At 45.5% G+C, this 115,343-nt stretch carries 108 protein-coding genes and 7 tRNA genes; 20 read left to right on the top strand and 95 right to left on the bottom strand.

Features of this window, described 5'->3' with window-relative positions:
• Window positions 1–142: 142 nt before the first annotated feature.
• The 13 genes from ACWQAU_RS11375 to ACWQAU_RS11315 all read right to left on the bottom strand — a co-directional run bounded on the left by ACWQAU_RS11375 (window position 143) and on the right by ACWQAU_RS11315 (window position 16,325).
• A complete protein-coding gene (locus tag ACWQAU_RS11375; protein ID WP_003641346.1) occupies window positions 143–721 on the bottom strand; it encodes a TetR/AcrR family transcriptional regulator in 579 nt (192 codons plus the stop codon).
• 453 nt (window positions 722–1,174) lie between these two features.
• Window positions 1,175–2,548, bottom strand: coding sequence for a 23S rRNA (uracil(1939)-C(5))-methyltransferase RlmD (rlmD, locus tag ACWQAU_RS11370; RefSeq protein ID WP_003644130.1), 1,374 nt, complete (start codon window positions 2,546–2,548; stop codon window positions 1,175–1,177).
• 333 nt (window positions 2,549–2,881) lie between these two features.
• Window positions 2,882–3,904: a diacylglycerol kinase gene (locus ACWQAU_RS11365; RefSeq protein ID WP_003641344.1), complete on the bottom strand. Its 1,023-nt coding sequence runs from the start codon at window positions 3,902–3,904 to the stop codon at window positions 2,882–2,884.
• Window positions 3,905–4,008: 104 nt separating this feature from the next.
• Window positions 4,009–5,433: an Asp-tRNA(Asn)/Glu-tRNA(Gln) amidotransferase subunit GatB gene (gene gatB, locus ACWQAU_RS11360; RefSeq protein WP_003641343.1), complete on the bottom strand. Its 1,425-nt coding sequence runs from the start codon at window positions 5,431–5,433 to the stop codon at window positions 4,009–4,011.
• Window positions 5,433–6,896: an Asp-tRNA(Asn)/Glu-tRNA(Gln) amidotransferase subunit GatA gene (gene gatA, locus ACWQAU_RS11355; protein ID WP_003644129.1), complete on the bottom strand. Its 1,464-nt coding sequence runs from the start codon at window positions 6,894–6,896 to the stop codon at window positions 5,433–5,435. Before gatA ends, gatB begins: the two co-directional genes overlap by 1 nt.
• On the bottom strand, window positions 6,896–7,216 hold the full coding sequence (gatC, locus tag ACWQAU_RS11350) for an Asp-tRNA(Asn)/Glu-tRNA(Gln) amidotransferase subunit GatC (protein ID WP_003641341.1): 321 nt from the start codon (window positions 7,214–7,216) through the stop codon (window positions 6,896–6,898). The genes gatA and gatC overlap by 1 nt, the downstream gene beginning before the upstream one ends.
• Before the next feature lie 40 nt (window positions 7,217–7,256).
• The gene (locus tag ACWQAU_RS11345) at window positions 7,257–8,432 is read right to left on the bottom strand and encodes a CamS family sex pheromone protein (RefSeq protein WP_079111776.1); all 1,176 of its coding nucleotides are present in this window, start codon (window positions 8,430–8,432) and stop codon (window positions 7,257–7,259) included.
• Entirely contained in the window at window positions 8,429–10,468 is a 2,040-nt protein-coding gene (gene ligA / locus ACWQAU_RS11340; protein WP_003641339.1) for an NAD-dependent DNA ligase LigA, read from the bottom strand. The genes ACWQAU_RS11345 and ligA overlap by 4 nt, the downstream gene beginning before the upstream one ends.
• A gap of 16 nt (window positions 10,469–10,484) precedes the next feature.
• Complete coding sequence (gene pcrA, locus ACWQAU_RS11335; protein WP_003644128.1) at window positions 10,485–12,752, bottom strand: DNA helicase PcrA; 2,268 nt, start codon at window positions 12,750–12,752, stop codon at window positions 10,485–10,487.
• Window positions 12,753–13,192: 440 nt separating this feature from the next.
• Entirely contained in the window at window positions 13,193–14,362 is a 1,170-nt protein-coding gene (locus ACWQAU_RS11330; RefSeq protein WP_003641337.1) for a 5-(carboxyamino)imidazole ribonucleotide synthase, read from the bottom strand.
• 112 nt (window positions 14,363–14,474) lie between these two features.
• Window positions 14,475–15,023, bottom strand: coding sequence for a DUF2179 domain-containing protein (locus ACWQAU_RS11325; RefSeq protein WP_003644127.1), 549 nt, complete (start codon window positions 15,021–15,023; stop codon window positions 14,475–14,477).
• A 22-nt stretch (window positions 15,024–15,045) separates the two neighbouring features.
• Entirely contained in the window at window positions 15,046–15,633 is a 588-nt protein-coding gene (locus tag ACWQAU_RS11320) for a xanthine phosphoribosyltransferase (RefSeq protein ID WP_003641335.1), read from the bottom strand.
• Between the two features lie 50 nt (window positions 15,634–15,683).
• Window positions 15,684–16,325, bottom strand: a complete 642-nt coding sequence (locus ACWQAU_RS11315) for a glycoside hydrolase family 73 protein (RefSeq protein WP_003641334.1) — start codon at window positions 16,323–16,325, stop codon at window positions 15,684–15,686.
• A gap of 447 nt (window positions 16,326–16,772) precedes the next feature.
• Here ACWQAU_RS11315 and ACWQAU_RS11310 point away from each other — a divergent pair, with 447 nt between their 5' ends.
• Window positions 16,773–17,747: a Gfo/Idh/MocA family protein gene (locus ACWQAU_RS11310; RefSeq protein WP_003641333.1), complete on the top strand. Its 975-nt coding sequence runs from the start codon at window positions 16,773–16,775 to the stop codon at window positions 17,745–17,747.
• A 212-nt stretch (window positions 17,748–17,959) separates the two neighbouring features.
• Here the strand turns inward: ACWQAU_RS11310 and ACWQAU_RS11305 are convergent, their stop codons facing one another.
• A complete protein-coding gene (locus ACWQAU_RS11305) occupies window positions 17,960–18,874 on the bottom strand; it encodes a 1,4-dihydroxy-2-naphthoate polyprenyltransferase (RefSeq protein ID WP_003641332.1) in 915 nt (304 codons plus the stop codon).
• A gap of 144 nt (window positions 18,875–19,018) precedes the next feature.
• Here ACWQAU_RS11305 and ACWQAU_RS11300 point away from each other — a divergent pair, with 144 nt between their 5' ends.
• Window positions 19,019–19,996: a polyprenyl synthetase family protein gene (locus ACWQAU_RS11300; protein WP_003644123.1), complete on the top strand. Its 978-nt coding sequence runs from the start codon at window positions 19,019–19,021 to the stop codon at window positions 19,994–19,996.
• A gap of 189 nt (window positions 19,997–20,185) precedes the next feature.
• Window positions 20,186–21,163: a L,D-transpeptidase family protein gene (locus tag ACWQAU_RS11295; RefSeq protein ID WP_027821305.1), complete on the top strand. Its 978-nt coding sequence runs from the start codon at window positions 20,186–20,188 to the stop codon at window positions 21,161–21,163.
• Between the two features lie 205 nt (window positions 21,164–21,368).
• On the opposite strand, the gene cydC is transcribed toward ACWQAU_RS11295, so the two are convergent.
• The 4 genes from cydC to ACWQAU_RS11275 form a co-directional block, all read right to left on the bottom strand.
• Window positions 21,369–23,129, bottom strand: a complete 1,761-nt coding sequence (gene cydC, locus ACWQAU_RS11290) for a thiol reductant ABC exporter subunit CydC (protein WP_003641327.1) — start codon at window positions 23,127–23,129, stop codon at window positions 21,369–21,371.
• A complete protein-coding gene (gene cydD / locus ACWQAU_RS11285) occupies window positions 23,129–24,862 on the bottom strand; it encodes a thiol reductant ABC exporter subunit CydD (RefSeq protein ID WP_079111775.1) in 1,734 nt (577 codons plus the stop codon). The genes cydC and cydD overlap by 1 nt, the downstream gene beginning before the upstream one ends.
• A 128-nt stretch (window positions 24,863–24,990) precedes the next feature.
• Entirely contained in the window at window positions 24,991–25,986 is a 996-nt protein-coding gene (gene cydB / locus ACWQAU_RS11280) for a cytochrome d ubiquinol oxidase subunit II (RefSeq protein ID WP_003641325.1), read from the bottom strand.
• Entirely contained in the window at window positions 25,979–27,418 is a 1,440-nt protein-coding gene (locus ACWQAU_RS11275; RefSeq protein WP_003641324.1) for a cytochrome ubiquinol oxidase subunit I, read from the bottom strand. Before ACWQAU_RS11275 ends, cydB begins: the two co-directional genes overlap by 8 nt.
• Before the next feature lie 424 nt (window positions 27,419–27,842).
• Between ACWQAU_RS11275 and ACWQAU_RS11270 the strand changes: the two genes are divergently transcribed.
• Together ACWQAU_RS11270 and ACWQAU_RS11265 are read left to right on the top strand one after the other, a co-directional pair.
• Entirely contained in the window at window positions 27,843–30,548 is a 2,706-nt protein-coding gene (locus ACWQAU_RS11270) for a serine aminopeptidase domain-containing protein (RefSeq protein WP_011101263.1), read from the top strand.
• 71 nt (window positions 30,549–30,619) lie between these two features.
• A complete protein-coding gene (locus ACWQAU_RS11265) occupies window positions 30,620–30,796 on the top strand; it encodes a hypothetical protein (protein WP_003644118.1) in 177 nt (58 codons plus the stop codon).
• 92 nt (window positions 30,797–30,888) lie between these two features.
• Here the strand turns inward: ACWQAU_RS11265 and ACWQAU_RS11260 are convergent, their stop codons facing one another.
• The 4 genes from ACWQAU_RS11260 to ACWQAU_RS11245 all read right to left on the bottom strand — a co-directional run bounded on the left by ACWQAU_RS11260 (window position 30,889) and on the right by ACWQAU_RS11245 (window position 36,176).
• Window positions 30,889–31,470 (bottom strand): ECF transporter S component, encoded by a 582-nt coding sequence (locus ACWQAU_RS11260; RefSeq protein WP_003644117.1) that lies wholly within the window; start codon window positions 31,468–31,470, stop codon window positions 30,889–30,891.
• Between the two features lie 120 nt (window positions 31,471–31,590).
• A complete protein-coding gene (locus ACWQAU_RS11255; protein ID WP_003641320.1) occupies window positions 31,591–33,018 on the bottom strand; it encodes an amino acid permease in 1,428 nt (475 codons plus the stop codon).
• Window positions 33,019–33,519: 501 nt separating this feature from the next.
• On the bottom strand, window positions 33,520–34,491 hold the full coding sequence (locus ACWQAU_RS11250; protein WP_003644116.1) for an AEC family transporter: 972 nt from the start codon (window positions 34,489–34,491) through the stop codon (window positions 33,520–33,522).
• A gap of 41 nt (window positions 34,492–34,532) precedes the next feature.
• Complete coding sequence (locus tag ACWQAU_RS11245; protein ID WP_003644115.1) at window positions 34,533–36,176, bottom strand: malolactic enzyme; 1,644 nt, start codon at window positions 36,174–36,176, stop codon at window positions 34,533–34,535.
• A 174-nt stretch (window positions 36,177–36,350) separates the two neighbouring features.
• Between ACWQAU_RS11245 and ACWQAU_RS11240 the strand changes: the two genes are divergently transcribed.
• Window positions 36,351–37,253, top strand: coding sequence for a LysR family transcriptional regulator (locus tag ACWQAU_RS11240; protein ID WP_003641317.1), 903 nt, complete (start codon window positions 36,351–36,353; stop codon window positions 37,251–37,253).
• A gap of 176 nt (window positions 37,254–37,429) precedes the next feature.
• Here ACWQAU_RS11240 and ACWQAU_RS11235 read toward each other — a convergent pair whose 3' ends face one another.
• The 10 genes from ACWQAU_RS11235 to ACWQAU_RS11190 all read right to left on the bottom strand — a co-directional run bounded on the left by ACWQAU_RS11235 (window position 37,430) and on the right by ACWQAU_RS11190 (window position 47,972).
• Window positions 37,430–38,311 (bottom strand): LysR family transcriptional regulator, encoded by an 882-nt coding sequence (locus ACWQAU_RS11235; RefSeq protein ID WP_013355358.1) that lies wholly within the window; start codon window positions 38,309–38,311, stop codon window positions 37,430–37,432.
• Entirely contained in the window at window positions 38,308–38,844 is a 537-nt protein-coding gene (gene citX, locus ACWQAU_RS11230; protein WP_003644113.1) for a citrate lyase holo-[acyl-carrier protein] synthase, read from the bottom strand. The genes ACWQAU_RS11235 and citX overlap by 4 nt, the downstream gene beginning before the upstream one ends.
• A gap of 164 nt (window positions 38,845–39,008) precedes the next feature.
• Window positions 39,009–40,397 (bottom strand): flavocytochrome c, encoded by a 1,389-nt coding sequence (locus ACWQAU_RS11225; protein ID WP_013355356.1) that lies wholly within the window; start codon window positions 40,395–40,397, stop codon window positions 39,009–39,011.
• A gap of 172 nt (window positions 40,398–40,569) precedes the next feature.
• The gene (locus ACWQAU_RS11220; RefSeq protein WP_003641313.1) at window positions 40,570–41,952 is read right to left on the bottom strand and encodes a class II fumarate hydratase; all 1,383 of its coding nucleotides are present in this window, start codon (window positions 41,950–41,952) and stop codon (window positions 40,570–40,572) included.
• Between the two features lie 492 nt (window positions 41,953–42,444).
• Complete coding sequence (locus tag ACWQAU_RS11215; RefSeq protein WP_013355355.1) at window positions 42,445–42,681, bottom strand: flagellar biosynthetic protein FlhB; 237 nt, start codon at window positions 42,679–42,681, stop codon at window positions 42,445–42,447.
• A 335-nt stretch (window positions 42,682–43,016) separates the two neighbouring features.
• Complete coding sequence (gene citF / locus ACWQAU_RS11210) at window positions 43,017–44,555, bottom strand: citrate lyase subunit alpha (RefSeq protein WP_003641305.1); 1,539 nt, start codon at window positions 44,553–44,555, stop codon at window positions 43,017–43,019.
• Complete coding sequence (gene citE, locus ACWQAU_RS11205) at window positions 44,545–45,459, bottom strand: citrate (pro-3S)-lyase subunit beta (RefSeq protein ID WP_003644111.1); 915 nt, start codon at window positions 45,457–45,459, stop codon at window positions 44,545–44,547. The genes citF and citE overlap by 11 nt, the downstream gene beginning before the upstream one ends.
• Window positions 45,459–45,749 (bottom strand): citrate lyase acyl carrier protein, encoded by a 291-nt coding sequence (gene citD / locus ACWQAU_RS11200; RefSeq protein WP_003641303.1) that lies wholly within the window; start codon window positions 45,747–45,749, stop codon window positions 45,459–45,461. The genes citE and citD overlap by 1 nt, the downstream gene beginning before the upstream one ends.
• Window positions 45,739–46,794, bottom strand: a complete 1,056-nt coding sequence (citC, locus tag ACWQAU_RS11195) for a [citrate (pro-3S)-lyase] ligase (RefSeq protein ID WP_013355354.1) — start codon at window positions 46,792–46,794, stop codon at window positions 45,739–45,741. Before citC ends, citD begins: the two co-directional genes overlap by 11 nt.
• Window positions 46,795–46,811: 17 nt before the next feature.
• On the bottom strand, window positions 46,812–47,972 hold the full coding sequence (locus tag ACWQAU_RS11190) for an NAD(P)-dependent malic enzyme (protein WP_022638286.1): 1,161 nt from the start codon (window positions 47,970–47,972) through the stop codon (window positions 46,812–46,814).
• A gap of 195 nt (window positions 47,973–48,167) precedes the next feature.
• On the opposite strand from ACWQAU_RS11190, the gene ACWQAU_RS11185 reads away from it, so the two are divergent.
• Complete coding sequence (locus ACWQAU_RS11185; protein ID WP_003641300.1) at window positions 48,168–49,130, top strand: sugar-binding transcriptional regulator; 963 nt, start codon at window positions 48,168–48,170, stop codon at window positions 49,128–49,130.
• A gap of 76 nt (window positions 49,131–49,206) precedes the next feature.
• On the opposite strand, the gene ACWQAU_RS11180 is transcribed toward ACWQAU_RS11185, so the two are convergent.
• Complete coding sequence (locus ACWQAU_RS11180; protein ID WP_013355352.1) at window positions 49,207–50,625, bottom strand: anion permease; 1,419 nt, start codon at window positions 50,623–50,625, stop codon at window positions 49,207–49,209.
• Between the two features lie 31 nt (window positions 50,626–50,656).
• Window positions 50,657–51,586: an L-lactate dehydrogenase gene (locus ACWQAU_RS11175; protein ID WP_003644108.1), complete on the bottom strand. Its 930-nt coding sequence runs from the start codon at window positions 51,584–51,586 to the stop codon at window positions 50,657–50,659.
• Window positions 51,587–51,982: 396 nt separating this feature from the next.
• Between ACWQAU_RS11175 and ACWQAU_RS11170 the strand changes: the two genes are divergently transcribed.
• Entirely contained in the window at window positions 51,983–52,294 is a 312-nt protein-coding gene (locus ACWQAU_RS11170) for a hypothetical protein (protein WP_003641297.1), read from the top strand.
• 111 nt (window positions 52,295–52,405) lie between these two features.
• On the opposite strand, the gene ACWQAU_RS11165 is transcribed toward ACWQAU_RS11170, so the two are convergent.
• The 4 genes from ACWQAU_RS11165 to ACWQAU_RS11150 all read right to left on the bottom strand — a co-directional run bounded on the left by ACWQAU_RS11165 (window position 52,406) and on the right by ACWQAU_RS11150 (window position 56,126).
• On the bottom strand, window positions 52,406–53,347 hold the full coding sequence (locus ACWQAU_RS11165; protein WP_022638287.1) for a metal ABC transporter solute-binding protein, Zn/Mn family: 942 nt from the start codon (window positions 53,345–53,347) through the stop codon (window positions 52,406–52,408).
• A complete protein-coding gene (locus tag ACWQAU_RS11160) occupies window positions 53,344–54,216 on the bottom strand; it encodes a metal ABC transporter permease (protein ID WP_016511596.1) in 873 nt (290 codons plus the stop codon). Before ACWQAU_RS11160 ends, ACWQAU_RS11165 begins: the two co-directional genes overlap by 4 nt.
• The gene (locus ACWQAU_RS11155) at window positions 54,216–54,953 is read right to left on the bottom strand and encodes a metal ABC transporter ATP-binding protein (protein WP_003645514.1); all 738 of its coding nucleotides are present in this window, start codon (window positions 54,951–54,953) and stop codon (window positions 54,216–54,218) included. Before ACWQAU_RS11155 ends, ACWQAU_RS11160 begins: the two co-directional genes overlap by 1 nt.
• A 330-nt stretch (window positions 54,954–55,283) precedes the next feature.
• On the bottom strand, window positions 55,284–56,126 hold the full coding sequence (locus ACWQAU_RS11150; protein ID WP_013355349.1) for a triphosphoribosyl-dephospho-CoA synthase: 843 nt from the start codon (window positions 56,124–56,126) through the stop codon (window positions 55,284–55,286).
• 236 nt (window positions 56,127–56,362) lie between these two features.
• Between ACWQAU_RS11150 and ACWQAU_RS11145 the strand changes: the two genes are divergently transcribed.
• The 5 genes from ACWQAU_RS11145 (at window position 56,363) to ACWQAU_RS11125 (ending at window position 61,100) form a co-directional block, all read left to right on the top strand.
• The gene (locus tag ACWQAU_RS11145; protein WP_013355348.1) at window positions 56,363–57,388 is read left to right on the top strand and encodes a helix-turn-helix transcriptional regulator; all 1,026 of its coding nucleotides are present in this window, start codon (window positions 56,363–56,365) and stop codon (window positions 57,386–57,388) included.
• Between the two features lie 256 nt (window positions 57,389–57,644).
• Window positions 57,645–58,577 (top strand): L(+)-tartrate dehydratase subunit alpha, encoded by a 933-nt coding sequence (ttdA, locus tag ACWQAU_RS11140; protein ID WP_022638288.1) that lies wholly within the window; start codon window positions 57,645–57,647, stop codon window positions 58,575–58,577.
• The gene (ttdB, locus tag ACWQAU_RS11135; protein WP_003641290.1) at window positions 58,574–59,185 is read left to right on the top strand and encodes a L(+)-tartrate dehydratase subunit beta; all 612 of its coding nucleotides are present in this window, start codon (window positions 58,574–58,576) and stop codon (window positions 59,183–59,185) included. Before ttdA ends, ttdB begins: the two co-directional genes overlap by 4 nt.
• Window positions 59,186–59,248: 63 nt before the next feature.
• Window positions 59,249–59,575, top strand: coding sequence for a metal-sulfur cluster assembly factor (locus ACWQAU_RS11130; RefSeq protein ID WP_003596658.1), 327 nt, complete (start codon window positions 59,249–59,251; stop codon window positions 59,573–59,575).
• Window positions 59,576–59,678: 103 nt separating this feature from the next.
• Window positions 59,679–61,100 (top strand): DASS family sodium-coupled anion symporter, encoded by a 1,422-nt coding sequence (locus ACWQAU_RS11125; protein WP_013355346.1) that lies wholly within the window; start codon window positions 59,679–59,681, stop codon window positions 61,098–61,100.
• A gap of 431 nt (window positions 61,101–61,531) precedes the next feature.
• Here the strand turns inward: ACWQAU_RS11125 and aroB are convergent, their stop codons facing one another.
• The 5 genes from aroB to ACWQAU_RS11100 all read right to left on the bottom strand — a co-directional run bounded on the left by aroB (window position 61,532) and on the right by ACWQAU_RS11100 (window position 68,548).
• Entirely contained in the window at window positions 61,532–62,611 is a 1,080-nt protein-coding gene (gene aroB / locus ACWQAU_RS11120) for a 3-dehydroquinate synthase (protein ID WP_015380007.1), read from the bottom strand.
• 9 nt (window positions 62,612–62,620) lie between these two features.
• Complete coding sequence (aroF, locus tag ACWQAU_RS11115) at window positions 62,621–63,616, bottom strand: 3-deoxy-7-phosphoheptulonate synthase (protein ID WP_003644102.1); 996 nt, start codon at window positions 63,614–63,616, stop codon at window positions 62,621–62,623.
• Window positions 63,617–63,656: 40 nt separating this feature from the next.
• Window positions 63,657–64,550 carry a shikimate dehydrogenase gene (gene aroE / locus ACWQAU_RS11110; protein WP_013355343.1) on the bottom strand — a complete coding sequence of 298 codons (894 nt, stop codon included), beginning with the start codon at window positions 64,548–64,550 and terminating at the stop codon, window positions 63,657–63,659.
• A gap of 19 nt (window positions 64,551–64,569) precedes the next feature.
• Window positions 64,570–66,582 (bottom strand): transketolase, encoded by a 2,013-nt coding sequence (gene tkt, locus ACWQAU_RS11105; RefSeq protein WP_013355342.1) that lies wholly within the window; start codon window positions 66,580–66,582, stop codon window positions 64,570–64,572.
• Between the two features lie 877 nt (window positions 66,583–67,459).
• Window positions 67,460–68,548, bottom strand: a complete 1,089-nt coding sequence (locus ACWQAU_RS11100; RefSeq protein ID WP_013355341.1) for an Ldh family oxidoreductase — start codon at window positions 68,546–68,548, stop codon at window positions 67,460–67,462.
• Window positions 68,549–68,836: 288 nt separating this feature from the next.
• Here ACWQAU_RS11100 and ACWQAU_RS11095 point away from each other — a divergent pair, with 288 nt between their 5' ends.
• Both ACWQAU_RS11095 and ACWQAU_RS11090 read left to right on the top strand, forming a co-directional pair.
• A complete protein-coding gene (locus tag ACWQAU_RS11095; RefSeq protein ID WP_013355340.1) occupies window positions 68,837–69,925 on the top strand; it encodes a hypothetical protein in 1,089 nt (362 codons plus the stop codon).
• A 297-nt stretch (window positions 69,926–70,222) separates the two neighbouring features.
• Window positions 70,223–71,092 carry a DegV family protein gene (locus ACWQAU_RS11090; RefSeq protein ID WP_013355339.1) on the top strand — a complete coding sequence of 290 codons (870 nt, stop codon included), beginning with the start codon at window positions 70,223–70,225 and terminating at the stop codon, window positions 71,090–71,092.
• 297 nt (window positions 71,093–71,389) lie between these two features.
• On the opposite strand, the gene rpsI is transcribed toward ACWQAU_RS11090, so the two are convergent.
• The 8 genes from rpsI to pplA all read right to left on the bottom strand — a co-directional run bounded on the left by rpsI (window position 71,390) and on the right by pplA (window position 78,160).
• Window positions 71,390–71,782 carry a 30S ribosomal protein S9 gene (gene rpsI, locus ACWQAU_RS11085; protein WP_003638099.1) on the bottom strand — a complete coding sequence of 131 codons (393 nt, stop codon included), beginning with the start codon at window positions 71,780–71,782 and terminating at the stop codon, window positions 71,390–71,392.
• Between the two features lie 13 nt (window positions 71,783–71,795).
• Window positions 71,796–72,239, bottom strand: coding sequence for a 50S ribosomal protein L13 (gene rplM / locus ACWQAU_RS11080; RefSeq protein WP_003638098.1), 444 nt, complete (start codon window positions 72,237–72,239; stop codon window positions 71,796–71,798).
• A 108-nt stretch (window positions 72,240–72,347) separates the two neighbouring features.
• Window positions 72,348–73,136 carry a tRNA pseudouridine(38-40) synthase TruA gene (gene truA, locus ACWQAU_RS11075; RefSeq protein WP_003644097.1) on the bottom strand — a complete coding sequence of 263 codons (789 nt, stop codon included), beginning with the start codon at window positions 73,134–73,136 and terminating at the stop codon, window positions 72,348–72,350.
• Between the two features lie 64 nt (window positions 73,137–73,200).
• Complete coding sequence (locus ACWQAU_RS11070) at window positions 73,201–74,001, bottom strand: energy-coupling factor transporter transmembrane component T family protein (RefSeq protein WP_013355338.1); 801 nt, start codon at window positions 73,999–74,001, stop codon at window positions 73,201–73,203.
• Window positions 73,991–74,878, bottom strand: a complete 888-nt coding sequence (locus ACWQAU_RS11065) for an energy-coupling factor ABC transporter ATP-binding protein (RefSeq protein WP_013355337.1) — start codon at window positions 74,876–74,878, stop codon at window positions 73,991–73,993. The genes ACWQAU_RS11070 and ACWQAU_RS11065 overlap by 11 nt, the downstream gene beginning before the upstream one ends.
• The gene (locus ACWQAU_RS11060; protein ID WP_027821308.1) at window positions 74,854–75,696 is read right to left on the bottom strand and encodes an energy-coupling factor ABC transporter ATP-binding protein; all 843 of its coding nucleotides are present in this window, start codon (window positions 75,694–75,696) and stop codon (window positions 74,854–74,856) included. The genes ACWQAU_RS11065 and ACWQAU_RS11060 overlap by 25 nt, the downstream gene beginning before the upstream one ends.
• A gap of 85 nt (window positions 75,697–75,781) precedes the next feature.
• Window positions 75,782–76,894 (bottom strand): FAD:protein FMN transferase, encoded by a 1,113-nt coding sequence (locus tag ACWQAU_RS11055; RefSeq protein ID WP_003644095.1) that lies wholly within the window; start codon window positions 76,892–76,894, stop codon window positions 75,782–75,784.
• 339 nt (window positions 76,895–77,233) lie between these two features.
• The gene (gene pplA, locus ACWQAU_RS11050) at window positions 77,234–78,160 is read right to left on the bottom strand and encodes an extracellular electron transfer flavoprotein PplA (protein ID WP_003641273.1); all 927 of its coding nucleotides are present in this window, start codon (window positions 78,158–78,160) and stop codon (window positions 77,234–77,236) included.
• Window positions 78,161–78,442: 282 nt separating this feature from the next.
• On the opposite strand from pplA, the gene ACWQAU_RS11045 reads away from it, so the two are divergent.
• From ACWQAU_RS11045 to ACWQAU_RS11030, 4 genes are all read left to right on the top strand, one after another.
• A complete protein-coding gene (locus tag ACWQAU_RS11045) occupies window positions 78,443–80,353 on the top strand; it encodes an NAD(P)/FAD-dependent oxidoreductase (RefSeq protein ID WP_003644094.1) in 1,911 nt (636 codons plus the stop codon).
• Window positions 80,354–80,447: 94 nt separating this feature from the next.
• Window positions 80,448–80,939: a NusG domain II-containing protein gene (locus ACWQAU_RS11040; RefSeq protein ID WP_003641271.1), complete on the top strand. Its 492-nt coding sequence runs from the start codon at window positions 80,448–80,450 to the stop codon at window positions 80,937–80,939.
• Window positions 80,940–80,942: 3 nt separating this feature from the next.
• Window positions 80,943–81,512 carry a Gx transporter family protein gene (locus tag ACWQAU_RS11035; RefSeq protein WP_003641270.1) on the top strand — a complete coding sequence of 190 codons (570 nt, stop codon included), beginning with the start codon at window positions 80,943–80,945 and terminating at the stop codon, window positions 81,510–81,512.
• A gap of 5 nt (window positions 81,513–81,517) precedes the next feature.
• Complete coding sequence (locus tag ACWQAU_RS11030) at window positions 81,518–82,510, top strand: polyprenyl synthetase family protein (protein WP_003641269.1); 993 nt, start codon at window positions 81,518–81,520, stop codon at window positions 82,508–82,510.
• A 403-nt stretch (window positions 82,511–82,913) separates the two neighbouring features.
• On the opposite strand, the gene rplQ is transcribed toward ACWQAU_RS11030, so the two are convergent.
• The 32 genes from rplQ to rpsL form a co-directional block, all read right to left on the bottom strand.
• The gene (gene rplQ, locus ACWQAU_RS11025) at window positions 82,914–83,297 is read right to left on the bottom strand and encodes a 50S ribosomal protein L17 (RefSeq protein WP_003641268.1); all 384 of its coding nucleotides are present in this window, start codon (window positions 83,295–83,297) and stop codon (window positions 82,914–82,916) included.
• A 21-nt stretch (window positions 83,298–83,318) separates the two neighbouring features.
• Window positions 83,319–84,263: a DNA-directed RNA polymerase subunit alpha gene (locus ACWQAU_RS11020; RefSeq protein ID WP_003641267.1), complete on the bottom strand. Its 945-nt coding sequence runs from the start codon at window positions 84,261–84,263 to the stop codon at window positions 83,319–83,321.
• A gap of 86 nt (window positions 84,264–84,349) precedes the next feature.
• A complete protein-coding gene (gene rpsK, locus ACWQAU_RS11015; protein WP_003641266.1) occupies window positions 84,350–84,739 on the bottom strand; it encodes a 30S ribosomal protein S11 in 390 nt (129 codons plus the stop codon).
• A gap of 24 nt (window positions 84,740–84,763) precedes the next feature.
• A complete protein-coding gene (gene rpsM / locus ACWQAU_RS11010) occupies window positions 84,764–85,129 on the bottom strand; it encodes a 30S ribosomal protein S13 (protein WP_003641265.1) in 366 nt (121 codons plus the stop codon).
• Between the two features lie 27 nt (window positions 85,130–85,156).
• Window positions 85,157–85,276: a 50S ribosomal protein L36 gene (gene rpmJ / locus ACWQAU_RS11005; protein ID WP_003638083.1), complete on the bottom strand. Its 120-nt coding sequence runs from the start codon at window positions 85,274–85,276 to the stop codon at window positions 85,157–85,159.
• A gap of 36 nt (window positions 85,277–85,312) precedes the next feature.
• Entirely contained in the window at window positions 85,313–85,531 is a 219-nt protein-coding gene (gene infA / locus ACWQAU_RS11000; protein ID WP_003638082.1) for a translation initiation factor IF-1, read from the bottom strand.
• A 174-nt stretch (window positions 85,532–85,705) separates the two neighbouring features.
• Entirely contained in the window at window positions 85,706–86,356 is a 651-nt protein-coding gene (locus tag ACWQAU_RS10995; RefSeq protein ID WP_003644093.1) for an adenylate kinase, read from the bottom strand.
• A 63-nt stretch (window positions 86,357–86,419) separates the two neighbouring features.
• Entirely contained in the window at window positions 86,420–87,715 is a 1,296-nt protein-coding gene (secY, locus tag ACWQAU_RS10990) for a preprotein translocase subunit SecY (RefSeq protein ID WP_003644092.1), read from the bottom strand.
• Window position 87,716: 1 nt separating this feature from the next.
• Window positions 87,717–88,148, bottom strand: coding sequence for a 50S ribosomal protein L15 (gene rplO, locus ACWQAU_RS10985; protein WP_003638079.1), 432 nt, complete (start codon window positions 88,146–88,148; stop codon window positions 87,717–87,719).
• 31 nt (window positions 88,149–88,179) lie between these two features.
• Complete coding sequence (rpmD, locus tag ACWQAU_RS10980; protein WP_003641261.1) at window positions 88,180–88,362, bottom strand: 50S ribosomal protein L30; 183 nt, start codon at window positions 88,360–88,362, stop codon at window positions 88,180–88,182.
• A 14-nt stretch (window positions 88,363–88,376) separates the two neighbouring features.
• Complete coding sequence (gene rpsE, locus ACWQAU_RS10975) at window positions 88,377–88,877, bottom strand: 30S ribosomal protein S5 (RefSeq protein WP_003638077.1); 501 nt, start codon at window positions 88,875–88,877, stop codon at window positions 88,377–88,379.
• Window positions 88,878–88,897: 20 nt separating this feature from the next.
• Complete coding sequence (gene rplR, locus ACWQAU_RS10970) at window positions 88,898–89,263, bottom strand: 50S ribosomal protein L18 (protein WP_033607797.1); 366 nt, start codon at window positions 89,261–89,263, stop codon at window positions 88,898–88,900.
• A 34-nt stretch (window positions 89,264–89,297) separates the two neighbouring features.
• Complete coding sequence (rplF, locus tag ACWQAU_RS10965; protein ID WP_003641259.1) at window positions 89,298–89,834, bottom strand: 50S ribosomal protein L6; 537 nt, start codon at window positions 89,832–89,834, stop codon at window positions 89,298–89,300.
• A gap of 29 nt (window positions 89,835–89,863) precedes the next feature.
• Window positions 89,864–90,259 (bottom strand): 30S ribosomal protein S8, encoded by a 396-nt coding sequence (gene rpsH, locus ACWQAU_RS10960; protein ID WP_003638074.1) that lies wholly within the window; start codon window positions 90,257–90,259, stop codon window positions 89,864–89,866.
• A 33-nt stretch (window positions 90,260–90,292) separates the two neighbouring features.
• Entirely contained in the window at window positions 90,293–90,478 is a 186-nt protein-coding gene (locus ACWQAU_RS10955; protein WP_003638073.1) for a type Z 30S ribosomal protein S14, read from the bottom strand.
• 20 nt (window positions 90,479–90,498) lie between these two features.
• Window positions 90,499–91,041, bottom strand: a complete 543-nt coding sequence (rplE, locus tag ACWQAU_RS10950; protein ID WP_003638072.1) for a 50S ribosomal protein L5 — start codon at window positions 91,039–91,041, stop codon at window positions 90,499–90,501.
• Between the two features lie 28 nt (window positions 91,042–91,069).
• Window positions 91,070–91,381: a 50S ribosomal protein L24 gene (gene rplX / locus ACWQAU_RS10945; RefSeq protein ID WP_003641258.1), complete on the bottom strand. Its 312-nt coding sequence runs from the start codon at window positions 91,379–91,381 to the stop codon at window positions 91,070–91,072.
• A 33-nt stretch (window positions 91,382–91,414) separates the two neighbouring features.
• Window positions 91,415–91,783, bottom strand: coding sequence for a 50S ribosomal protein L14 (gene rplN, locus ACWQAU_RS10940; RefSeq protein ID WP_003641257.1), 369 nt, complete (start codon window positions 91,781–91,783; stop codon window positions 91,415–91,417).
• Between the two features lie 42 nt (window positions 91,784–91,825).
• On the bottom strand, window positions 91,826–92,095 hold the full coding sequence (gene rpsQ, locus ACWQAU_RS10935) for a 30S ribosomal protein S17 (RefSeq protein WP_003638069.1): 270 nt from the start codon (window positions 92,093–92,095) through the stop codon (window positions 91,826–91,828).
• A gap of 22 nt (window positions 92,096–92,117) precedes the next feature.
• Entirely contained in the window at window positions 92,118–92,312 is a 195-nt protein-coding gene (gene rpmC, locus ACWQAU_RS10930; RefSeq protein WP_003638068.1) for a 50S ribosomal protein L29, read from the bottom strand.
• Complete coding sequence (gene rplP / locus ACWQAU_RS10925) at window positions 92,302–92,736, bottom strand: 50S ribosomal protein L16 (RefSeq protein WP_003641256.1); 435 nt, start codon at window positions 92,734–92,736, stop codon at window positions 92,302–92,304. The genes rpmC and rplP overlap by 11 nt, the downstream gene beginning before the upstream one ends.
• A gap of 2 nt (window positions 92,737–92,738) precedes the next feature.
• Window positions 92,739–93,392 (bottom strand): 30S ribosomal protein S3, encoded by a 654-nt coding sequence (gene rpsC, locus ACWQAU_RS10920; protein ID WP_003638066.1) that lies wholly within the window; start codon window positions 93,390–93,392, stop codon window positions 92,739–92,741.
• 12 nt (window positions 93,393–93,404) lie between these two features.
• Window positions 93,405–93,752 (bottom strand): 50S ribosomal protein L22, encoded by a 348-nt coding sequence (gene rplV / locus ACWQAU_RS10915; protein WP_003638065.1) that lies wholly within the window; start codon window positions 93,750–93,752, stop codon window positions 93,405–93,407.
• Window positions 93,753–93,772: 20 nt separating this feature from the next.
• Window positions 93,773–94,048 (bottom strand): 30S ribosomal protein S19, encoded by a 276-nt coding sequence (gene rpsS, locus ACWQAU_RS10910; RefSeq protein WP_003638064.1) that lies wholly within the window; start codon window positions 94,046–94,048, stop codon window positions 93,773–93,775.
• 42 nt (window positions 94,049–94,090) lie between these two features.
• Window positions 94,091–94,930 (bottom strand): 50S ribosomal protein L2, encoded by an 840-nt coding sequence (rplB, locus tag ACWQAU_RS10905; RefSeq protein WP_003641255.1) that lies wholly within the window; start codon window positions 94,928–94,930, stop codon window positions 94,091–94,093.
• Between the two features lie 23 nt (window positions 94,931–94,953).
• A complete protein-coding gene (gene rplW, locus ACWQAU_RS10900; RefSeq protein WP_003641254.1) occupies window positions 94,954–95,247 on the bottom strand; it encodes a 50S ribosomal protein L23 in 294 nt (97 codons plus the stop codon).
• On the bottom strand, window positions 95,247–95,870 hold the full coding sequence (rplD, locus tag ACWQAU_RS10895; RefSeq protein ID WP_003641253.1) for a 50S ribosomal protein L4: 624 nt from the start codon (window positions 95,868–95,870) through the stop codon (window positions 95,247–95,249). Before rplD ends, rplW begins: the two co-directional genes overlap by 1 nt.
• An 18-nt stretch (window positions 95,871–95,888) precedes the next feature.
• Window positions 95,889–96,518, bottom strand: coding sequence for a 50S ribosomal protein L3 (gene rplC / locus ACWQAU_RS10890; protein ID WP_003641252.1), 630 nt, complete (start codon window positions 96,516–96,518; stop codon window positions 95,889–95,891).
• A gap of 37 nt (window positions 96,519–96,555) precedes the next feature.
• A complete protein-coding gene (gene rpsJ, locus ACWQAU_RS10885) occupies window positions 96,556–96,864 on the bottom strand; it encodes a 30S ribosomal protein S10 (protein WP_003638059.1) in 309 nt (102 codons plus the stop codon).
• Between the two features lie 951 nt (window positions 96,865–97,815).
• A complete protein-coding gene (fusA, locus tag ACWQAU_RS10880) occupies window positions 97,816–99,912 on the bottom strand; it encodes an elongation factor G (RefSeq protein WP_003641250.1) in 2,097 nt (698 codons plus the stop codon).
• 141 nt (window positions 99,913–100,053) lie between these two features.
• Window positions 100,054–100,524 (bottom strand): 30S ribosomal protein S7, encoded by a 471-nt coding sequence (gene rpsG, locus ACWQAU_RS10875; protein WP_003638057.1) that lies wholly within the window; start codon window positions 100,522–100,524, stop codon window positions 100,054–100,056.
• Between the two features lie 16 nt (window positions 100,525–100,540).
• The gene (gene rpsL, locus ACWQAU_RS10870) at window positions 100,541–100,954 is read right to left on the bottom strand and encodes a 30S ribosomal protein S12 (RefSeq protein ID WP_003641249.1); all 414 of its coding nucleotides are present in this window, start codon (window positions 100,952–100,954) and stop codon (window positions 100,541–100,543) included.
• A 262-nt stretch (window positions 100,955–101,216) separates the two neighbouring features.
• Between rpsL and ACWQAU_RS10865 the strand changes: the two genes are divergently transcribed.
• On the top strand, window positions 101,217–101,897 hold the full coding sequence (locus ACWQAU_RS10865) for a prepilin peptidase (protein WP_013355335.1): 681 nt from the start codon (window positions 101,217–101,219) through the stop codon (window positions 101,895–101,897).
• A gap of 651 nt (window positions 101,898–102,548) precedes the next feature.
• On the opposite strand, the gene rpoC is transcribed toward ACWQAU_RS10865, so the two are convergent.
• The 12 genes from rpoC to ACWQAU_RS10805 form a co-directional block, all read right to left on the bottom strand.
• Window positions 102,549–106,190: a DNA-directed RNA polymerase subunit beta' gene (gene rpoC, locus ACWQAU_RS10860; RefSeq protein ID WP_003641247.1), complete on the bottom strand. Its 3,642-nt coding sequence runs from the start codon at window positions 106,188–106,190 to the stop codon at window positions 102,549–102,551.
• A 17-nt stretch (window positions 106,191–106,207) separates the two neighbouring features.
• Window positions 106,208–109,822, bottom strand: coding sequence for a DNA-directed RNA polymerase subunit beta (gene rpoB / locus ACWQAU_RS10855; protein WP_003641246.1), 3,615 nt, complete (start codon window positions 109,820–109,822; stop codon window positions 106,208–106,210).
• A gap of 246 nt (window positions 109,823–110,068) precedes the next feature.
• Window positions 110,069–110,671 carry a TetR/AcrR family transcriptional regulator gene (locus ACWQAU_RS10850; RefSeq protein ID WP_003644087.1) on the bottom strand — a complete coding sequence of 201 codons (603 nt, stop codon included), beginning with the start codon at window positions 110,669–110,671 and terminating at the stop codon, window positions 110,069–110,071.
• A 178-nt stretch (window positions 110,672–110,849) separates the two neighbouring features.
• Window positions 110,850–113,354: an ATP-dependent Clp protease ATP-binding subunit gene (locus ACWQAU_RS10845; protein ID WP_022638251.1), complete on the bottom strand. Its 2,505-nt coding sequence runs from the start codon at window positions 113,352–113,354 to the stop codon at window positions 110,850–110,852.
• 18 nt (window positions 113,355–113,372) lie between these two features.
• Entirely contained in the window at window positions 113,373–113,840 is a 468-nt protein-coding gene (locus ACWQAU_RS10840; RefSeq protein WP_003644086.1) for a CtsR family transcriptional regulator, read from the bottom strand.
• 490 nt (window positions 113,841–114,330) lie between these two features.
• Window positions 114,331–114,404 (bottom strand) — tRNA-Pro (locus ACWQAU_RS10835).
• 50 nt (window positions 114,405–114,454) lie between these two features.
• Window positions 114,455–114,528, bottom strand: a tRNA-Pro gene (locus tag ACWQAU_RS10830).
• Between the two features lie 7 nt (window positions 114,529–114,535).
• Window positions 114,536–114,609 (bottom strand) — tRNA-Arg (locus tag ACWQAU_RS10825).
• Window positions 114,610–114,619: 10 nt separating this feature from the next.
• A tRNA-Leu gene (locus ACWQAU_RS10820) sits at window positions 114,620–114,705 on the bottom strand.
• Window positions 114,706–114,713: 8 nt separating this feature from the next.
• Window positions 114,714–114,785: transfer RNA gene (locus ACWQAU_RS10815), tRNA-Gly, on the bottom strand.
• Between the two features lie 24 nt (window positions 114,786–114,809).
• Window positions 114,810–114,882 (bottom strand) — tRNA-Thr (locus ACWQAU_RS10810).
• Window positions 114,883–114,885: 3 nt separating this feature from the next.
• Window positions 114,886–114,967: transfer RNA gene (locus ACWQAU_RS10805), tRNA-Leu, on the bottom strand.
• Between the last annotated feature and the right edge of the window lie 376 nt (window positions 114,968–115,343).

The raw sequence follows: 115,343 nt of genomic DNA, 5'->3' as shown, positions 1-115,343 counted from the left end.
AACTACTTCAATAAATCATTATTGATTTTGATTTCAGCCTTAACAAAGATTATTGTATTACGCCCCATTTACTGCTAAATATTGGCGAATTTAACCTATAAAAAAACGGCTATCTGCTAAGATAGCCGCACTGAATCTTAAATTATTTTTTCGTCTTATCAGCAGGTAAGTGTGTCTGGTCAATCGCTAACTGCATAACCTTCGTGAACCGTTCATCAAGTTCAGTCCCCTGCATCTTAAAGAAGCCGCCAATCTCTTGGATAATGAATCCGAACAACGTGGAACGGTACAAGGTATTCTCCACCCGCGCCGAATCATCCAGTTGTAATGGTTTAAACATATCCTGGTATAACTGCACAATTGCTTTACGAGACCGTGGGATTCTTAGGTTATCATTTAAGTCAAGTAATAACGGTGCCAACCCCCGATGCTGGTTGCAGGCCGCCCGGAATTCTTGAGCAAATGCCATCAAAGCCTCATCACCGTCAACGTCTGAGATTGTTTCAGTTAAACGATCCGCAACATTTTGAACAAATTGGAGGCCAACCTGATCTAATAAATCACTCAAGCTATCAACATAATTATAAATCGATTGCGGCCGCACATCCAAAACTAACGCTAAATCCCGAATTGTTAATCCGTTAATTCCCTTGCTTTCAATTAACTGATTAGCTGTTGCTAATACTTTTGCCTGTGTCAGTGTTCTTCTCTTTACCATCATGCTCCCCCATTTATCGGTTTATTTCGTTTATCATTATAACCCAAACTGGTCAAAAACCGAGATGAAATACATACTTTTATCAAAAGTAATACAATTGATGGTTTTTGTGGGTGTTTTTTGACCAATAAATACAATTATTTAATTTAATACGCTAAATTTGACTCAAACAGCTCCAGTGAACTAGTTTACAGCAATTACAGCGCATTATTTATTAAATTATTTAAAGCAATAATTATAATTATCAATAAACTGTTTTATTAGCCGATTCTAAATGATCTGTCTATTAAAATCGGACGAATTCAAATCAATATCAGCGCTTAAAAACGGTTATTTTGTGCTTCTAATTCAAAGTTAGCCCTCAAGCTGAGTAAAAAAGTGTGTTGGTTACCCGACAAATAATCAGGCACCCAACACACTTTTCATAATTTCATTAATAATCCAGTTTTAAAATGCTTATTGTTCGCGTTCTAACACCGTTACCGATTCAATATGTGGTGTTTGTGGGAACTGGTCCACGGGTTGGACCGGGGCACTAATATGGTAGCCGTATTCTGCAAACCGTTGGGCGTCTCGAACTAAGGTTGATGGGTTACAACTAATATAAACCACCCGTTTAGGCGCCATTTCACCGGCACTCTTGATAAAGTCGGCGTCCAAGCCCTTACGTGGCGGATCAACGACGATCACGTCCGGCTTAACGCCATCTGCTTGCCATTTAGCCATGGCTTTTTCAGCGCTATCCAAAACAAAGGTCGCGTTCGTAATACCATTCTTATCCGCATTCTGCCGTGCGTTATCGATGGCTGCTGGCACGATTTCAACACCATACACTTGCTTGGCATGTTGGGCCATCGTTAACGAAATCGTTCCGATACCGGAATAAGCATCGATCACCGTCTCATTACCCGTCAAACCAGCTTGATCAATGGCTAACTGATAAAGCTTTTCGGTCTGTTGTGGGTTCACTTGATAGAAGGACTGGGCTGAAATGGCGAATGTCAGGCCCAGTAACTGATCATCGATAGTGGCCTTACCAGCTAACACGTTGTTAACTGGCCCTAAGATCACGTTAGTCTTCTTAGAATTAACGTTTTGAATCACACTGACAACTTCAGGTAACGCTGCTTGAATCTCTTGTGTGACCACGTCAGCCATTGGTAAGTGTTTCGTTCGCGTCACAATAACAACCATCATCTCATGACTGTAATACCCACGCCGTACCATGATCGTCCGAATCGTCCCACTATGATGGAATTCATCGTAGGCTGCCTCGTGATATTTCCGTAAAATATCGCGAACTACCACGATAGCCTTATCAATTGCAGGATCTTGAATATAATAATCTTCAATTGGCATCAATTGATGACTGTTCTTCTTGTAAAAACCAGTCGTTAGTTGTCCTTGGACTTGTCGTACGGGTACTTGGGCCTTGTTCCGATACTGCGTCGGGTTGGCCATACCAATCGTTGGTAAAACTTCGACATCATCCATGTGGACCTTTGCAAATAATTCGGCCACCTGGTGCTGTTTAAACTTCAATTGTTCACTGTATTCCAAGTGTTGTAGTGGTGCAATCCCGGTTTGACGATAAACGCGCCCTTTAGGATTAACCCGATGAGGACTCACTTGGTTAATCTTTTCCACATCACCAAACGCAAAGTTCTTCGTCGTCTTCGTGACCTTGACCGTAATTTTTTCTTCTGGCAATGCATTTTCGATAAAGATTGGGTAATTATCGACTTTAGCAACACCCATACCCTGATAGGTTAAATCCATGATAGTGACGTCTAAAACTTCACCCTTGTGCACTGGTAAATTAACTTTCATTTGTTTCCTCTTGCTTTCTTTGTTAGTGACTTATTATTTTTTAGTTACTGCCTGGTAGCCACTGCTCCGGGCAGCGAGTGATATGGCCATTAATACTGCCACACTTGGCAGTGTCGTTAACATTTACTGATTAAACATGCTATTCAAATTGCTTACTGTGAGTGTCAAAACGCGCGAATTTGAGCTGTCTCATGCTTTGCACCACTGACAAATCATTGCTAAACCGACAAACGATTAAATCGTTAGGCAATGCTCAATCATGTCCCTGTGACGGTAACACTTTTAAAAAAATTACCGTCCACCATTGTATCGGTAAACGGTAATTTAAGCAAGTTATTCTGTTTTTTCGTCGTCCTCAGTTGCAGCTGGCAACTGATCAACGGCTGAGACAAAGTGTCGCTCAGCGTCTTCCAACTCTGGATCTGTATCCGTGATTGCCTCATCGGGGATCCGATCCGTATCGGCAAACATTTCGATATGTTGCTTCAAATTCCGGAACGTCATCGGTGCATCACCACCGTACTCCCCATCCAAGTTGATCATTAAGCGATCCTTGTCAGCTGGTTTGGCGACGACCTTGCTCGTCTTCACATAAATAATGCTTGGATCATTGATATGCTTGCCACCATTGAGCACTAATGTCATTAAGTGAAGCATTTTGGCAAGGTTGCTCGTCTTCACAATAATCATGGTAAATTTACCATCATCTAATGACGCGTCCGGCACTAACTGCTCAAAGCCACCAACTGAATTAGTCAGCGCTAAGAAAAACATCGAAGCCTTGCCCTGATAATGACCACCATCATATTTCAAATCCATCTCAACTGGTTTTACTCGTGGTAATAACTCAGCACCCTTGGCTAAGTATGCCGCGTACCCAAAAATCGACTTCAATTGTGATGGTACGTCATAGGTCAGCTCCGTTAACATGCCCCCAGCCGCAATGTTAATGAAATACTGTTCACCAGCCTGACCGATATCCATCTTAACCGTCTGGTTCTTTAGGACTACCTTGGCCGCCGCAACCGGATCATTGCGCGGAATCCGCAGTGCCCGGGCATAATCGTTGGTCGTACCCGCCGGAATAATAGCCATCTTAGGTCGCCGCTTTAACCCGGCTAACCCGTTTACTACTTGATTGATGGTCCCATCACCACCAGCTGCTACAATCAGTTCAAACCCGTCCTTGGCACAACGTCGCGCTTCATCAGCCGCCGAATTAGGGGCGGGCGTCGTTGCGAACGCACTGGTCTCATAACCAGCTTGTTCAAAGATACCAAGAATTTCAACTAAATCGTGGGCCAATGCCTCACGTCCAGAAGTCGGGTTATAAATAAGTCGTGCCCGTTTACGCATGTTTCCTATTCCTCCGCTCACACGGTCAAGCGTTCAGCGTCTCATCTCTACCCCAATGCTGGACATGCATCAATCGAGGCTCAACACCTTATCGACCAACGCTTCTACCGTGCTTTTAATGATGTCATTAATAGTTGGTTGACGACTTTCGGGTTAGCTTGACCACGTGTCTTCTTCATGATTTGACCCACGAGGAACCCAACGGCCCGGTCTTTCCCGTTCTTAAAGTCATCAATTGATTGTTGATTATTATCCAATACGTCGTCAACGATTGGTTGTAACTTCGCCGGATCAGACAATTGGACTAAGCCCTTGTCGTTGACCCATTGGACAGGCTCTGAGCCCGCCATAATGGCCTTAAAGACCTTCTTAGCAATTTTACTTGAGATGGTTTCATCTGAAATCATCTTGATCATCCCAGCTAAGTTAGTTGGCGTTAAGTCAGTCGCTAACAAATCAACTTTATGCTCGTTCAAGTACGCGTTAACGTCCCCTTGCAAGTAGTTTGAAGCTAATTTAGGATCCGCACCTTCAGCAACGGTTGCATCAAAGAAGTCAGACATTTCCTTAGTTTGGGTCAACACACCCGCATCATAAGCAGTTAAACCAAATTCATTGATGTAACGTTCACGCCGCGAACCAGGCATTTCTGGAATGGTCTTCTTAACGGATGCAATCCAGTCATCATCGATATCGACTGCTGGAATATCAGGTTCTGGGAAGTAACGGTAATCATCGCTACCTTCCTTGACCCGCATCAAGATCGTTTGGCCCGTTGTTTCATCAAAACGCCGCGTTTCTTGTTGGATCTTGCCACCCGCCATGAGAACTTGTTGTTGGCGTTGTTCTTCATATTCTAACGACTTGCGCACGTAGTTGAAGGAGTTCAAGTTCTTCATTTCGGTCTTCACACCATACTTGTCGGAACCGGCCGGCCGAATTGAAATGTTAACATCGACCCGCATTGAACCTTCTTCCATCTTAACGTCCGAAACGCCCGTAAATTGGATCCGTTGCCGCAACGCTTCACAGTAAGCATAAGCTTCTTCTGGGGAGGCAATGTCAGGCTTAGAAACAATTTCAATTAGCGGCGTCCCTTGCCGGTTCAAATCGACATAGGAATAGTCGTTTTCATGGGTGTTTTTCCCGGCATCTTCTTCAATATGCATCTCTTCGATACCGATTTTTTTCTTTTTACCATCAACTTCGATTTCAATCCAACCATCATGCGCAATTGGTTTTTCATGTTGCGTAATTTGGTAGGCCTTCGGGTTATCCGGGTAAAAATAGTTCTTCCGGTCAAAGTACGTGTGATGTTCGATTTCAGCATGTAAAGCCGTTGCTGCTTTAATCCCAGCTTCGACCACGCCCTTGTTAGGCGTTGGCAATACCCCCGGATACCCCCAGTCGATCACGTTCGTGTTGGCATTTGGTTCGGAACCAAATTGCACGGGTGAAGGACTAAAGATTTTTGAGTTCGTTTTTAATTCAACGTGGACTTCCAAACCAATCGTGGTTACAAAATTCATTAGTTAGCACCTCCGACTTTCGGGGTTTGCTTGTAAACTTGCGTTGCTTGTTCAAAGGCATAGCCCGCTCGATACATTGTGCTTTCATCAAACGCCTTACCAATTAATTGCAAGCCAACTGGTAACCCGTCTGCAAACCCAGCTGGTACTGACATTCCTGGTAACCCAGCCAAGTTGACTGGAATCGTCAAGACATCGTTCATATACATCGTAATTGGATCAGATAATTCGTCACCCAACTTAAAGGCTGGCGTTGGTGCAACTGGTCCCATAATCAAATCGTAGTCTTCAAAGACCTTATTAAAGTCATTGATAATCATCGTCCGAACTTGACCAGCTTTGTGGAAGTACGCATCGTAATAACCAGCTGACAAGGAGAAGGTCCCTAACATAATCCGGCGCTTAACTTCATCACCAAAGCCCTCGGAACGACTACGGACATAGACATCTTCCAAATTCTTAACATCGTCAGCCCGGAAACCGTAACGAATCCCGTCAAACCGTTGTAAGTTTGAAGAAGCTTCTGAAGATGCAATGATGTAGTAAGCAGCCACACCATAGCGACTGTTTGGTAAGGAGACTTCTTCAACCGTAGCACCTAAGTCTTCAAACTGCTTGACTGCTTGTTGAATGACTTCACGAACTTTAGGGTCGATCCCCTCGCCCATGTATTCTTTTGGTAACCCGATCTTCATACCCTTGATATCACCCGTCAAACCGGCCGTAAAGTCTGGTACAGTTTGTTTGGATGACGTAGTATCATGCACATCGTTACCTGCAATCATATTCAAAGCGGCCGCGTTATCCTTGACCGTCCGTGTCATTGGGCCAATTTGATCTAATGAAGATCCAAAGGCAATCAGCCCCCAGCGCGAGACCCGACCGTACGTTGGTTTCATGCCGACAATTCCGTTAAATGATGATGGTTGCCGAATCGAACCACCCGTATCAGAACCGAGTGCCACTGGCACTTGTCCAGAAGCCACTGCGACAGCTGAGCCACCTGAAGACCCACCGGGCACTCGACTGATGTCCCAAGGATTACGAGTGACATGGAACGCCGACGTTTCAGTTGACCCTCCCATGGCAAATTCATCCATGTTGGTCTTACCAACGATCAAAGCGTTGCTTGCTAATAGTTTGTCAACCACCGTGGCATTATAGACCGGCACGAAGTTTTCCAACATTTTGGAAGCCGCCGTCGTCGTTAGGCCCTTCGTCACAATATTATCCTTGACTGCCATCGGAATCCCAGCAAAAACGTTGTTCGCGTCGATGCCATCCTGATCCAAAGCAGCCGCCTGTTGTAAGGCCTGTTCTTCATTTAAATTCAAGAACGCCCCTAGCTTAGGGTCAACCTGATTCATATTCGCAAAAGTGGCCTTCGCTAGTTCCGTAGCACTGATCTTCTTGGCTACCAAGTCAGCGTGCAGACTAGTTAGATCTTGGTCGAAATAAGTCATTATTCACCGTCCCCACTTTCATCAATAATTGCTGGCACTTTGATCAAGCCATTGGCCGTTTCTGGAGCATTCTTCAGCAATGCTTCCCGGAGTGCTTCATCACTCTTAACTGCCACGTCTTCACGTAGCGTATTCGTATGATCACTCATCCGTGACGTAACGGGTACACCCGTGGTATCAACTGTGCTTAATTCTTCGAACATGCCGATAATTTTTTCTAGTTGCGGTGTGAACATCGCTAATTGGTCTGGTGTAAACTCCAATTTGGCTAAGCTCGCCACGTGTTGCACTTGTTCGGCATTAATTCGTTCTTCAGCCATCAGATTTCCTTCTTTCTCAAATCTTACTCAATATTATTGTTTAATCGTCGCCCTGGTCACTAAAGACATGGGTGTAATACGAACTACCCTTCGCCGTTCTGGCTAAGAAGCTTTGAATGTCACCATTGGCACTCTTAACCGTAATTTCAACCGGTACACCAGATGGCAAGTACCGTTTAGCAGCCGTTGCTAAGTACTGCGTGAAACTGATAATTTCCGTTTCGCTGTAGAACTTAGTCGTGATGTTGACACTTAATTTACTCAACGATTTGTCCTTGTAATGAGCATTCGCCGTTACGCCAGACAAGTTCGGGAAGAAATTCTGCACGTGGGACTTAAACTGACTAAAGTCCGACTCATCATTACTATTCGCACCTGAGTTCTTTGACTCAGAGGTCGCTGGGAAGACATAATTCTTCCAATTCAACGACGTCCAGTTTGAGATCGAAGTGGAGCCGTTCTTAGAAACCGCGTAGGCAATCATGTCGCCCCCAACTAAACTATCATTCGAAGACTGCTTATAGAGTGCCAAGACAATCGGCACATTCTTCAAAGCTGAGCGTTGCCGCAACCGCTGTAAGACAGTATTCGCCATCTTCTTACCTTGCGCCGTTAACTCAGTCGTTGAGATGTCCGTTTCGTATGTTGCCCCATATTCGACCTTAGTATAATAATCGACCGAGTTCATTCCCAAGCCAATCGTGACCCCGCCAAGCGATAACTTACTACCATTTTGAACCATATAATCTTGTTCTTCAAGCTGTTGTAAGTAAATCGGATTCCGAGTATTCGGATCCTTCTTACCGTTATTCTCTGGGTTCAAGCCCTCCGAATTGCTGCTTGATTTCCGTCCGAGCCAATTTTCAACTGTCGATGAGCTCAAATACTGCCCTTCTTGAAAGACATACTTACTCGTTAGAAAGACCTTTTTAGACACGTCCAATAAGCCACTTTCGAAGCTCTTCAAATTCATGACGTTATCATTTTGCGAAACGACCACGCCTCGCGACTTACTCGTCCGATAACGGCCATTTTTGATGACGCCTTGATAGAACTCACTATCAGCAGTTCCAGTGGTGGTCGTTGTTTTCGTTCCGGTCGTTGTGGTGCTACTACTAGTCGACCCAAAGGACGAATTCTTTAAATTACCGCAGGCGGCTAGAACAATGGCAGCTACTGCCACTAAGCCAATCGTGCGTATGCGTTTAACATTCACGCTTGTGCATCCTCCCTCATTGTTTCGCTGAACCGGGCTTCATCCCATACAGTAATGTCCAGCTGCTGTGCTTTTTGCAACTTGCTTCCGGCATCGCTACCTGCAATCACGAGATCCGTCTTTTTAGAGACGCTTCCCGTAACCGTGGCGCCGTGAGCTTGTAGCCATTGAGTCGCATCTGGCCTTGTAAAGCTTTCCAGCTTACCAGTTAACACGACCCGCTTGCCTGCAAACCAACTGTTACTATCTTCTGCCACGGTGGCACTAGGGCCTTGATAAGTGGTATTCACGTTGACTGCTTGCAATTCGCGGATGAGTGTATGAACTTCGTCGCTCTCAAAATATTGAACCACTGCGTTCGCAATCACATCGCCCATCGAATCGATCGCCGCAATCTCTTCTTGGCTAGCTGCCATCAACGCCTCAATCGTCCCAAAATGCTGCGCGATTAACCGCGCCACTTTAGCACCAACGTGCCGAATACCAAGACCGAACAATAACCGTTCAAGTGAATTATCACGGCTACGGTCAATTGCTGTCAAGAGCTTTTCAGCAGATTTATCTTTTATTTTATCTAATGTTAACAGTTGTGCCTTAGTTAATCGGTACAAACCAGCAACGTCACTAACCAGCCGATTTGCATAGAGTTGCGCAATGATTCGTGGTCCCAAGCCATCGATATTCATGGCATTGCGAGAGGCAAAATGAACCAGCCCTTCTTGGACTTGTGCTGGACATTTCGGGTTAATACACCGTAAAGCCACTTCGTCTTCCAAATGAACCAGCGGCGCCCCACAAGACGGACACGTGGTTGGAATAACTAATGGTTGCGCATCCTTGGGTCGTTTGGCTAAATCAACCGATGAAATTTCCGGAATAATATCGCCAGCCTTGTGTAGCAAGACCGTATCACCGATGCGGACATCTTTGGCCGCCACGTAATCGGGATTGTGTAACGAAGCCCGCGCAACCGTCGTCCCAGCTAGTTGAACGGGTTCCATAACCGCAGTTGGCGTAACGACTCCTGTACGGCCAACGGTCCATTCAACATCCTTTAAAAGGGTCGGCTGCTCATCAGGTGGAAACTTAAAGGCAATCGCCCATCGTGGCACCTTGACTGTCGCTCCTAGTGAGCGTTGCAGCGGTAACGGGTTAGCTTTGATCACGATGCCATCAATGCCATATGCTAATTCTGGCCGTTCATTTTGATAATGGTCAATGTAACTAAAGACATCGGCCATCGAATGGGCCACCTTAAAGTCAGGATTGATGGCAAAACCAAGATCTGCGAACTCCGTTAACATGTCACTCTGCGTACGGGCGGTTAACGGTTCATAGTCGGCAATGTTATACATAAACGTGCTGAGCTGTCGTTCCGCCACGACTCGTGAATCTAGCTGCCGTAACGTACCGGCCGCAGCATTGCGTGGATTCGCAAAGACTGGTTCTCCCGCTGCTTCTCGGCGTTCATTCAAGGCAGCAAACGCTGCCTTAGGCATATAACATTCCCCACGTACATCGATCGTCAGTGGTCGGGTCAACCGTTGTGGAATCGACTTGATTGTCTTAATATTAGCCGTAATATCTTCGCCAACCGTACCGTTACCCCGCGTGGACCCTTGAACGAGCACCCCATCTTCGTAACGTAACGACAGCGCTAAACCATCAATTTTCAACTCACAATTATAATCGACTGGATGACCAACGTTTTGTTCCAAGCGATCAACAAACTCTTGTAACTCAGCTTGTGAAAAGACGTCGCCCAATGACAACATCGGAATCTCATGGGTCACTTTATCAAAGCCTGCTTTAACCGTTCCACCAACTAATTGCGTCGGTGAATCCGGTGTAACGAGCTGTGGAAAAGTTTGTTCGAGTTCGACCAACCGTTCATACTTTTGATCATACACACTATCTTCAACGTTCGGCGCATCTTCGTCATAGTACTGCCGACGCCATTCATTTAACGTTTGCCGTAAAGCAGCCGCTTCATCAGCCGCCTGCTCAACCGTCATTGTGTTGGGTTTGTCCGCCATCAGCCAGTCCTCCTAACTAGTCCTGTACTTTTTGGATCGGTGCAAATGCGGCTAATAACCGCTTGATTCCTTCAGATTTGAAAGCAATGTCTAGTTCAGCATCTTCACCAGCACCGGAGACCTTCACGACCGTTCCGGTTCCCCACTTACGATGCTTGACTTTATCACCGATCGACCAACTATTCTTGTCAGCACCCGTGCCACTAGCCTTCTTGACCGTGGCCCGCGTCCCCACTGGATTCTTTTTATATGAAGGTGTAAAAGCACGCCGTTCACGATCCGCACCAAATGGGACTTTAGGACCAGTGCTACTTGCACCATCCAACGTATTTTCATTTTTGAGTAATTCTGGTTCGATTTCTTCAACGAAACGGGAAGCCGGATTATTCTGCCGCCGACCGTAAAGCATCCGTGAGTATGCATTGGTCAAGTACAGCTTCTTCTCAGCCCGCGTAATCCCAACGTATGCTAACCGCCGTTCTTCTTCCAGCTCGTCTTCATCCATCATTGCCCGGGACAGTGGGAAGATACCTTCTTCCATCCCAATCAAGAAAACAACCGGAAATTCTAGCCCCTTCGCTGCATGTAACGTCATCAGCGTCACGGCTTGGGGTTCTTCCTCAACGTTATCCACATCCGAAACCAGTGCTAAATCCGCTAAGAAGTCCACGAATTTGTCACTATCTTCATCTTCAGGTTGATAACTATCATCGAATTGTTTGGTGACAGACAAGAATTCTTCAATGTTTTCGATACGGGCTTGTGCCTCTAACGATTTCGTTGCCTTAGCATCTTTCAACGCCTTCATGTAACCCGTTCGGTCAAGAATCTCTTGTGTTAAATCCGTCACGGATAAGTATTCCCGCATAGCGCGCAATTCATTCATCGTCGCTGCAAACTTCGCTAAAGCACCCTTCGCTCGTGCTGAAATGCCATTAGCCATGTCAACATTGCTAGCTGCTTCCAACATGGAATAACCCGCTTCATCCGCGAACAACCGCAATTTTTCAACACTCGTTTGACCAATGCCGCGCTTAGGTTCATTAACGACCCGTTCAAAGTTCATTGAATCTTGATCGTTCACTGCCAAAGTCAAGTAGGATAAGACGTCCCGAATTTCTTTACGGTCATAGAACTTATTACCACCGACCATTGTATAAGGGATGTTCGCCTTAACGAGTGACTCTTCCATTACCCGGGATTGTGCGTTCGTCCGATAAAGGATCGCAAAATCGCCGTAGTCCATTTTGTCCTGCTGCATGCTTTCTTGAATCTTGGCAATGACAAAGTGAGTTTCATCACTTTCACTCTGACCACGATAATAAGAAATCTTGTCACCCGGTTCATTCTCAGTCCATAATTTCTTCGGCCGCCGCGTTGAATTATTGTTAATAACTGCATTAGCCGCCGACAAAATTGTCTTGGTCGAACGATAGTTTTGCTCCAACATCACCGTGTCAGCTTGCGGATAATCCTTTTCGAAATCGAGAATATTTTCCATGTTGGCCCCCCGCCAACCATAGATAGATTGATCCGCATCCCCAACTACACATAAATTTTTATATTTGTCAGCTAACAAGTTGACTAACGTATACTGTGCATTATTAGTATCTTGATATTCATCCACGTGAATATAATGGAATTTGTTTTGGTACCACGCCAGCGTTTCAGGATTCTGCTTGAATAATTGAATCGTCAGCATAATCAGATCATCAAAGTCAACGGCTTGATCAGCCGCTAATTCACGTTGGTATTGCAAATAAACGTCTGCCACGACACTCTCAAAGGGACTGGCAGCCGATTCTTTATACATCTCCGGCGTTTGTAAGTCATTTTTCGCATTTGAAATTGCGGATAAGATTGACCGCGGATCAAATTTTTTCGAATCGATATTTTGTTCCGTCAAGATTCGTTTGACTAAGGTCCGTTGCTCGCTAGTGCCGGCGATTGTGAACGCTCGGTTATACCCGATTTGTTCAATGTCACGTCGTAAAATTCGGACACACAGGGCATGGAACGTTGAGACCCAGACCTCCTGCGCCGATTCACCTAACAGCTTACCAACCCGTTCACGCATTTCGCGTGCGGCCTTGTTCGTAAACGTAATCGCTAAAACATTCCAGGGGTTGACCCCTTGCTCTTCAATTAAATAAGCTACCCGGTGCGTCAATACACGGGTCTTCCCCGAGCCCGCACCGGCCATAATTAGTAGCGGTCCTTCTGTGTCTAAAACGGCTTCTTGCTGCTTGTCATTCATTCCTGCCAATAGGCTTTCTTTCGACACGCTGTTCGCCACCCTTTCTAAAAATCAGTCACCAAACATTATAGCAAATTTTGGCCGTGATTGCTGTACTTTAAGGTCAGCATCTCATACAAAAATCGCGGTTTTTCCATTGTCAGTGACACCTATGTTAATTTTACAACTTCTACTATTCACGGGAAACGAATTGACGGCAATATTGCGTAACTTTAAGTAATTTTGAGACTCCCTCAATTTCTAACCAAAATACCCGCCACGCCAATCTCAACGATTCCCCCTCAGATAACCGTATCTCGCCATTTGGCTGGCTTCTCCCCAACCGCTAAAAAAATCCAATTCACAAAATGAATTGGATTTCGAACTTTATTTATTCACGACGGTTACCCATAATAGCTGGTCACCCGGTGCGAACAGTACGATTAGTTTAACCGTAATAATCCGTAAAACTAGGTTCTGATCATACACTACTCAGCTTCAGGTTCATTATCAGCCGGCGTCGTTTGCCCAAACTGCCAAATACTTGTGTCTTCGATCTGTTCGAGTGCTTCTTTAACACTTGGTGCTTCGACTAGCACGTGGCCAGCGACTGGTGCCCGGTGCGCTTGTAACAACGTTCGGTGATAGAAATTAAAGAACCAGTTCGTCTTAATCTGCCACTGCGTGCGAATGCCACTCTCCTGAGCCGGTGTAAAGTAAGCAGCAACCACGGGCATCAACTGCTTGACTGGCATTAACGGCAGTCCCGCAATTGCTCGCAAGTGTTGTTCTGCCATACTAATATTCGTAGCACGTTCGAAGACATAACCCGCCTGATGCATCGCAGGGACAATCCGCTTCACGTATAAATTACCACTCTTCGTTAAGAAGAAGGCAACTTCAAAGACACCCGTATAACTCAAGTTATCACTAATTTCCTTTGTGATCCGCAGCATTTCGTCATTCACAGCTGAATCAATTTGAGCTGGCACAATCGAGGCAACTAGCTCATGATTACGATACCGGTTTTCAACGGTTGGGAAGAAAGCTGTCGTATCACCACTCTTAGCGCCAAAAACGGAGAGTTCCTTATCATATGGAATCAATGACTCTAACAAGTATGTGCCCCAATCCAACAGATCAGCCGCCTTGACAATATCCGTCTGCGTCTTAATGACCAGTTGCCGATTTTGACCCAAGCCCTTTTGAATCGGCTTCAAAATACTAGGATATCCAATTGACCCGATCGATTGATAGACATCATCCAAACTGACAATTGTCGCTGACGGTGCTACATTCAAGTTAAGTTGGCTGAAAAACGCCCGTTCCAAAGAGCGGTCCTGTGTAATCTCAAGCGCATCGGCGCCTTGTGGAACCCGGGTATGGGCCGCCAAAAAATTAATGACCGACGCATCAATGGTTTCCGACTCGTAAGTCACCATATCACAACGTTCTGCGAAGTTCTGTAACTGTTGTTGATCATTGAGGGCCCCGACAACGCGAAAATCTGCCAGTTCCATGGTCTCAGTATTTTCGTTATCGCCGTATACCCCGACATTGATGCCAGCATTACGCGCGGCAATTACTAATCCAACACCATTAGTACTACTTCCAATAATGCCAAGCGTACCACCTGGGTTTAAAATCGAGTTGTCCACTTCAGTCCCTACTTTCCTATGCTTTAAATAATTATAATCTGATTATTGAATTATTTTAACGCTCATTATCCTGTAACAATCATACTTGCTGACACGCACAGTTGCAAGTTTATCACTGCTTTTTTCGGCGAGCATTGCGTCGCTTAACTCGCTTGAGCCAAAAGCCACCGGAGATGTAGCGTGGTTCATACGCGATCACAAACGCATTGGGCGCCGCGTCTTTAATCAGGCCATACAGCCGCCGTTCGTTCTTCCGTGGGGCCAAAATTTCTAGTTCTAGCCGCTCACCTTCTAGACCATAAGCAGCGTGTTGTGTGACCCCAAAGCCATTTTCACGGAGCACTCCCGGTAACGACGACTTGGGATCAGGTAAAATGACTGAAATCATTGTATACCCTAACGCTAATCGATCTTCAATTACCATCCCAACATACACCCCGACACCGTAACCTAACGCGTATACGACTAAATTGATCGGATTATTGAGACGATTTAAGACCAATGATAATCCTAGCACATAAATCGTAATCTCAATGACACTTGCAAAAGCTGCAAAATACCGATAACCCCGCATTACAAGCAAAAAACGTACGGTGTTTAACGTAATGTAAGCAAAGTTGATGATGAAAATAAGGACTAGCATCCCCATGTCAATGTGCATCACAATCCCCCGCTTTCTTAACTTAAGCCTGGGTGTCCTCCGATGCAAAGTGCACCCGGTCACCATCAAATGACGTAATCTGTGCTAGTGATTCTAAACGGACACCCCGATCAGCAATCAGTTGATGACCCGTTTGGAAGACTTTTTCAATCACAATACCGACACCCGCAATTTTTACGTGCGCTTTATCACAGATTTCAAACATCCCTTGAACCGCCTGACCATTGGCCAAAAAGTCGTCAATTAACAAGACTTGGTCATCCGCCTGTAAGAACTTCTTGGCAATCGAGATGTGGTTAGACGTCTTCTTCGTGTAAGAATAAACTTCGGCTGTATATAAATCATCAATTAACGTGACAGATTTGTGCTTACGTGCGAACACAACGGGCACGTGCATTGCTAACCCCGCCATGACTGCCGGCGCAATTCCTGATGATTCAACCGTCAAGATTTTCGTTACACCCGCATCTTGAAACAAGTGGGCAAATTCCGTTCCCATGGCAAACATCAGGTCGGGATCAACTTGGTGATTCAAAAAGCCGTCCACTTTCAATACTTCACCGGGAAGTACCCGGCCATCTTTCAAAATGCGTTCTTCAAGTTCTCGCATAGTACCCTCCTAGAATTATAAGCGACATTGAAATACTGCTATTAATTTCATTACTTTCTATCATACCGTTGTAAGTCATATTTTTGAATAATATTAATTAATTTTTGTGCATAACTTGGATCAGTCGCATATCCAGCCGTCTGCAATGCTTGCGCAGCTGTCTGATAATCAGTTGCCTTAATCACCGCAGCGTAGTGCTGAGAATCCCAAGTCGTTCCGTACGCCAATTTCTTGGCATGATCGACCAGCGAAGCGTGCCAGCTATCATAAACGGCGAAGCGCCGTTTGACCGTATGATAGGCCCCGTCATAATACTCCTGCGTCGTCATGAGCCGTCCCGACGTGGACTTAACCCCAAATAAATTATTATTCTCTGTCGCATTGGTACTTTGTCCCCAATCCGATTCCAAAATCGCCTGACTTAGCGTGATACTAGCCAGCACGTGGTATTGCTGATCAAGCTGTTGCGCAGCTGGTACTAGCTTTTTAATAAATGCCGCATGCGTTGTTGTAGGTGTTGTCGCCGTAACCCGCGACTTAACCGCCCAATTATGCTGAATATACCAAACCATCCCCACCATCGCCGCCAACACTAATAAGATATTGACCCACTGAAGGCGGCCCTTCTTCACAAATAATTGTGTCTTTGTCCGTTGCTTCCGGCGCGATTTTCGCCGCTTACCCGCCATCATAGCCGCCTCCTTTCTGGTAATTGCCTTACAGATTACACCTGTTCATTTATCATGAATTAGGATTAAAACATGCTGGTTTCTTAGTTCAAAAGCTGCCAGCTTAGGCCAACTGTAAAAAGTGCGCGTTAGTGTAAACGTGTTTAGATTAAGACTCGTATTTGAGATGACGCGGGTTGGGCGTTAGCTCAAATCGACATCGGCTGCGTTCCAGTAATTGTCACCCGGCCCCGAAAGTCGGCATAAGACGCGCACGTGCTGACGAATAAGAATCCAACTAACCAACATGTTTTAATTCTAAGTAAGCCTAAATCGCAATGAGCATCGGTCATATTACACTCTATTTTACCGACTTTTGAATTAATTTTACATGATTATTGGGCGCCAATTCCTTATTTTTTTGCTAAAATGTAAGTGGTCACATTCGATTAATCCTAGGAGGAACCTATAATGTCGAAAACTTATCGCTGGGCCATTGTTGGCCTTGGTAACATCGCGCACAGTTTCGTTAAATATTTTGATCAACCTGACGGAGAAATCTACGCCGTTTGCTCACGTTCGCAGGATAAAGCTAACGCCTTTGCTGCTGAACACAATATTCCCAAAGCTTATGGTAATTTAGACGAGCTACTGGCTGATGAACAAGTCGACATCGTTTACGTGGCAACGCCCCATAATTATCACATTGACACGATTTTACCCGCCTTACGTGCTGGCAAACACGTCCTCAGTGAAAAGGCCATCACAATGTCTAGCACCCAACTCGCAATCGCCAAGGAAGTGGCTGCTAGCAACCACCTTATCTTAGCGGAAGCGATGACCCTCTATCACATGCCATTATACGAGAAGCTCCATGATTTTGCGGCAGAACGTCATCTTGGTGATCTGAAAATGATCCAAGCTAGCTTTGGTAGTTTTAAAGAACCGGACCCAACTAATCGCTTCTTTAATCCCGACCTTGCCGGCGGTGCTTTACTGGACATTGGTGTCTATGCCCTAGCCTTCGTGGAAGAATTCTTGACTGCTAAACCATACATTACAGGAACAACCATGCACCGATTCAGCAGTGGCGTCGATGAATCTTCGACAATCACGTTACGAAACGCCAATGATGAACTGGCCACCGTTGCCTTAACGTTCCGAGCTAAAATGCCTAAACGCGGTATCGTCGCGTATGAGAATGGTTACTTTACCGTTGATACCTATCCACGTGCCGACAGTGCCACTTTCACCGACAGCGAAGGCCATACTGAAACCATCACAGCCGGCGATAGCACTAACGCCATGAATTACGAAATTGCTGACATGCAAAAAATGGTTGCTGGCGAATTACACAACACGAGTCTTGCTAAAACGACTGACGTTATGGATATCATGACTGCCGCTCGTGCACAATGGGACTTCCGCTATCCATTTGAAAACTAGTTATAAATAACATCTTTATGTAAATTAAAAAAGCTTAGATACCGTGTGTTTTTTCACACGATATCTAAGCTTTTTTTACCCCCGTGAAATACCATTGAAAAACCCCAAGCCATAAAATCAGAAAGCCAGCTTGGACTCGCTGGGAAAAATACTGCTTAGTATCAACTTGGTTAGTTGGCGCTTTCTCAAAGCCATACTCGTTTATTGAAGGACTAGTTAAAAATCAGTCCTAAGCCCATGAAAACGATAAATGAAAGACAAATCAACGTTGCGTTTTTAATTGAAATCGTGAAAGTTTCTCGTTTGACCTGTTTGTGCAAGAAGACCCGCGTATTTTTCCAAACTGGAATAATACTGAGCAACGTTAGTAAACTAAACTTTGGTAGCACACCCATCAAGACCGCAATCACCAGACAAGCATAACCAGCAACGTAACTCCATGCAAATACCTGAAGCATCACCGGTTTGCCAAGGTAATACAAAATCGTGTGTCGGCCTAACGCAATGTCCTCGTCCATATCACAAATATTATTAGCTAACATAATGTTAGAAATTGCAAAAATGGCCAGACCTGACGCAATTAAAACAGCCAGCGTTGACTGCCAAGTAATGGCTGCCGTGTCATACGTATTAATAAAGACGGCAATCCAGAAGATCATAAAGCCCATCGTAAAGCCCGAGAAAAATTCGCCAAACGGGCCTTGTGAAATTGGCTTCGGTCCGCCAGCGTAAAAGTAACCGACCGCATATGAATATAGCCCCATCCACAACAACGGCAACCCCGTTTGTGTTACTAACCATAGTCCGATAATCAATGAGATTCCGGCTAAACCAAACGTAATCGTCCGGGCCTGACCAATGGAAATCTGGTTAACACCGACCACATTAGTCTCTTGCAAAAATTCTTGATTGTCGTCATTACGTGGCGCGTGTAGGAAGTCTTGGTAATTATCATTCGCATTAGTCGCCATGTGAAAAAGTGAAGATGCAATGAAAAATAGCAATAAATAACCAAGATGTAACTGATGATAATTATAATAGGCGTACATACTCCCCAAAACGAACGGTAACACGCTCGCAATTAATGATTTAATTTCAACAAATTCAAGAAACACTTTTGGTTTCAATGATTTACACCATCCTTTTGTTTGACAACGAAACAAGTTATTTGTACCTTTAATATAGATTGTATTTTAGAATGTGACTGGCTGCAAGTGTTGGCGTCAAAACGTCCCGGAGCCATCTCTCAAATAAAGCGGGGTATTTTGATTATGATGCAAACCATTTGGCAACCGGAAAGTCTTGTCGCAAAGGAGCTAGCAGCGCTGAAGCCGTATCTAGCTACTAACGTAAAAATTGATAACGCCGCCATTAATGACCGCGTACACGACTTACTCGCTGCGGGTGGTAAGTTTTTACGCCCGGGCTTCTTTTACTTGTTTAGTCAATTTGGACCGGATCATAACACGGCCCGGTTACGTGCTGGCGCAGCGGCTATGGAACTACTACACGTGGCGACACTGATTCACGATGATGTAATTGATGAATCGCCAGAACGCCGCCATGTGACAACGATCCACCAAGACTACGGTCAACGTAATGCTATTTACGCCGGTGATCTGCTGTTTACCTGCTATTTCGATCAAGTCCTGATTGCTGCCAAGACAGCTGACGACGTTAAAATCAATACTGCGGCGATGCGAGCCATCCTCCAAGGCGAACTGGATCAAATGGCACATAACTTCGATCCGACGACCACGGTCGATGACTACTTAGCAATTGCTCGTGGCAAAACGGCCCGTCTGTTCAGCCTCAGTTGTGAACAAGGTGCCCACTTCGCGGGTGCCGACGCAAGCGTCGTTAAACTAGCGCAACAGATTGGTGAAAGGATGGGGTTAGCCTACCAGATGTTAGATGACGTCCTTGACTACGCCGGTGATGAGGCCTTAACTCAAAAGCCGGTGCTTAATGACTTACGGGACGGCGTTTATTCACTGCCACTTATCTACGCCCTGACCGCTGAACCACAATTGGCCGAACAATTACCCCAACCCGGCGACCACATCAGTAATGAACAGCTACTGACAATTCGCGATCAGGTCATTGCTTTGGGGGGCGTTACCCAGGCACAACAATTGGCTACTCACTATACCAAAACCGCACTGAACCTAATCGATCAGCTACCAACTGGTGAAACACAACAAACTTTACGCCGGCTAGTGACTGAATTACTGGTTCGCAACCATTAATACACAAATTAAATCAGCGCGTCAAAGTAACCTATTACTCTGACGCGCTGATTTTTCAGCTACAACCATTACTCACCCTACACCGCCGCGATTTAGTCAAAATTGTTATCCATTCCGCCGAAATAAATAGTATTATAGTGTTTGTATAAAAATTGTAATAACGGGGCTATTTTTACTAGGAGGGGTTTCATGAAAAAGATTGTTAATTGGTTGCTGGGGAGCGTACTAATGATCGCAGCGGTCACAATGCTAAGTTCAGTATCTGCGAATGCCAGCACTTACTATCATCGCACGCCAACGCGGGCAACGGCTAGAAAGGCCTATTATACGACCGATACCAAATCACATACCTTTAGGGCTAATGGTAATTATAATCGTTGGACATTCAGGGCCAATCATGATTTGAAGAACTATCGCAACACCGTCTGGACAACGACTCAGCAAACTGATATTATCATGCACGGCAAAAAGGTTCGTTACTACTGGGTTCACAATAGCAAGAATGGGGCCACTGGCTGGATTTGGAGTGGCTACTTAAAGCCAGTTAAAGCCAAAGCTGCCACCTCATCCGAAGCAACACTCGTCTCCAGAATGCGCGTGTCCAAAAAGGCTCAGCAAATCGTGACGGTCATTCAAAATGGCTCATCCACGGCCACTCTTAAACTTTGGCAAAAAACCAATCGCGGCTGGAAGAATACACTAACTTCCGCAAGTCGCATCGGGGCCGCTGGCATCGGCAATTCTCACGAAGGCAGCAGTACCACACCCAAAGGCGTTTATCACTTAAGCTTCGCATTTGGTAAAGCTGCCAGTGCAAGAACTAGTGGTATGGCCTATCGACAGATCAACCGGAAATCTTACTGGATTGAAGATCCACATGACCGGCAATATAACACTTGGCAGAACCGAAACTGGGCCAATAATAAGAACGAGCATCTGATCGATTACACGAAGGCCGCGCCCCACAATCAGTATCAATTAGCGATTGTGATGGACAATCACGGTCAGCATAATGGCTCGGGCTTCTTTATTCACGTCAAGAATCAATGGGCAACGGCTGGTTGCGTCTCAATCAATTACAATGATGTACGGACCTTACTCAGCCGCTTAGGCACGAAAGCCTACGTGGTCGACGTTCAGAATCGGGCACAATTACAAAATTACTAACAGGTTAAATCATAACCTGGCGATTAATTGCATATAAAAAGGACTTGGTCACAGCGACCAAGTCCTTTTTACGCTCTAAATCGGCGGTGTAATCAGTAATGGTCATCATGACCACTACATTCGTAGGCTGAATACCCATTCAGCGCAGTAATTAAAAGTCTGTTTCACAAGCCCAAGGTGCACGTGAGGACTGCTATCAACCGGATTACCGATCATTGTTCGCATCATCACGCCCTTGATCCAAATCATAAAGGCGTTTAAACCGCGGTGCGTTCGCATACAATTCGCTCGGCGTACCGGCCATATCGAATTGACCATCTTCCAAGAAGCGAACTTGGTCGACATGGTTGACCCCGGCCAAATGGTGCGTGACCCACAGAATCGTCTTATCATGCAAGACCCGGAACACCGTGGTCAGCAAATGGGCCTCGGTAATCGGATCAAGACTAACTGTCGGTTCATCTAAAATGATGATGGGCGCATCTTGTAATAAGATGCGGGCTAGCGCGAGCCGTTGTCGTTCGCCACCAGAAAAGCGCGCACCGCCCTCTTCTACAACTGTCTCGTAACCATCGGGGAGCGTGTCGATCAAGGGCGCTAACTCGACTGCTGCTAGTGCGGCTTTAACTTGTTCGTCAGTCGCTTGCAAGTTACCCATCCGCACATTGTTCATAATCGTGGTATTGAACAAGTACGGCTGCTGATCCAAGACGCCGAATAACTGGGCGCGCTCATTTTGTAACCGTGTGATGGGCACATCATTCAATTGAACCGTCCCACTATCCGGTGTCAGGTCACCTAAAATCAGCTTGAGCAAGGTACTCTTTCCCGTTCCGGAAGGTCCTAGCAGGGCTAACTTTTCACCGGCTTTTAAAGTCAGATTCAAACCGTCAAAAATCGCATGACCACCTTCCGCATATTTAAAGTCAAGGTCCGCAATACGCAATACTTGAAATGGCTCCGTTAAGACTGTCTGATCGTGTTCATCTTCAGGCGTGGTGTCTAAGGCGTTGACTCGTTTGATTGACCGTTGATAACTTGGCCACTCACTAACACCCTGACTAACAGACTGCATGGCATCGACCAACGGGAATACGGAGAGGACAAACGCCGCAATCCAATTGGAACTAGCCGCATTCGTTGTCCAGTAAAAACTACTCCAGATCAAGAGCGCCAAACAAATCACCCCGAAAATGATCTGAATCGTAAAATCTCGCCACCACTGAAAGCGATGGTCCTGTTTACGAAGTGCTGCAATTGCTTCGATAGGCTGGGTTTGCCGCTCATAGAAATCCGTTTGACGTCCGGCAATCAACCAATCACCGAGCCCCATTACCGAATCAGTCAGCTGCGTATAAAAGCCCTGTTGAATCTGACGACTGCGTGATTCACGAGCACCATTCAGTAAGACCGACCATAGCGGCATTATCACAACGACCAATCCTAACATCAACAACATCAATAGCCCGAACCACCAGCTAAAGTAGCCCAGACCAATCACAATCACTAGCGTCATCAACCAGGCAATCACCGTTGGAAAAACGGTCCGTAAATATAAATTTTCAATATGGTCAATATCGTCAGCTAAAATGCTCAGGACATCACCAGTCTGGAAATTTTGGCGAATCGCTACGGCGTGCTTGGCGACGGATTGGTACAGTTTCTTACGAAAATCTGACACGATCCGTAGCACCCAGTTATGACTCGTAATTCGCTCCGCATAGCGAAAGGCAGGCCGACCAATCCCAAACGCTCTCGTTAGAACGATTGGCACATAAATCATCAGAATATTATACGGGTGTCGTGCGGCTTTACTGATCAAGTAGCCCGAGTTGAACATCAGCGCTGAACCGCAGAAAAATGTCATTAGACCCAAAAACAGCGTCAGGGCTAGTAACTTTTTATACTTGCGCAAATACGGCATGACCCAAGTATCATTTTTAAAAGTTGCCAAAAAATCTTTCATTAGATCGCACCTACCATTTCATCACGTAACCGAACGTACGCCCCGTCATGCGCGGCCAATTCCGTCGGTGTCCCTTGTTCAACGATTTCCCCATGATCCATCACTAACACGTAATCCATCTGATTAATCCAGTGTAACCGGTGAGTCGCAAAGAAAACTAAGTGATTATCAAGTACGGGTAAAATCGTCGTTTTCAGTTCCGCTTCAGTTTCAATATCCAAGTGGGCAGTTGGTTCATCAAATAACAGAACTCGCCGCGAGTCGTCAAGAAAGGCCCGCGCCAAAGCAATCCGTTGCGCCTGACCACCACTGACACCACGGGAGCCTTCACCAATCGCCGTATCCAACCCCGCTGGTAACGTTGCAATCCAGGCCGTTAATCCAGCGTTTTCAGCAGCTCGTTCAATCGCTTGACGTGAAGCGTCTGGCTGATAAAAAGCGATGTTCTCTGCTAACGTTGCATGGAACAGATATGGGTTTTGCGGAATGTAGAAAAAGCTCTGCTGCCAGGCGTCCTGGCTCAAATGCGAGACTGTTTGCAAGTTGACTTGAATTTTACCCTGATCAGCGACCGGGGTTAGAAAGCCACCTAACAAATTGATCAAAGTTGATTTGCCGGAGCCGGATGCCCCAATAATCCCGATCCGTTGGTAACCATGCACATCAATATTAATGTGTTTTAAGGCCAGCTGATCATCATCATACTTAAAATCAACGTCATGTAAGCTTAACGTACTATCACTTTGCCATTGCACAGGCTGAGTACCAAGCTGTTGACGTTCAGTTGGCACCGGCAAAGCTAGCATCTTCTGGACATCCGCAAACGCATTCTTGCCATTTAAAGTGGCATGATAATCATTAGCAAATGTTCGTAATGGCAAGAAATAGTCTGGCGATAAGACCAAAATAACCAACGCTGGTAGCAACGTAATCGTGCCGTTAATCAAACCAAAACCAAGGAAGACCGCGACAACCGCAATCGATAAGGTCGTGAAGAAATCCAAGGCGAAAGTCGATAACATCGCAATCTTGATGACCGCCATCGTTTGCTTACGATAACCTTCACTAACCTGATAAACGTTGTCAGCGTACCGTTTGCTCAGTCCTAACTGCTTCAAGGTCGGTAAACCGCGCAGTGTATCAACGAAGTGATTAGACATCCGTTGATAGCCCACGTACTGCTTATCCGCTTTAGCTTGAGCGGCATAGCCCAAAATAATCATAAATAGAATAATTAATGGAAAAATTGCCAGTAGAAAAAGGGCCTCACGCCAACGCAACCACGCGATGTAAATTAAAATGATCCACGGGATCACCATCATGTCGATTACTTTAATCACAACCAACATTAAGTATGTCTGAACTTTATCGATGCCTTCAAGCGCTGTCGTCACCACGTTACCAGTCCCAGTCTTAGCCACATAACTTGGGCCGAGCCGGTATAACTTCTGCATCACTTTACGCCGCAGGTCACCCGTCGTCTGTTCGACTAACGGATACATCACACGATTTTTAATGACGACCAGTAACTGCCGTCCGACCCAAGCTAATGCGAACCATAGCATGGGCTGACTGATCGACGCCAATGAATGCAAGTGCCACAGTCCAACAATCGCCACTGATAGATAGTAGGCCTGAAAGACAATCCAAATACCCTCGACGATGGCCAGTAACCCTAAAATCGTGGCTGCTCGGCGCATCCCTGGTAGTTTAAATAATGCCGGATCAAACACATTCGATCACTCCCTACTTAAAATGAACGGGGTCGCACCCTGGCACTTGGCCAAGGTCGCGACCCCGTTGGTGCTGTTAAATTAATTGTACCACCGCACCAGTGATACTGTCGTCATCTGCATTTGAATTACGATGCCAACCGTTTATAGAAGACCCAGTAACTCCAAATAAAGTAGATCAACATAATCGGTAATACCGATAATGAGATTACAGTCATCAGATGCAACGTATATGGTGAATTAGACGCATCTTTAATCAGAATGCTGTATGCAGAATTGTTCGCCACCATGACACGTGGGAATAGTCCATTGAACAGGAGCACGACCACGTCGATCAGTGAGAGACCACTGCTAATAAATGAGAGCCATTCATGATTTCCATAAACACCCCAAGTTGCCAAGACCGTCAAAGCCACTAAGGCGACCACTAAAATCGTGGTTGAGATTGGTTTCTTGGTAAAGAAATCGGTGTTAAAGAACAGCAGAATTGCGAAGACAACTTCACCGGCAAACAGGACCCAGTATAACGGTTTGGCCCACTGAAGCGCCCGTTCACGCAACGTCCCGGTCGTCTTCAGACGAATAAAGTTTAACCCGTGCAAATAGCAGAGTAACGTTACGGCAACCCCACCAACGATTGAGAACAAGTTCACGTAATCGGTGAAGTGGGCAGTCATATCGCCATTGGCATTGATTGGCATCCCTTTGACCAAAGCAGTAAACATCATCCCAAATAGGAAGGCAGCAAAGAAACTACCTAGGGCTGCGGCCCATTCCCAGAAATTCCGGCCGGCGTCACTTTCCATCCGGCTTCTAAATTCAAATGAGACCCCTCGCATAATGAGGGCCACTAGAATCAACAATAAGATAAGATAGAATCCGGAGAATAAGGAAGCATACCACATTGGGAACGACGCAAACATCGCCCCACCAGCAGTGATCAACCACACTTCATTGGCATCCCAATGTGGGCCAATCGTATGAATCACAACATCGCGCTCAGCGCGTGTTTGGGCTAAGCTCTTAATCGTCATCCCAACCCCGAAGTCAAAACCTTCAAGGAAGAAGAAACCACTAAATAGAACGCCCACCAGAATAAACCATAAGAATTGTAGATTACTCATGACTGAACGCCTCCTTACCATAAGGATCGTACGGTGCGTCATCGCTAGCTTGTAACAAATCATCAGGTCCTTGGTGTAAGGCACGCCGTGATAAGACGATCATGACAATGCCTAAGCCACTGAACAAGCAGAAGTACACGATGTTAGAGATCAGCAACGAAGCGACACTAACATTTGGTGAAACGGCATCTGCAATCGTCAGTAAACCATAAACAACCCATGGATAACGACCTAATTCAGTAATCAGCCACCCGGCCGTGTTTGCGGCGAATGGTAAGAACGTACAGATTCCTAGTACCCACAGGAACCAGCGCTGCCGCTCAATCAGCGTTGACTTTGCACGGTTGAAGTATAGACCGATAATGGCAATCAGTGCGAAGAGCCCACCAGCTACCGTCATGACCCGGAAGCTCCAGAAAAGCGTCTTTGTTGGCACGTAGTAGTTCATGTCCTTACCAAATTTCTTGTCATACTTGGCATGAAGTTCCTTGTTAAGGGTATTTTGTCCCTTCACATTACCGGACAACTTATGATAGCTTAAAATATCCAACACATACGGGATTTCAATCGACCAGTTGGCCTTATGGTTCTTAGTATCCATCCCTTCAATAACTGCCCATGAAGCTGGCGAGCCGGAATCCTTATATAAGCCTTCCGTTGCGGCAAACTTCATCGGTTGTTCTTTAATGATGTAACGCGTCTGTAAATCTCCCATTCCAATCACACCGATGGAAGCAACCAGGCCAACGATTAAACTGACCTTGATCGATTTGCGGAAGAACGTGACGTTTTTCTTTTTGAGTAACGCAAACGCCGCCATCCCAGCAACCACAAATGAGCCGGTAACAAACGCCCCAAACAACACATGTGGTAATTCATACCAGAGCTGTTCGTTCTTGACGACTGCTGCAAAGCTCGTCATCTGTGCACGACCAGTCTTGGTATTGATCATGAAACCAACTGGATTTTGCATGAAACTGTTCGCTGCTAAAATCCACATCGCGGAAATCATCGTCCCAATCGACGTTAGCCAGATAAACGCACAGTGGAGCTTGGCATTAAACCGATCCCAACCAAACATCCATAACCCAATAAACGTGGATTCCATAAAGAAGGCAACTAACGCTTCAATCGCTAGTGGCGCCCCAAAAATGTCACCCATAAACCGTGAATAATCAGACCAGTTCATCCCAAATTGGAATTCTTGTATAATCCCTGTCACGACACCAACGGCAAAGCTAAGTAAGAAAATGCGGCCCCAAAATTGTGCCATGTGCTTGTACATGATGTCTTTTTTGACAACATACACCGTTTCCATGATGGCAACAACCAAGGCTAAGCCGATTGATAATGGCACAAAGAAGAAATGAAACACCGTGGTCATCGCGAACTGAAAGCGCGCCAAGGATAAAATACTTAATCCGAGATTCATAATGGTCCCCCCTTTATTAATTTATTCCCTACGAAAGCGGAAACACTTTATTCACCTTTCATAATAGCAAGTGATAAGTGAAATTTCAATCAATCTCAACTTTTATTCCCAAAATAGTCAAAGCCGCTAATTTTCAAGGCCACTATTAGTACGCTTATTCGTTTGTAAGTTCACATTTTGCAATCTGGCATCTGCTGGTAAAATCACGCGTGACTCCCGCGAATAACTGAGCTTGTCGCATCATAAAAATCAATCATCGTACTCAATCAGTTAACAAATTAGTTCATACAATAAACAACTGATGCCGTTATTAAAAAAGCACCTCATTTAACAAGTTTAGCCCGCGAAAACGCAAACAAGCCTGGGTTGTCGTGCTATATTTTAAAACGTGCAATAGAATAAAACGTTACGAGGAGTAAATATAATGAAAAGGAATTCACAACAATCAACCACCGTTGATCATTATAAAATGTTCAAAGATGGCAAACATTGGGTTTACGCGGGGATTACCATTGCGGGGCTCGGTAGTACGTTAATGCTGACGACTAACGCCTTAGCAGCAACGGCTACCCCCGTTAGTGCCACGACCACTTCTGCGGCCAACGCCCCAGCTAGCGTTGCCAGTCAACTCAGCCAAGCCGCCGGGGCAACGGCAACCGAGTCAACCACGACAAGTAGCATGACTACTGGTGAAGACAGTAATACCACGTCAAATACCGACAGCAGCGCTACCACTGACACCAATCAAATTACGACTAGTACTAACGCTACTGAGACTAGCGCGACTGAACAAGCCACAAGTGCAGCGTCAGCTACCGACCAAGCTAGTGAGGTTGCTAACAGTGCGAGTGGCACAGTAACTAGTCAGACGACCAGCGCTACTAATTCGACGGCAGCCAATACCATAAGTGGTAACGAACAGGCCGCTAGCTCAGCGACGAGTGACGCTACTCAAGTCACGGATATGGTGACAGCCACGACTAAATCAACGACCGATTCAGCTATTGATTCAACTGATGATACGAGTACCAACACCAATTCGACCGCTGCGGCAACGCCAACTAGTGTGGCGACGACCAGCGCGGCTAGTGCCGCGACAAGTGACAGCGGTCATGGCTTAATCTACGAAACCAACGACACGACTGGCAATCAAAAGAGTACGGTCACCATTACACAAAGTGGCCCTTACAGTGTGACCTGGAAAAAAGTTACTACCTCTGATAAGACGGACACCACCACGGTCACGTTAGATGCCAGTGATATTGTGGCCGTCGTTAATACGATCAAGGACTTAGCAAATCAAGCAGCGACCCCGTCTGGAAAAGAACAATTAGCAGCAGCCAAAGCCAAACTGACGACAATTCTTGACGAGTTGAAAGAGCTCCCCACAGATATCGCCAGCACGATCGTGGGTAATGTACTCTACCCAATCGTCTTCACGGGAACTGGCTCAGAAGCCCTATCTAATTTACGTACTGAAATGAACCAGCACCGCTATGACATCTCCAATACGTGGACCGGCCTCGATCCAGTCGCTTATGCTGCTGACCGGGCTGCGGCCGAAGAATATTACCCGACAACGGTTACTTGGTGGGATAACGTTACCAAAGAAACCTGGACCCTGCCTGAATACAATGACCCGACGCAGTCTGTCCGTGCTTACTATATTCAAAATGGTGATTCCACCAAGACCGTCATCATCGGCCAAGGTTGGACGGAACATGTTGATTGGATCGGCTACGTTTCAAAAATTTGGTATGACATGGGTTATAACGTCCTCATGCCGAGTCAACGTGGGCAGTTCCTAAGTGACGGTGATAACTTAACGTTTGGTTATCAGGACAAGTATGACTGGCTGAATTGGGTTAAGATGGTCGACGAACGCAATGGCGCCGACAGTCAAGTCGTCTTTTATGGTCAATCATTAGGTGCCGACACCGTGTTAGAAGCAGCCTCAGTTCCTGGACTTTCAAAATCCGTTAAAGCAGTTGTGTCGGACGCCGGGTACGCAACCTTACCAGAACTAGGTAGTTCGCTATACAACAAAGCCATCACCGCCGTTTCAAACGCACTTCAATCCATTGGTCTGCCAGCCATCACGAGCCTGCCCTTCTTATCCTATGATAAAATCGTGGCCGCGATGAACGCTCGTTTGATCAAGGAACAAGGTTTCAGTGTCGATGACTTATCAGCAACCGATGCAGCTAGCAAAATCACTATCCCGTTACTCTTGATCCACACGCAAGACGACGCCTTCATTCCATATACTCAATCATTGGAATTAGCGGCCGCCAATCATTCTGCCAACCAAGAAGTTTGGATCTTACCAGGGACTGTCGGTGGTCACGCTGCGGCTAATAACGCGATCCTACAATACCGCCAACACTTGTTAGCTTTCTTAACACCATTGCTATCCGTAGCGGATGCTGAAGATGAAGCAGTTGATGTTGATCAAGTAACGGATAATCGTAATCAGGGAGCGGCTGACAACGGTACAACGACCGATTCCACAGCACAGGACAATGTTACCGATGAAACGACGGCTGACGAGGCCATCAGCGACCATCAAACTATCGTGGATAACACGACCACTGACACTACCAACATAACTAGTGATACAACACCAGACACGACCAATCATGCGAAACCTAATGATGATTCAACGACTAGTTACGTTGACTTGAACGACACGGATAACGCAGTGGATAATGATTCCGACACGGCGGTTGACGCAACACGTGCGACGACCACTGTGAACCAGACAAGCACTATCGATCAGAGCAGCGTGATTAAGGGCCAAGTCAGTGATTCAATTATGGTCAGTTCAAACGCCACGACTAACACTGACTGGTTAGTTAATCACGATGACAGCGGTTCGGCCGTCACGGCTAGTCTGCTTCAAGATTATAGTGACCAGGAAGCAAGTGTGACGACGCCAGCCACGGTATCTGCCACAACAACTAATACTGACAGTGCCGACTTAGTTGCCGTCTCCTCACCAGCATCCAAAGCCACAACTGAGCTCCCGCAGACCGACGAAACAACTCAGTCATGGCTCGCAACGCTGGGTACCAGTCTCTTAGCCCTAGCAACGGGGATTTGGGCCCAAGTTCGGCGACGTTTTAATTAGTGAACTTTTACCTGTTACGTCCACTGGTGTGTTATCCTTAATAAAACTATCGTGCGAAAAGAGGCATCATCATGGATATTGGAACACAAGTGACGTTCATTTTGGAAGGCCAGAATTATACCGGGACCATTGCGAAAAGTTACACTAATTCGTATTTAATCACCTTTACAAGTCCTGATCCAGCCATCGTTGATAAGTATCACAACAAAGTAATTATTAGTCAGAAACAAGTTCAAGCCGTTAAATAGCGATTTAAAACAGCCACCCTTGAAATTCAGGAGATTTCAAGGGTGGCTGTTTTAAATTTGAATTGATTCAAGCTAGCTGTCACTTTAGCGACTTATTTTTTAAAACGTAGTAATGGTGTCCCGATCAGTGGTGTGAGAATTCCAGCTAAAATCGCTTCCGGAATCCCATTCGAGGCCACGATCGTTAACAAGTACGGCATTAGTTTGCTCAAATTAACTTGATAAAAGCCGGCTGCTTGATGACTATAGAGTAGCCCAATCAAACCTAAGACTAGAATCGTGTTCGTTAATGCCCCGGCCACGCCCGCCAGCGTCATCCCCAACACTTTTTGATGCCGCTTCTGAAACCAAATAAAGACCCAACCGGCTATCAAACCGACGAGAATCCGGGGTATCACCGAAATCAATGGATTGGTAAATACGATTGGTGCTAAGGGACTCGTCGGTGCGACGAACGCCCGTATCCACGCAATAATTCCCCATGCGCCCCCAATAATTGCCCCATCACGCGGTCCCAAGACCACGGCGGCCAGGATAACCGTCACGTGAATTGTCGTAATACTCAATCCTGGTAATGGAATGTACCCAAAAAACGGAACAATATTCTGAATGATCACGATTGCCATTAGTACCGCTAATACACTGATATGATAGGCGTTTGAACGTCTCTGCATCATCAGCCACCTCAACTCTCTTTACCTTATGAATTATGCGCTTAATTATAGCATATCCCAAAGCTTAGTAGCCGCGAAAAGAATGGGTGCTTACCCGCCCCGGTAAGCACCCACTATTAATTACGATTTTGATTCTTTGGCACGTAACCCTGCTCGAATACGGGAGTGCCGATAACTATAGGCAAAGTAAATCACGATGCCAATAACCAGCCAAATACCAAACATATGCCACGTAAATGCCTGCAAATTAAGCATCAGGTAGACACATGCGAGGAACGAGACAACTGGTAACACTGGATAAAATGGTACTTTAAATGAACTATTGATTTGTTGTAGCGTTTCGTGTCGACGCAGGAAGACAACACCGATAGACACCATAGCGAATGCAAATAGCGTTCCAATATTGACTAACTCCGCAATTTTATCTAATGGAATCACAGCCGCAAATACACTGGCAATAATGCCAAAAATCCAAGTACTCTTAACTGGCACTTTGGTATGGGGACTGACCGTCCGAAAGACTTTCGGTAACAACCCATCCCGGCTAATCGCAAACAGTAACCGGGTCCCACCATATAACATGACAATCAAAACGGTCGTCATACCGACAACGGCACCCAGTGACACAATCCCCGCCGCCCAGTTTTGATGAATGACGGCTAAGGCATACGCCACGGGATCACCCACGTTAAGCTTACTGTAATGCACGACCCCGACCAGAACGGCGGCCATTGCCACGTATAAAATCGATGCTACGACTAACGAACCGACAATTCCGATTGGCATATTACGCTTAGGATTTTTCACTTCTTCTGAAGCAGTCGACACCGCATCAAACCCAATATACGCGTAGAATGCTAACGACGCGCCTTTGACCAGTCCGCTAACACCATGGGGCATGAACGGATGATAATTGGCAGGTTTCACAAAGAAAATTGCCACGCCAATGAAAAGAACAATCACTAGAATCTTAACGATTACCATAATTGAATTGACCCGTGTTGACTCTTGTAACCCACCGACCAATAACAGTGAGACGGCCAAAACCACGACAAAAGCAATTAAGTTGAATCCAGCACCACTGACACCGGCAGTACCAGCTGCGGCGGTCAGAAATGTTGGTAGTTTTAGGCCAAAGCCGCTCATTAAATTCTGAAAGTACGATGACCAACTTACCGCCACCGAAGATACCGCGAATAAATATTCTGAGATCAGAGACCAACCAAGAATCCACGCTAAGAATTCCCCAAAAACGGTATAAACGTAAGTATAGGCACTCCCCGCCAAGGGAATGGTTGAAGAAAATTCAGCGTAACATAATGCGGCCAACGAACACACGACCGCAGCAATCACAAATGAGAGCATGGCAGCCGGACCGGCATACTTAGCGGCGATAATTCCGGGTGTGATAAAAATCCCAGAACCCACGATTGCGCCAACCCCCATCATGGTTAAACTAAATGCGCTCAACGTCTTTTCGAGGCCACCCTTATTAAAATTAGCTGGATTGACTGATTTTTTAACCAGCAATCGTTGTGATGCTTTCATCCGGTACGCCTCCTAATCAAAATCTTAATAATGCAACGTTGTTAATTCTATTAATTTTTGTGCAATTAGTCAAGTAAATCTAACAATTTCAATCAATTCCTAATTGAATCCTTTCAAGGCAGCACTTTACAGCATTGGTTATTTTAAACAAATTTATTAATAATCCATAAGATTCACTAATTTTAATTTAACCGCATTATTATGGGTTACGACTTAACCAACTTTTGTTAATCGCCGCTGAAAACCGAGCTGACCAGTCCCACAGTCATACGTCCCGACTTAAATTTGTTTCTATCATATTCATCTGTTTAAATGCAATCGCCACAAGCTTGTATCTTCAAGCACTCCTTTCGCAAAAAATTAAGGTCGGTCAGCTGAAAGAATTCGACTGATCGACCTTAATTTTGACCTTTAACATATTTTAATCGGGTTCAACTCAAGCAGTTTTGATCAAAAAAGAAGCATCCCGTCTCTTTCAACCGGAATACTTCTAAATAAACTTTAAATATATTGGATCAAGGTCATCAAGACTGGCACAACCACGATGAACAACACGGTACTCGTTGTCACGATGTTAGTGGCGTATTCCACGTCACCATGTGCTTCGTTAGCCAAGATTGGTAACACGGCTAGCATTGGCGTTGCTGATTGAACAATCAAGGTTTGCGATGCTAAGGTTGGGAAACTTGCACCGAGATTGCCAGCAACCATCAAGACAAGAATCATGATGATTGGTGACAAGATGAAGCGACCAATCAACGCAACAATCGTATCACGGTCAAAGCGAATACTCTTCAGACCAGCGTCGGCTAACACGATCCCGATATAAATCAAGGAAAGTGGTGTTACTAAGTTTCCAACGTAAGTCAACGTTGAACTGACAAATGATACCTTCATGATTGGAATATTTAGCAGTAAGAAAATTAATGCAACTAAGAAACCAACCAATGGCATTGGAATGACTTTCTTCCAATCAATCTTGTTATGCGTCTTTTCCTTGGATTTCGTCGGGTCGTCGTTTGAAATCAAGAAGACCCCAAATGCCCATGTCGAAACGGTATTAACAATATAGTAAACAAGGAAATACGTCATACTCTTGTCACCGAACAACGCAATGTTCAAAGGTAACCCAATGAAAATCGTGTTGGCGTTGACGATCGCATTGATGAAAATCCCCTTACGACCTGGACGGACCCGCATAATTTTAACTAGCGCAAAGGCAATCAAGTAGCCAATAATCACGGCTAGAAATGCATATGCCAAGTAACCTGCAAATGATCCTAATTGCCCACGAGTTAGTCGGCTCAGCACAGATACGAAAATCGATGCTGGCAAAGCGATATTTTTGATAAATTTGGAAATTGTTCCAGCAAACTTATCATCAAACCAACCTGCTCGTCGTAGGACGAAACCTAATATCATGATCAAAACGACAACTAAGACGCTTTGAATTGAATTCCATAAAACTCCCATGTGCTCTTATACCCTCTTACAATTCTCTTATTTTACCGACACTATTTGCTGATGGCCCGGTATTCTGGGACCCACTTCATATCAGCAACCGCTTGTTTAGCATCTGCAATTGGTTCTTTGTTGAGCTTCTGATCGATAACACTTTGTGCCACGACTTCAGCTAATTTTTGTGAAAATTCAGTAATTTTCGCAACTGGTGGCAATACTGCGGCACCCGGCTTCGACGTATCAACGATTCCACCTAATGCGTGGCAGGCTGCTGACAAGGTTTCAGCGTTCAGCACCTTGGCTGTTGAAGCAATCAAACCAAATCCTAAACCAGGGTACATCAAGGCGTTGTTTCCTTGACCGATTTGGTAAGTGACACCTTTGTATTCAACATCATCAGCTGGAATCCCAGTCGCAACTAAGGCCCGGCCGTCAGTCCATTTGATTAAGTCTTCCGCTTTAGCTTCCGCTAACTTGGTTGGGTTAGAAAGTGGGAAGATGATTGGCCGTTCCGTGTGCGCCGCCATTTCCTTAATGATGCTTTCAGTAAAGGTACCAGGCTGAGTCGATGTCCCAATCATAACGGTTGGGTGAACGGCTTTAACAACGGCTTCCAAGTTGGTTAATTCGTCGGCGTTGCTAAATTCACTCCGTTTGCGCGTGAAGGCTTTTTGGGCTGGGGTTAAACCTTCCGTGTCGTCAAATAGTAAACCTTGCTTATCAACAGCGTAGAAGTGTTGTTTAGCTTCTTCTTCTGTTAAACCAGCTTGCATCAATTCATCCAAGATTTGGTTGGCAATTCCCATACCGGCCGTTCCGGCACCAAATGATAAGATTTTTTGGTCCTTGATGCTTTCCTTTGAAATGTTCAATGCGCCTAAGATACCAGCTAAAACAACCATCCCGGTTCCTTGGATATCATCGTTAAAGGTTGCGATTTGATCCTTGTACTTGTCCAAGATTACTTGCGCATTGTCGCGACCGAAATCTTCAAAGTGTAACAATGAATCTGGGAATAATTGTTGTTCAGCAGCAACGAACTTGTCGATCACATCATAGTATTGTTCGCCGGAAACACGCTTGTGCCGGTTACCAAGATACAATGGATCATCTAATAATTTCTGGTTGTTTGTTCCAGCATCGATGCTAACTGGCAGTACTTGTGATGGGTCAATGCCGGCAGCGGCGGTGTAAACCATTAATTTACCAATGGCAATATCAACACCGTTAACACCCCAGTCACCCATACCAAGAATACCTTCAGCATCCGTAACAACGACTAACCGAATATCACGGCCGTCCGCTGCATTCTTCAAAGTTGCTTCAATATCTTCAGGTGCATCTACGGAAACAAAGGCCGCATTTTGTGGGTCCAAGAACAATTCATTATATTGTTCAATGGAATCGGCAACGACGGGATCATAAACGATTGGCATAAATTCAACCACGTGTTCATCCATCAAATGGAAGAATAGTGTCCGGTTTTCGTTAAAGAGATTCATTAAGAAAATCCGTTGTTCCAAACGACTGGGCTTGCTCTTGAATTGGGCATAAGCTTGTGTCGCCTGTTCATCAATTGTTTGAACCTTGCTTGGTAACGTCCCCGTCAAACCAAGTGCTTGACGTTCCTCTTTGGTAAAGGCAGTGCCTTTATTTAAGAATGGGTTATTTAAAATTTCACTTGCAGTTTTTGTCATTACTGCGGCCTCCTAATTAATTTACATTTTCATCAATTTTCATTGCTAGGAAAAACGTCCTATCAATTTACAAGTAATACTGTAACGCCAGTAAAATGTTATAGTCAAAACTATGATATGATATAAATATATTAAATAAGGTCGCTACAAAAGCTGATTTAGAAAGGAATAAAAATGAACACAAAAGACTTAGCTTATTTCGATGAATTAATTTCTCAAAAAAATTTTTCAAAAGTTGCGAAAACATTCGGTGTGAGCCAACCAACTGTGACCACCGCAATCAAACGCCTGGAGTCTGAATTCGGGGCACCACTCGTGATTCGTGACCGTGTTAAAAATACGTTACACGTCACTGCTAGTGGGGCGCAACTTGCTGAACACGCTAAAATCGTTTTACATGAGTTACGCCTCGCCCACCAAGAAATCGACAATCTATCCCAAAATCGACTGATTTTAGGATTACCGCCAATTATTGAAAACCATTATTTTCCAAAAATCGGTGCCCGATTGGCCGCGGAAGGGCTATTAGCCGGTCTCGAAACCATTGAGGGGGGCTCGATTTGGCTACGTAACGCTGTGCGGGACGGTCGCGTTGACATGACCCTACTTGGTTCGGTGGAGCCGCTCGCTTACCAAACGTTGATTGCCGAAGAATTTGACCGTCAGCCCTTCTGTATCTACGTGTCCAAACAACATCCGTTAGCACAACGTAAACGGGTCTACTTTAACGAACTACGACGTGAAAAATTTGTTTTCTTTAATAGTAATTTCATCCATAATACGGCCTTCAACAAACTCACGCGCCGGAATCACTTTCGCCCCAACATCGTCTTTCGTTCCAACGATACCCACGTTTTAATGAAATTGATTGGTGAAAATGTCGGCATCGGTTTCTTTACCAAAATCGTCGATCACTACCGTACTGACGTCGTACGACTGGACTTGATGGACATTGAACCCCCTGAATTCATCACAAGCATCGTCTACCGAACAACCCATATTCTGACCCCCGTGCAGCAACAGCTACTGACCATTTTGCACGAAACATTAGCGGTTGACACTGATCAGACCGATTAAGCAAAACTGCACCACCCTTACAGAATAGTCTGTGAGGGTGGTGCAGTTTTCGTAATCAAGACAAATTGCGATATATCCAAATGAAACAATCGTGAAGACACGTCAATCTCAAAGTAAAAGTTGAACCACTCAAGGAATCGTGCTGTTCACTTAGACAGATGGCTCAGTCGCGACGTTTAAATCTTCATTTTAAGTAATTGATCAATAAACCGTTGTTCATCAGTGGTTGGTAAGTACCCAGCCCGTGTGACCACCGAGATATTGAAGCTGACCGGCAATTGATCTTTGATTTCCAAACATACGACGCCATCATCCGCTTTAACCACATCACGAACCAGTAAGCTAATGCCCAAGTTGGCTTTAACTAAGGCTTTGACCCATGAGATATCGGGGGTCCGGTAGATAACTTCTGGATGTACCCCGGCAAAGTCACAATAGGCTCGGAAGGCTTGTGGGTGCACGTATTTGCCATCTAATCCAATGAACTGTGCCTGACCGAGATCCTTAAAACTAACGGCGGCTTGTTTCGCCAAACTATTTTGAGGACTCACGATAATACTGAATGGCCGTGCCCCTAAGCGAACCGCACGAACTGTCGGCAAATCAAATGGTAAGTAGGACCCTAATAACGCGATGTTGATCTCACCATGCACTAACTTACGCAATAGCTCATCTGAGCCCGTTTCCGTTATTTTTAACTGTTGCAGTAACCCGTTCTGAAGTAACTTTTCCGCAATTTGAGGGAAATATAAAGTGCCAATAATTGGTGGTAAGCCAAAACGAATATCAGTCTGTAACGTACTCTGAATTTCGCGATGAGCAAGTTGCAAACTGGCCTGGATCTGGCGTGCATTCTTGTAAAGCAGCTGACCGGCCCGGGTAATATTTGTCTGTTGATGGCGACGGTCTTGAATCACCAATTTGACTGCAAACTCTTTTTCCAACCGATGAATTGCTTGAGTCACTGCCGGTTGTGAGACCGCAAACTGCTTGGCGACCATCGTATAATTTTGGCAATCAACTAACGCCCGAAAATAATCTAAATCACGTGTATTCATCCGCGCTCACCAAATTCCTTCATGTACATCGCCGCAATCTTTTGCTGTAGCTCAGCCACTGAATGCCGCCGTGAACGCGCGCAATCCTTGGCTTCGCGGTGACATAATAAGCAACGACGCTTCGGCAGTCCCAAATCCGTCCGCGACAGCGCGCGCTGTGAACCCGCTTGTAAGATATCAATATCATATAAGCGACCTAACGGATCGTGTTCTTCAAACGCGACCGCCAGCCGTTTGCTAGTCGCAAAGTCAGTCGTCAGAATCAAGAACCGCTCATTACCCGCCGGATGATTCCAATCAGCTGCCACCGTGTATGTCGACAACTCAGCTTCAAACCGCTGGACACCGGCCAAAAACAACCGTCGTAGTGCAGCGTTATTCTTAATCGGTCCCGGAATATTCAACTTGATCGCCGCAATCGTGGCCCGGGGGTTAGTCGCTGTCAACTGTTGCTGATACGCGACCCGTTGATCACGGGCTGCTAGCATTGCCGTGATTGTTTGCGGTTCACCGGTTGTAAAAATCGTCGCCATGCTTGTCACTTTCTTCCTATATGTTTGTTATATTTCCAGCTTAACCGAAATTAGTCGATTTTTAAACTAATTTCTTTGGTCTCTAACTACAGCCCAAATCAAAAATAGCCCACGCACCGATTACTCAAGCGCATGGACTATTGATTTGGGTTAGTCAAAATAACTTATTGTAAATATTTGAACATTTGTTGTCCGGCTTGACGGCCAAAGATCACCGTTTCAGCGATTGAGTTACCACCAATCCGGTTATTGCCGTGGAGACCGCCGACCACTTCACCGGCTGCAAACAGGCCGGCAATCGGTCGTTCGTCCTGATTCAACACTTGGGTTGCTGGATTAATGGCAATCCCACCCATCGTGTAGTGAACAGCTGGCGCAATGTGAATTGAGTAGAACGGTCCCGCCGCAATATCGCGATCCATCCCAGTTGTCCGGTTAAAGGCCGCATCATTATGGTTAGCGACTGCCTGATTCCAGTCAGCCACCGTCTGTTTAAGCGTCGCAGCGTCTAAGCCTGTCGCAGTCGCCAGTGTTTCCAAGTCAGTCCCAGTCTTTACCAGGCCAATGTGATCATAGAATTCAACCGCTTTGACCCGGTCACGAATACCGCGGTCAAAGATCAAGTAGGCACCAGTACCACCCAGTTGGTCGATAGCGGCCGTCACGTTCTTACGCGTGTCGAGTTCATTGACGAAACGAGCCCCCTGGTTATCGACCAAAATCGCACCTTCGCCCCGAACCGCTTCACCGATTAAATAAGCATGATCTGTATCTTGTTGGACCGTCGGATGAACTTGGACTTGGTCCATATCAACCAACTTAGCCCCAATAGCTTGTGCCAACAGAATCCCATCTCCAGTCGCGCCCGGCTGATTGGTCGTCTGATAGTTTTTAAGATCATCACGATACTGGCCTAACAAGGTCTTATTCGCACCGAAGCCACCGGTTGCTAACAAGACGGCTCCAGCCGTAATCGTGACAGCTCCATCTGGGGTTGTTGCCTTGACGCCACTAATTTTGCCGGCTTCGACGACTAGTTCATCGACTTTGACATCTGTGAAGAGTGGTAACTGGTCAGCCGCCACTTGTTTCAACAACTCAGTGACTAAGAAACCACCAATGGGAGCCATGGAACTTGGCCGATGGGTCCGCATCACACTCATCCCACCAGTAATCGTCAAATCATCCAACTTAATGCCGTGGTCTGCTAACCAGTCAATTGCGAGCGCACTGTGTTCCGTGAAGAATTTCAACAGTGCTTGGTTATTCATACCGCCACCACCTTTAAGGGTTTCGCCGTAGAAATCGCCAAAACTATCAACAATATGGTGATGCAATTGGACGTTCGTCTCCGCCGCATTCATACCGGATGAAGCCCGGGTGGTGTTACCACCGATTTTCGGCATTTTTTCTAAAATAACCGGGTTCAGGCCCAATTCATGTGCCTGGATTGCCGCAGTCAAACCCGCGCCCCCCGATCCAATAATCACTACGTCATAGTTCGGTTTTAGATCCGCTAAGGCGGTTGGTGTAAATGTAAACTTTTCAGCCATTGATTGCCACTTCTCCTCTCAATTCGTCCGGGGTATTCCCCAGGATGGAACCAAAATCTCATTTATTATTGTCGTTAACTGGACACGGGCCACCATTCCAAGTCTAGGAACAATGACCCGTGCCACCTTGATCCACGTTAACGGTTCAACGCCGATCAATACTTATTTTAGCTTAATCATCAATATTCGTCATATCCAGTGGAACCATCCATTCATCGAATTGTTCCGCGGTTACTTTGCCAGACTTGATGGCTGCTTCACGCAATGTCGTCCCCGCTTTTTCAGCTGCTTGAGCAATCATCGCACTATCATGATAGCCAATATGTGGTGACAATGCCGTAACCGTCATCAAGGAACTGTCGACTAACTCTGCCATACGGTCTTGGTTGACCGTCAAACCAGCAATCATTCGGTCAGTGAAGCCGGTAATCGTTCCAGCTAACAATTCAGCAGATTCAAGGAAGGCATCAATCAAAACGGTCTTGTAAACGTTCATTTCAAAATTACCTTGGCTAGAAGCTAAATCGACGACCACGTCATTCCCCATAACTCGTACCGCTGCCATAGTGATGGCTTCAGCTTGGGTTGGGTTAACTTTCCCAGGCATGATTGATGAGCCGGGTTCGTTAGCCGGAATGTTTAATTCGTCATAACCGGCCCGTGGACCGCTTGCCAAGAACCGCACATCATTGGCAATCTTCATCAAATCGGCTGCTAGGGTCTTGATGGCCCCGTGAACCACGTTTAAGCCAGAATGATGGGCCAAACCATAGAACTTATTGGAATCAGCCGTAAATTCAATCCCATACAATTTGCTCATCGCCGCAGCAATATTTTCAGCAAAATGAGGGGCAGCATTTAGACCAGTCCCAACGGCGGTCCCACCCATTGCAAGCTCGCCTAACGTTGGATTCAACTGTTTTAAGTAGGCAATATCATGTTCAATCGCACTGGCCCAACCACTCACTTCTTGGCCAAAAGTTAATGGCGTTGCATCTTGAAGATGGGTCCGGCCGATCTTTACTACCCGCCAGTACTTCTTTTGTTTGATCTTCAATTCCGCTAATAAGTGTTCCGCTGCGGCAATCAGCTTATCCACGGCAACTGCGGCCGTAATGTTCATCGCCGTTGGGAAGATATCGTTAGAGCTTTGACCATGGTTAACATCGTCGTTCGGCAAGATTTCAATATCAGGATTGATCTTACCAGCCATGTGTGCGACCACTTCATTAACGTTCATATTCGTTTGCGTCCCCGAACCAGTTTGGTAAACAACCAGCGGAAAGTCCTTACGCAAATCTTCATCGTCGAGCGCTAATAACTTATCAATGGCAGCCACGATTAAATCAGCTTTTTCAGCAGTCATTGCTTCAACTTCTTTATTCGCAATCGCTGCGGCCCGCTTAATTTGAAGTAATGCCCGAATCATTTCCAACGGCATCTTCGTACCAGTCGGAAAGTTATGGCGACTCCGTTCTGTCTGAGCACCCCATAAGGCGTTCGCAGGAATTTTAACTTCGCCTAAAGTATCTGATTCAACTCGATATTCTGTCATGTTGATAACCTCCAATTAATGTGTTGGTAAGCGCTTACTAAGTGTGTGAAAAAAATAACATTTAGTTTATAAACCTAGTTTAGCGCCCCCATATAGCTATAGTCAAACTCAGTTTTAGCTATAAGTATTAGTTATGAGGTTTATGTAACAGTCGTTTGGCGCTGAAAGTTTGCGGTAACTGTGTGTTTGATAAAAATGTTTATTTATTCACATGTTCCGATTTATTTCTGTTGACCAATTTTACTCGTAATCGTCATTTTTTGCATACTCTGGAGGTTAAAGTCAATATCGGAATAGGACGCACACCAGCTGACAAACAACATTTCTAACTGTCGGGCCCTTTTCAGTCCCGAATCATGTTAAAAATTCAGGACATCGCTAATTAAAACAAAAATATCTCTACTAAATTGATATTAGCCGAGATATTTTTGATAAAGACATTGCTATGTTTACTTATCAGTTCCAACTGAATATCCCCATCTAACAGTATACTTAGCGATTCAACCATAGTCCAAGCACCAAAAGGACAATCATGATACCTAAAATCTTGGCATGGTTCCAATACTTAAACAGCAAGTCAATAATTGCAACCACAACAAATATAATCAGAACCGACATAAAATACAACCAAACATTACCATTAACACTGACCGTCACAACAAAACCAATAACGGCTAACCATGGTAAATATTTATCAATAAATAGCTTAAAATTTGGAAATTGCTCCATCACTTAATCACCCGCATCACCTTATAGTTCTTTGCAAACAATTGTATGCGTGAAGCCTCCTTACAACGACGCATTTCAATATATAAACACGAACAACTATTTATATTGTACTACATATTCATTAACTTGCTTATCAGTCTAAGCAACCAAATAAATCTTACCATTTCCCAAGCCGATAAATATTATTTGTCTCCAGTATCTGTTCGCTACAAGTGTCTATAAGGCGCATTGGTCACACGTACAATAGAACTGCCCTGCTTAACTCATTTCAATTCACCATAAATAAAAATGACCCAGCTAGTCATCAGCCGGGTCATTTTTGTCATCAATATCTTTTAGTCCTTCACCGCTTTAATCGTATCAATAATCGTGCCATCGCGATATTCAATCAAGGCAACGGTGCGATCTGTAAATTCAAGTGGTTGGGGTTGGCCGACTTTCTTTTCGGCTAATTGTTGTAATTCTTCAATCGTATAGACCGGCACACCTGGGACATGACTGAGTGCTTTAACTAGGTCTTGACGCCGGGGGTTGATTGCAATCCCGTATTCCGTCACAACCACGTCAATGGAGTCCCCCGGCGTTACAACGGTTGTTACTTCTGGCACAATCGTCGCTAACCGACCACGGACAAGTGGTGCAGAGATAATGGTCAGTTTGGCCGTAGCCGCGTCTTGATGTCCACCAATGGCGCCACGAATCACGCCATCCGAACCGGACATGACGTTGACATTGAAGTGCGTATCAATTTCCAACGCACTCAGAATGGCAACATCCAATTGATCAACCATCGCTCCTTTATTATCAGGGTCAGCGTACCATGATGCGTCAATTTCTTGTTGATTAGGATTGGCGTGCATCGATGCTGCCGCCCCTTTGTCAAAGTCTTGAACATCCATGACTTTATCAACTAACCCTTCTTCGAGCAAATCAGTGGTTGGTTTCGTAATACCACCAAGTGCAAACGATGCTTTGATTTGATTATCGAGCATTGCTTGCCGCAAGTACCGAGTGACAGCTAACGCAGCACCGCCGGAACCAGTTTGGAATGAGAAGCCGTTTTTAAAGTATGGTGAGTTCACGATCACATCATTAACGGTCTGGGCAATCTTCAATTCCTTTGGGTCCTTGGTGAAGCGCGTCGCACCTGAACCAATCTTGTCAGGGTCACCAACTTGGTCGACTTGCACGACGTAATCGACTTGTGTCTGTTTAATTGAGGCCGGTGTATTTGGATAAGCCACAATATTATCGGTCAATAAGACAACTTGGTTGGCGTATTGCGCATCCATCAGGGCGTAACCTAAGGAACCAAAGACTGCTTTACCAGCCATCCCGTTCGCATTTCCTAGTCGGTCAGCATTCGGCACACCTAGAAAGGCGACATCAATTTTAATATCACCATGTTCAATGGCCCGGGCCCGATTACCATGAGAACGGAAGATTACGGGGTTCTTTAAACCACCGTGTGAAACGAAGTCCCCAAGAGAGCCCCGCATCCCCGAGCTAGTAATATTCGTAATCGTTCCGGCCTTAATTGCTTCGATCACCATATCGTTCATCACGCCCGTTAAGGAGGATGGCGCCAAGGTCAAATCTTTAATACCGGCATCAATAATGGCCCGCATCACTTGATTGAAGACGAAATCCCCATTACGAAAATGGTGGTGAAATGAAATCGTCATACCATCTTTGACAGTGGCTTTTACCACGTCAGCAACGGAATCAACGACTTTGTTGTCCCCTGTTGAAACGTGAACTTTGGGGGCCACCCGTTGAATTTCAGGATGTCCGATTTCGGTTGACTCAAAACCTTGGTAATTTAACTTCGTCATTAATTCTGCTGGTAATTCGCGGTCTACACTATTTTTCAATGTAATTGCCCTCCTCGTCGAGTAAGTTGGAAACTTTGGCTAAGCTCATCACACGTTGAGCCCGCAAAACAACGGGCCGGTCTACCATTTGGCCATTCATGGAAATAACACCAGAACCCTTGATCCGGGCTTCCTCAATCGCGGCGATGACTTTTTGGGCCTTAATAACTTCATCCTTGGTTGGTTCATAGACTGAATTGACCATTGCAATCTGTCGAGGGTTGACCAATGATTTACCGTCAAATCCTAATTGATGAATATGCCGCGTCTCACGGTAGAAGCCATCGGGATCGGCCATGTTTGTAAAGACCGTATCGAACGCGGCGATTCCAGCGGCACGAGCAGCATGAAGCACCATGTTACGGGCAAATTCCAGTTCCGCGCCATCAGGATAACGGTGGGTCTTCATGTCCGTCGTATAATCTTCTGCTGACAAGGCGATCCCAATCATTCGATCCGAGGCTGCCGCGATTGCCGGGGCATTAAGCACGCCCTTAGCGCTTTCAATTGCAGCCATCAAATGAGTCGTGCCAACTGGTATCTTAAATTCAGCTTCAGCTGCCGCGACATCCTTTTCCAACGTTTGGATCATGGTAGCCGATTCGACTTTTGGCAAACGGATAACATCAATGCCAGCCTTGACCATTGCTTTGACATCATCAGCGTAATACTTGGTATCCAAACCATTGATTCGAACGACCAATTCAGCGTTGCCATAATCTTGCGTTTTTAACGCTTCGTAAACCAGCACCCGGGCCGCATCCTTTTCAGCCATTGAGACGGCATCTTCCAAGTCAAACATGATCGAGTCTGCACCGTAAATCCCGGCATCCTTTACCATGGCTGGATTATTACCAGGTACAAACATCATTGTCCGCCGTAAGCGTTCTTCATTTTCAGCCATTATAATACCTCCCATGCTGGTGTCGTGGTTTCTAACGCCCGTTGTGCTGCCGTAATGGTCCGCGCTTTAATGACGCAGTCCAACGCCCCTTTATCAACAGCGCGCACCTTCACATTATCGATATTCAATTGTTGAAGCGTCGTCGTGATCACGTGCTTGATTTGTGCCCCGAACTGTTTGATAACATCCGATTCAAGGTCGATTTGAATGCCGTTGTCTCCCGCCATTAACATAATTTGAATATCAGATGATTCCAAGGTTCCGGCGACTGCCGTTGTCTTAATTTCCATCAATTTTCATTCCTTTCTGAATTCGCGCTTGTAATGTTGTTAGGTTATTTTTTATAAACTGGGCCGTTGTTGCCGGTACCAGTTGGTTTAACTCAGTTAAGTTGCCGCTTTGAATCCGTTGCCGAACAGTCCGCGCCGAAATTGGTTGATTAGCCACCGTCGTTCGCGATATCACTCGTACAGCAACTGCCGGTGGTAATTCACGCTGCAAAACTCGGTTATAAATCGCAGTCGTCCGCGACGTCGGTTCACTACCAACGAACCGGGTCGTAATGTGCAGTGCTGGTGCAAGTTGCTGCTTAAAGATCCGGGCGTCCAACGTCGTCTGCGCCTCAATTGCGCCCGCCGCTGAATCCAAGAAGTAGGCTGGAAAGGTCGCTGCACTCACGAGATAGTCCTGCCCGCTGACGACCCGAACGTTGGCCAAGTCGGCTGTTCCTTGTTGAACCAGCTTAACGCGCTCGGCCGTACGGAATAGACTCGCATCTGTCGCAACGACGAAGACGTAAACTAAATCACTGACCGCCGCGGCTTGTTCCACTAAATAGCGGTGTCCCCGCGTAAACGGGTTCGCATTCATGACAATCGCGCTGACACGCTGTTGTGCTTGGTTGGGAATCATCGGCAACTGTTTGACAAAATCCGTCATATCCGGTGCGCCGTTTTCTAATACGGCCGCTTCATCCGAATGAGCTAATTCTTTAAAGCCTACGTGTTGAAAACTCGCTGAATACTTGGCCTTGGTAAATACCATCATATGAAAGATCTGTGCTTGAAACAGCCGATTGACCAGTGCACTCACGATTTGATTAAACCGGGCCCCCGGCTGACTATTCTTATTACAGACACCCACATATTTAAGCACGTTGCCAGCTAACGATCCGGTCCCAACAAGTTGGCCATCCTCGATCAATCCTAAGGTCACATCAATATGTTCAACCTCTTGCGGGCTAAAATTAGTAATCCCTAATGACATTAAGAATTGTTGCCACTGGGCATGCTCGTGCGGATTATTTAATTGCATTTCAACAACTTGCGCTGCCATCAGACAACCTCCTATGATTAATGCTGTGCTTGCGCGTACGTTGCAACGGCCGCCGTCACGTTCGGTACCACTTGTGAATCAAAGACGCTCGGCACAATCGTCGTCGCAGTTGGGTTCGACACGGTCTTAGCCAAAGCCTGAGCCACTTGGATCTGCAACGCATTATCAACTTGCTTGACCCCATTTGTGAGTAAGCCCTTGAAGAGCCCCGGGAAAGCCAGAATATTATTGACCTGGTTTGGATACTGGCTAGAACCCGTTGCAATGACTGTGGCCCCAGCCTTCTCAGCTACTGCTGGATTGATTTCTGGCACTGGATTAGCGAGTGCAAAGACGATTGGATCATGATTCATCAAGTGGACGGCCCCTGCTGATAAGACGTTGGCGTCTGACAAGCCAATGAAGACGTCCTGGTCGGCCATGACCTTCGCCAGTGGTTGCCCCTTTAGTTGTGCAGGTGTTCCCAACTGTTTGGCAAGATTCCGTTGATACTGGTTGTACCGCTGATCATCCGCTGTAACGACCCCGTAAACATCGACCAAGGTCAGTTGTTTGACACCGACCGCTGCTAATAACCGAGCTGTAGCTAACCCGGATGCGCCGACGCCGTTGACAACGATGCGCATCTGCCGTAAGGACTTACCGACTACGTGAGCGGCATTGATCAGTCCCGCCAACACGACAATTGCGGTGCCTTCCTGATCGTCATGATAAACCGGAATATCAAGCTCATCTTTCAAGGCCGCTTCTAGTTCAAAACACTTAGGCGCCGTAATATCTTCCAGATGAATGCCCGCAAATGAGAGCGACATGTTTTTGATTGTCGCCACCATTGCTGGCACGCTGACCTGATTTAACGCCAGCGGAATCGCATTAATCCCAGCGAGGTTCTTGTATAGGAGTGCCTTACCTTCTACGACCGGCAAACCACCCGCGGGACCAATATTGCCGAGGCCCAGTACTGCTGACCCATCCGTGATCAACGCTACTAATTTACCACTCATCGTGTATTTTGCCTTTAATTCCGGATGCGCCGCAATCAGCTTGGAAATCACCGCAACACCAGGTGTATATGCTTTACCTAAATCAGCCTTATCGGTCACTGCAAGGTCTGAATGAATGTCCAAAACCCCCGTATGGGCGGCGTGCAACTTTAAAATCTCATCTTGTTCTACCATCAATATCTGCCTTCTCTTCTCAAAATAATACCGTTCACTTTGTTATCCCCAGTGTACGACCATTTTTTAAAAATATCAAATTTAGATTGGATTTTTATAATTTTTAAAAAGTCAGCTTTTCTGGTATAATAAACTTAAAATATTATAAACGAGTTTTAAAATTTTAAATCTTAGGTTGATAAAGAGGTCATCGATATGGACGATATGAATCATCGCCGCCTGTTGATTGGAATTGCACATGATTATTACTTATCCAAAATCAACATCGCTGAAATTTCAAAGAAATACCAAGTCAGTCGTTATCTAATTTCAAAATACTTAGACGAAGCCATGGCAACCGGCCTAGTCAAAATTAACATTAACACCCCCATCGAACGAAATAGTGAGCTGGAGGCTAAATTTAAACATCGTTTTCCAATTGAACATATTTATATTATCAAAGACGCGGATACCACGAGTGACGATGAACGCCACGTAATCGAGTTTGCCGCCGAAACAATCCAGCGCCAGATCATTCAAAGTAATGTAATTGGGGTGGCATGGGGTGGCACTGTCCTTAGCGTCATCGATAATTTTCAAACGAGCACTCGTGATGACTTACTGTTCACCCAGTTTATGGGTGATAACCTGAAAACGAACGCAGCGAACGGCTCAACACCGTTGGTTCAAAAAGCCGCCGCTAAGTTCGGCGCACAGTACGTCACCATCCCGGCACCACTCTACTTGTTTAATGATCAAGCACACCAAGCATTGGCTCAAGAACCAGCCATTACACCGGCCATCAGTAACTTTGACCGAATGGACATGCTATTTGCCGGAATTGGCACCTTAGCATCCATTGACTCGATTCCCGTCTGGCATCAACATCGCCAAGCCATTCTGGGTGGCGCTGATCCGCAGGCGGTGGTCGGCCTGTTATACGGTCGGCCATACGACATCAATGGTCACATTCTGAACGCCGACCACGACAAACTCTTTGGCGCTAAAATGCCCGCCATTCTCAAAGTGCCGCGTCGTTTCGGCATCATCAAAAGTAAGTTCAAGAGCGAAGCCTTACTTGGCGCCCTCCGCGGACAATTACTCACTGACATCATCATTGATGAAGCCGTCGCGAATCGGGTTCTCCAAGAAGATCAAGCCACACCACTATCCAAATAATCCGCTTCTTCGAAAACAGGTACCAACGCTGACCGTTGCCGGCAGCTTGGTACCTGTTTTTATGCTTAAAATCAGACTACCAAATACCAATCACTTTCATCCAGAGGGCGCCAACGCCACCCCAAACGACTAGGTAGAAGAGACCTAAAATAAAGTTTAACTGCCACCATTTTCCCTGAGTAACATACCCAGAACCGAAGAGAACACTCGCCGGGCCGTTCGCATAATGCGTCGTCGAAGCGAAGATCGAACCAGTAAAGCCAAGTATCAGTGCAGCAAAGGTTGCTGGCGCTCCCGCGGAAACCGCGACCCCAAGTAAGGCACCGTACATTGCGGAAACGTGGGCAGTCCCACTAGCAAACAAGTAGTGACTGTAGAAGTAGAACAAGACGAGTGCCGCTAAAACAATGCCCCAACTGAAGCCTTTCAAGGCACCACCAATCGCGCCAGACAACCATGGAATAAAGCCGAGTTTGTTCAACTCATTAGCCATGAAGATCAAAATTGAGAACCACACCAAGGTATTCCAAGCACCAGTTTCGTGTAGCACGTCATCTACCGATAGAACTCCAGCAACGAGTAGCAAGGAGACGGCCATAAAGGCAACTAATGAAGCTTCGAGACCGATAAAGCTGGATAACATCCATAAGACTAAGGCTAGCAAGAAGACGCCGCCCATGATTTTTTCTGGAAGACTCATCTTACCCATCTTTGCCAGCTCATCATCCGCCCATTGCTTGGCATTGGGCGTATCTTTAATTTCTGGTGGATACATTTTATAAATTAAATATGGCACAACCAATAAACAAATAAGTCCTGGGACAATCCCGGCTAAGAACCATTGCATCCACGATAACGTGATGTGTAAACTCTTGGCTAACGTGACAGCAACTAAGTTAGGCGCCATCGCCGTCATGAACATCGTACTGGTGATTAAATCACCATGAAATTCTGCGAACACTAAGAATGAACCGATTTTACTTTGTGTGCCATCCTTGGGATCAGAACCAAACGTTTCAGCTAACGACTGAATGATTGGATAAACAATCCCACCAGCACGGGCCGTATTGCTTGGCGTTGCGGGTGCTGTTACTAAATCGACGCCAATCAGTGCGTATGCCAAACCCAACGTTCGTTTCCCAAACAGCCGCACAAACACCAACGCGACACGTCGACCTAAACCAGTATTGATGAAACCACGTGACATAAAATACGCCATCGCAATCATCCATACCGTACTGCTCCCAAATCCGGCAACCGCTGTATCCATAGGCACGATGCCCAATAACACGGTTAGTGTCAACCCAATGATTGCGACCCCGGCGATTGGTAACGGCCGCGTAATACAACCAATAATGGTTGCCACAAAAATTGCCAGAATATGCCATGCGTTCATCGAAACACTGGCTGGTTTGATAGGACTACTTAACCAAATGATCAGGCCCACCAATAACGGTGCAATAAAATCACGATACTTGACCTTATTTAGTGTCATCTCAATTCCTCCTCATACTTACTCATCATTTTTATGATGCCACATTCATCATGGTCAGCATCTTGGCTGCGAAATGTTGCATCCGGGCACGCTCATCATCTGATAGCTCAGCTTCGATCACTTTTTGGAGCCCGTTGCGGTTAATAATGGCGGGTGACCCCAAGTACAAATCGTTAATGCCATATTGACCAGACAAAGCGGCGGAGACAATCAACTCAGCATTTTCATCGTTCAAAATTGCTCGGCAGATTTGCATCAAACTAACGGCGACCCCATAGAACGTGGCCCCCTTCTGACTAATGATTTGACCACCTTTACCACGAACAGCTTGCTCGATTTCAGCTTTGAACTGATCATCGACCGTTGTGACCGTCTTTAAGGGCTGAGCATTGATCATAATTTCATCAAAATTAACGATGGAACTATCACCATGTTCTCCAAGTACCGCAGCATCAACTGCAGTGGTGGCAACATTCAACTTCTGAGCCAAGGCGACCCGTAACCGCGCCGTATCCAAGGAAGTCCCGGTACCAATGACCCGATGCCGTGGAAAACCGGATAAACGTTGCGTCATCGAAGTCAAAATATCGACGGGATTACTTGAGATAACGAAGCAACCATTAAAACCACTCGCAACCACTGGTTTGACGATGGATTCCAGAATCTTCGTATTGCGGTTAATCAAATCTAAACGACTCTCACCAGGCTTACGAGGCACACCAGCCGTAATGACAACGATGTCAGCATCACGCGCATCCGCATATTCACCGGTATGAATGTTGGTCGCATTCGTAAAGGCGGCAACATCTTCCAAATCCTTAACGTCCCCCTCTGCGTGCGTTTTAACCAAGTCAACGATAACGAGTTCATCTAGGGCGCAATTTTGGACCAATGAAAAGGCAAATGATGAACCCACCGAGCCATCACCAACAATTACGACTTTGCGTTGCTTCTTATCCATGTCAATATCCTTCTTTCATCAAAAATGTGTGCTGCACATGTGGTTCCAACTACTTAGTTACTTAACTCACAAGTATTATAACGCAAATGCTTTCATTTTTGCTAATTTTTTAAAAATAAATTATTTTTTTGAAAAATTTAAATATAATTGTTGTTTAAAACGCCTGCGTAGCAGCATTTAAAATTATTTTGATTGTGAACTATTTCTAAAGTGTCGGCTTGTGAAATCATTTTCGTAAGCAGTTACAATCCTGCGTTTAAATTGCCTGATTGGCGTCAATTCGAAACATCTGCGCAAGTTACAAAACTTTTTACCCGCCAACCGATCTTGAAACAGTTAAAACCTGATTAGCGTGGTATATTAGAAGTACGACTCAAACTAGAGAGGACTAATACATTGGATAATGAAACTTTAAAAGACTATCTCGCAAACAACTCCCAAGTTATTACCATTTTTATGGAGAAAGCAACCGATTTTCTGAATCGAAAAAATGAGGACCGGGCGCCAGCACGCCGCTATAACGATGCTGAAATCGCCCGGCAAGCGGATAAGATGCTCGATGATGTGATTGCCAATATTCATGATAAAATCGTCCCCCATACCCGCGAACAAACACCGGCTGCCTGGGAACAATTTCTGAGTGAAAACGACGTACTTGATGATCTGGAACTATCAATGACGGAATTGTCATTCGAATCGGAAGACTAAACTAGCAGTTCAAAATAAAGAAAGGACCGTGGAAGATTTAACTTCCACGGTCCTTTTTAGAACAAACTTATATCACATGACATCAACACAACCGAATTATAGGCCCAAGTACTACGACCGAGTCAGCCCAGCATAAATCTTATCAAGATTCCACTTCAACATTGAGTAGTACGTATCACCCGGTTTGCCTTTAGCTGCCAGCGAATCGGTAAAAATCGTACTAGCAACGGGGATTCCCGTCTCCTGTGAAAGCTTATTCATCGATTTCGGTGATACGGATGATTCGACAAACAAACTTCGAACCTGGGTTCCTTCAATTTTCTTCAACGCCGTCCGCATCTGAGCTGGCGTGCCTTGCGATTCCGTATTCACTTCCCAAATATAAGCAGCGGGCACATGGTAGGCCGCCGAGAAATACTTAAAGGCGCCTTCGGATGTCACTAATAATCGTTGACTCGTCGGGATCTGCTTGAATTTGGTTTGAGCGCTCTCATGCAGTTTTGTTAGTTTTGCCACGTAGCGATCCGTATTCTTTTGATAAACAGCGGCGTGCTTAGGATCCTTGGCCTGCAACGTCCGGTTGATGTTCTTGACATATTGAATCCCGTTGGCGAGATCTAACCAAGCATGGGGGTCCGGCTCATTAACGTTCGTCGTTAAATATTTGACCTTAATTCCCTTACTGGCCGCAAAAACATCGTGGTCAAAGTCCTTTTTGGAAGCCGTCACTAACTTTTTAAACCAGCCATTACCGCCAGTTTCAAGGTCTAAGCCATTATAAAAAATCACGTCAGCTTCGGCAGTTGCCGCAATATCAGTGGGCCGTGGTTCATACTCATGCGGGTCAGTGCCGCGCTTCACAATACTGTAATTTTGGACGTACTGCCCACCCACATTTTTCACCATATCATCTAGAATCGAGTTCGTACTTACGACCCGGATTTTGGCACTAGTGGTCGTCGCTTTGGCACTTTGCTGGCGTTGATTCAGAAATACTGCCATCCCGGTAACCATCGCGATGACTCCAATCAGTGCAATTAATTTCGTTTTCATGCTGTCACCCGTCGCGCTGCTGCTTGCCCTTTCCAAAGCGTCGGCAACAAGGCCTGCTTAGGTGAGATGATGAAAGAAATACCGAAGAAAATAGCCGCTACTAGCACGATGGCCGGACCAGAAGCCCAGTTCAACGTGTAGCTGAGATATAAGCCCACCACTGAGGACAAGACCCCAATTAAGGCTGACAGTCCAAGCATGACTGCCAGTCGTTCTGTCCATAGAAAGGCCGTCGCAGCCGGTGTAATCAACATCGCGACCACTAAAATGATCCCGACGGTTTGTAGCGCTGAAACGGTCACTAGCGTTAAGACCAGCATTAACGCGTAATGTAACAGTTGGACCTTGAGACCATAAGTCTTCGCAAAGGTCGGATCAAATGACGTAATCAGTAATTCCTTGTAGAAGAAGACCACGAATAAAATCACTAGTCCTAACACGACCGTCGTCGTCATCATATCAGTATCACTCACAGCGAGAATGTTACCGAATAAGATGTGGTGCAAGTTCGTCGAACTTTCAGCTAATGAAATTAGGATAAAACCGAGTGCGTAAAACGCACTGAAGACAATCCCAATTGAGGTGTCAGTCTTAATCTTACTACGGCTCGCAACGAATCCGATCAAGCTAGCGGCTAGAATTCCAAAAACCGAAGCACCAATTAGGACGTTGATACCGAGCATATAAGCTACCGCAACACCAGGTAAAACGGCATGCGAGATGGCATCGCCCATCATCGACATGCCTCGTAAAATAATAAAGCTACCAATAATTCCTGACATGACCCCGACCATAATAGCCGTAATTAGCGCACTTTGTAAGAAATCATACTTCCCCAAAGCAGCCATAAAGGTCGTAATTGATTGCATCATCGCGTTTCCTCCTTCGTAAACAGGACGGCCGAAAGATCAGCACTAAACGTCCGTTCAATGTTTGCGGGTGTGTAGACCGCGTCCACGGGACCATAATCAACGATACCGTGATTTAAAATCACGAGATCATCAAAGTAGCGTGAAACTTTGTTCAAATCATGATGCACGACAATAATCATTTTGCCGGCATCACGCCACTGATGCAAGATCGTCATGATAGCCGTCTCACTCTGTAAATCAATGCCGACGAAAGGTTCATCAAGAATAATGATATCGGCTTCTTGGACTAAGGCTCGAGCCACAAAGACCCGTTGTAATTGTCCTCCAGAGAGCTGACTAATTTGGCGCTGTGCTAAATCGGCTAACTCAAGTTGCTCAAGTGCATCTTGGCAACGCTGACGATCCGCCTTGCTTGGTTCGCGGAAAAGTCCGAGTTTGCCATAGGTCCCAGTCAAAACGACGTCAAAAACATTGATTGGAAAGGTTAAGTCGAGATCTTTACGTTGCTCGACATATGCAATCTGTTTTTGAAATTGTTTTAGCGCACGACCTTCATATTCGACGGTTCCCGTTTGGGATTTGATCAGACCAAGCATTGCCTTGATCATCGTTGATTTTCCCGCACCGTTGGGACCAATGATTCCAGTAATTTTGCCGGCGTTAAAGTTAACGGCAACATCAGTAAAGACTGGTGTGTCACTGTATGCCACGGTGAGGTTTTGTACTTTTAACATCACATTTCCTCCGTTCATCGCGGTAGTCGGTTTTCTACATCGTCATAAGCATAACTGATAATTAACGCTAATGCAAATAATTGTTAGGTGCAGTTAACTTTTTTATAATTGGTATTAAATTTTCGTTCATTCTAATACTATTTCTGCTTAACCAAGGCGTTACAACCAACATACTAAAAGCTTAATCCAGAACCTACTGAAACGACTTTCGATGCCATCACCACTAAAAAGCACTGACCACTCATCAACTAAGCATTGCAATCGTCATTTAATTTCCATTAATATTTGGCATTAAAAAAGTGTCGTCACCTACAATCACGACACTCATTATTAAGCTAATATATCTGTCTGCAATCCAATAAAAATCGTCAAAATCAACAAATCGGCCGAGCCACCTAAACTATAGTTATGGTCGACAAAAATCTGATTCAATTCGCATAAAAACGCCATTCCAGCTTCACTGCGGCTTCCCCCTAAATCGAAGTAGCGGTGTGCTTGGTCGTGGACCCAGTCAATGACGTGCGGGTCGTGTGCCCGTTTTACCAGATTGGTATCGACCGTCGCCTGGACAATCGCCATCAGTGTGTCTAATAACCGCTGATTAATCGTGCCACGACTACGTCTCAATGCGGGTAGTGCCACTTGCATCACGGTCGGATAACCCGCCTCGGCTTCACCACGAATTCCCTTGATGCCATATGTTAAGTATTGACGTTCTCCAGCAGTTAAGGTCGTTGGATCCTTCGTGTTTAAATCATTAAAATCATTTGCCGTTAACCCCGCCAGCATCGTGCGCACAATCGTTGCTAAGTCGACGTCGGGGTGCTGCAACTGATACGCCGCCGCTGTCACTAGCACGCCCAGTGAGAACACCGCCCCTTTATGGGTATTCACGCCCTTGGTCGCCGCAAACATGGTTTGTTCCGCTTGAACACCAATGCCCCGAATTTGCTTGAACAAACCCGTCAAATCGACAGCCGTATACGCGACGCCCGCCGCTGCACAAGCATTAAAGTAGGGGGCTAGACTCAAAGCACTATCAATAAACATAAAAGCGTTCATGTCTGGATGGGGACCCGCCGACAACGGGTCGACCAGCCCGGGCTTAGGGTTGACCGTCACTTCGTATAAAAGCGCTCGTAGCGCATGATTGACAATTATCTTCGTATCCACTATTTCTCCACCATTTCATCCTTAGTCTAACAACGATGATGTGCCTGGGTCACTTTCAGTCTTGATTAAGCGTGACCACAACCAACATTCAGTTACCATTACTTATATTTCCATCATAACTGATACTAGTCAATTTTTGTCATTTTTCTTTGTATTCTTTTGTCGACTGCTGTTCAAGCATCTTCTGAACGTGTAAGCTAGAGCTAATCAAAGTTATTCCTAAGGAGGACACTGTCATGATACCTAGTCAGCATTTTCAATCCACTCCAACCGTCCAATTTGACTTATTAACATACATGATTGGTAGTTACCACTACAACTGGCATCCGCAAATCGAACTCTTATGGTTATTGCAAGGTACGGTCGAAGTGAATGTTGACGGGACGCGCCATCAATTACACGCAAATGACCTCATCTTGATCAATGCCAATCGCGGCCATGCCACCTTTGCCTTGACCCCAGAATGTATCGCGCTCCGTTTACATATTCTGCCCGATTTCTACACTAGTCAGGGCATCGACCTCAGTTCAGGTGCTTTTCTACTCAACAGCGTGACGACGCCCCAACACCGTGACTACCAAACGATTCGCCAAATTCTGGCACAACTCTATCTAGGATTACATCAGCAGGACTGGCCAATTTTTGACTTGAACGCCCTGTACTTTCAATTGACGAACCTGCTACATCACGATTTCTTTGATACTGGAATCACGATGACTTACCCCCAACCCAAGGCGCAGAGTTCACTAAACCGGGTCATTGATTACATTAACCAGGCTTACGATCGACCAATTACCTTAAACGAAGCGGCAAAAATCAGTCACTATTCACCAGCCTATCTCTCACGCATCTTCAAAGCGGAACTCGGCCTGAATTTTTACGAATATCTAACCCGCTGCCGACTACAACACGCCATCTACGATCTGGAAAACCCAACCACAAGGGTCGCCGATCTAGCTTTAGCCAATGGGTTTCAGGAGGTCAAGTCCTTTAATCTAATGTTTAAGAAGCATTTTGGTCAGACACCTTCCAGTTACCGTCAACACTTGTCACACGGGCAGCGTCCTGAATATGACCAGTTCAAGCAACCGCTCACTCCCACACAAACTACCATTGTCCAAAAGCAACTCAATCACTGGGCCCAACTCACAAGTACTGATCAACTCAGTGCTTGTGAAAGTTGCATGTATAAACTACATTTTCAAGAATATCAGGCGCTCAAACAAAAAATCGCGCAATTAAAAACACTGCTCAATCAATAATTAATGGCATAACAATTTTTGTGATTACGAACAACTGAACTTACCGATATTTTGATCAAATATTGGGTCATACCAAGGTACGACGGCATCACTCGTCAGAAGGCCTTGGTATTTTTTTGTCATTTTTAACCGGCTACCTGTCCGCTTACCATCACTTTCACAATCTGATACCTGGCATAACTTGGCGAGTAGCGGTTAGTTTTGTATCACACAGTTACTTACAATGTAGCTGTAAATTGATAGGAGGAAACCAGCTATGGATACAATGACATACGACTATACCGAACCAACGTTATCAACTAAGGGCCAACGGATGCGCGACATTTTGGCCGATTATATTGCACTCATCAGTCATCGACTACCAGATGATGTGACTGCCAAACTCGAAGAACTCAGTAAGATCGAAGTCGATCCACTCCAAAAGCTCGTCTACGACACGATGATGGAAAACCAATTACTTGCCAATAAACTTAAACGCCCAAGTTGCCAAGATACCGGTGCATTACAATTCTTCATTAAATGCGGCGCGCAGTTCCCACTATTAGGCGAACTCAATCAAATTTTGAAAGACGCCGTTTATCGTGGGACAAAAAAAGCGCCACTCCGACATAATGCTGTTCAGACATTTGACGAATACAATACCAGTATGAACATTGGTGACGGCATCCCCTCGATTTTTCTGCAAGTTGATGGTAATGGCACTGACATCTCAATGTACGTGTACATGGCCGGCGGTGGCTGCACATTACCCGGGGCTGCCAAAGTCCTGATGCCTGGTGAAGGTTACGAAGGCGTCGTCCGTTTCGTGATGGATCGCATGACGAGCTACGGCATTAACGCTTGCCCACCTTTACTCGTCGGTGTCGGCGTCGCCACATCCGTTGAAACGGCTGCGCTTAATTCTAAATTAGCTTTAATGCGGCGCGTCGATAGTGAAAATCCAAACGCTAATGCTGCCAAACTCGAACACTTATTAGAAGACGGCATCAATCACATTGGCCTGGGACCACAGGGGTTTGGCGGTCAAAAGTCAGTAATGGGTGTCAATGTCGAGAATACCGCCCGACACCCATCAACAATTGGCGTCGCTGTTAGTACCGGCTGCTGGTCACACCGGCGCGGACTTATCAACTTTGACGCAGATCTAAACTATGACTTACCACTGAACAAAGGAGTCGAATTATCATGAAAACTTACCACTTAACCACCCCAATTTCTGATGACGATATTAAGGACATTCGTATCGGCGACATCGTCTACTTGAATGGCTCACTAACAACCTGTCGGGACGTTGCCCATCGGCGGCTCGTCGAAGAACATCGTCCCCTACCCGTTAACGTGACAGACCGAGCAATTCTCCACGCTGGCCCGATCATTAAAGATCTCGGCCATGACAAGTACGAAATGATCGCAGTCGGGCCAACGACTAGTATGCGGATGGAAAAATTTGAAGAAGAATTCGTAAAACAAACCCGTGTCAAACTAATCGTTGGTAAAGGCGGCATGGGACCGGGAACCGAACGGGCCTGCAAGAAATATCACGCCTTACACCTCGTCTACCCCGCTGGCAATGCTGTTTATGCCGCCCTGCACGTCAATAAGATTGTTGATGCCCAGTGGAAAGACCTCGGAATGCCCGAAACACTCTGGGCGTGTGAGGTCAAAGACTTCGGTCCGTTAATTGTCTCCATCGATACGAATGGCGACAACTTGTTTGAAAAGAACAAGGTCATCTTCAACGAACGTAAAGAAGCTGAGATTAAAAAAATCAACGAACAAGTTAAATTCATTAAATAACCGACCATTAACAGCCTAAGCGGATCACCCTGCTTAGGCTGTTGGTCTAAAGGAGTCTTTCTCATGATTAGTATGGATACACAATCTACTTTAAAAACCCAAGCTTTAGCCGCTCTGAGTACCGTGATCGATCCTGAACTTGGTGTGAACATTGTTGACCTCGGTTTGATCTACGATGTTGCTTACGATGCTGACCTAAAGCTCTGCACCGTTACCATGACACTGACCATCATGGGCTGTCCACTGACAGGCTATTTGAATGACCATATCAAAAGCGCATTAATGACCGTCGCGGGTATCGATCAGGTACTCATCAACCTTGTCTGGGAACCGGCCTGGTCGCTTGATAAAATGTCACGGGCAGCAAAAATGACATTAGGGTTGCATTAATTCTAATTTAGAAATCGTGTCCGGATTAGCATCATTTGCTGACTAGTTTCAGCAGTCACCGTGAGACGATTTTAACGTTTGACTAGAAAGGTGGTCGTTTTCGATGACCAAATTACAATCCGTCAACTACCAGCAACTTACATGGCCGCTGATAATTGGTTTGATTATTTGGCTGAGCGCGCCATTTCGTCCCGCGGGGCTCAGTCTATTAGCATGGCACATGCTGGCTCTCTTTGTTGGCACTATCATTGGTTGCATTACCCAGCCGTTACCTATTGCCGGTGTCGCAATTATTGGTCTCACACTTGGTGTCTTACTTGGTGTTACCTCGATGACGGATGCCATGGCCGGCTTTGGTGATAACACGGTTTGGATGATTGCAATGGCTTACTTCCTATCACGAGGCTTCGTAAAAACGGGGCTAGGGCGACGAGTCGCGCTGGTCTTCGTCAAATTATTTGGTAAAAAGACCCTTGGATTAGCCTACGCGCTGATTGGTGTCGATCTCGTCACTAGTCCGGCCACGCCTAGCAATACCGCCCGCGCCGGTGGAATCGTCTTCCCAATTATTGAATCTTTAGCTAAAGCATACGGCTCTGACCCACAAAACGGTACGCAGCGTAAGGTTGGTAGTTTTCTCATTATGTCAGCTTTCCATGGTAATATTGCCACCAGTGGCTTATTCATGACCGCGATGGCACCAAATCTCGTTGCCGTGGCCTTGGCCCAAGCAATGCAGATTCACATCACATGGATGGACTGGTTACTCGCCGCTCTATTACCTGGTCTTATTTGCTTAATTAGCGTTCCAGCTATTATTTATTGGCTCTATCCGCCAGAAATTAAGAATACACCCAACGCGCATGCGTGGGCTGCCAACGAACTTGAGCAGATGGGGGCCATGACTTTGGCCGAAAAACTCATGGGCGGTATTTTTATGTTGGCCCTCTTTCTTTGGATCTCAGCTAGTCTCACTGGGCTAGACGCGACCTTAGTGGCCTTCATAGCCGTCACTTTGCTCTTATTAACCGGTGTATTATCCGTTGACGACTTATTACATGAAACTGGGGCTTGGAACACACTCGTTTGGTTTTCAATTCTTATTTTTATGGCTGGCAAACTGAACAGTCTTGGCTTTATTCCATGGCTTTCACAAACTATGGGCCAGGCCCTGCAAGGAATCAGTTGGCTATGGGTCTTGGCAGCTTTGATGCTCGTTTACTTTTACAGCCACTACCTGTTTGCCGGCGCCACTGCTCACGTCTCCGCCATGTACGGCGCCTTCTTGGGTGTGGCAATTTCAGCCGGCGCCCCCCCAATGCTAGCAGCCCTACTATTAGGCTTTGACGGTGCCATTTTCAGTTCGACCACCCATTACGCCAACGGTCCCGCCTCGATTATGTTCGGATCAGGTTACATAACGCAGTCCGAATGGTGGCGTCTGAATCTGTGCCTTGGTGGTTTCTATCTATTAGTATGGGGCGTTGGTGGCACACTCTGGATGAAACTTTTAGGCTATTGGTAAGCTAGTTGTTTTTCAACTATACCATTTGACAGGTTCAGACACTCATTCACGTATTTCCCGACTCCGGGCTGAGTGCCCATTTCTGGGGGAAGGACGATCTAGCCGAGCAAGTTTACGCAAATCAGAACTTTTGCCGGTGACCCTAAACTGGCTTTTTAAACTCAAGACTGGCATATTTTAATGCATGCTTCATGAAAATTAACGCGCACAATGTGAACTTACTCCTGACTAACGACTTGATCATACAAACATCACGCCCTAACCAATAACAATCGGCTTTCCAACTATTACTTGGAAAGCCGATTGTTAATCTACCATGTAAGTCCATCAGAACCTGGACGTCAAAAGTTCTGATGCTCCCTCAAATTTTCAGATCCCACCCGGCTAACCGTCATGTGTCGAACTGAAGCATATTGTAAACTTACGTCTAATCACGACACCGACCACAAGTCACCCATCCAAGTCGCCAAGTCCGTGACCGCTATGGGATACAGGTGGGGTTGCCCAACCGCCGATAAGTAGACCCAGGTCAGCGCTGTACCGTGCACTTTTTTGTCGTGTTGCATCACTGCGGCCACGGCTTGCGGCGCTATCGGCGGTAATTCCGTGGGCAACCCTACCGCCATTAAGCGTGCCTTGAGCGTCGACGTTAAACTAGTCGGCGCTAACCCATGTGCTGCAAACAACCGACAAACCTGTACTAGACCAATCGCTACCGCTTCCCCATGCATTAGTTGACCGTCAGCCAATAGTTCGACTGCGTGACCAATCGTATGACCAAAATTCAATAATTGCCGCTGACCCTGTTCATGTTCATCCGCCATAACGACGCGCGCTTTGAACGCCACACTAGCTGCAATTAAATCTGGTGCTGCTGGTAAAATCGCTGCCACACTGGTAATTTGTTGCAAGGATTGCCAAAAATCACCGCCAACTAATGCTGCGCACTTAACGATTTCGCCATAACCTTCTGCGAGCATCCGCGGCGGTAACGTCACCAGAATTGCCGGATCAATGACGACTAAATCTGGTTGGTAAAAACTGCCCACTAAGTTTTTGCCAGTTGGTAAGTCAATCGCGGTCTTACCGCCCACCGAACTATCGACTTGCGCTAATAATGATGTCGGTACTTGAATCAAGGCAATACCGCGCATATAAATCGAAGCGACAAACCCTGCTAAGTCACCAACCACCCCGCCACCAAGAGCGATGACACCGTCACTGCGGCTAAAATGGGCGGCACTCAGCTGATCGATTAACGACTGGACTTGTGACCAACTTTTGCTCGCCTCACCGGCTGGAACCGTCATCACACGCACCTTGAATCCAGCCGCCGTCAGTTCATCAGTTACCAGCTTCGCATAGTACGGGCCCACATTGGTATCCGTTACCACCGCTACTTGACGGGCACACCATACCTTAGTTACCAACGTTCCTAGATGATGTAAACTGTCAATCATGATCTTGATCTGATACTGTTTAACTCGCGTCTTGACTTCAATGTTTGTCATAGGCACATCCTACGCCCACGTTTGCATCAGGTCATGTAACTGGAAAGCCTGTTGCGCCATTTTTAAGTACGTCGCGGGTTTTAACGCTTGCGGCCCATCGGATAAAGCTTGCGTTGGCTGGTCATGAATTTCAACGATCATGCCACTGGCGCCAGCTGCTACACCTGCCATCGCCATCGGGGTCACGAGTTCCCAGGTACCGACCGCGTGACTCGGATCAACGATGACTGGGTAATGTGTCAACGATTGCAAGACTGGCACTGCACCTAAGTCAAACGTGTTGCGTGTGTACTTATTATCAAACGTTCGAATTCCCCGCTCCAAAAGCATGATCTGATGATTACCACCAGCTGCAATGTATTCAGCTGCATTGAGCACATCGTCGATTGTTGCCGACATTCCTCGCTTTAATGCAACCGGAATTTGGGTCTGTCCAACGGCTTTAAGCAACGAGAAATTTTGCATATTGCGTGCACCAATTTGAAAAATATCCGTGTATTTCGCCACCATCGCCACGTGTTCATCATCCATCACTTCGGTAATCATATCAAGGCCATGTTTATCAGCCGCCGTCCGTAAGTATTGGAGTCCCGTCTCCCCGAGGCCTTGGAAGCTGTAAGGTGACGTCCGTGGCTTGAATGCTCCGCCACGAACAATCGTCGCACCACCCTGCTTGGCAACCGCGGCCATCTGGTCCACGTGTTCAGCGCTTTCGACTGAACACGGGCCAGCCATCATGACGAATTGATTACCACCAATCACACTGTGTGGCGTCTTAATAATCGTATCTTCTGGGTGAAAGAGACGGCTGCTTTGGACCGCTGCGGGAACTGCCGTCAAGATTGATTCACTGGCTGCTTGCACATCCGCGGGAAGTGCTTCTGGACGCAATCCTTGAATTGCAATTCGATTATTGTGCGTGAAGATCTCGTGATCCGCACCAAATTGACTCACTAACTTTGCCTGCATAGCCGTAGCGGTTGCTGGTTTTAATATAATAATCATAATAGTTTCCTCCTACTAATCAATTCTCAAAAGTTAAGGCCTAAGCCTGCGCCGTAATCGGCGGAGTCGCTTGAATACTGGCTAACATATCTTGGCGGACCTGTTGAACTGGCATCTGCTTACCAGTCCAAAACTCAAAAGCCAAGGCACCTTGCCAAATCAACATCCCCAAACCATTATATGTGGCGCACCCCTGCTGACGCGCTAAGCGCAAAAAGGTCGTTTCTAGCGGTTGGTAAATCACATCATAGACCGTCTGTTGTGGGACTAATTGCTGGATAATTGAGATTGGTAATGGCGTTCCAGCAGTCGTCATGCCGATATTGGTCACGTTAATGATCAAATTGCTGGTACGAGCAACTTGCTGCATCCGTACTTGGTCTTCATAGGCACAGAGCCGGAGTGGTACCGAAGTCGTGGTACTGAGTTGCTCCAACCAGTGCTGAACACCGGCGTAGCGTTCGTTGTTGCGTTTAAAGACCGTTACACTCGCGACACCATAATCTAAAGCCGCCGCAATGATTGCCTTACCTGCGCCTCCCGCGCCTAAAACCATGACGTGCTTATCAACCAAGTTCAGACCTTGATGTAAGAGATCCTGAAAAACTCCAGCGCCGTCCGTGCTGTCACCAATCAGCTTGCCAGCTTCATTCTTAATCGTATTGACCGCTTGAATCCGTTGCGCTCGCACTGTCAAACCATCTAGTAGCGGTACAACGGCTTGTTTGAATGGCATTGAAAGGTTCACCCCCGCGATACCCATGCTACGAATTCCAGCAAGCGTACCAGCCAATCCATCCGGTGCCACATCAAACGCCAAGTAGCGCGCATTTAGCCCCCAGTAGTCAAAACTCAAATTATGCATTCGCGGTGAGCGACTGTGCCGCGCGGGGTGCGCGATAAATCCAAAGAGTGCCGTTTGTCCATCAATCATGCTTTAACTAACTTCCTTTCTAAATGACTCGCAATTGTTGACCAAGATCCACGTGCGTTTGTTGATACGTCCGCACTAGGTCTGCTACCGTGAACTGGTTAGCGGCTAATACTTGGTCGGCCGCTCCACTGGCGCCAAAGTGGTCCAAGCCTAGTACCGCCCCATCTAACCCAACGTAACGTTCCCAGCCAGATGTTGCGCCCATTTCGACTGCAACTCGCCGCCGAATTTGAGGTGGCAAGACCTGGGCTTGGTAATTCGTTGATTGGCGCGCAAAGTTTTCCATCGACGGCATTGAAACGACACTGACATCTTCACCTAACGTAGCTAGTTTCGCCTGGGCCTGAAGAGCTAAAGCAACTTCTGACCCGCTTGCAATCAAGATTCCCATTGGCTGGCGGCCACGCTGCGGTGAGAGAACATAACCGCCACGAGCCACACCAGTCATGGCCTTAGTCTTAGATCCGGATAGCACTGCCAAATTCTGACGGGTCAAGACGAGCACGGTTGGATGATCCGTCGCGTTGATGGCTTGCCACCAAGCTGCGACCGTTTCATTCGGGTCAGCGGGCCGGATCACCGTTAGATTCGGAATCAATCGTAAACTCATTAGCTGTTCAATTGGCTGATGAGTCGGACCGTCCTCGCCGACTGCAATCGAGTCATGCGTGAAAACGTAAGTGACTGGTAACTTCATCATCGCCGCCAATCGAATAGCCGCACGCGTGTAATCGGAAAAGACAAGGAAGGTGCCACCAAAGACCCGCAAGCCACCGTGTAAAGTCATCCCATTCAAAATGGTGCCCATACCAAACTCCCGGACACCAAAGGCAACGTTGCGCTGATCCGGGGTCACCGGAGTCGACAATTGATCCTGCTCAATGGTCGTTTTATTCGAACTGGCTAAATCAGCCGCGCCCCCGACTAATCCTGGTAACTGAGCGGCTAGCTTCTGAATGACGGTATGACTCGTGATCCGCGAAGCTTGGGCGCCTTCATCAAAGATCGGTAAACTGGTGGCTAAGTCAACTGGCAGACGCATACTGAGCTGTTGTTCGAAACGGTGTTGTACGGCTTGTGGTAAAGCCTCTCGTTGTGACTGCCACCGGCAATGTGCACGCTGACCACGTTGCAAGATTAGTTGCTGTGCGCGTTTAGCAACGGCCGGCATTACCGTAAATGGCGCGGCTTGCCACCCTAATTGTTGCTGCAAACTAGTTAAACCGGCCGTTCCCAACGGATTGCCATGCACCGCATTCGTACCCGCTTGTGGTGCGCCAAATCCAATCGTCGTTTTAACAGCGATCAGGCTTGGACGTGAACTGTGTTTGGCACGCTCAATGGCGGCATTAATCGCCGTTAAATCATTGCCATCACCTACCGTTTGTGTATCCCAACCATAACTAGCGAAGCGCTGGTTCACATCGGTACGAAACGACCGGCTGGTGGGGCCATCAAGCGAAACAGCGTTATCGTCGTACAATACAATTAATTTTTGCAATTGTTGATTACCGGCAAAGCTGGCAGCTTCGTGGGAGACGCCTTCCATCAAATCACCATCACCGACTAACGCGTAAGTATAGTGATCCACCAACTGCGGTGCCTCGGAGAACTGAGCCGCTAGTTGCCGTTCAGCCAGGGCCATGCCCACCGCCATCCCTAATCCCTGTCCCAGTGGACCGGTCGTGGCTTCCACACCATCCACGATTCCCAGTTCAGGGTGGCCTGGCGTGTGACTGCCGAATTGACGAAAATGTTGTAACTCGCCCATTGTCACGTTGAAGCCACTCACATGTAGCAGACTGTACAACAACGCCGACCCGTGTCCGGCTGATAAGACAAAGCGATCGCGATTAGCCCATTGAGACTGCTGTGGATCGACCCGTAATTGTCGGCTCCACAGTGCCCACATCATTGGAGCCGCGCCGAGTGGCAATCCTGGATGACCAGAACCGGCCCGTTCAATCATTTCCGCACTCAGTACTCGTAGATTATTCACCGCTAATTCATCAATTTCATCAAATGCTTGCATTAACTTCGCTCCCTCTCATTTTGGCTAATAAAAAAGACTCACAGTTACACCAACTGTGAGTCCACTAATTCTTCGCAGGGTGCCCGAAAAACACCGCTACTCAGAAGCAGAAAAGTCACACAGTGGTTGTTCACAACACTGATATGACTTTTCCATAAATTTTAATCATTCCAAAATTTACTGGTCACATCCGTTGCGAGGGCGTGCCTCGCAGTGGATGCCAAGGCACTAAGTAAACCAGTAATAATAATACGAATTCAATTGTAAATTGGTATTAATCGTCATGATTAAAATCTCCTTAATTTATAATGTGTATTTGATGACTTAAAATATACGGCTAATCAATAGAATTGTCAAATGGTTTTTGCAAACTTTTTCTATTAATCAACAAAAACACGTTGGTCCACCCTCGATTTGCTAGTCGTCATCATCCTCGCTAACTGCTAATAAATACTGGTAAATCAGCAAGTTTGCGTGTCAAATCATTTTACAGATATTAAAATGGTTCCCTGCCACTTTCTGAAAATATTTTTAGCCAGTAGCTTGCACTGACTTAACTTATAATCCACCGCCAGGCAAATCATTAAAGTCTAAAAGCCGCACTCCAACGCTAAATTTCTCACAACGAACGACTGACAAACGGTCATTTTCGATTACAATTTCAACAATGTTCCGTATGCTTTAGCAACTAACCTTAGCCGCTCGTCAGTTGTCTGAACTGCCATCTATGCCCAACCAGCTAGCTGGTCTTCACCACCGCACATAATCGTGATAACCAAAAATAGTGTCGCCAGCATCCAGAGCAGATTCCAGCCACACTATCATCAGTTTATGTGATCCCCATTTTAGTCACAATAATTGCCGCAACTACACCAAACTACGCTTTCAAGGCTGCGGGGACTGCCACTCCAAATTCAGCACCAACTTGCTGCATTTCCGTCAACGTCTGTGGATCAATACTGACGCCCTGCACCAAATTTTCATCATAGTGCCGGTATTCCCGGTCACCTGGTATCATAATCTTAGTACCTGGTAGATGCTTCAAATGCCGAATACGGTCAAACATAGTCGTCACGTTGGCCTTCAACACCTCGGGATCGCCAAATAAGGCGGGATTAATCGTCATGAAGAACTGACTAAAGTCATGCTTACCGGTGTTCGTATCAGCCGACAGCGACCCTTGCGCTAAAATTCCCGTGAGTAACTCAATAATTAGTGAGTTGCCAAAGCCTTTGTAATTTGAATTGACTTCCTGCTGGCCACCTAGGGTCAGGACCCCACCACCAGGACGATTCTCAGAAAACGCAATTTTAGCCAAGTTATCCTCCACCGTCTGCGCATCATGCAAGACTTGACGATGCTCATCAACCGCCCAAACACCCGGAATCTGTGCACCTTTTTTGGCCAGCACTTGAATCTTCCCGCTTGAAACCACCGCAGTCGCGCCGTCAAAAACGAAAGGATGCGGGTCGGCTGGAAAAGTAAAAGCTAATGCGTTGGAACCCAAAAAAGCTTCTGTCGCATTCGTCGGCACCACCAACGGCCGCGTATTAGTCGTTGAAATACCGATCAAACCCGCTTTGCAAGCCATGCGCGAATAATAGCCCGCCGTTCCAAAGTGATTCGAATTGCGGATAACCGCTAATGAAACACCGAGTTGCTTAGTCTTTTCAATCAGTTTATTCATCGTAAACGCCGACGCAATCTGGCCCATGCTCTGGTTCGCATCGATCAATAGACTGGTAGGTGTTTCATTCAAAATCTTCGGTTGATGCGTCGGTTCCAAGGTATGATCCTTGATCATCCGCGTATACCAAGCCAGCCGCTGGATACCATGTGACGAGATTCCACGTAAATCTGCATCGACCAGGGTGTCTGCCAGCAGTGCCCCATCCTTGGCACTAAACCGTTGGGCCTTAAAAACTGCTTCTAAAAATTGTCGTTCCGTTTCCGCACTAATTCGCATCGTTATATTTTCCTCCGTTTTTGACAGCCAGCACTCGCCTAACTTGGCGAGCACCGGGATATCACACTTTATTCAGATTGCTAAACAGCTTGAACACGTTCATTATCCGATTCCTAATTAGAAAATTCAATGTTTTATGTAAATATAATTAAAAACAGATGTGTAAAACGTTAATTTTTCAATTATGCCCCACTCAGTTTCTTTCCTTAACTAACCTTTCACTATCCGCTAAGCGGCCTGTCTTTCCATGCTATATTGAAGACACTTAAACTAGAGGAGGGACCCGCGATGCACCGTTATACCTATCATTTTTATACAGGACTAATCACGGGCTTGTTAATTTGGGTCCATCCCCTCGGCGGTCTAGCTAGTCGCATACGACCGACACTACCGTACCCACCAACCACCCTTCAAAGAACAGCCACCCAAGCTGTTTTTTCACCAACCGAATTTTATCAAACCATCCGTCAGTATCCGGATCTGGTTAAACTAGCAAAATTCGACCCAATCGGTATGTTGCAAGGCACCACCATTCAGCCGGGACTACAAGCCACCCTGACTAGGGACCTCGTCACTAAACAACTCACGACGACGACAATGATGATTCCACAGGGCGTTGTTATTGCCAGTCGTTATCGTCTAACCACCGCTTATGATGCCACTGGTCGAACCCAATCTGTCCTATATGTACAGGATCGTTTCCGACATCAATTATGCAACACTGTCTTATTGCATGGTAAACCACATGTGGGTGGTCTAGCTTATGACCCTCACCACCAGCGGATTTGGTTGTGCAGTCATCGCCACGGTCATGGGGCTATCGTGAGCGTTAGTCTGGCCGCATTACGGCACTTCGACCCGACCACTTCCATTGCCGTTCACTATCAGCAACGCTGGTCACTGCCAACACTGAGCAATGCTTCACTACTGACCTATCACCATCAGGCCCTTTATGTCGGCCAGTTCAAACCTGGACAGACCACCTTGGTTGCCCGCTATCCACTGACGAGCGCCGGCACGCCATACAGAATGACCACGAGTCACGCCATTTTACCAAAGGCAGTTAGTGACTGGCACGGCAAGCTCCCACCCAATATTCAAGGAATGGCCTTCTATGACCACTACGTCTTGTTATCACAGTCATACGGCCCCAGCGCCTCACACTTACTGCTATTCAAGCGCAGCCAATTAATTCAACAGCATCAACTGACCACCGGTATCGCGATTCTTCGATTGCCTCCGCAACTCGAACAGATCAGCGTTCATCATCACCAGGCGCAACTCCTTTATGAAACCGGGGCCACCTCCTACCGCCAGCAGCAAAATCACGCCATTGATCGGCTGATTTCAATCAACTTACAGCGCCTCATTGAATAGGCAAATTAGTCGTCGAACCTCATCGCCATGACTGAAAAGTACGGTCCTAGTTACTCAGTAGTGTTACTACGTCATTATTGCAGTTAACCCCTAACTGACCTTCCGATGCGTCCAGTATTTACTGACATGCCCAGTTCAATTTCCTGATCAGCATTCACGCTGCTACCAGGATTGCGACAACCAACTAGTTGTTACCGTAAATTACTGCTGTACGTAAAAATACAGCATGTATTAATTTTCCATGGCCGCCCAAATAAGCGTACAATGTAACAGTAAGTACAATTAAGGGAGAAAGTTATGTATCAGCTATTAACAGATTCAACCGTTGATTTACCTTATCAACTACTTAAGGACAAGCATGTCGATTTTGTTTCAATGAACGTCACGATTGACGACCAGGAATACGCGGACGATTTGGGTCACCACTTTGACTTGACTGACTTTTATCATCGGATTGGTAACGGTGTGATGCCTTCTACCGCTCAGATTAATATCGGCCAGTTTATTGAATTTTTCAAGCCGTACGTTCAGGCACATACGCCAATCCTATACCTCGGCTTTTCATCAGGCTTAAGTGGGACCTTCAATAATGCGCAACAGGCCAAGACCATGCTTTTAGAAGACCAGCCAGATGCCGAGATCTACCTCGTGGATTCCCGAGCAGCCTGCTGCGGTGAAGGCCTGATGCTACTAGATGCCATTGACAAGCGCGATGCTGGTATGCCGATCGCCCAATTGGCGGATTGGCTGACTGAAAACCGCCTCTATTATCACCAATGGTTCACCGTTGATGACTTAAATTACCTTTATCACGGCGGCCGGGTCTCACGGACCTCCGCGACGGTTGGATCACTCTTACAGATCAAGCCAGTCATGGACGTCGACCCACTCGGCCACTTGCGTCCAGTACAAAAGGTGCGCTCACGGCGCCGGTCACTGACCACACTAGTTAACAACACACTAGCTGATTTACGTGATCAGACCAAGCCGCGCATTATCATTGCCACTAGCGACGCTCAGGAAGCCGCCCAAACCGTTCGTGAAAAGATTTTAGCCAAGGTTCCTGATGCTGAAATTTTGCTCGAACACATTGGGCCGACTATCACTAGCCATACCGGCCTCGGTTGCGTTGCCGTCTTCTCTTTTGGTAAAACTAAACGTCAGTAATTAAAATGGATTGAGCCGTCAATGGCCCAATCCATTTTTAAGTAACCGAGCGTTACTTGCTTAGCTTGTTTCAAGGCGGGCTAACTGCATAGTCGCTCACCCCGGAAGTCGTACTGACATGAACACGTGCTGCCAGCCAGGACGCTAACAAAGTGGTCTATTTTATATCATGAGCCCTACCATGTTTTAGTTTTGTATTATTTTTTCTGTTCAAACAACAAAAAAAGCACCCGTCCATAGACAGGTGCTTTCTCATATAGCCAGAAAATGTTGATAAAACAACGTTTTTGGATAATATTAACGTTTTGAGAATTGTGAAGCTTTCCGGGCTTTCTTCAAACCTGGCTTCTTACGTTCCTTCATACGAGCATCACGAGTTAAGAGACCCGCGCGCTTCAAAGGAGTACGGAAATCTGGGTCAACTTCGAGCAATGCCCGAGCGATCCCATGACGAGTTGCGCCGGCTTGACCATGGAAGCCACCACCATTAACGTTAACTAAAACATCATATTGATCAGTTGTTTCAGTTACTTCGAATGGTTGTAACAATTCCTTGCGAATATCTGCAAATGGAATGTAATCTTCAACAGATTTGTCATTCATAACAATTTTACCAGTACCTGGTACTAAGCGTACGCGGGCTACTGAATCTTTACGACGGCCTGTGCCGCGATATTGTACTTGAGCCAATGTAGTTTCCTCCTTAGATTAAGTTAGTGATGTCCAAAACTTCAGGCTTTTGTGCTTGTTGCGTATGTTCTGCACCAGCATAAACATGCAACTTCAAGCCCATCTTGTGGCCTAAAGAGTTGTGAGGAAGCATACCCTTAACTGAAGTTTCAATCAATTTAGTAGGTTCCTTTGCCAAGAAGTCACCGGCAGTCCGTTCCTTTAAACCACCAGCATAAGCAGTATGATGATAATAAATCTTCCGTTCTGCTTTCTTCCCAGTTAAAGCGACCTTGCTTGCATTAATAACGATAACGTTATCACCAGTATCCACGTTAGGGGTAAAGGTAGGTTTGTTCTTACCACGCAAGATTGATGCGACGACAGTTGAAAGACGACCCAAAGGTACATCGGTTGCATCAACTACATACCATTTACGATCAATTTCACCTGGTTTAGCCATATATGTTGTACGCACGTTGTGTTCCTCCATTTTCTGTGTTTGTTTGACACTCAATAAGATTTCCGGGGCTTATCGTGGGGCAAACAATACCAACGACTAGTCTACCTAATTTCGCCTCAGAAGTCAATACTTTATCAAATCAGCTTGTAATTCATTTTGTTCATAATACACTTTTTTCATATAAAGTCCAGCCGCGGGAGCCGTTCCCCGCGCTTGCTCACGGTCCTTAGCCGCTAGTAACGCTGGAATACAGTCAACTGCGCGCCGGCCCTGACCAATTTCCATCAAAACAGCCACCATGATTCGAACCTGGTTATATAAAAAACCACTACCGCAAAATTCAAACTGAATTTCGCGTTCATCCGGCAAGGCCCACGCTTTGGCTGAATAGATCTCACGAACATGGTCATGTGCTTGTGAACCGGACGCAACGAAGGTCGAGAAATCGTGCCGTCCTTCTAAGTCACCGATGGCTTGCTGAATTCTGTCAATATCCGCAGCGAACTTAAAATGCCCCGTATAGTGCCGTTTAAATGGATCTACAAATTCATTTTGATAGGCCCGATACCAGTACCGCTTACCGACCGTATCATAACGCGCGTGAAAATCATTCGGCACAATGGAAACGGCCTTTACGATTGTATCCATCGGTAACATGCTGTTCAGGCCGCGCCGAACCCCTTCTGGATTAATTTCGTACGGCAAGTCAAAATGCAACGTCTGTCCAAACGCATGTACACCAGCATCTGTTCGGCCCGCGCCGTAGATCACAATCGGTTCAACGGGATCTTTCGCCATCTTATTGACCGCCTTAGTGACGACCTGCTCGACAGTTCGCTGGTGTGGCTGGCGTTGAAAACCCGCAAAATTGGTGCCGTCATATGCTAAAACTACTTTATACCGCGTGGTCACAATATCCCTCCAGTTAAAAACGTGGGTCGCCATCAGTGCGACGCCCACGTTAATCAGTCTTCATTTATGCACGCAAGAAAATCAATGCAACGGTCAAGATCGCAAAGCATCCGGTAGCCCACGTATCACGTTGGTGCCACTTAAGAATCCGGTACTTACTGCGACCCTCGCCGCCTTGATAGCCACGTGCTTCCATTGCCGTTGCTAAATCCTCAGCCCGGTTGAATGAGCTGACAAACAGTGGAATCAGCAGCGGAACCACGGCACGCATTTGTTGAAAGATATTGCCCTCACCAAAGTCGACCCCCCGGGCCCGTTGTGCATTCATAATTTTTTCCGTTTCGTCCATCAACGTTGGCACAAAGCGTAAGGCAATCGACAACATCAGCGCCACTTCATAGACTGGAAAACGAACCGCCCGGAGCGGCATCAAAATATACTCGATGGCATCCGACAATTCCAGTGGCGGCGTTGTTAGAGTTAACAGCGTTGACATAAAAATAATCAACACGAACCGGCAAAAAATATAGACCCCGTTGATCAATCCAAGTTGGCTGATTGTAATGATGCCCCATTGAAAGTAAACGTGCCCGCCACTTGCACTAAACAACACTTGCAGGATGACGGTGAATAAAATCAACCAAATCAGCGGTTTGACGCCGTTGATGAAGAACGACCATTTCACACCGGATAGGTAAATAGCGGCCAATGTCAAGGCAAATAGCAAGGCATAGGTCGCCCAGTTATTGGCAATAAAAATAATCCCAATAAAATAAAAACTCAGTAACAGTTTCGCCCGGGGGTCCATATGGTGAACCACGGAGTCTCCCGGAATGTAGCGACCAAAGATCAATTTATTCATCATGAGCGGCCACCTCCCCCATCGCGTTCGGTGGCAACTGTTGGACGATGGCTGCTGCTAATTCGTCCTCGGTCAACGGCCACTCATCAAATTGCCAGCCTTGCTTTTGGAGTGTATGTGCAAAGGCCGTTGTTTTCGGTAAGCCCAATTGATGGGCAGTCAGCCACGCAGGATCTTTGAAGATCTCACGAGGCGTCCCCGTTTTGACGATTTGTCCACGATCCATCACGATTATATTATCCGCGTAATTGGCAACATCATCCATCTGATGGGTCACTAGTACCACGGTCAAATCACGTTCATGGCGCAAACGGGCAAACATCTCCATCATATCTAAACGGCCCTGAGGGTCCAATCCGGCAGTCGGTTCATCCAAGACTAGGACTTGCGGCTGCATCGCAAGGACCCCCGCAATGGCCACTCGCCGCATCTGTCCACCAGAGAGGTCAAACGGTGACCGCGTCAGTAACGACTCGTCTAACCCAACTAAAGCCAACATTTCAGCCGCAGTTTTCAAAGCATCCGCTTCGCTGGCCCCAAAATTCTGGGGCCCGAATGCAATGTCTTTGGCCACCGTTTCTTCAAACAACTGACTTTCTGGAAACTGAAAGACGATGCCCACGTGTTGCCGCAATCGTTTCAAATCCTTATTACTCGTCGTTGGCGTAATGACCCGTTCACCAATCGTGACCGTTCCACTAGTCGGTTTGAGTAAGGCGTTCAAATGCTGTAAAAGTGTAGACTTACCACTCCCCGTATGACCAATCAAAGCCGTATAAGAGCCGGTGGGAATGGTGACGTTAATATCAGTTAACGCCTTAGTTTCGAACGGCGTACCCGGTTGGTAAGTAAAATCTACTTGTTTGAACGTAATTGCCATAACCAGTCCGCCATTCCTTTCTCTGTTAAATACTGTGCGGGCACTTGAACACCCTGCCGCTTTAGCGCTGCTTTTAAGCGCTCAGCATATGGCATGTCCAATCCCATCTTAATTAAGGCTTCTCCATGCTGAAAAATTTCCGCTGGAGTCCCCTCTTCCTTAACCTCACCGTCATTGATCACTAAGACCCGATTAGCGCTGGCCGCTTCGTCAATATCATGCGTAATTGACAAGACCGTTAACGCTGAATTAGCCTTCATATCGCGAATCGTCGTCAATACTTCCTGACGACCACGGGGATCCAACATTGACGTCGCTTCGTCCAGAATCAAAATCTGAGGCCGCGCCGCTATCATACCAGCCAGCGCCACCCGTTGTTTTTGACCACCTGACAAACGTGCCGGTTCACGTGTCGCAAAATCCTGCATGTTGACTTGTTCTAGAGCCGCCTGTACCCGCGTTAGCATCTCAGGACGCGGCACGCCCTGGTTTTCAAGGCTAAACGCAACATCATCGGCAACGGTTGCCCCAACGAATTGGTTATCTGGGTTTTGGAAAACCATCCCAATTTTGCGCCGAATGTCCCAAACGGTTTCTTCAGATAATACTTGACCATCAACCGTAATCGTTCCGGCCGCTGGTGCTAACAGTCCGTTTAAATTCTTGGCCAAGGTCGACTTACCAGAACCGTTATGGCCGACAATGGCGACCCATTCACCCGGCATGACCGTAAATGAAATATCGTGTAACGTTAACTGATCCGTAGCTTGTTGCGGGTAACGATAATCTAAATGTTTAACGTCAATAATCGGACTCACCATTGTCCCTCATTTCCTTAAAATTCATGGTTATTATCATAACATATCTGACGGAACTTGTAGTAACTGAACTTCACGTCCAATCTTACTTTAAATCAGTGGCTGGCCCGTATTTGTAACCAGCATCGCCAAACAGCGTGAACTGCTTCTTCAAGTTATTGGAGACGTATACTTTTTTATCCTTGGTAATAAAAATGGCCCCAATACCTTGATCCGCTTTACCATTAATGTACTTCATCCCGCCTTTGAGGCCTTTGTCAAAGGTGGCCGTCGATAGTGCATCGCCATCCACCGACTTCTTCGAGATGATGGAAACGCCCATCAAATTGTTTTGATAAGGGGCCCCTGTTTGTGGGTCCATCAAATGACTGTAAACTTTACCATTCTTCTTCAAATAGCGTTCATAGATCCCAGAAGTAACGATTGACTTATTCTTAGCAGGTAGTGAGCCAATGGCCGTACCCCGTGACGCTTTTGGATCTTGGATACCGACTGTCCAGTTACCTGACTTCGTTCCTTTAGGGCTGTCACCCAGAACATAAATATTACCACCGAGGTCAATAATGGCCGTTGAAACCCCATGATTTAATAAGTACGTCTTCACTTGATCGGTCATGTAACCCTTGGCAATCCCACCAAGGTCTAGTTGCATTCCCTTTTCTTCTAGATAAACGGTCCGTTTCTTGTCATTTAATTTAACTTTTTTGTAGTCTACCAGCTTAACGTTCTTGTCAATTTCTTGTTGAGTGGGCACCTTGGCATCAGAAAATCCAATATGCCAGAGTGATGTGATCGGGCCAATGGCTAAATCAAAGGATTCGTCTGAATTCTTACTATAATAGTAAGCTGCTTTGATCATTGGGTAGATATCCTTGCTGACAGCCACTGGCTTTTTACCGGCAGCGGCGTTGATCTTGTCAATTTCAGATCCTTTTTGATTGACCGTAATTTCCTTAGCTTCCGTTTTCAACAGCTTAAACGCCCCAGCTAACACGTTATCCTTACCCTTATTATAAATCCGCAACGTGACAACTGTGCCCATCATGAACTGGGTATCCTCGATCGGCGTCTTGACGACCTTAGTTGGTTTGGGTCGGCTACTAGCAGCATTTTTGCGACTCGTACTCGTCCCACACGCCGTCAATGGCACGATCATTGCAACAATTAATCCAATTCGAACCCATTTTTTTAGCTTCATTCCAATACTTCCCCTATTTTTAATTTCAATTGTCATTATACCAAAGTCTTGATTCATCCGGTGAGACTGTTTGCGCGTCATCCAAGCTTTTCTACGCTAGTCTGACATCAGCGCACCTACAGCAAACGGTACAACTCGACGGTCGGGTTTGTACTACCACAGCCATTTTGCACTTAACATTCACCGCCACTATTATTTTTTAAACCAATATCCATGTATGGATTTAGCTTGCTCAAAGTCGTGCCCAACTGAGTGACAAACTTTTGTGGTTGCTCAATTAAAAACAAAAGGCCCTCAGCATGCGCCTCAGGCCTCAAAAGAATCTAATAATTAAATTGCTTATTCAGAGAAAATCATGTTGTCAACAGTAATCGTGTTGGTGTCACCCTTTTGTGCCGCGTTTTGTAATTGTTCCGCGTACATAATAAAGGTGTTAGAGGATTCAGTGGCACCCGTGACAACGTCAACCTTAGTTGGATCACTACTCTTAACTAATGACTTGTTCAAAGCTGGTTGATAAGTCTTAGGGTTAGTCTTAGCAACCTTCTTCATTTGCTTGTTGTAAGCTGCATCGTCAACTTTGGACTTGCCATTCTTGTTCACTTGGTTATATTCAGACTTCGTAATCTTATTATCCTTGACCGTGATTGCGAAAGTAACTTTGTAACCGTGTGAGTAGTTCTTTTCGTTCAACTTGTAGGTACCATCTTTCATCTTGGCACCATTGTCAATCTTAATGGTCGACTTGTTACCCGCTTGGGCAGCTTGAACTAATTGTTGTGTGTAGTTTTGGAAGGTCTTTGATGATTCAGTCGCACCAGTCACAACATCAATGGAGCCCACGTTACCAGTAGCGGCAGAGCCCGTCAGCGTCTTGTTTAACTTAGGCATGTAAGTCTTGGGGTTAGTCCCAGCGATCTTCTTCATTTGTTTGTTATATGAAGTATCATCAACTTTGGACTTGCCGTTCTTGTTCACTTGGTCATAACTGGACTTAGTGATTTTACCGTTGTTATTAACTGTGATACTCATCTTGGTCCGATAACCATGTGAATAATTTTCTTCTTCAAGGTTATAAGTACCCGCTTTCATTTTGCTGCCAGCAGTTAATTTAGCAACCTTAGTTGTCTTAGCTGATGAACTTGAAGATGAACTCTTCTTGGATGAACTCGAGCTAGAACTTGAAGAACTGCTGCCACAACCTGCTAAAGCTAAAGCTGAAATTGCAACAACTGAAGCACCCGTAATAACTGATTTGAATTTCATGATATCCCACTCCTAACCTTTTTGTATGAAAATTCACATTAATCTTAACGTTTAAACTGGTAATAGTCAATCCCATTCCATTAAAAAAATGATATTTTAGCCTAATAATAGCGGTATTGACAACGTTTTCCGTTCAAACCTCGATGCCACTATTTTCGCGGCTTAGATAATGTGATAGTTTATGCATTCTTTCCCATAATCCATAGACAACCGCTTACATTATCGTTATAATTATTAGTGGAATTATCTTTTTACACTATTATTCAAGGGAGTTGTTACGCAATGGCAAAGAAAAATATTGTCGTTGTCGGTGCGGGGTTTGCTGGTGTTTACGCAACCAAGAAACTGTCTAAGCATTTCAAAAAAAATGCAGACGTCGAGATTACGTTGATTGACCGGCATTCATACTTCACGTATATGACTGAATTACATGAAGTTGCTACCGAACGGGTGGAACCTGAGCATATCCAATATGATTTGCAACGGTTGTTCGCACGGCGAAAAAACGTTCGTCTCGTGACCGATACCGTGACGGGCATCGACAAAAAGGCACAAACAGTTACTACCGAACACGGAAGTTATCAATATGATCAACTTTTAATTAGTTTGGGTGGGGAATCCAATGACTTTGGGACTCCCGGTGTTAAGGAACACGGCTTCGAATTGTGGTCCTTCGAACAAGCGATGGCATTGCGCGCTCACTTATCTGCAATTATTCGGCGGGGGGCGGCGGAGCTCGACCCTGCTAAGCGCAAAGCCATGTTGACCTTTACAGTCTGTGGTTCTGGTTTTACTGGTTCTGAACTGATTGGTGAATTAATCGAATATCGTGATGTTTTGGCTCGAGACAACAAGCTCGATCCAAGTGAAATCACGCTCCAATTGGTCGAAGCAGCGCCGACTATTATTAACATGCTCAACCGGACGCAAGCCGGTAAGGCCGCTAAGTACATGGAAAAACATGGTGTCAAAATCATGACGAACTCCATGATTACCGAAGTCTGTGAAGACCATGTTAACTTAAAAGGCAAGGATCCAATTCCAACCTACACGTTAATCTGGACAGCCGGTGTTCGTGCTAATAGTATCGTTAAAAAGTTCGGCATTGAAACTAACCCCCGCGGTGGTCGCTTGATGGCCAATGAATTCATGCAAGCTAAGGATTGTAACAATATCTTCTTAGCCGGTGATTCAACCAGCTACCAAGAACCTGACCAACCACGGCCAGTCCCACAAATCGTTCAAGGGGCTGAAGAAACCGCAGCTAAGGCCGTCGAAGGTATTATTAAGAACGTTGACCAGACTGACGTTACGATCAAGCCATTTAAGGGCGCTTATCAAGCATCCGTCGACTCAATTGGTTCCAAATATGCCGTTGCACAAGTTTTAGAGAAGTGGAACGTCTCTGGTTTTATTGCCGTGCTTTTAAAACACGCCATCAACTGGATGTACTACGTTCAGATTTTCTCAGGTTACTACCTATTCCAGTACTTCATGCACGAATTCTTCCGGACTCGTAATAACCGTAACGTCTTCCGCGGTTGGGTCTCACGGGCTGGTAACGTACTCTGGAGTGTGCCACTGCGGTTCTTCTATGGTGCCATGTGGTTATGGGACTGCTGGACTAAAGTTCAGGGATCTGAATCCTGGTTCACTGACAAGTTACGGTTACCATTCGAATGGATTACCGTGGCCGCAACCAGTGGTGCCTCTCAAGCAACTAAAGCCGCTGCAACCAGTGGTGCTTCTGAAGCTGCCACGTCAACCGTTAAAGCCGCTAAGGGTGTCTTCAGTCTTTCATACATGTACGGTAAAGAACCCCTGATGGTCTTTGACAAAATGCCACATTGGTTCGAATCAATTACCAAGGTCTTCATTCCGAACATGCAAATGGCCCTCTTCTTCCAGAAATTCATGACTTGTGTTGAAATCGTCATTGCATTATGTATTTTCTTCGGACTCTTTACTTGGTTTGCTAACGCAGTCACCATTGGCTTAGTTGTCGTCTTCTGCTTATCTGGCATGTTCTACTGGGTCAACATTTGGATGATCTTTGTTGCCCTCGCCTTAATGAACGGTTCCGGACGGACATTTGGGTTAGACTACTGGGTCGTTCCGTGGATGCAAAAACACCTTGGACACTGGTGGTACGGCAACGTTCGTTCTCATTACGACGGTGTTAAAACCCGCTAGATGCGTTATAATTAATTAAATCCTTTCCCGATGGTTCAAGGGTTGTTTTTCCCCCTTGAACCATTTTTTATTTCATTGAATTGGAGGGTTAACGATGCGTAAATTACGGACAATGATCCGGACATTCAAACGTTATGGGGATATGATCAAGCCGTTTGATATTATTATTATTGTTGCGCTAATTATTTTATCGTTCACCCCACTAGCGATTTTTTCATACCAGCAAAAACAACAAGCTGAACATGCGGCACTAGTGGCTAAGCGAAAGGCCACGAGCAGTGAAACCACGTATAACGCCGTGGTCTCACATAATGGGACCGTCTTGAAGCGTGTCAATATTACGAATCTGAAAACGACTAAGCACTTCACCTATCGCGATAACCATGGGCACTACAACACGATCACCTTTAAACCTAAGCGCGTTGCGATTACGAAAGCCAACTGTTCTGACCAAGTATGTGTCCGCCGAGGCTGGATTCATAAACCTGGTCAAACGATTGTTTGTTTGCCCCACAAACTCTTGGTTGAAATTAAGGCCAGCAACGGTCAAGTCAAATCTGGCGGTAATGGTTTAGTTACGGAGTAGAATATGAATAATTCATTTGAACGATCAAACAAAACTCATCGTAATATTTATATCGCGTTACTGGTTGCACAAGGCGTGATCATCGGCATCCTTGAACGGATGATTCCATTCCCGTTTGCCTTTGCCCCAGGTGCCAAGCTTGGTTTAGCCAATCTGATTACCATTGTTGCAATCTATACATTATCATTAACTGACGTGATAACCCTAACCTGGCTCCGTTTGATTTTAACGGCCCTCCTAGGTGGCACTTTATCAACCTTTCTGTATAGTTTTGGGGGCGCCTTTCTCAGCCTGTTTGCCATGCTGCTGGTCAAACAATTAGGGCCTAAACGCGTTAGTATTATTGGGATTTCAGCAACTGGCGGCGTCATGCATAATGTTGGTCAGCTATTGGTCGCGAGTCTTATTGCACAGACGTGGACGGTCATGCTCTACTTGCCAGTGCTTTCGATTATTGGACTAGCAGCGGGAAGTGCTCTCGGAATCGCCGCCAACTACTTGTTCACCCACGTCACGATCTTACGCTATCTCAAATTCAATCGAGAACACCATCCAGATCAAACAAAGGAGTAACCCTTATGCAATCGGCAACACAATTACACCCAATTTGGCGTGATTACCCGGCACTACAACCGGAGCTGCAACAAGTGATGCAGCTGATGACGGCGAACATCAATATTCAAGATGCCGACATCAATGACGCGATTTTAGAAATGATTCATGGTGGTGGTAAGCTCTTACGCCCGGCATACTGCCTCCTATTCTCACAATTTACAACAACTGATCGGCAACGGATGGTGGCCTTAGCGGCGTCATTAGAAACGCTCCATACCGCTACGCTGATCCATGATGACATTGTTGACGATGCTGCACTACGTCGGCACCATGTCACGATTCAAGAACGTTTTGGTAAAGATACTGCTGTGTATGCGGGCGACTACCTATTCGTTGTGGTATTCAAGATTCTAGCGCACTATTCAAGCAGTTTCAAAAGCATCCAGATGAACTCTGAGAACATGGAAAAGATTCTAGTGGGCGAGGTCCAACAAAAGGACCGCCACTACCACCTTGACATTACCATGGCAGAATACTTGCAACAAATTCAAGGTAAGACCGCCGAATTATTCGCACTGAGTTGTTTTCTAGGTGCTTATGAATCTGGTCAAAGTAGTCATTTCGCCCAGCGCGCTCGTAAAGCAGGTCTCGCAATTGGGATGGCCTTCCAAATTCTTGACGATATTTTAGACTATCAAGAAGTCAGTCAGGAAACGGGCAAACCCATCCTCGAAGACGTTGCTGAAGGTGTCTACACCTCGCCGTTGATCTTTGCCTTACAGACAGAAGCTAAGCACGATTTATTGCCGCTGATGCGATTACAGGGGGCAATTTCGGACACTCAGCGCCAGGAAGTACAACGACTTGTCATCAATGCCGGCGGTGTGGTGCAAGCCCAAGAACTCGCTACCAAGTACACTCAAGACGCGCTGGCAATCATGCGTAAACTTCCAGACCAGCCTGCGAAGACGGATCTGATTAGTCTAACCAAACGGCTGTTGGACCGGCATAATTAACTAGTAATCAATCGACTAAGGTATCAAACATCCTGTTTGATACCTTTTTTGTCGCCCAGACACAGCTAAACGCCCATGTGCTTCATCTTCACAGTCAGTACCTGAGACCACTATATCCACTTTCCCGATTCAACAGGTCATAATCTGCAAATAACAAACCGTTGTCATCACGAGTATTAAAAACACCTATCCATTCCAACAAAAAACCGCTGATTTAGGGAATCAATCCCTAAATCAGCGGTTGCTCGTAACTAGCACCAAAAAAAATCACTTAGAACTGCGATATGCCATCTATGTCTAACCATAAATAACTTCCGAACTAGACTTAGCTACTATTTTGCCAGTAGCCACCATCATAACGCCCGTCAATCATCAGTCCCAGTGATCCGTAAAACAATCTTAACTAGTCAACGAGTTCCAAGACAACCATTTGTGCACCGTCGCCACGACGAGGCATAGTCTTGTAAATTCGTGTGTAACCACCATTGCGGTCAGCATATTGAGGACCTAAGTCACTAAATAGCTTTTGCAATGCAGTTTGTACAGCCACGTTGTCGCCATCTTCCTTAACATCGGCAACGACGTCCCGCATGAATGCGGCAGCCTTCCGACGGGCGCTTAAATCACCCTTCTTGGCCAAAGAGATCATTTTGTCAGCAGTTGAACGAACTTCCTTAGCACGGGCTTCGGTCGTCTCGATCTTGCCGTTAACGATCAATGACGTTGTCAAATCGCGTAATAAGGCACGACGTTGTGAACTTGTACGTTGTAATTTACGGTAACTCATGAACGGATATCCTCCCTTGTATTAGTCTTCTTTGCGTAATGATAACCCAAGGTCAGCTAATTTTGCCTTAACTTCCTCGAGTGACTTGCGTCCAAGGTTGCGAACCTTCATCATATCAGCTTCAGTTTTGTTAGTTAATTCTTGGACCGTGTTGATGCCAGCACGCTTCAAGCAATTGTATGAACGGACGGAGAGATCTAACTCTTCAATCGTCATTTCTAACATCTTTTCCTTATGCGTTTCTTCCTTCTCGACCATCACATCAGTGTTTTTAGCTTCATCAGTGAGATTTACGAAGATTGAAAGGTGATCAGTCAGGATTTTGGCTGATAGACTAATGGCTTCACTTGGAGTGATTGAACCATTTGTCCAAACGTCTAAGGTTAACTTATCGAAATCATCACGTTGACCAACCCGCGTGTTTTCAACTTGGTAGTTGACACGTTCGATTGGAGAATACAATGAATCAACAGCTAAAACGCCAATTGGCATGTCATCTTCACGATGTTTGTTATCCTCAGCGGAAACATAACCACGACCAGTATTTGCGGTCATACGCATATGGAAGTGTGCCCCGTCTGCTACGGTACAAATTGGTAAGTCTGGATTCAAGACTTCTACGTCCGCATCGCCAATGATATCACCGGCAGTAACGTTAGCAGGACCCTTAACGTCGATTTCCAACGTCTTGGTTTCGTCTGATTCCAACTTAAGTGCAATCTTCTTAACATTCAAGATAATTGCTGTAACGTCTTCCGTTACGCCCTCAATCGTTGAAAATTCATGAAGAACACCATCAATTTGAATACTAGTAACAGCAGCGCCAGGTAAAGAAGAAAGAAGAATCCGACGAAGTGAATTCCCTAAAGTTGTACCATAACCGCGTTCAAGCGGTTCTACAACAAACTTACCATAGTTGTCGTTTTCATCAATTTTATGAATGTTAGGTTTTTCAAATTCAATCATTCTTATCTTTTACCCCTTTCAAAACGCGTGGTGTTTAGTAGTTGTGCGTACAAAATGAAGTTTGCCCTCAAAATGAACGTCACAGATTAAACACGACGACGCTTTGGAGGACGAGAACCATTGTGAGGCACTGGCGTAACATCGCGAATTGCGCTAACTTCCAAACCAGTAGCTTGTAAAGCACGGATAGCGGCTTCACGGCCTGAACCAGGACCCTTAACAGCGACTTCAACAGTTTTCATACCATGTTCCATTGATGCCTTAGCAGCAGCTTCTGCAGCCATTTGAGCAGCAAAAGGTGTTGACTTACGACTACCTTTGAAACCTAATGAACCAGCTGATGACCATGCAATGGCGTTCCCTTGCATATCAGTGATCATAACAAGTGTGTTGTTGAACGTTGAATGGATGTGAGCCACACCAGATTCAATGTTCTTCTTTACCCGACGACGACGGGTTGTCTTTCTAGTTGCCATAAAATTCGAAAACCTCCTTTATTATTATTTTTTACGTCCAGCGATGCTGACCTTTTTACCCTTACGAGTACGAGCATTGTTCTTCGTGTGTTGACCACGAACTGGTAAACCACGACGATGACGCATGCCACGGTATGAACCGATTTCTTGCAATAACTTGATGTTTAAGCTGACTTCACGACGTAAGTCACCTTCAGTTTTGTAGCCATCGACAACGGCACGGATTTTGTCTTCCTGGTCAGGAGTTAAATCACGTACACGAACGTCTTCTGAAACACCGGCTTCAGCAAGGATCTTCTGTGCAGAAGTGTTACCGATACCGTAGATATAAGTCAAACCAATGACAATACGCTTGTCACGTGGTAAGTCAATCCCTTCAATACGAGCCATTAATATTTCACCTCCAACTTAATTAAATTATTTACCTTGGCGTTGCTTATGCTTTGGATTAGCAGAGCAGATAATCATCACGCGGCCTTTACGACGAATAACTTTGCAGTGTTCGCACATTGGCTTTACAGATGGTCTTACTTTCATGAGTTTTTTACCTCCTATAAGGTACGTAGACCGAGCCTACTTGAAACGGTAGGTAATCCGGCCCTTAGTTAAATCATAAGGTGACATTTCAACTGTAACCTTGTCACCAGGCAGAATTCGAATGTAATGCATCCGGATCTTACCTGATACGTGTGCCAAGATTTCAGCGCCGTTTTCAAGTTCAACCTTAAACATTGCGTTCGGCAACGTTTCTTTAATGGTTCCTTGAATTTCGATGACGTCTTCCTTTGCCAAGTACTGTCCCTCCTTATTATCAGATTCCGTGCTACCACGTATTTGGTCCATTACTGAACCAGTCATTGTCTAATCATAACATTAAAAAAATATTAAATCAGTCAACGGCTAAACCTGAATAATTTTATCACAACGACCTTTGAAAAGCAAACGTCGCTGCTGAAGGAACCTGGTTTACAGGTTATCAAGAATTTTCTTGATATCTTTGTAGACATCATCAATGTCGCGATCACCGTCGACATTGTAGAGTAACTTTTCTTGACCGTAATAATCAATTAATGGCGTGTTCAACTTAATGTTCACGTCTAACCGATTCTTAACGGTTGCTGGCTTGTCATCATCACGTTGATAGAAATCATGACCGCCACACACATCACAGGTTCCTTCTACCTTAGGCTTGTTGTACAACTTATGGTAAGTTGCACCGCAAGTCCGGCAGATAAACCGACCGGAAAGTCGTTCAACAAGTACTGCGGGTTCAACATGAATGTTGATGACCCCATCAAGTGGCTTATTGAGTTCTTCACCGATTTGTTTCAAAGCATGAGCTTGATCGATGTTACGTGGGTAACCATCTAATAGGAAACCATTTTTAGTATCCGCTTCAGCTAACCGATCACGGACGATGCCGTTAGTGACTTCGTCTGGTACTAAGTTACCTGCATCAATATACTTCTTGGCTTCCAAGCCCATCTTCGTTTCGTTCTTAATGGCTGCACGGAAGATATCTCCGGTCGAGATATGTGGAATATCAAAATCTTCAAGAATCTTCTGTGCTTGAGTACCCTTACCGGCACCCGGTAATCCCATTAAAATCAGGTTCATTGTTGACATGTTTTTTCCTCCTGAATGCACAAATGTGTTGAGTCTCCCCAACACATTCGCTGATTAACGAATGAAACCGACATAGTCACGTTTCATCATCAATCCTTTAATTTGACGAATTGTTTCAAGGGCAACCCCAACAACGATTAGTAAACTCGTCCCACCTAAACCGATTGATTCATCGAGACCCCAAATATCAGAAGCTAATAATGGAATCAAGGAAATCAACCCAAGGTAGAGGGCACCGACCGTACTTAGTCGCATTAACAATTTTGAAACCCAATCTTGAGTATCCTTACCTGGCCAAACACCAGGAATATAGCTGCCTTGCTTTTGTAAGTTCTTAGAGAGCTTTTCAGGATTGACCTGAACAAACGCATAGAAGAACGTGAAGAGCACGATCAGAATGGTGTAAAGAATAGCACCAGTCGTCGACTGCATATTGAAGATATTACTCAAAACGGTATACCAGGTTTCGTCACCATGACTGGATTGGAACCCTAGCAAAATCGTTTGGGGCGTTGCAATGAAGGAACTCGCGAAAATAACAGGAATAACCCCGGCAACGTTCACCTTTAATGGTAGGTAACTACTGTCAGGTGCACCAGCTGCACGACGAGTGTATTGAATTGGAATTCGGTCATTAGCTTGTTCGACCCACGTTACAAACATAACGATGATCAGCACAAGCAAGGCTAACCCAACAACAAACAAGCCACTCTTCCACCAGTCGCTCTGTGAAACATTAACGAACTGTTCTTGATAAATTTGATAAATCGATGTTGGCATACGGGCAATGATCCCGGCGAAGATAATAATGGAAACCCCATTACCGATTCCTCGATCCGTAATCATGTCACCCATCCAAGTCGTCAACATTGCCCCACCAGTGAGGATCACCCCAATGGTCAGGTAAGTCGAAATACTTGGATTGTTAACGAGCTTGAGTTGACTCAAAGAGTTAAAACCAGCCGTAATCCCAATCGACTGAACAAAGGCCAAGACGATCGTTAACCAACGGGTCGCTTGATTAAGCTTGCGTCGACCAACTTCACCTTGTTTGCCCCATTCAACAAACTTAGGAACAATGTCCATTTGTAACAATTGAACGATGATTTGTGCAGTAATGTAAGGGGATACCCCCATAGCAAGGATGGAATAATTTGTTAAACCGCCACCACTGAATGTATTCAACATACTTATCAGCCCTGAAGATGCCACCGACTGAAGTGCCTGTGCATTAACTCCAGGAACTGTGATATAAGAGCCAAGACGAAATACAATCAAAACGCCCAACGTGAACAGAAGTTTATTCCGAATATCCTTAACTTTGAGAGCGTTCTTCATGGTAGTCAGCAAATTAGATCACCTCAGTTTTACCGCCAGCAGCTTCAATGGCTGCAACCGCCGTTGCAGAGAACTTGCTTGCCTTAACTGTTAACTTTTTGTTGAGTTTACCATTACCAAGAACTTTAACAGCAGAACTCTTCTTAACTAAGCCAGCTTCCTTTAATGATTCTGGTGTAACTTCGGCACCATCATCAAAACGGTTTAAGCCGTCAAGGTTAACAACCGCATATTCTTTACGGTTAATGTTAGTAAATCCACGTTTAGGAATCCGACGGTACAATGGCATTTGGCCACCTTCGAAACCGACACGAACTTTACCACGCGCCTTTTGACCTTTTTGGCCACGACCAGAAGTCTTACCTTGGCCACTTGAGTCACCACGACCAATTCGACGACGTGAAAAACGTGAACCTTCACTAGGTGTTAATTCATGTAACTTCATTTAGTAGGCACCTCCTCTTTGAAAATTTGAATTACTTGATGATTTCGACATCGACTAAGTGTGCGATGTGGAAAATTTGACCGCGAGTTGCTGCGTCATCAGGTTTAACAACGGAACTATTAATCCGACCCAAACCTAATTCCTTAACGATTTTACGTTGCTTAGGAAGACGGTGAGCAGCACTGCGTACTAAAGTGATCTTTAATTGAGCCATGTTGTTTGTCCTCCCTATTCAGCTAAATGTTCGGCTGAAACGCCACGTAAAGCAGCGACTTGTTCAGCAGTCTTTAAGCTCTTTAAGCCTTCGAACGTTGCACGAACAACGTTAACGGGGGTGTTTGAGCCTAATCGTTTACTAGTAACATCATCCACACCGGCTAATTCCATGACGGCACGAACGGCGCCACCAGCGGCAACACCAGAACCTTCAACGGCTGGCTTAAGCATGATGCGGCCACCACCGTAAACACCAAGTGCTTCATGAGGAATGGTGGTACCAACCATTGGTACAGTGATCAAGTTCTTTTTAGCAGCTTCGGAAGCTTTCCGAATTGCTTCTGGAACTTCTTGAGCCTTACCAGTACCGAAACCAACGTGTCCCTTGTGGTCCCCAACGATTACTAATGCAGCAAAACGTAGGCGACGACCACCTTTAACAACTTTGGTAATCCGGTTAATGGCAACAACATTATCGTCAAGATCTAATTTTGATGGATCAATGAAAGTCATATGGTATTATTCCTCCTTTGTTAGAATTTAAGTCCGTTTTCACGAGCGGCTTCAGCCAAAGCTTGAACCCGACCATGATATAAGTAACCGCCACGATCGAAAACGACGTCAACGATTTTCTTTTCAGCAGCGCGCTTAGCAACAACTTGACCGACAGATGCAGCCTTTTCAGTCTTGTTGTTACCTTTAACTTCGCTATCTAAAGTTGAGGCACTTGCGAGCGTTACACCCTCTACATCATCAATAACTTGAGCGTAGATGTTTTTGTTTGAACGATAAACATTTAAGCGTGGGCGCTCAGCAGTCCCAGAAATCTTACCGCGAACACGTGCGTGACGACGTTGACGTGTTTTGTTTTTATCTGGTTTGGAAATCACAATAGTCACCTCTATATATTAGTATGGACAGCTTTACGCTGCATTATTTACCAGTCTTACCTTCCTTACGACGAACATATTCATCGACGTAACGAATCCCTTTACCTTTGTAAGGTTCAGGTGAACGAACGGCCCGAACTTCGGCAGCAAAGTCACCAACAGCTTGCTTACCAATACCAGAAATATTGATATGCGTGTTATCAGGAACTTCAACAGTCAAGTTTTCAGGCGTTGCGAATTCAACAGGGTGTGAGTAACCAACGCTTAATACTAACTTCTTGCCTTGCAATTGGGCACGGTAACCAACACCGACCAATTGAAGGTTCTTAGTAAAGCCTTTAGTAACCCCTTCAACCATGTTGTTAACATTTGCACGGGTAGTACCGTGTAATGCCTTCATCTTGTAGTCATCAGATGGACGAGTGAATTTAACTTCGTTGCCTTCAACCGTCATCGTAATATCACTGGCGATGTTCCGCGTTAAAGTACCCTTAGGACCCTTAACCGTAACGACTTCACCAGCTTGTGATACTTCTACCCCAGCAGGTAGTTCAATTACTTTATAACCAATACGACTCACTTACTTGCACCTCCCGTCTTAATTAATGATTACCAAACGTAAGCTAATACTTCGCCGCCAAGCTTCTTGGCGCGAGCTTCTTTATCAGTAATGACACCTTCTGAAGTTGAGATGATAGCAATCCCTAAACCGTTTAAAACCTTAGGAACAGCATCAGCCTTGACGTATGAACGTAAACCTGGCTTTGAAATACGCTTCAAACCACTGATTACACGTTCGTTGTCCTTACCATACTTCAAGAAGACGCGGATGATGCCCTGTTTGTCATCATCGATGTATTCAACGTCGCGAACAAAACCTTCATTCTTTAAAATTTCAGCAATGTTGCGTTTGATTTTTGATGCAGGAACTTCTAGTGAATCGTGGCGTACCATGTTAGCGTTACGGATACGAGTCAAGAAATCTGCGATTGGATCAGTCATCATGAAAGTTTAACCTCCTTTAACTTGGGTTTGTTTTTACCAGCTGGCCTTTTTCATACCAGGGATTTGACCTTTGTGGGCCAGGTCGCGTAAGCAGATACGGCACAAGTGGAATTTACGGTAAACTGAATGTGGACGACCACAACGTTCACAACGGGTGTAGTTTTGTACGTTAAACTTAGCACCGCGCTTTTGTTTAGCAATTTGTGATTTTTTAGCCAACTTCGATTAACCCCCTTCGGTTATTTAGCAAATGGCATGCCAAATTGAGTTAACAACTCACGTGATTCTTCATCACTATCAGCTGTCGTAACGATTACAATGTCTAAACCGCGAACACGGTTAACATTATCATAGTTGATTTCTGGGAAGATCAATTGTTCACGGACACCCAATGTGTAGTTACCGCGACCATCAAATGAACGAGTACTTACACCATGGAAGTCACGAACACGTGGTAATGAAACATTGATCAACTTGTCCAAGAAGTCATACATACGTTCGCCACGTAAGTCAACCTTGGCACCAATTGCCATACCTTCACGAAGACGGAAACCAGCGATAGATTTCTTTGCCCGGGTAACCAATGGTTTTTGACCGGAGATCAAAGTTAATTCTTCAACTGCTTCGTCTAAGTTTTTAGCGTTGGTAACTGCATCACCAACACCCATGTTCAAAACGATCTTAGCCAGCTTAGGCACTTGCATTACTGAAGTGTAATTGAACTTGTCAACTAATGCTGGAACGATTTCTTTTTCATATTGAGCTTTTAAACGGTTTTCCATGAAACTTGCTTCCTCCTTTCAGTCAGTCTTAGTTTTCTAAGTCTTTACCAGACTTTTTAGCGTAACGGACACGCTTGCCATCTTCACGACGAACACCTAAACGTGTAGGTTCGTTGGTTGATGGGTCAAGGTACATAACGTTAGAAGCATCGATTGGTGCTTCGATGTCCACGATACCGCCTTGTGGGTTAACGTTCGTTGGTTTTTGGTGTTTCTTGATCTTGTTAACACCTTCAACAACGATCCGGTTCTTGGCAGAGATAACCTTTTTAACAGTACCTTCTTGACCACGATCCTTACCGCTGATTACTCGAACTTTATCACCAGTTTTAATCAACATTAGGTTGCGCACCTCCTTATTTACGGTGTGTGACTAGAGTACTTCTGGCGCTAATGAAACAATACGCATGAAGTCCTTATCACGTAATTCACGAGCGACAGGTCCAAAGATACGAGTACCTTGTGGAGTCTTGTCATCACGAATAATAACTGCAGCATTTTCATCAAACTTGATGTATGAACCGTCAGCACGGTGAACACCAGACTTAGTCCGGACGATCACAGCTTTAACGACATCATGAGCTTTGACAACACCACCGGGTGTTGCTTGTTTAACCGTAGCAACAATGACATCACCAATGTTAGCAGTTTTACGACCAGAGCCACCTAATACCTTAATAGTAAGGATTTCACGGGCACCGGAGTTGTCAGCAACTTTTAAACGACTTTCTTGTTGGATCACAGTAAGTGTCCTCCCTTCATGTAATTTTATTCAGCTAATAATCTAGATAATAACAGCTTTTTGAACAACTTCAATTAAGCGGAAACGCTTAGTAGCTGATAGAGGACGAGTTTCCATGATCTTGACGATATCGCCAGTTTTGGCTTCATTCTTTTCATCATGAGCCTTGAATTTCTTTGAATAACGAACACGTTTGCCGTATACCGGATGGTTCTTGTAAGTTTCGACAATAACAACAATGGTTTTGTCCATCTTGTCAGAAACAACGCGTCCTTGGATAACCTTACGGCTATTACGAGTATCTTCACTCATTCGTGATTGCCTCCTTTATACTCTACTTGTTTAACTCTTGTTCACGCAACGCAGTTTTAATACGCGCAATGTTCTTACGAACTTGTTTTAAACGAGCGGTGTTTTCAAGCTGACCAGTGGCCAATTGAAAACGCAAGTTGAAAAGTTCGTCTTTGTAAGACTTTTCTTTTTCGAGCATTTCAGTAGTGGACAATGCTTTAATTTCCTTAGCCTTCATCTGATTCGCCACCTACTTCCTCACGCTTAACAATCTTAGTTTTAACAGGTAATTTAGTTCCAGCCAAGCGTAAAGCTTCGCGTGCAACTTCTTCTGGAACACCAGCAACTTCAAACATAATCTTGTTACGTTTAACTGGTGCTACCCAACCTGCAGGAGTACCTTTCCCATTACCCATCCGGACACCGACACCTTTTTCAGTGTAGGACTTGTGAGGGAAAATCTTAATCCATACCTTACCGCCACGCTTCATGTAACGGTTCATAGCAACACGGGCAGCTTCAATCTGCCGGTTGCTGATCCAGTGTGATTCGAGGGTTTGTAAACCGTAATCACCAAAAGCAACTGTTTTACCGCCTTTAGCTTCACCGCGCATTTTACCACGATGAACACGACGATACTTAACCCGTTTAGGTACCAGCATGTTTAGTTTCCTCCTTTAGCAGATTTCTTTTCTGGCAAGATTTCGCCACGGTAGATCCAGGTCTTAACACCTAATTTACCGTAAGTCGTCCGTGCTTCGACCCATGAATAGTCGATGTCAGCACGAAGCGTATGCAATGGAACCGTACCATCTGAGTATGCTTCAACACGAGACATGTCGGCACCGTTTAAACGGCCAGCAACTTGTGTCTTAATACCCTTAGCACCGGAACGCATTGTACGTTGCATAGCACCACGCATCGCACGACGGAAAGCAACCCGGCCTTCCAATTGACGCGCAATACTTTCACCAACTAATTTAGCATCTAAATCAGGCTTCTTGATTTCGATGATGTTGATGTGTACTCGCTTACCAGTTAAATTGTTTAATTCTTTACGAAGAGCTTCAACTTCAGAACCACCCTTACCAATAACCATCCCTGGTTTTGCGGTATGGATTGAAATGTTTACGCGGTTTGCAGCGCGTTCGATTTCAACGGTGGAGACGGAAGCGTCGGCAAGTCGTTGTTCGATATACTTACGGATGCGTAAATCTTCGTTCAAGTAGGCAGCAAAATCTTTTTCAGCGTACCATTTTGCTTCCCAGTCGCGAATGATTCCTACACGTAATCCGGTTGGATTTACTTTTTGACCCACGCGTTATCCCTCCTATTTTTCAGTAACTGTGATCGTAATGTGGCTAGTCCGCTTGTTGATTGGTGAAGCAGAACCCTTTGCCCGTGGACGGAACCGTTTTAAGGTTGGTCCTTCGTTAACAAAAGCTTCGCTTACGACCAAATCTTCGCGATCTAAGTCAAAGTTATTTTCAGCGTTAGCAACAGCAGAAAGTAAAACTTTTTCTACTACTGGAGAAGCACCCCGTGGAGTGAACTTCAAGATTGCTAAGGCTTCGGCAACACTTTTACCTCTGATAAGATCGACAACTAGGCGGACCTTACGAGCGGCAATACGAACAGTTTTTGCAGTTGCACGTGCAGATGTTACTTGTTCAGCCATTCTTTATATCCTCCTAACTATTACTTCGTTTTCTTATCGTCAGTTCCATGACCATGGAACGTCCGTGTTGGTACAAATTCACCTAACTTATGACCGACCATGTCGTCTTGGATGTAAACTGGGACATGCTTGCGACCATCATAAACAGCGATTGTGTACCCGATGAAACTTGGGAAAATTGTTGAACGACGTGACCACGTCTTGATGACAGATTTCTTGTCAGAATCAGATTGTGCATCGATTTTCTTTAATAAATGCGCATCTGCGAAAGGTCCCTTCTTTAAACTACGACCCATCGTGTGACCTCCTCTCGATAACTACAGTAAATTCAAATTTTATTAGTGTTTGCCTGGACGGCGACCACGAACGATAAGCTTGTTTGAACGAGCCTTCTTGTTCCGAGTCTTCTTACCAAGCGTCTTCTTACCCCATGGAGACATTGGAGATGGATGACCGATTGGTGCTTTACCTTCACCACCACCATGAGGGTGATCGTTAGGGTTCATTACAGAACCACGAACAGTTGGGCGCTTACCTTGCCAACGTGTACGACCGGCTTTACCTGAGTTGATTAATTCGTGTTGTTCATTACCAACAGTACCAATAGTAGCACGGCTAGTTAATAATACTAAACGAACTTCACCAGAAGACAAACGAACAATTGCGTACTTGCCTTCCTTACCCAGTAATTGTGCTGAAGTACCAGCAGAGCGAGCTAATTGGCCACCCTTACCTGGCTTCAATTCAATGTTGTGAATAACAGTACCAACAGGGATGTTAGTTAATGGTAATGCGTTACCAACCTTGATGTCGGCTTCGGCACCTGATTGAACTTGCATACCAACTTCCAAACCTTTTGGTGCTAAGATATATGATTTCACACCGTCAGCGTAAACTAATAATGCAATGTTAGCTGTCCGGTTAGGATCATATTCGATTGCCTTAACGGTTGCTGGAACTTCATCCTTAATCCGCTTAAAGTCAACCAAACGGTATTGTTGCTTATGACCGCCGCCACGATGACGAACAGTAATGTGACCATAACTGTTACGACCGGCAGTGTGACTTTGTGAGTCTAATAATGACTTTTCAGGCTTCGTCTTAGTGATTTCAGAGAAATCTGAAGCAGTCATATTACGACGGCCGTTAGTGGTTGGTTTATACTTCTTAATACCCACTAGAGTTACCTCCTAAATTAGATTTATTGTTGATCGTCGTTGAACAACTTGATTTCGTTAGAATCAGAACTTAAGGTAACAATAGCCTTACGACGCTTCTTAGTGTAGCCGGCGTAACGACCTTGGCGCTTAAGTTTTCCTTTAACGTTCATAACGTTCACTTTAACGACTTTAACATCGAAGATTTCTTCGATTGCTTTTTTAACTTGGGTTTTCGTTGCCTGTACGTTGACATCAAATGTGTAGCGCTTGTCGTCCAAGTCAGCCATTGATGATTCAGTAACTACAGGACGTAAAATTACATCGCGTGCTTCCATTATGCGAGCGCCTCCTCTAATTGATCGAGGGCTTTTTGGGTAACGACTAATTTGTCACTATTAGCGACATCTAAGACGTTAACACCTTTGGCTTTAAGGATCTTAACATTTGGTAAGTTACGACCTGCCAAAGCAGCCTTTTCATTGTCCTCTTCAACCAAAACAAGAGTCTTGGTATCGACGTTGAGGTTGTTTAATACATTTACAAAATCCTTAGTCTTTGGTGCGTCGAAAGCTAAGCTATCAACTGCAACTAAGCTGTTGTCTAAGACCTTTTGTGAAAGGACAGACTTCAAAGCTAAGCGCATAACCTTCTTAGGTAATTTGTAACTGTATGAACGAGGGGTTGGTCCGAAGACAATCCCACCTTTACGCCATTGTGGTGAACGGATAGAACCTTGACGCGCACGACCAGTACCCTTTTGACGCCATGGTTTACGACCACCACCGCGACGAGCACTACGGTTCTTAACTGCGTGAGTTCCTTGACGCATTGATGCACGTTGCATCAAGATGGCATCAAAAACCACGTTTTCGTTTGGTTCAACACCAAACACAGCGTCGTTCAAAGTAACGTCACCATTTTGCGTACCGTCTTGTTTAAATAATGCTACGCTAGTCATGTATTATGTCCTCCTTCCTTATTTACTCTTAACAGATGTTTTAACTGTTACAAATGACTTGTTGGCGCCAGGGACATTCCCTTTAATTAATAAAACGTTGTTTTCAACGTCGGCACGAACGATTTGTAAGTTTTGCATCGTACGTTGGTGATTACCCATCCGGCCTGGTAATTTCTTACCTTTGAATACCCGGTTGATGATGGCACCCATTGAACCAGGACGACGATGGTAACGAGAACCGTGAGCCATTGGTCCACGACTTTGGCCGTCCTTATGGATATTACCTTGGTAACCATGACCTTTAGTGATACCCGTAACGTCAACGGCGTCGCCAGCTGCGAAAATATCCGCTTTGACTTCGTCACCTACTGTGTAATCTCCAAGCTCAACATTACGAATTTCACGAATGAAGCGCTTAGGAGTCGTTTTTGCTTTTGCTGCATGACCTTGAGCAGGTTTGTTCGTCAAGACTTCGCGTTTGTCGTCAACACCTAATTGGATTGCTTCGTAACCGTCATTTTCAACGGTCTTAACTTGCAACACAACGTTAGGTTGAACTTCAACAACTGTAACGGGAACTAATTCGCCGCTTTCAGTGAAGACTTGCGTCATTCCTACCTTTTTCCCTAAGATTCCTTTAGTGGTCATGAGTACACCTCCAATTAATTGATTTTAGTTTAGTAAATTAAAGCTTGATTTCAATATCTACACCGCTAGGCAAGTCTAACTTCATTAATGAGTCGACCGTCTTAGGCGTTGGGTTAACGATATCGATTAACCGCTTGTGAGTCCGCATTTCGAATTGTTCACGTGAGTCCTTAAACTTATGTGGTGAACGTAGAACGGTATAAATAGTCCGTTCAGTAGGCAATGGAATAGGACCTGAAATAGTAGCACCAGTTCTCTTTGCCGTTTCGACAATCTTGTCAGCTGACTGATCAAGAATGCGGTGTTCGTATGCCTTTAAGCGAATACGAATTTTTTGCTTTGCCATTGTTGTGACCTCCTTCGTCTATTTTGAAAATAAGACTAGCTCCGTGAAAATTACCGCCACGTCCCATGACAATGTGGCCGGGCGTGTCGCAACCTTTCACATCAAAGCTAACTACGACTACTTGATGATGGGGATATAGTTATCCCCTTCTAAATACCAAGCACAATCTATAATAAATGAAAAGCTCTGTAATAGCAAGTGTTTTCGCACTTTTTTTATAACCATCGTTGTAAACCGTGTTACCTTTTTGAACCAGCTCAATTAATGTAACACAAATTCCATCCAATTAATAGCGTTTGCGCCTAATTTCTTTTTGGTGAGCGCTTTACATTTCTCACTGTCGACCGGCCACGATCATGTGGACACCTACTAGATTGCATTAACATTTTCTCAGGAACAAGACCCGCGTTCAGCGTCATGCATTTTTGTCTGGAGTCATTTAATCGGACTTCAACACGCTTAATTCAACTGCTCCTACATCTGACGGCGCCGTCACACTGACCCACGTTCTTGTTCGTCTACCTTCTATTATATTGTCATCTGCTTACCACCGACCGTCAGCACCTTGGCCGTGGTCACCGACAACCGTCAACTCATGTGGTTATCTCCGGTACAAAAAATGTGATGTTGTCCGCGTTCTCCTTATTATGCTATGAGTCTCGCACCCTTTAATATTATGGCTGCCAGTTTTATGGTCGCAGCGGCTAGTAACTTAACTAGTGCGACCCTTGTTGCGCGATTGTACCCTTGCGCGATGACATAGGCCTGAGCAGCACTGTGCTCGTCACAGCCGTACCCAATGCCAGTGACGGCCAAACTATCCCAAGCCGCTTCAATTGATGTGCCACGTTGTCTTACGACGAGCAGTAATCACATTTAGTTCGACCAGAAATTTATGTAAAAAAAGAACGTCCAGCCGAAGCTGAACGTCCTTCTTATTATCAATCAAGCTTATTTGGCAGGAGTGCCGCCATTCTTCTTGATGATATCTTCTTGAACTGACTTTGGTACCTTTTCGTAATGATCAAAGGTCATTGTGAAAGTCCCACGACCTTGAGTAGCTGAACGTAATGTGGTTGCATAACCAAACATTTCAGCCAAAGGAACGTATGCATGAACTTCTTGGGCATTCCCACGTTCTTCCATACCTTCGATGTTACCACGACGAGCAGTAACGTGACCCATAACATCACCTAAGTAATCTTCTGGGGCAACGATATCAACCTTCATGATAGGTTCAAGGATAACAGGGCCAGCAGTCTTAACGGCATTCCGCAATGCTAATGATGCGGCAATCTTGAAGGCTGCTTCACTAGAATCGACATCATGGTAAGAACCATCATAGAGCTTAGCCTTAACGTCAACCAAAGGATAACCAGCTAACACACCGTTAGCCATAGCTTCCTTCAAACCTTGTTCAACTGAAGGAATGTATTCACGAGGAACAACCCCACCGACGATGGCATCTTCGAATTCGAAGCCTTTACCTTCTTCGTTAGGTGTAAATTCAACCCAAACATCCCCATATTGACCTTTACCACCAGATTGGTGAACAAACTTACCTTGAACTTGAGTGCTCTTAGTAAAGGTTTCACGGTATGAAACTTGAGGCGCACCAACAGTGGCTTCAACATTAAATTCACGCCGCATCCGGTCAACGATGATATCCAAATGCAATTCACCCATCCCGGCGATCAAAGTTTCACCAGTTTCAGGGTTAGTTTCAGCCTTGAAAGTAGGATCTTCTTCAGAAAGCTTTTGTAAGGCAACGTTCATCTTATCTTGGTCAGCCTTAGTCTTAGGTTCAACGGCAACCTGGATAACTGGGTCAGGGAATTCCATTGATTCCAAGTGATATGGATGGTCAATCGAAGTCAATGAGTCACCAGTAGTCGTGTTCTTCAAACCAATTGCAGCAGCGATATCACCAGAGAAAACTTCTGGGATTTCTTTCCGTTGGTTAGAATGCATTTGAAGTAAACGACCAACCCGTTCACGTTTGTCCTTAGTGGCGTTCAAGACATATGAACCAGATTCCAAAGTACCTTGGTATACCCGGATGAAAGTCAAACGACCAACGAATGGGTCAGTAGCAACCTTAAATGCTAAGGCAGCGAATGGCTTATCATCACCGGCAATCAAGTCAACTTCTTCTTCAGTTTCAGGATCAGTAGCCTTGTATGGCTTAACATCAAGTGGTGATGGTAAGTAGTCCACAACGGCATCCATTAACATTTGAACACCCTTGTTCTTGAAGGCTGAACCAGCTAATACTGGGAAGAATTCAAGTGCTAACGTTCCTTTACGGATAGCAGCCTTAATTTCTTCTTTGCTGATTTCTTCACCGCCAAGGTACTTTTCCATGATGCCGTCATCGATGTCAGCTAAGGCTTCAATTAAGTCATCACGTGCAGCTTGGGCTTCTTCTTTGTATTCATCAGGAACGTCAACCGTATCCCATTCAGTACCAAGTTGATCTTCATCATAAAGGTCAGCCTTCATTTCGATTAAGTCAATGACCCCTTCGAAATTATCTTCGGCACCAATTGGTAATTGGATGGCGTGGGCGTTAGCTTGTAAACGATCATGGATCGTGCTTACAGAGTACTTGAAGTCCGCACCAATCTTGTCCATCTTGTTAACGAAAACGATCCGGGGAACGTTATACGTTGATGCTTGACGCCAAACTGTTTCAGTTTGAGGTTCAACACCTGATTGGGCATCCAATACGGCGATCGCACCATCTAAAACCCGAAGTGAACGTTCAACTTCAACAGTGAAGTCAACGTGCCCTGGGGTATCGATGATGTTAATCCGGTGGTTCTTCCACTGTGCAGTCGTGGCAGCAGAGGTAATGGTGATCCCACGTTCTTGTTCTTGGGCCATCCAGTCCATTTGTGAAGCACCATCATGGGTTTCACCAATTTTGTGAATTTTACCAGTGTAGTACAAGATCCGTTCAGTAGTCGTGGTCTTACCAGCATCGATATGGGCCATAATACCAATATTACGGGTCTTATCGAGTGAGAATTCTCGTGTATTAGCCATTAGAAAATGTGTTACTCCTCTCAATATAAATGGAATTAACAGTATAAAGTTTATTTCAAAAAATGACTACTATATGCGCGCATATAATAGTCACCTTTTTGTGATTAGTTAAAGGCGACCTTTAACCATCTCACGGAAATATTACCAACGATAATGGGCGAAGGCACGGTTGGCTTCAGCCATCCGGTGAGTATCTTCACGCTTCTTAACTGAAGCACCAGTATTGTTAGCAGCATCCATGATTTCACGAGCTAACCGGTCGGACATAGTGTGTTCGCCACGTGAGCGAGCATATTGAACGATCCAACGAAGGCCAAGAGTCGTCTTACGATCTGGGCGAACTTCGATTGGAACTTGGTAGTTAGAACCACCAACACGGCGGGCCTTAACTTCAAGTACTGGCATAACGTTCTTCATAGCTTCTTCGAAGACTTCCAAAGGATCGTTACCAGTTTGTTCTTTGATTTGATCAAAAGCATCATACAAAATAGTTGATGCGGTACCGCGCTTACCATCTAACATTAAGTGGTTAATTAAACGCGTTACTAATTTAGAGTTATACATTGGATCTGCTAAAACTTCGCGTTTTGCAGGTGCACCTTTTCTTGGCATTTAACTTACCTCCTTATTATTTCTTTGGCTTCTTGGTACCATACTTGGAACGGCTTTGGCGACGATCTTCGACACCAGCAGTATCCAAAGCACCACGGATAACATGGTAACGAACACCAGGTAAATCCTTAACACGACCACCACGAATTAAGACAACGCTATGTTCTTGGAGGTTATGACCAATACCAGGAATGTAAGCTGTAACTTCGATTAAGTTAGATAAACGTACACGGGCATACTTCCGTAAAGCCGAGTTAGGCTTCTTAGGAGTCATGGTACCGACACGAGTAGCAACCCCACGCTTTTGTGGCGCTGGGTTATTAGTTGCAACCTTCTTGTAACTGTTATACCCAAAGTTTAACGCTGGGGCATTTGATTTTGATACTTTAGACTTACGGCCTTTGCGAATTAATTGATTAATTGTTGGCATGTTCTAAAGTGTCCTCCTTCCAAATATCTGTTTTTTAAGTCCACACATCCAGGTGGTTCTTTTTTGAGTAAAAAAGAATGCCTGGAGCATGGTAATTGTGCGCTTAGCCGACCAGTCAGCATGTCTGTATTCCTGATACAGGAATCTGTCTGCAAAAAGCACCTTTACTAGACTATCATGACATGCCGAAGTTGTCAATAAATGTCCTGAAAAAATAGTGGTGCTTTACATTGCGTAACTAGTGATGAAAGGTGGTCCTTCCATGTTAACCAGCAGTCTTTTTATTATTGGCCTCTGTCTGGGCTCATTCGTGACCTGTATGGCGGAACGCATCAGCAACGGACACATACTCATTAGCACTCAACGATCACGGTGTCCACACTGCCGGCATCAATTACGGTTCTGGCAACTGATACCATTACTCGGCATTCTGCTTCAACGGGGGCGATGCTATGATTGTCGCACTCCTATCAGCCTCCGTTCCAGTCTGATTGAATTACTTTGTGGTAGTCTACTAGCTTCTAGCAGTACGTCATTGTCATTGACGCTGCCACTTCTGATTGGTTACTTGGTATTGATTTTCAATAGTCTTACTGATTATCTCACTTTTGAAGTCTACCCGCTGACATTACTTCTTCCAGCCGGACTGGGCTTATGGCAACAACGGCCACCCCTGACGATCAGTCTCTACCTCGTACTTGCCTTACTAGTCGGACTATACTTGCTGGCCCAGCTAACTGCCACCTTTGGTCTCGGCGATGTTGACGTTCTACTCATGCTCGTCTTCATCATTCCAGCCGACACACTGTTGACCTGTCTCGCCATTGCGGCCGTTGCCGCATTAGTTGGTTTTATCATCAGTGCCCCACGCCATCGCTTACCATTCGTGCCCTTCATCAGTTGGAGCTTCATCATGGTCACCCAACTCACGGGTCTCGCATAGCGAGCTATAATTGCAATGTTCTAGTACGTCCGATTATTGCTTGTTAGTCAGTACGCGTCCTGTTCGGATGAACGACCACTCAACTGGTACAAGTTGTCGTCGAATTGTTTACTACTTGGAACTTTAAACAAGCGTTAATATCGTATCAGTTGTTCTGACCCTCAGTAGTAATATGGTGATTTAGAAATCGGGGACAGCTCACAATTCTATTATTACCCTGAAAGTTCCCCGATAAGATTCCGGTCTCAAAAAAGTAACGACTAATCCGTCAAAAGTTGCGTACGCACGTGCCCACCATTCGAACACCATCCCGAGCGGAAGACGTTTCTTAGCACTACAAGAGTGTGCGGTTTAGACGGGCTGAGACTGAGGATTAGTGTAGCTAACCGAAAGTCTCATTCTGACCTGAACACGTTTCACCAATATAGTATTAAGGTACGGCAGTCCAGCAATTAGCAGAAATGCCTGGAGCGCGGTGCAGGACACACTAACTAAGCAAGTTTACACAAACTTGAACTTTTCCAGCAAGGCTCAGTTAGTCTTCTCCCCCTGAAGATCAACCTTCATCGCCGAACGCCCCAGATAGCTTACCTACAATCGTGCATACAAAAAGGACGACCACAATGGCCGCCCTTTTTAGTTACTTAGCAATTACTTGCTAGCATCTTGTTCTTGCATTTGTTTTTCAAGGTCGCTGATTGAGTAAACCCCATCAGCCACGTTGCCAACTTCCTTTGGTTTGATATGACGGTAAACCGGCATACCAGTCCCAGCAGGAATGATCTTACCAATGATAACATTTTCCTTAAGCCCGATCAGTGGATCGTTCTTACCACGAATAGCAGCATCAGTTAAGACCCGTGTCGTTTCCTGGAATGAAGCAGCTGACAAGAAACTATTCGTTTCAAGAGCGGCTTTAGTAATCCCAAGAATGACTGGCCGTGACGTTGCAGGAATACCACCAGCAATCAAGGTCTTGTAGTTCTCGTCCTTGAAGTCTGCAATATCCATTAACGTCCCAGGCAAGACGTCGGTATCGCCCGGATCCATGACCCGAACCTTCCGTAACATTTGCCGAATCATGATTTCAACGTGCTTATCGCCAATTTCAACCCCTTGCATCCGATAAACCTTTTGAACTTCACGGAGCAAGTAGTTTTCAGTTGATAAGACATCACGTACTTGAATCAATTGCTTAGGATCGATCGACCCAATGTTCAACGCAGCACCACGGTGAATAAAGTCGCCTTCACTAACCGCCATCCGTGCTGTTAACGGCAACGTGTAAGTCCGGGTATCAGTTTCACCCTTAACCGTAACTTCCTTCGTCCGTTCCGCTGGATTTTCTTCAATTAATTCAACCGTCCCAGTAACTTCTGAGATTTCGGCACGCCCTTTAGGATTCCGTGATTCCACAATTTCTTGCACACGAGGCAACCCTTGGGTAATATCGTCCCCGGCAACACCACCGGTATGGAAGTTCCGCATGGTCAGCTGAGTACCGGGTTCACCGATAGACTGTGCGGCAACTGTCCCAACAGCTTCACCAACTTCAACTTCATCACCAGTAGCCATGTTACGGCCGTAGCAATGTTCACAAACCCCATGCTTAGTGTTGCAAGTAAATGCAGAACGGATCGTAACTTCCGTTACACCAGCATCCACGATTTTATGAGCTAAGTCTTCGTCGATCAAGACGTTGTTACCAACAATTTCATCATGCGTTTCAGGATCAAAGACAGTCTTCATCGTGTAACGACCTAAGATCCGGTCATACAACGGTTCGATGACTTCGTTACCTTCCATGATTGCGTGAATCCGCAACCCACGGTCAGTCCCACAATCCTTTTCACGAACGATAACATCTTGAGCCACATCAACCAGACGCCGAGTCAAGTAACCTGAGTTGGCAGTCTTAAGCGCCGTATCGGTCATCCCTTTACGAGCACCGTGGGTTGAAATGAACATTTCCAAGACAGACAAACCTTCACGGAAGTTTGAAAGGATTGGTAATTCCATGATCTTACCGTTAGGGGCAGCCATCAAACCACGCATCCCAGCTAACTGAGTAAAGTTTGAAATGTTACCACGCGCACCAGAATCACTCATCATAAAGATTGGGTTATCCGCGTTGAAACTTTCAATCAGTTTTTGTTGGATTTGGTCCTTAGCGTCGTTCCAGACACCAATGACCCGTTCATAACGTTCGTCATCAGTAATTAAACCACGACGGAACTGTTTTGAAATCGTATTAACTTGTTTATGGGCTTCGGCGATAATTGCTGGTTTTTCTTTCAAACCAGTAATATCGGCAACCCCAACCGTCAAACCAGACTTAGTTGAAATGTTGTAACCTAAGTCCTTCATCCGGTCAAGCAAGAGTGACGTTGCTGTCACGTGATATTGCTTGTAAACTTCAGCGATAATGTCGGCCAAGAAGCCCTTCTTGAATGGTGGAATGATTTCCTGGGCATCCAAGAATTGATGAATATCTTCACCAGGCTTCAAGAAATACTTGTCCGGTGTACCAGCAATCAAGTTATCGTTAGTTGGTTCGTTCAAGTAAGGGAACTTGCCAGGCAAAATGTTGTTGAAGATTGCCTTACCAACCGTCGTGACTAAGACTGCTTGCTTCTGATCGTCCGTGAATGGCTTGTCAGGCATTGATGAGACCTGAATGCCGACCCGGCTATGCAAATGTACATAACCTGATTGGTAAGCCTTTTGCGCTTCATTCAAGTCCTTGAAGATCATACCTTCGCCTTCACGACCGATTTCTTCAGTCGTCAAGTAGTAGTTACCGATAACCATATCTTGAGATGGCGTAACAACGGGTTTCCCGTCCTTAGGCGCCAAAATATGGTGGGCAGCCAACATTAAGAGCCGTGCTTCAGCTTGGGCTTCATCTGAAAGTGGGACGTGAATAGCCATTTGGTCCCCATCGAAATCGGCGTTGTAAGCTTCACAAGCCAATGGATGGAGCCGCATCGCTTTACCACTAACCAAGACGGGTTCGAAAGCTTGAATCCCTAAACGGTGAAGCGTAGGGGCGCGGTTCAAGAGAACAGGATGTTCCTTGATAACGTCTTCCAACACACCCCAGACATCGTCATCAGCATGTTCGATCTTTCGCTTAGCATTCTTGATGTTAGAAGCTAATTCACGTTTAACCAATTCCTTCATGATAAACGGTTTGAACAATTCCAACGCCATTTGACGTGGTAAGCCCATTTGGTTCATCTTCAAGAAAGGCCCAACATCGATAACCGAACGACCAGAATAGTCAACCCGCTTACCAAGTAAGTTTTGACGGAACCGCCCTTGCTTCCCTTTCAACATGTGTGAAAGAGACTTCAATGGCCGGTTACCAGGACCAGCAACGGGACGGCCACGACGACCATTATCGATCAACGCATCAACGGCTTCTTGCAACATCCGCTTTTCGTTTTGCACGATAATCCCAGGTGCATTTAAGTCCAACAAGCGTTTCAACCGGTTATTACGGTTGATAACCCGCCGGTACAAGTCGTTCAAGTCAGAGGTGGCAAAACGACCACCTTCCAATTGAACCATTGGCCGTAAGTCCGGGGGAATAACCGGAATTGCGTCCATTACCATCCAAGCTGGTTCGTTACCAGATGTCACGAAAGCTTCGATGATATCAAGCCGCCGAACGGCCCGGGTCCGCTTCTGACCAGAAGCATCCTTCAGAGTTTCCTTTAAATCACGTGCTTCTTTTTCAAGATCCACGTTATTCAATAACCGTTTGATGGCTTCGGCACCCATGGCAGCTTCAAATTCGTTACCATATTGAGCCTTCTTCTCACGGTATTCACGTTCAGAAAGTAATTGCTTCTTTTCAAGTGGCGTATTACCAGATTCGATAACGACGTATGAAGCGAAGTAAATGATTTCTTCAAGTGCCCGGGGACTCATGTCTAAGACTAAGCCCATCCGGCTAGGAATTCCCTTAAAGTACCAGATGTGAGTAACTGGTGCGGCAAGTTCGATATGACCCATCCGTTCACGACGGACTTTACTACGAGTCACTTCGACCCCACAACGGTCACAGACAATACCCTTATAACGAATCCGTTTGTATTTACCACAAGCACATTCCCAATCCTTAGTAGGACCAAAAATCCGTTCGTCAAACAGACCGTCTTTTTCAGGTTTCAATGTCCGGTAGTTAATGGTTTCTGGCTTTTTGACTTCGCCATATGACCAGCTGCGAATCTTGTCTGGGGATGCCAGACCGATTTGCATGCTTTCAAACTTGTTGACATCGATCAAAGGACCGACCTCCCTTTTTATTGATTATCTTGCTGAGCGTTGGTTGTTTCAGAAGGCTTAGCGGCGTCAGCTTTTGTGGCCTTGTCCGCAGCCTTCTCATCTTGTTGTTGTTTAAACTTGCTGAGTGCATCGACATTGACAACTTCATCGTCATCATCATCCATGTCCCGCAATTCGATTTCTTTGTCTTCAGAATCCAAGACTTTCATGTCAAGACCGAGTGCTTGCAATTCCTTAACCAACACGCGGAATGATTCCGGTACGCCAGGCTTTGGAATTGGTTCGCCCTTAACGATTGCTTCATAGGTCTTAACCCGACCAACAACGTCATCGGACTTGTAAGTCAAGATTTCCTGCAAGGTATAAGCTGCACCATAAGCTTCCAAGGCCCAAACTTCCATTTCACCGAAACGTTGGCCCCCAAATTGCGCTTTCCCACCAAGTGGTTGTTGCGTAACCAAAGAGTAAGGTCCGATTGAACGAGCATGGATCTTATCGTCAACCATGTGACTAAGCTTCATGTAGTGCATGACCCCAACAGCGACCCGCTTATCGAACGGTTCACCAGTCCGACCATCATAGACGATCGACTTGGCATCTGAATCAACCCCAGCTTCACGAATGGCTTCCCAAATATCTGTATCTTGAGCACCATCAAAGACAGGCGTTGCCATGTGAATTCCTAACTTCCGAGCAGCCATCCCCAAATGCAATTCGAGCACTTGCCCGATATTCATACGAGAAGGCACACCCATTGGGCTTAACATGATATCGATTGGTGTCCCATCAGGCATGTACGGCATGTCTTCTTCAGGAACCACGATTGAAACCGTCCCTTTGTTACCATGCCGACCGGCCATCTTGTCACCAACTTGGATCTTCCGCTTTTGTGCGATGTAGACCCGAACCATCATGTTAACGCCAGGAGATAATTCATCACCGTTTTCACGAGTGAAGATCTTAACGTCCTGGATGATACCGCCGCCACCATGAGGAACCCGGAGTGACGTATCCCGAACTTCACGCGCCTTTTCACCAAAGATCGCATGGAGAAGCCGTTCTTCAGCTGACAATTCCGTAACCCCTTTAGGCGTTACCTTACCAACCAAGATGTCACCGTCTTTAACTTCGGCCCCAATCCGGATAATCCCGTCTTCGTCAAGGTTCTTCAATGCATCTTCCCCGACGTTAGGAATTTCACGAGTCATTTCTTCAGGTCCAAGCTTGGTGTCACGTGCTTCTGATTCATATTCTTCAATATGAATTGACGTGTAGACGTCTTCACGGACTAAACGTTCATTAATAATGATGGCATCTTCGAAGTTATAACCATTCCAAGTCATGAAAGCAACTAATGGGTTTTGCCCAAGGGCTAATTCCCCACCTTCCATTGCTGGACCATCGGCTAAGACTTCATCGTTATCAACGTGATCGCCAACTTTAACGATTGGCCGTTGGTTATAGTTCTTACCACCGTTAGAACGACGGAATTTCATTAACTTGTAAGTGTCTAATGAACCATCATCGCGACGAACGCGAACTTCGCGAGCATCAACGTATTCAACCGTTCCTTCATGACGACAAATCAAGGCAATCCCTGAGTCATGTGCAGCTTTATATTCAATCCCAGTCCCAATTAATGGCGCGTGAGGATCAAGTAACGGCACCGCTTGTCGTTGCATGTTGGCACCCATCAAAGCACGGTTAGAGTCATCGTTTTCCAAGAAAGGAATACATGCCGTTGCGACGGCAACCACTTGTTTAGGCGAAACGTCCATGTAATCGACATTTTCGATTGGCGTTTCCAAGTTTTCTTCCTTGTTACGAGCTAAAACAGTGTCTTCAACGAAAGAACCATCATCATTCAATGGAGAGTTGGCTTGTGCAATCACAAATTGGTCTTCTTCATCGGCTGCTAAGTAGTCGATCTTATCGGTAACCTTATGCGTTGTCCAATCGACACGCCGGTATGGCGTTTCGATGAAGCCGTAACGGTTGACCTTCGCATAAGAAGACAAACTGTTGATCAAACCAATGTTAGGGCCTTCAGGCGTTTCGATTGGGCACATCCGACCGTAGTGGGTATAGTGCACGTCACGAACTTCATATCCGGCCCGATCACGAGTCAAACCACCAGGTCCTAAGGCTGATAAACGCCGCTTATGCGTTAATTCACCTAAGGGGTTGGTTTGGTCCATGAATTGTGACAATTGTGATGACCCAAAGAATTCCTTAATTGAAGCAACCACTGGGCGAATGTTAATCAATTGTTGTGGCGTTACCGTCGCAGCATCTTGAATCGACATCCGTTCACGCACAACCCGTTCCATCCGGGATAACCCAATCCGGAATTGGTTTTGCAATAATTCACCCACGGAACGAATCCGCCGGTTACCCAAGTGATCAATATCATCGGTTGAGCCAAGACCTTCTTGCAAGTTGAAGAAGTAATTAATGGAAGCAATGATATCAGCAGGCACAATGTGCTTGAACTTCAAATCAATGTTGCCATTACCAATCACGTTCACAACCTTTTCAGGGTCGTTTTGTGAATAAACCTTAACAACTTGTAAGACCATTGGATTCGTAACAACGGCTTCGTCAGATGGTGTGTAAGTAACCGTCTTAAAGTCGTCACGTTCCAAGTATGGGGATAGTTTAGCCATGACATTCTTGTCAATGACCGTATCCTTTTGCGCAATAACTTCACCAGTATCAGGATCAGCTAATGTCTCAGCTAACGTTTGGTCCATTAAGCGCGTCTTCATGCTTAACTTCTTGTTAACCTTGTAGCGACCAACTGGTGCGAAGTCATACCGTTTTGGATCGAAGAACCGAGCAGTCAATAGGCTCCGCGAACTGTCAGCCGTCTTAGGTTCACCAGGACGTAGCCGTTCGTAGATATCTTTTAAGGATTCTTCAACCCGGGAGTCGTCGGTGTTCTTATGAACGTCCTTTTCCAACGTCAACATCAAACTGTCAGTTTCACCCAACATGTCAATAATGTCATCGTCAGAACCATAGCCTAAGGCCCGGACTAATTCCGTCAATGGAATCTTCCGCGTACGATCGATCCGTACGTATGAGACATTCTTGGCGTCAGTTTCAAGTTCTAACCAAGCACCCCGGTTAGGAATAACCGTTGTGCCGTAGCTAGGACGCCCATTTTTATCTAATTCTTCATTGAAGTAAACGCCGGGTGAACGAACCAATTGTGAAACAATGACCCGTTCGGCACCGTTGATAATAAACGTCCCTTGTTCAGTCATTAATGGAAAATCACCGAAGAATACGTCTTGCGACTTAATTTCACCAGTTTCATGGTTAGTTAAACGTAGGGTAACGTGCAATGGTGCCGAGTAGTTGGCATCATGTTCACGAGCTTCTTCGACGGTGTACTTTGGTTCTAATAATTGATAGTCGACAAATTCAAGTGAAAGTTTTCCTGCGAAATCGTCGATCGGCATAATATCTTCAAACATTTCCCGGAGACCTTCATCCAAGAACCATTGGTAAGAATCGGTCTGGATTTCGATCAAGTTAGGCAAATCAAGAACTTCCTTGATACGTGCATAACTTCTACGGGTACGGTGTTTACCGTATTTTACTAAATGTCCGGCCAAGTTGTTCACCCCTTCTTATTATTCCGGAACCCGCCACCTCCGGTCAAATATTACATTTGTGTTACAAATGCGTTTTTGACCGAATTTTAGGCATAAAAAAACCAAAAATAGTCGCTTAAGTTGACTATTTTTGGATTTATATTAACGAGCCGCACAGACAATAGATTGCGCGTTCGCTCGAGTTCACGGTTACAGACAAGTTATAATATACATCGAATAACGTTAGTTGTCAACTAGTAGACTTCTCTGCCGCCATTAGTTTTCTGGTTCACTCGCAACCCCGTATAAGATCATCTTTAAAAGAGTTTGAACGCGGGTCCGCTCGTCAGCATGAGGATCACCGATTTGATGAAAACTGTTAAACAGTGGACTCAAGCTGGTGATATAGAAATTCGTCGCCATCTGTGGTGTGACCCCCACATGTAGTTGCATGTCAGGTTGCTCAAAAACGGTTTGAATCGGCTTCACATAATCAGTAACAAATATGCCGCCCAACTCGCGAATATGTTCATGCGTTAATGCTTTGAAACTGGAATGAATTAACGTGAAGACATCAGCCGGATGCTTATGCGTTAGTAATAGCGAGACTTCTGTTAATTGATCCAACGGAGACCAATCCGCACGGACTTGAATCGCTTCAATGCCAGCCTTGATTTCCGCACCGACCGTCGTAATGACAGCCAGAAAGATGACCTCTTTATCTTTAAAATGGTGATAAAGCGCGGGCTGCGTAATGCCAATCGCATTCGCAATGTCGCGCGTACTTGTCGCATCATACCCATTTCTTAAAAACAGTTCCCGGGCTGTGTCTAAAATTGCCTGGTGCGTCTTCGCCATCTGTTCGGCTCGTGTCGCCATGTTATCATCTTCTTTCTTGACTTTATTTCCTATTATAATTTACACCAATCAGCACCGAACCACCAGCCTCAGATCCTACAGTTCACTTCAGTGGGTAGCATCTTAATACCGATTGAACCTAAAAGATGACGCCTGAAGTGGACTACCACTTCAAGCGTCATCTTTAATTTAATCGCGCCTACTTTGAGGAAACGGTCGAACGACCATCTGCCTTAGGCTGGTTTTTAATATTAATTGTAATGGCACCCTTGCTAGCACCAATCGTAACTTGGTCATCGACCTTAATCGCGCCAGTCAATAATTCTTCACTTAACCGATCTTCGATTTCAGTCTGTAATGCCCGTCGAATTGGTCGTGCTCCGTACTCAGGATCAAAGCCAGCCTTCGCAACCACGTCAATGGCAGCCGGAGTGATTTTGATCTTGATACCTTGTTGGGCCACTCGATCAACAATTTCTTGTGACATCAACTTAACGATTTCGTGTAATTCTTCCTTATTCAATGAATGGAAGACGATTGTTTCGTCGATCCGGTTTAAGAATTCTGGGCGGAACGTCTGTTTTAACGTTGCTCGAATCGTCGCAGCAACCGCATTGTAGTCATTGGCCTTATCAGTTGCACCAAAACCAACTGATTTTTCATCACGAAGTGTGGTTGCCCCAAGGTTCGACGTCATAATCAGAATCGTATTTCTGAAGTCTACCTTCCGACCCTTAGAATCCGTCAAGTAGCCGTCATCCAAAACTTGTAACAAAATGTTAAAGACGTCCGGATGAGCTTTTTCAACTTCATCAAATAGCACGACCGAGTATGGTTTCTGGCGAACCTTCTCTGTCAGCTGACCGCCCTCGTCATAACCAACGTAACCAGGTGCCGAGCCAATCAAACGACTAGTCGAATAGCGTTCCATGTATTCAGACATGTCGATCCGAATCATATTATCTTCAGACCCGAACATCGCTGCTGCCAAGGCTTTTGCTAGCTCCGTCTTACCAACCCCAGTTGGTCCTAAGAACATAAAGGAACCAATTGGCCGACTCGGATCTTTCAACCCGCTGCGCGCACGGCGAATAGCACGAGCCACTGCGGATACGGCTTCTGGCTGCCCAACAACCCGTTCATGCAAAATCTTTTCCAAGTTAACTAAGCGTTCACTTTCAGATTTTTGCAATTGCGTTAACGGAACCCCGGTCCATTCGGCAACGACCTGAGCAATATCCTCACTTGTGACTTGTAAATCATAGTGTGGTGTTGCCCCCTCAGTCACTTCGGCGTCTTGGTCAGCTTCGATTCGATCTAGGCGTTGCTTCAGTTGCATCTCCTGCTTACGAATATCAGCGGCCTGTTCAAAATCTTGTGCTTCGATCGCTGTTTCCTTATCCTCACGCAGTTGCGCTAACTTGTCCTGGTTCTTGGATAGCTTCGTTGGTTGATCCATCTGATCGATGCGGACTTTAGCTGCCGCCTCATCCATCAAGTCAATGGCCTTATCAGGCAAGAAACGATCACTGATATACCGGCTGGATAGCTTGACTGCTTGATCAACAGCTTCATCCGTAATCGTAACCCGATGATGTTCTTCATAGCGTGGCCGTAGTCCATCTAAGATTTCAACGGCTTCGTCTTCGGTCGGTTCATTGACCATGACCGTTGCAAAACGCCGTTCCAACGCAGCGTCAGATTCAATGTACTTTTGATACTCATTTAAAGTGGTTGCCCCAATCGTTTGGAGTTCCCCTCGTGCAAGTGCGGGTTTCAGAATATTAGAGGCATCAATAGCCCCTTCAGCACCACCGGCACCAATCAAGGTATGCAATTCATCGATAAATAAGATCACATGGCCATCGTTGTAAATTTCATCAATCACTTTTTTCAGGCGGTCTTCGAATTCACCACGATACTTTGTCCCAGCGACTAGTGACCCCATATCGAGCATCATCAAGCGCTTATCTGCCATATCAGTTGGCACATCACCGGCCACAATCTTTTGGGCTAGACCTTCGGCGATTGCAGTCTTCCCAACCCCAGGTTCACCAATCAAGACCGGATTATTCTTCGTCCGCCGTGACAGGATCTGAATGACCCGTTTGACTTCCTTGGAACGACCTACTACCGGGTCCATTTCTTGTTCACTAGCTAATTGGGTCAAATCGCGCGCCAGAGAATCCAAGGTTGGCGTTCCTTCAGTCTTCTTGCCACCGCGATTAGCCGCGTTACCCTTGCGCTTACTCATGGCGTCACTGACACCTAGCTTGCGAAGAACGACTTTACGCGTCTGACCTAGATCTAAGTTTAAATTCATTAAAATTCGCGAGGAAAGGATACTTTCATCAGAGAGCATCGCTAACAACAAATGTTCCGTTCCAATCTTGTTGGCACCGAGCCGTTTTGCTTCATCACCGGCAACGGACAAAATTTCTTTGGCCTTTGGTGAATATGGCAAGTAAGTATCCTTGCCAACATTGCTCAACGTCCCATAGCCAGTGAACCGTTCGATTTCTTCACGAATGTCATCTTCACTAACGGCATATTGTTGTAGCACCTTATTAGCAATTCCATTCTTTTCGATGGCCAATGCTAATAGCAAATGCTCCGTACCAACTGCCTGATGCTTGAAATATTTGGCCTGTTCCTGTGCCAGTACCAGCACACTTTTGGCACTAGGTGTAAATAAGTTATCCATTGCGATTCCTCGCTTTCTTTAGCTTTCGTAACGCAAGTGGTTCAAGATTCCGATAATTATCCGGGCCCGCAGACTGTTTTCTAAGTCCCGGTCCGTTAATCCTAACGTCTCGTGGTCAATCGCCACTAAAATCAATTGCGCTTCTCGACGATTTAAGACGTCGTCCTCGTATAAACTTTGGACGACCGCATAAGCATCTCGTTGTGTGATTGAATCGCCGATCACCTGTATGAGGGCGTCCAACACATCAGCATCATCGACCAAATTAACCTTCTCAATGCGAATATAACCACCACCGCCACGTTTACTTTCAACTAAGTAACCATTTTGGATCGTAAACCGGGTCTTAATCACATAATTAATCTGTGAGGGTACCACGTTGAAAAGGTCGGCAATTTCTGACCGTCGAATTTCAACATGCTCCGAGTCCGCCAAAATACTTTTTAAATACTTTTCAATAATATCCGAGATATTTTGACTTTGCATGTGCTTCACCCTTTTCATTATCTTTGACTAATATTGACTATTATTATACGAGGATAATGGAAAAAAGCAAAGAATTTCACCCAAACCGCGGACTAGCATGTGCTTAACGGTTGTTACAGCATAGCACGCCAAACGTTTGCTTTCAATTGATTCAACCGTTTAGAACCTCATAATGATTAAATTATTAGGTCTCCATATTCATTGAACTACCTATTTAGAATATGTCAAGTTGAGTCACTCCTCATTGCAGGCGATGGGCACTTGTATCACAACGATGAACAGCAGTTCCGAGACTAATTTCTCCGAGCTCATGACTAACAGTGGCTGTTGCCTTGTCGGGATTATGAGTCACAACCACCGTATTCTTCACATGGCTGACTTAGTGAGTAACGTCGCAAAAGTGTCCCCTGACCGTTGAAACACCCATGCTTACAAAAAAGGTCATAAAAAAAATCCAGCCAAATGACTGGATTAGTTGGTTTAACCGTAATCGGGAAAACAGGATTTGAACCTGCGACCCCTACGTCCCGAACGTAGTGCTCTACCAAGCTGAGCTACTTCCCGAGAAAATTAAATAAAAAGCCTTAGCACTTAACTAAGACTGTGTTAAACGATCGGGAAAACAGGATTCGAACCTGCGACCCCCTGGTCCCAAACCAGGTGCTCTACCAAGCTGAGCTATTTCCCGATACTAATGCACCCAGTAGGAGTCGAACCTACAACCTTCTGATTCGTAGTCAGACACTCTATCCAATTGCGCTATGGGTGCTTATTTAAAATGCCGAGGACCGGGATCGAACCGGTACGGTTATCACTAACCGCAGGATTTTAAGTCCTGTGCGTCTGCCAATTCCGCCACCCCGGCAAATTAAAAGCGGAAGACGGGATTCGAACCCGCGACCCCCACCATGGCAAGGTGATGTTCTACCACTGAACTACTTCCGCATAATAAAGCTATTAAATTGTAAATGCCGACTAGAGGATTCGAACCTCCGACCTCCTCATTACTAGTGAGATGCTCTGCCAACTGAGCTAAGTCGGCATGTGCGGGTGAAGGGACTCGAACCCCCACGTCGTAAGACACTAGAACCTAAATCTAGCGCGTCTGCCAGTTCCGCCACACCCGCATGATGTTAATCATGCCTTGTTGCCGGTTCAAACAGTTCTTACTGGTATGCCTTGACAACTATTTAACTTTATCATCATGTTGAATACTTGTCAACAACTTTTTTCAAATAAATGGATAAATATACTTTTTACTGGATAAACAAGTTATATTTTTCCGACAAGAAATATTATAGCACGGTAGCCGAAAATAGCAAACCCTATTTTCAAAAAAAGGTGAATAAATTTCAGTAACCCCAGCTTTTTCGCCCTTTTGCGCCTGAAATGTTGTCCCAACATTCTGCCCGTCCCGCAATTATTTAGTCAACTCGGCCGTTATTTCCACTCACATTTTAAAATCGACAGTTCCTTTTAATACTCATTAATTATGCAAAAAAA

The sequence above is a fragment of the Lactiplantibacillus sp. 3062 genome (assembly GCF_055413545.1).
Note: the sequence above shows the minus strand (reverse complement) of the source record. Positions and strands in the feature narration are given on the sequence as shown.

Coding starts and splice junctions, on each gene's coding strand:
- ACWQAU_RS11375 (WP_003641346.1), bottom strand. CDS start 721: ATGATGGTAAAGAGAAGAACACTGACACAGGCAAAAGTATTAGCAACA.
- rlmD (WP_003644130.1), bottom strand. CDS start 2,548: ATGAAAGTTAATTTACCAGTGCACAAGGGTGAAGTTTTAGACGTCACT.
- ACWQAU_RS11365 (WP_003641344.1), bottom strand. CDS start 3,904: ATGCGTAAACGGGCACGACTTATTTATAACCCGACTTCTGGACGTGAG.
- gatB (WP_003641343.1), bottom strand. CDS start 5,433: ATGAATTTTGTAACCACGATTGGTTTGGAAGTCCACGTTGAATTAAAA.
- gatA (WP_003644129.1), bottom strand. CDS start 6,896: ATGACTTATTTCGACCAAGATCTAACTAGTCTGCACGCTGACTTGGTA.
- gatC (WP_003641341.1), bottom strand. CDS start 7,216: ATGGCTGAAGAACGAATTAATGCCGAACAAGTGCAACACGTGGCGAGC.
- ligA (WP_003641339.1), bottom strand. CDS start 10,468: ATGGCGGACAAACCCAACACAATGACGGTTGAGCAGGCGGCTGATGAA.
- ACWQAU_RS11325 (WP_003644127.1), bottom strand. CDS start 15,023: ATGCACATTGACATGGGGATGCTAGTCCTTATTTTCATCATCAACTTT.
- ACWQAU_RS11320 (WP_003641335.1), bottom strand. CDS start 15,633: ATGCGAGAACTTGAAGAACGCATTTTGAAAGATGGCCGGGTACTTCCC.
- ACWQAU_RS11315 (WP_003641334.1), bottom strand. CDS start 16,325: ATGATGGCGGGTAAGCGGCGAAAATCGCGCCGGAAGCAACGGACAAAG.
- ACWQAU_RS11310 (WP_003641333.1), top strand. CDS start 16,773: ATGTCGAAAACTTATCGCTGGGCCATTGTTGGCCTTGGTAACATCGCG.
- ACWQAU_RS11300 (WP_003644123.1), top strand. CDS start 19,019: ATGATGCAAACCATTTGGCAACCGGAAAGTCTTGTCGCAAAGGAGCTA.
- ACWQAU_RS11295 (WP_027821305.1), top strand. CDS start 20,186: ATGAAAAAGATTGTTAATTGGTTGCTGGGGAGCGTACTAATGATCGCA.
- cydC (WP_003641327.1), bottom strand. CDS start 23,129: ATGAAAGATTTTTTGGCAACTTTTAAAAATGATACTTGGGTCATGCCG.
- cydB (WP_003641325.1), bottom strand. CDS start 25,986: ATGAGTAATCTACAATTCTTATGGTTTATTCTGGTGGGCGTTCTATTT.
- ACWQAU_RS11275 (WP_003641324.1), bottom strand. CDS start 27,418: ATGAATCTCGGATTAAGTATTTTATCCTTGGCGCGCTTTCAGTTCGCG.
- ACWQAU_RS11270 (WP_011101263.1), top strand. CDS start 27,843: ATGAAAAGGAATTCACAACAATCAACCACCGTTGATCATTATAAAATG.
- ACWQAU_RS11265 (WP_003644118.1), top strand. CDS start 30,620: ATGGATATTGGAACACAAGTGACGTTCATTTTGGAAGGCCAGAATTAT.
- ACWQAU_RS11260 (WP_003644117.1), bottom strand. CDS start 31,470: ATGCAGAGACGTTCAAACGCCTATCATATCAGTGTATTAGCGGTACTA.
- ACWQAU_RS11255 (WP_003641320.1), bottom strand. CDS start 33,018: ATGAAAGCATCACAACGATTGCTGGTTAAAAAATCAGTCAATCCAGCT.
- ACWQAU_RS11250 (WP_003644116.1), bottom strand. CDS start 34,491: ATGGGAGTTTTATGGAATTCAATTCAAAGCGTCTTAGTTGTCGTTTTG.
- ACWQAU_RS11245 (WP_003644115.1), bottom strand. CDS start 36,176: ATGACAAAAACTGCAAGTGAAATTTTAAATAACCCATTCTTAAATAAA.
- ACWQAU_RS11240 (WP_003641317.1), top strand. CDS start 36,351: ATGAACACAAAAGACTTAGCTTATTTCGATGAATTAATTTCTCAAAAA.
- ACWQAU_RS11235 (WP_013355358.1), bottom strand. CDS start 38,311: ATGAATACACGTGATTTAGATTATTTTCGGGCGTTAGTTGATTGCCAA.
- citX (WP_003644113.1), bottom strand. CDS start 38,844: ATGGCGACGATTTTTACAACCGGTGAACCGCAAACAATCACGGCAATG.
- ACWQAU_RS11225 (WP_013355356.1), bottom strand. CDS start 40,397: ATGGCTGAAAAGTTTACATTTACACCAACCGCCTTAGCGGATCTAAAA.
- ACWQAU_RS11220 (WP_003641313.1), bottom strand. CDS start 41,952: ATGACAGAATATCGAGTTGAATCAGATACTTTAGGCGAAGTTAAAATT.
- ACWQAU_RS11215 (WP_013355355.1), bottom strand. CDS start 42,681: ATGGAGCAATTTCCAAATTTTAAGCTATTTATTGATAAATATTTACCA.
- citE (WP_003644111.1), bottom strand. CDS start 45,459: ATGGCTGAAAATGAAGAACGCTTACGGCGGACAATGATGTTTGTACCT.
- citD (WP_003641303.1), bottom strand. CDS start 45,749: ATGGAAATTAAGACAACGGCAGTCGCCGGAACCTTGGAATCATCTGAT.
- citC (WP_013355354.1), bottom strand. CDS start 46,794: ATGGCAGCGCAAGTTGTTGAAATGCAATTAAATAATCCGCACGAGCAT.
- ACWQAU_RS11190 (WP_022638286.1), bottom strand. CDS start 47,972: ATGGTAGAACAAGATGAGATTTTAAAGTTGCACGCCGCCCATACGGGG.
- ACWQAU_RS11185 (WP_003641300.1), top strand. CDS start 48,168: ATGGACGATATGAATCATCGCCGCCTGTTGATTGGAATTGCACATGAT.
- ACWQAU_RS11180 (WP_013355352.1), bottom strand. CDS start 50,625: ATGACACTAAATAAGGTCAAGTATCGTGATTTTATTGCACCGTTATTG.
- ACWQAU_RS11175 (WP_003644108.1), bottom strand. CDS start 51,586: ATGGATAAGAAGCAACGCAAAGTCGTAATTGTTGGTGATGGCTCGGTG.
- ACWQAU_RS11165 (WP_022638287.1), bottom strand. CDS start 53,347: ATGAAAACGAAATTAATTGCACTGATTGGAGTCATCGCGATGGTTACC.
- ACWQAU_RS11160 (WP_016511596.1), bottom strand. CDS start 54,216: ATGCAATCAATTACGACCTTTATGGCTGCTTTGGGGAAGTATGATTTC.
- ACWQAU_RS11155 (WP_003645514.1), bottom strand. CDS start 54,953: ATGTTAAAAGTACAAAACCTCACCGTGGCATACAGTGACACACCAGTC.
- ACWQAU_RS11145 (WP_013355348.1), top strand. CDS start 56,363: ATGATACCTAGTCAGCATTTTCAATCCACTCCAACCGTCCAATTTGAC.
- ttdA (WP_022638288.1), top strand. CDS start 57,645: ATGGATACAATGACATACGACTATACCGAACCAACGTTATCAACTAAG.
- ttdB (WP_003641290.1), top strand. CDS start 58,574: ATGAAAACTTACCACTTAACCACCCCAATTTCTGATGACGATATTAAG.
- ACWQAU_RS11130 (WP_003596658.1), top strand. CDS start 59,249: ATGATTAGTATGGATACACAATCTACTTTAAAAACCCAAGCTTTAGCC.
- ACWQAU_RS11125 (WP_013355346.1), top strand. CDS start 59,679: ATGACCAAATTACAATCCGTCAACTACCAGCAACTTACATGGCCGCTG.
- aroB (WP_015380007.1), bottom strand. CDS start 62,611: ATGACAAACATTGAAGTCAAGACGCGAGTTAAACAGTATCAGATCAAG.
- aroF (WP_003644102.1), bottom strand. CDS start 63,616: ATGATTATTATATTAAAACCAGCAACCGCTACGGCTATGCAGGCAAAG.
- aroE (WP_013355343.1), bottom strand. CDS start 64,550: ATGATTGATGGACAAACGGCACTCTTTGGATTTATCGCGCACCCCGCG.
- tkt (WP_013355342.1), bottom strand. CDS start 66,582: ATGCAAGCATTTGATGAAATTGATGAATTAGCGGTGAATAATCTACGA.
- ACWQAU_RS11100 (WP_013355341.1), bottom strand. CDS start 68,548: ATGCGAATTAGTGCGGAAACGGAACGACAATTTTTAGAAGCAGTTTTT.
- ACWQAU_RS11095 (WP_013355340.1), top strand. CDS start 68,837: ATGCACCGTTATACCTATCATTTTTATACAGGACTAATCACGGGCTTG.
- ACWQAU_RS11090 (WP_013355339.1), top strand. CDS start 70,223: ATGTATCAGCTATTAACAGATTCAACCGTTGATTTACCTTATCAACTA.
- ACWQAU_RS11070 (WP_013355338.1), bottom strand. CDS start 74,001: ATGATGAATAAATTGATCTTTGGTCGCTACATTCCGGGAGACTCCGTG.
- ACWQAU_RS11065 (WP_013355337.1), bottom strand. CDS start 74,878: ATGGCAATTACGTTCAAACAAGTAGATTTTACTTACCAACCGGGTACG.
- ACWQAU_RS11055 (WP_003644095.1), bottom strand. CDS start 76,894: ATGAAGCTAAAAAAATGGGTTCGAATTGGATTAATTGTTGCAATGATC.
- pplA (WP_003641273.1), bottom strand. CDS start 78,160: ATGAAATTCAAATCAGTTATTACGGGTGCTTCAGTTGTTGCAATTTCA.
- ACWQAU_RS11045 (WP_003644094.1), top strand. CDS start 78,443: ATGGCAAAGAAAAATATTGTCGTTGTCGGTGCGGGGTTTGCTGGTGTT.
- ACWQAU_RS11040 (WP_003641271.1), top strand. CDS start 80,448: ATGCGTAAATTACGGACAATGATCCGGACATTCAAACGTTATGGGGAT.
- ACWQAU_RS11035 (WP_003641270.1), top strand. CDS start 80,943: ATGAATAATTCATTTGAACGATCAAACAAAACTCATCGTAATATTTAT.
- ACWQAU_RS11030 (WP_003641269.1), top strand. CDS start 81,518: ATGCAATCGGCAACACAATTACACCCAATTTGGCGTGATTACCCGGCA.
- rplQ (WP_003641268.1), bottom strand. CDS start 83,297: ATGAGTTACCGTAAATTACAACGTACAAGTTCACAACGTCGTGCCTTA.
- ACWQAU_RS11020 (WP_003641267.1), bottom strand. CDS start 84,263: ATGATTGAATTTGAAAAACCTAACATTCATAAAATTGATGAAAACGAC.
- rpsK (WP_003641266.1), bottom strand. CDS start 84,739: ATGGCAACTAGAAAGACAACCCGTCGTCGTCGGGTAAAGAAGAACATT.
- rpsM (WP_003641265.1), bottom strand. CDS start 85,129: ATGGCTCGTATTGAAGGGATTGACTTACCACGTGACAAGCGTATTGTC.
- rpmJ (WP_003638083.1), bottom strand. CDS start 85,276: ATGAAAGTAAGACCATCTGTAAAGCCAATGTGCGAACACTGCAAAGTT.
- ACWQAU_RS10995 (WP_003644093.1), bottom strand. CDS start 86,356: ATGAACCTGATTTTAATGGGATTACCGGGTGCCGGTAAGGGTACTCAA.
- rplO (WP_003638079.1), bottom strand. CDS start 88,148: ATGAAGTTACATGAATTAACACCTAGTGAAGGTTCACGTTTTTCACGT.
- rpmD (WP_003641261.1), bottom strand. CDS start 88,362: ATGGCTCAATTAAAGATCACTTTAGTACGCAGTGCTGCTCACCGTCTT.
- rpsE (WP_003638077.1), bottom strand. CDS start 88,877: ATGACTTTCATTGATCCATCAAAATTAGATCTTGACGATAATGTTGTT.
- rpsH (WP_003638074.1), bottom strand. CDS start 90,259: ATGATGACTGATCCAATCGCAGATTTCTTGACTCGTATCCGTAACGCT.
- rplE (WP_003638072.1), bottom strand. CDS start 91,041: ATGGAAAACCGTTTAAAAGCTCAATATGAAAAAGAAATCGTTCCAGCA.
- rplX (WP_003641258.1), bottom strand. CDS start 91,381: ATGTTGATTAAAACTGGTGATAAAGTTCGAGTAATCAGCGGTAAGGAT.
- rpsQ (WP_003638069.1), bottom strand. CDS start 92,095: ATGAGTGAAGATACTCGTAATAGCCGTAAGGTTATCCAAGGACGCGTT.
- rpmC (WP_003638068.1), bottom strand. CDS start 92,312: ATGAAGGCTAAGGAAATTAAAGCATTGTCCACTACTGAAATGCTCGAA.
- rplP (WP_003641256.1), bottom strand. CDS start 92,736: ATGCTGGTACCTAAACGGGTTAAGTATCGTCGTGTTCATCGTGGTAAA.
- rplV (WP_003638065.1), bottom strand. CDS start 93,752: ATGGCTGAACAAGTAACATCTGCACGTGCAACTGCAAAAACTGTTCGT.
- rpsS (WP_003638064.1), bottom strand. CDS start 94,048: ATGGGTCGTAGTTTAAAGAAGGGACCTTTCGCAGATGCGCATTTATTA.
- rplW (WP_003641254.1), bottom strand. CDS start 95,247: ATGGAAGCACGCGATGTAATTTTACGTCCTGTAGTTACTGAATCATCA.
- rplD (WP_003641253.1), bottom strand. CDS start 95,870: ATGACTAGCGTAGCATTATTTAAACAAGACGGTACGCAAAATGGTGAC.
- rplC (WP_003641252.1), bottom strand. CDS start 96,518: ATGACCACTAAAGGAATCTTAGGGAAAAAGGTAGGAATGACGCAAGTC.
- rpsJ (WP_003638059.1), bottom strand. CDS start 96,864: ATGGCAAAGCAAAAAATTCGTATTCGCTTAAAGGCATACGAACACCGC.
- fusA (WP_003641250.1), bottom strand. CDS start 99,912: ATGGCTAATACACGAGAATTCTCACTCGATAAGACCCGTAATATTGGT.
- rpsG (WP_003638057.1), bottom strand. CDS start 100,524: ATGCCAAGAAAAGGTGCACCTGCAAAACGCGAAGTTTTAGCAGATCCA.
- rpsL (WP_003641249.1), bottom strand. CDS start 100,954: ATGCCAACAATTAATCAATTAATTCGCAAAGGCCGTAAGTCTAAAGTA.
- ACWQAU_RS10865 (WP_013355335.1), top strand. CDS start 101,217: ATGTTAACCAGCAGTCTTTTTATTATTGGCCTCTGTCTGGGCTCATTC.
- ACWQAU_RS10850 (WP_003644087.1), bottom strand. CDS start 110,671: ATGGCGACACGAGCCGAACAGATGGCGAAGACGCACCAGGCAATTTTA.
- ACWQAU_RS10845 (WP_022638251.1), bottom strand. CDS start 113,354: ATGGATAACTTATTTACACCTAGTGCCAAAAGTGTGCTGGTACTGGCA.
- ACWQAU_RS10840 (WP_003644086.1), bottom strand. CDS start 113,840: ATGCAAAGTCAAAATATCTCGGATATTATTGAAAAGTATTTAAAAAGT.